The organism is Smaragdicoccus niigatensis DSM 44881 = NBRC 103563, assembly GCF_000380645.1.
Lineage (GTDB): Bacteria > Actinomycetota > Actinomycetes > Mycobacteriales > Mycobacteriaceae > Smaragdicoccus > Smaragdicoccus niigatensis.
In genome coordinates this window covers 115,343-224,455 of sequence record NZ_AQXZ01000018.1, presented here as the reverse complement: position 1 = coordinate 224,455, position 109,113 = coordinate 115,343, and the positions used below count along the sequence as shown (strand labels likewise).

General features: G+C 64.4%; 128 protein-coding genes (2 of these 128 only partly in view). 65 read left to right on the top strand and 63 right to left on the bottom strand.

Annotated elements, in window-relative coordinates; translation table 11 throughout:
* A protein-coding gene (locus F600_RS0117195; RefSeq protein ID WP_018161875.1) for a dipeptidase crosses the window boundary here: on the bottom strand, window positions 1-289 show its 5' end (the start). 1,058 nt of this gene lie to the left of the window's left edge; the window shows 289 of its 1,347 coding nt (coding positions 1-289); it begins with the start codon at window positions 287-289; its stop codon lies off the left edge, out of view.
* Window positions 290-302: 13 nt separating this feature from the next.
* Window positions 303-1,730: a rifampin monooxygenase gene (rox, locus tag F600_RS0117190; RefSeq protein ID WP_018161874.1), complete on the bottom strand. Its 1,428-nt coding sequence runs from the start codon at window positions 1,728-1,730 to the stop codon at window positions 303-305.
* A gap of 138 nt (window positions 1,731-1,868) precedes the next feature.
* On the opposite strand from rox, the gene F600_RS0117185 reads away from it, so the two are divergent.
* The 3 genes from F600_RS0117185 (at window position 1,869) to F600_RS30615 (ending at window position 3,711) form a co-directional block, all read left to right on the top strand.
* Window positions 1,869-2,258 (top strand): hypothetical protein, encoded by a 390-nt coding sequence (locus F600_RS0117185; RefSeq protein ID WP_018161873.1) that lies wholly within the window; start codon window positions 1,869-1,871, stop codon window positions 2,256-2,258.
* 3 nt (window positions 2,259-2,261) lie between these two features.
* A complete protein-coding gene (locus F600_RS0117180; protein WP_018161872.1) occupies window positions 2,262-3,116 on the top strand; it encodes a class I SAM-dependent methyltransferase in 855 nt (284 codons plus the stop codon).
* Window positions 3,117-3,207: 91 nt separating this feature from the next.
* On the top strand, window positions 3,208-3,711 hold the full coding sequence (locus F600_RS30615; RefSeq protein ID WP_018161871.1) for a hypothetical protein: 504 nt from the start codon (window positions 3,208-3,210) through the stop codon (window positions 3,709-3,711).
* Here F600_RS30615 and F600_RS0117170 read toward each other — a convergent pair.
* Window positions 3,708-5,072 carry an MFS transporter gene (locus F600_RS0117170; RefSeq protein ID WP_018161870.1) on the bottom strand — a complete coding sequence of 455 codons (1,365 nt, stop codon included), beginning with the start codon at window positions 5,070-5,072 and terminating at the stop codon, window positions 3,708-3,710. The two genes, F600_RS30615 and F600_RS0117170, sit on opposite strands and share 4 nt — an antisense overlap.
* A gap of 168 nt (window positions 5,073-5,240) precedes the next feature.
* On the opposite strand from F600_RS0117170, the gene F600_RS30610 reads away from it, so the two are divergent.
* Window positions 5,241-5,636, top strand: coding sequence for a hypothetical protein (locus tag F600_RS30610; protein ID WP_018161869.1), 396 nt, complete (start codon window positions 5,241-5,243; stop codon window positions 5,634-5,636).
* A 97-nt stretch (window positions 5,637-5,733) separates the two neighbouring features.
* Here F600_RS30610 and F600_RS0117160 read toward each other — a convergent pair whose 3' ends face one another.
* Window positions 5,734-6,756 (bottom strand): LLM class flavin-dependent oxidoreductase, encoded by a 1,023-nt coding sequence (locus F600_RS0117160; RefSeq protein WP_018161868.1) that lies wholly within the window; start codon window positions 6,754-6,756, stop codon window positions 5,734-5,736.
* Window positions 6,753-7,244 (bottom strand): SRPBCC family protein, encoded by a 492-nt coding sequence (locus tag F600_RS0117155; protein WP_018161867.1) that lies wholly within the window; start codon window positions 7,242-7,244, stop codon window positions 6,753-6,755. The genes F600_RS0117160 and F600_RS0117155 overlap by 4 nt, the downstream gene beginning before the upstream one ends.
* 76 nt (window positions 7,245-7,320) lie before the next feature.
* Between F600_RS0117155 and F600_RS0117150 the strand changes: the two genes are divergently transcribed.
* The 3 genes from F600_RS0117150 to F600_RS0117140 are packed head-to-tail and all read left to right on the top strand — an operon-like array spanning window position 7,321 to window position 8,720.
* Window positions 7,321-7,770, top strand: a complete 450-nt coding sequence (locus tag F600_RS0117150; protein ID WP_018161866.1) for a hypothetical protein — start codon at window positions 7,321-7,323, stop codon at window positions 7,768-7,770.
* A 10-nt stretch (window positions 7,771-7,780) separates the two neighbouring features.
* A complete protein-coding gene (locus F600_RS0117145) occupies window positions 7,781-8,158 on the top strand; it encodes a tautomerase family protein (RefSeq protein WP_081628902.1) in 378 nt (125 codons plus the stop codon).
* Window positions 8,139-8,720: a TetR/AcrR family transcriptional regulator gene (locus F600_RS0117140; RefSeq protein ID WP_040631788.1), complete on the top strand. Its 582-nt coding sequence runs from the start codon at window positions 8,139-8,141 to the stop codon at window positions 8,718-8,720. Before F600_RS0117145 ends, F600_RS0117140 begins: the two co-directional genes overlap by 20 nt.
* Here F600_RS0117140 and helR read toward each other — a convergent pair.
* From helR to F600_RS0117105, 7 genes are all read right to left on the bottom strand, one after another.
* Window positions 8,705-10,882 carry an RNA polymerase recycling motor ATPase HelR gene (helR, locus tag F600_RS0117135; protein WP_018161863.1) on the bottom strand — a complete coding sequence of 726 codons (2,178 nt, stop codon included), beginning with the start codon at window positions 10,880-10,882 and terminating at the stop codon, window positions 8,705-8,707. The genes F600_RS0117140 and helR overlap by 16 nt on opposite strands.
* Before the next feature lie 277 nt (window positions 10,883-11,159).
* On the bottom strand, window positions 11,160-13,091 hold the full coding sequence (locus F600_RS0117130) for a hypothetical protein (protein WP_018161862.1): 1,932 nt from the start codon (window positions 13,089-13,091) through the stop codon (window positions 11,160-11,162).
* A 105-nt stretch (window positions 13,092-13,196) separates the two neighbouring features.
* Window positions 13,197-13,757, bottom strand: a complete 561-nt coding sequence (locus F600_RS0117125; protein ID WP_018161861.1) for a manganese efflux pump MntP — start codon at window positions 13,755-13,757, stop codon at window positions 13,197-13,199.
* Between the two features lie 351 nt (window positions 13,758-14,108).
* A complete protein-coding gene (locus F600_RS28750; protein ID WP_018161860.1) occupies window positions 14,109-15,434 on the bottom strand; it encodes a serine hydrolase domain-containing protein in 1,326 nt (441 codons plus the stop codon).
* A gap of 46 nt (window positions 15,435-15,480) precedes the next feature.
* Window positions 15,481-15,666, bottom strand: a complete 186-nt coding sequence (locus F600_RS0117115) for a hypothetical protein (RefSeq protein ID WP_018161859.1) — start codon at window positions 15,664-15,666, stop codon at window positions 15,481-15,483.
* A 175-nt stretch (window positions 15,667-15,841) separates the two neighbouring features.
* Window positions 15,842-16,099: a hypothetical protein gene (locus tag F600_RS0117110; RefSeq protein WP_018161858.1), complete on the bottom strand. Its 258-nt coding sequence runs from the start codon at window positions 16,097-16,099 to the stop codon at window positions 15,842-15,844.
* 5 nt (window positions 16,100-16,104) lie between these two features.
* On the bottom strand, window positions 16,105-17,286 hold the full coding sequence (locus F600_RS0117105) for a PucR family transcriptional regulator (RefSeq protein WP_018161857.1): 1,182 nt from the start codon (window positions 17,284-17,286) through the stop codon (window positions 16,105-16,107).
* A gap of 146 nt (window positions 17,287-17,432) precedes the next feature.
* On the opposite strand from F600_RS0117105, the gene F600_RS0117100 reads away from it, so the two are divergent.
* Window positions 17,433-19,118: a PHA/PHB synthase family protein gene (locus tag F600_RS0117100; protein WP_018161856.1), complete on the top strand. Its 1,686-nt coding sequence runs from the start codon at window positions 17,433-17,435 to the stop codon at window positions 19,116-19,118.
* A 37-nt stretch (window positions 19,119-19,155) separates the two neighbouring features.
* Window positions 19,156-19,617 carry a MaoC family dehydratase gene (locus tag F600_RS0117095; RefSeq protein ID WP_018161855.1) on the top strand — a complete coding sequence of 154 codons (462 nt, stop codon included), beginning with the start codon at window positions 19,156-19,158 and terminating at the stop codon, window positions 19,615-19,617.
* Here F600_RS0117095 and F600_RS0117090 read toward each other — a convergent pair.
* The 6 genes from F600_RS0117090 to F600_RS0117060 all read right to left on the bottom strand — a co-directional run bounded on the left by F600_RS0117090 (window position 19,608) and on the right by F600_RS0117060 (window position 25,320).
* Window positions 19,608-20,369, bottom strand: a complete 762-nt coding sequence (locus tag F600_RS0117090) for an AAA family ATPase (protein WP_018161854.1) — start codon at window positions 20,367-20,369, stop codon at window positions 19,608-19,610. The two genes, F600_RS0117095 and F600_RS0117090, sit on opposite strands and share 10 nt — an antisense overlap.
* Window positions 20,370-20,379: 10 nt before the next feature.
* A complete protein-coding gene (locus F600_RS0117085; protein ID WP_018161853.1) occupies window positions 20,380-20,862 on the bottom strand; it encodes an ester cyclase in 483 nt (160 codons plus the stop codon).
* Window positions 20,863-20,875: 13 nt separating this feature from the next.
* Window positions 20,876-23,227, bottom strand: coding sequence for an FAD-dependent monooxygenase (locus tag F600_RS30605; protein WP_018161852.1), 2,352 nt, complete (start codon window positions 23,225-23,227; stop codon window positions 20,876-20,878).
* 131 nt (window positions 23,228-23,358) lie between these two features.
* Window positions 23,359-23,961, bottom strand: coding sequence for a VOC family protein (locus F600_RS0117070; RefSeq protein ID WP_018161851.1), 603 nt, complete (start codon window positions 23,959-23,961; stop codon window positions 23,359-23,361).
* 59 nt (window positions 23,962-24,020) lie between these two features.
* Window positions 24,021-24,821 (bottom strand): maleylpyruvate isomerase family mycothiol-dependent enzyme, encoded by an 801-nt coding sequence (locus F600_RS0117065; protein WP_018161850.1) that lies wholly within the window; start codon window positions 24,819-24,821, stop codon window positions 24,021-24,023.
* Window positions 24,822-24,828: 7 nt separating this feature from the next.
* The gene (locus F600_RS0117060) at window positions 24,829-25,320 is read right to left on the bottom strand and encodes a DUF1990 domain-containing protein (protein WP_018161849.1); all 492 of its coding nucleotides are present in this window, start codon (window positions 25,318-25,320) and stop codon (window positions 24,829-24,831) included.
* Between the two features lie 16 nt (window positions 25,321-25,336).
* Between F600_RS0117060 and F600_RS0117055 the strand changes: the two genes are divergently transcribed.
* Window positions 25,337-26,317, top strand: coding sequence for a cation diffusion facilitator family transporter (locus tag F600_RS0117055; RefSeq protein WP_018161848.1), 981 nt, complete (start codon window positions 25,337-25,339; stop codon window positions 26,315-26,317).
* A gap of 2 nt (window positions 26,318-26,319) precedes the next feature.
* On the opposite strand, the gene F600_RS0117050 is transcribed toward F600_RS0117055, so the two are convergent.
* Window positions 26,320-28,182, bottom strand: coding sequence for an FUSC family protein (locus tag F600_RS0117050; protein ID WP_245541584.1), 1,863 nt, complete (start codon window positions 28,180-28,182; stop codon window positions 26,320-26,322).
* A 90-nt stretch (window positions 28,183-28,272) separates the two neighbouring features.
* Between F600_RS0117050 and F600_RS0117045 the strand changes: the two genes are divergently transcribed.
* Window positions 28,273-29,688, top strand: coding sequence for an amino acid permease (locus tag F600_RS0117045; protein WP_156024656.1), 1,416 nt, complete (start codon window positions 28,273-28,275; stop codon window positions 29,686-29,688).
* On the opposite strand, the gene F600_RS0117040 is transcribed toward F600_RS0117045, so the two are convergent.
* The 4 genes from F600_RS0117040 to F600_RS28740 are packed head-to-tail and all read right to left on the bottom strand — an operon-like array spanning window position 29,661 to window position 33,710.
* Window positions 29,661-30,380 carry a cyclase family protein gene (locus F600_RS0117040; RefSeq protein ID WP_018161845.1) on the bottom strand — a complete coding sequence of 240 codons (720 nt, stop codon included), beginning with the start codon at window positions 30,378-30,380 and terminating at the stop codon, window positions 29,661-29,663. The two genes, F600_RS0117045 and F600_RS0117040, sit on opposite strands and share 28 nt — an antisense overlap.
* Window positions 30,373-31,992 carry an AMP-binding protein gene (locus F600_RS0117035; RefSeq protein WP_018161844.1) on the bottom strand — a complete coding sequence of 540 codons (1,620 nt, stop codon included), beginning with the start codon at window positions 31,990-31,992 and terminating at the stop codon, window positions 30,373-30,375. Before F600_RS0117035 ends, F600_RS0117040 begins: the two co-directional genes overlap by 8 nt.
* 6 nt (window positions 31,993-31,998) lie before the next feature.
* Window positions 31,999-32,976 (bottom strand): SDR family NAD(P)-dependent oxidoreductase, encoded by a 978-nt coding sequence (locus F600_RS0117030; RefSeq protein ID WP_018161843.1) that lies wholly within the window; start codon window positions 32,974-32,976, stop codon window positions 31,999-32,001.
* Window positions 32,973-33,710: a MerR family transcriptional regulator gene (locus F600_RS28740; protein ID WP_018161842.1), complete on the bottom strand. Its 738-nt coding sequence runs from the start codon at window positions 33,708-33,710 to the stop codon at window positions 32,973-32,975. Before F600_RS28740 ends, F600_RS0117030 begins: the two co-directional genes overlap by 4 nt.
* A gap of 168 nt (window positions 33,711-33,878) precedes the next feature.
* Here F600_RS28740 and F600_RS0117020 point away from each other — a divergent pair, with 168 nt between their 5' ends.
* Both F600_RS0117020 and F600_RS0117015 read left to right on the top strand, forming a co-directional pair.
* Window positions 33,879-34,265, top strand: a complete 387-nt coding sequence (locus F600_RS0117020; protein WP_026306627.1) for an acyl-CoA thioesterase — start codon at window positions 33,879-33,881, stop codon at window positions 34,263-34,265.
* A complete protein-coding gene (locus F600_RS0117015; protein ID WP_018161840.1) occupies window positions 34,265-34,648 on the top strand; it encodes an acyl-CoA thioesterase in 384 nt (127 codons plus the stop codon). The genes F600_RS0117020 and F600_RS0117015 overlap by 1 nt, the downstream gene beginning before the upstream one ends.
* Before the next feature lie 22 nt (window positions 34,649-34,670).
* Here the strand turns inward: F600_RS0117015 and F600_RS0117010 are convergent, their stop codons facing one another.
* Window positions 34,671-35,528, bottom strand: a complete 858-nt coding sequence (locus F600_RS0117010; protein WP_040631952.1) for an SDR family NAD(P)-dependent oxidoreductase — start codon at window positions 35,526-35,528, stop codon at window positions 34,671-34,673.
* Window positions 35,529-35,635: 107 nt separating this feature from the next.
* On the opposite strand from F600_RS0117010, the gene F600_RS0117005 reads away from it, so the two are divergent.
* Window positions 35,636-36,409, top strand: coding sequence for an enoyl-CoA hydratase (locus tag F600_RS0117005; RefSeq protein WP_018161838.1), 774 nt, complete (start codon window positions 35,636-35,638; stop codon window positions 36,407-36,409).
* A 10-nt stretch (window positions 36,410-36,419) separates the two neighbouring features.
* Here the strand turns inward: F600_RS0117005 and F600_RS0117000 are convergent, their stop codons facing one another.
* The 6 genes from F600_RS0117000 to F600_RS0116975 are packed head-to-tail and all read right to left on the bottom strand — an operon-like array spanning window position 36,420 to window position 41,587.
* The gene (locus F600_RS0117000; protein ID WP_018161837.1) at window positions 36,420-37,604 is read right to left on the bottom strand and encodes a TetR/AcrR family transcriptional regulator; all 1,185 of its coding nucleotides are present in this window, start codon (window positions 37,602-37,604) and stop codon (window positions 36,420-36,422) included.
* Between the two features lie 20 nt (window positions 37,605-37,624).
* On the bottom strand, window positions 37,625-38,770 hold the full coding sequence (locus F600_RS0116995) for an acyl-CoA dehydrogenase family protein (RefSeq protein ID WP_040631783.1): 1,146 nt from the start codon (window positions 38,768-38,770) through the stop codon (window positions 37,625-37,627).
* The gene (locus tag F600_RS0116990) at window positions 38,770-39,600 is read right to left on the bottom strand and encodes an SDR family NAD(P)-dependent oxidoreductase (RefSeq protein ID WP_018161835.1); all 831 of its coding nucleotides are present in this window, start codon (window positions 39,598-39,600) and stop codon (window positions 38,770-38,772) included. The genes F600_RS0116995 and F600_RS0116990 overlap by 1 nt, the downstream gene beginning before the upstream one ends.
* Window positions 39,601-39,613: 13 nt before the next feature.
* Complete coding sequence (locus tag F600_RS0116985; protein ID WP_018161834.1) at window positions 39,614-39,994, bottom strand: MaoC/PaaZ C-terminal domain-containing protein; 381 nt, start codon at window positions 39,992-39,994, stop codon at window positions 39,614-39,616.
* Complete coding sequence (locus F600_RS0116980; RefSeq protein WP_018161833.1) at window positions 39,991-40,401, bottom strand: MaoC family dehydratase N-terminal domain-containing protein; 411 nt, start codon at window positions 40,399-40,401, stop codon at window positions 39,991-39,993. Before F600_RS0116980 ends, F600_RS0116985 begins: the two co-directional genes overlap by 4 nt.
* Before the next feature lies 1 nt (window position 40,402).
* Window positions 40,403-41,587 carry a lipid-transfer protein gene (locus F600_RS0116975; protein ID WP_026306626.1) on the bottom strand — a complete coding sequence of 395 codons (1,185 nt, stop codon included), beginning with the start codon at window positions 41,585-41,587 and terminating at the stop codon, window positions 40,403-40,405.
* 224 nt (window positions 41,588-41,811) lie between these two features.
* Between F600_RS0116975 and F600_RS0116970 the strand changes: the two genes are divergently transcribed.
* Window positions 41,812-42,681: a hypothetical protein gene (locus F600_RS0116970; RefSeq protein ID WP_018161830.1), complete on the top strand. Its 870-nt coding sequence runs from the start codon at window positions 41,812-41,814 to the stop codon at window positions 42,679-42,681.
* Between the two features lie 28 nt (window positions 42,682-42,709).
* Window positions 42,710-43,339: a YoaK family protein gene (locus tag F600_RS0116965; protein ID WP_026306625.1), complete on the top strand. Its 630-nt coding sequence runs from the start codon at window positions 42,710-42,712 to the stop codon at window positions 43,337-43,339.
* Here F600_RS0116965 and F600_RS0116960 read toward each other — a convergent pair.
* On the bottom strand, window positions 43,311-44,561 hold the full coding sequence (locus F600_RS0116960) for an NADH:flavin oxidoreductase/NADH oxidase family protein (RefSeq protein ID WP_018161828.1): 1,251 nt from the start codon (window positions 44,559-44,561) through the stop codon (window positions 43,311-43,313). The genes F600_RS0116965 and F600_RS0116960 overlap by 29 nt on opposite strands.
* On the bottom strand, window positions 44,558-45,409 hold the full coding sequence (locus tag F600_RS0116955) for an SDR family NAD(P)-dependent oxidoreductase (protein ID WP_026306624.1): 852 nt from the start codon (window positions 45,407-45,409) through the stop codon (window positions 44,558-44,560). Before F600_RS0116955 ends, F600_RS0116960 begins: the two co-directional genes overlap by 4 nt.
* Before the next feature lie 108 nt (window positions 45,410-45,517).
* Here F600_RS0116955 and F600_RS30600 point away from each other — a divergent pair, with 108 nt between their 5' ends.
* The 4 genes from F600_RS30600 to F600_RS0116935 are packed head-to-tail and all read left to right on the top strand — an operon-like array spanning window position 45,518 to window position 47,808.
* Window positions 45,518-46,138, top strand: a complete 621-nt coding sequence (locus F600_RS30600; RefSeq protein ID WP_018161826.1) for a TetR/AcrR family transcriptional regulator — start codon at window positions 45,518-45,520, stop codon at window positions 46,136-46,138.
* A complete protein-coding gene (locus F600_RS0116945) occupies window positions 46,138-46,608 on the top strand; it encodes a hypothetical protein (RefSeq protein ID WP_018161825.1) in 471 nt (156 codons plus the stop codon). The genes F600_RS30600 and F600_RS0116945 overlap by 1 nt, the downstream gene beginning before the upstream one ends.
* Before the next feature lie 10 nt (window positions 46,609-46,618).
* On the top strand, window positions 46,619-47,287 hold the full coding sequence (locus tag F600_RS0116940) for a potassium channel family protein (RefSeq protein ID WP_018161824.1): 669 nt from the start codon (window positions 46,619-46,621) through the stop codon (window positions 47,285-47,287).
* Between the two features lie 38 nt (window positions 47,288-47,325).
* The gene (locus tag F600_RS0116935) at window positions 47,326-47,808 is read left to right on the top strand and encodes an SRPBCC family protein (RefSeq protein WP_040631775.1); all 483 of its coding nucleotides are present in this window, start codon (window positions 47,326-47,328) and stop codon (window positions 47,806-47,808) included.
* A 141-nt stretch (window positions 47,809-47,949) separates the two neighbouring features.
* Here F600_RS0116935 and F600_RS0116930 read toward each other — a convergent pair whose 3' ends face one another.
* The gene (locus F600_RS0116930; RefSeq protein ID WP_018161822.1) at window positions 47,950-48,561 is read right to left on the bottom strand and encodes a TetR/AcrR family transcriptional regulator; all 612 of its coding nucleotides are present in this window, start codon (window positions 48,559-48,561) and stop codon (window positions 47,950-47,952) included.
* Window positions 48,562-48,616: 55 nt separating this feature from the next.
* On the bottom strand, window positions 48,617-49,057 hold the full coding sequence (locus F600_RS0116925; RefSeq protein WP_018161821.1) for an Lrp/AsnC family transcriptional regulator: 441 nt from the start codon (window positions 49,055-49,057) through the stop codon (window positions 48,617-48,619).
* Window positions 49,058-49,137: 80 nt separating this feature from the next.
* On the opposite strand from F600_RS0116925, the gene F600_RS0116920 reads away from it, so the two are divergent.
* Together F600_RS0116920 and F600_RS0116915 are read left to right on the top strand one after the other, a co-directional pair.
* Window positions 49,138-49,848 (top strand): AzlC family ABC transporter permease, encoded by a 711-nt coding sequence (locus tag F600_RS0116920; RefSeq protein ID WP_018161820.1) that lies wholly within the window; start codon window positions 49,138-49,140, stop codon window positions 49,846-49,848.
* Entirely contained in the window at window positions 49,838-50,164 is a 327-nt protein-coding gene (locus F600_RS0116915) for a branched-chain amino acid transporter permease (protein ID WP_018161819.1), read from the top strand. The genes F600_RS0116920 and F600_RS0116915 overlap by 11 nt, the downstream gene beginning before the upstream one ends.
* An 11-nt stretch (window positions 50,165-50,175) precedes the next feature.
* On the opposite strand, the gene F600_RS0116910 is transcribed toward F600_RS0116915, so the two are convergent.
* The gene (locus F600_RS0116910) at window positions 50,176-50,880 is read right to left on the bottom strand and encodes an alpha/beta hydrolase (protein ID WP_018161818.1); all 705 of its coding nucleotides are present in this window, start codon (window positions 50,878-50,880) and stop codon (window positions 50,176-50,178) included.
* 67 nt (window positions 50,881-50,947) lie between these two features.
* On the opposite strand from F600_RS0116910, the gene F600_RS0116905 reads away from it, so the two are divergent.
* The 5 genes from F600_RS0116905 (at window position 50,948) to F600_RS0116885 (ending at window position 53,736) form a co-directional block, all read left to right on the top strand.
* Complete coding sequence (locus F600_RS0116905) at window positions 50,948-51,826, top strand: AraC family transcriptional regulator (protein WP_018161817.1); 879 nt, start codon at window positions 50,948-50,950, stop codon at window positions 51,824-51,826.
* 97 nt (window positions 51,827-51,923) lie between these two features.
* Window positions 51,924-52,130, top strand: coding sequence for a hypothetical protein (locus F600_RS0116900; RefSeq protein WP_018161816.1), 207 nt, complete (start codon window positions 51,924-51,926; stop codon window positions 52,128-52,130).
* Between the two features lie 62 nt (window positions 52,131-52,192).
* Window positions 52,193-52,846, top strand: a complete 654-nt coding sequence (locus F600_RS30595) for an SGNH/GDSL hydrolase family protein (RefSeq protein WP_162141441.1) — start codon at window positions 52,193-52,195, stop codon at window positions 52,844-52,846.
* Between the two features lie 31 nt (window positions 52,847-52,877).
* Window positions 52,878-53,318, top strand: coding sequence for a helix-turn-helix transcriptional regulator (locus F600_RS0116890; RefSeq protein WP_026306623.1), 441 nt, complete (start codon window positions 52,878-52,880; stop codon window positions 53,316-53,318).
* Between the two features lie 10 nt (window positions 53,319-53,328).
* Window positions 53,329-53,736 (top strand): VOC family protein, encoded by a 408-nt coding sequence (locus F600_RS0116885; protein WP_026306622.1) that lies wholly within the window; start codon window positions 53,329-53,331, stop codon window positions 53,734-53,736.
* 58 nt (window positions 53,737-53,794) lie between these two features.
* Here the strand turns inward: F600_RS0116885 and F600_RS0116880 are convergent, their stop codons facing one another.
* Complete coding sequence (locus F600_RS0116880; protein ID WP_018161812.1) at window positions 53,795-54,208, bottom strand: (4Fe-4S)-binding protein; 414 nt, start codon at window positions 54,206-54,208, stop codon at window positions 53,795-53,797.
* Between the two features lie 155 nt (window positions 54,209-54,363).
* On the opposite strand from F600_RS0116880, the gene F600_RS31695 reads away from it, so the two are divergent.
* A complete protein-coding gene (locus tag F600_RS31695) occupies window positions 54,364-54,540 on the top strand; it encodes a hypothetical protein (protein ID WP_018161811.1) in 177 nt (58 codons plus the stop codon).
* Between the two features lie 53 nt (window positions 54,541-54,593).
* On the opposite strand, the gene F600_RS0116870 is transcribed toward F600_RS31695, so the two are convergent.
* Window positions 54,594-55,889, bottom strand: coding sequence for a condensation domain-containing protein (locus tag F600_RS0116870; protein ID WP_081628897.1), 1,296 nt, complete (start codon window positions 55,887-55,889; stop codon window positions 54,594-54,596).
* Between the two features lie 23 nt (window positions 55,890-55,912).
* On the opposite strand from F600_RS0116870, the gene F600_RS0116865 reads away from it, so the two are divergent.
* The 5 genes from F600_RS0116865 (at window position 55,913) to F600_RS0116845 (ending at window position 60,427) form a co-directional block, all read left to right on the top strand.
* Window positions 55,913-56,341: a GNAT family N-acetyltransferase gene (locus F600_RS0116865; RefSeq protein WP_026306621.1), complete on the top strand. Its 429-nt coding sequence runs from the start codon at window positions 55,913-55,915 to the stop codon at window positions 56,339-56,341.
* A gap of 165 nt (window positions 56,342-56,506) precedes the next feature.
* The gene (locus F600_RS0116860) at window positions 56,507-57,154 is read left to right on the top strand and encodes a TetR/AcrR family transcriptional regulator (RefSeq protein WP_018161808.1); all 648 of its coding nucleotides are present in this window, start codon (window positions 56,507-56,509) and stop codon (window positions 57,152-57,154) included.
* Window positions 57,151-58,818: an FAD-binding dehydrogenase gene (locus tag F600_RS0116855; protein WP_018161807.1), complete on the top strand. Its 1,668-nt coding sequence runs from the start codon at window positions 57,151-57,153 to the stop codon at window positions 58,816-58,818. The genes F600_RS0116860 and F600_RS0116855 overlap by 4 nt, the downstream gene beginning before the upstream one ends.
* Window positions 58,815-59,618, top strand: a complete 804-nt coding sequence (locus F600_RS0116850; protein ID WP_018161806.1) for an SDR family oxidoreductase — start codon at window positions 58,815-58,817, stop codon at window positions 59,616-59,618. Before F600_RS0116855 ends, F600_RS0116850 begins: the two co-directional genes overlap by 4 nt.
* Window positions 59,615-60,427, top strand: coding sequence for an alpha/beta fold hydrolase (locus F600_RS0116845; protein WP_156024655.1), 813 nt, complete (start codon window positions 59,615-59,617; stop codon window positions 60,425-60,427). Before F600_RS0116850 ends, F600_RS0116845 begins: the two co-directional genes overlap by 4 nt.
* Here F600_RS0116845 and F600_RS0116840 read toward each other — a convergent pair whose 3' ends face one another.
* The 4 genes from F600_RS0116840 to F600_RS0116825 are packed head-to-tail and all read right to left on the bottom strand — an operon-like array spanning window position 60,428 to window position 64,417.
* Complete coding sequence (locus F600_RS0116840; RefSeq protein ID WP_018161804.1) at window positions 60,428-61,204, bottom strand: SDR family NAD(P)-dependent oxidoreductase; 777 nt, start codon at window positions 61,202-61,204, stop codon at window positions 60,428-60,430.
* Window positions 61,205-61,263: 59 nt separating this feature from the next.
* Window positions 61,264-62,874: an ABC transporter permease gene (locus F600_RS0116835; protein WP_018161803.1), complete on the bottom strand. Its 1,611-nt coding sequence runs from the start codon at window positions 62,872-62,874 to the stop codon at window positions 61,264-61,266.
* On the bottom strand, window positions 62,871-63,785 hold the full coding sequence (locus F600_RS0116830; RefSeq protein WP_018161802.1) for an ABC transporter ATP-binding protein: 915 nt from the start codon (window positions 63,783-63,785) through the stop codon (window positions 62,871-62,873). The genes F600_RS0116835 and F600_RS0116830 overlap by 4 nt, the downstream gene beginning before the upstream one ends.
* Window positions 63,782-64,417 carry a TetR/AcrR family transcriptional regulator gene (locus tag F600_RS0116825; protein WP_018161801.1) on the bottom strand — a complete coding sequence of 212 codons (636 nt, stop codon included), beginning with the start codon at window positions 64,415-64,417 and terminating at the stop codon, window positions 63,782-63,784. Before F600_RS0116825 ends, F600_RS0116830 begins: the two co-directional genes overlap by 4 nt.
* 147 nt (window positions 64,418-64,564) lie before the next feature.
* On the opposite strand from F600_RS0116825, the gene F600_RS0116820 reads away from it, so the two are divergent.
* Window positions 64,565-65,401 (top strand): extracellular catalytic domain type 1 short-chain-length polyhydroxyalkanoate depolymerase, encoded by an 837-nt coding sequence (locus tag F600_RS0116820; RefSeq protein ID WP_018161800.1) that lies wholly within the window; start codon window positions 64,565-64,567, stop codon window positions 65,399-65,401.
* 87 nt (window positions 65,402-65,488) lie between these two features.
* Window positions 65,489-65,911: a nitroreductase/quinone reductase family protein gene (locus tag F600_RS0116815; protein ID WP_018161799.1), complete on the top strand. Its 423-nt coding sequence runs from the start codon at window positions 65,489-65,491 to the stop codon at window positions 65,909-65,911.
* Between the two features lie 62 nt (window positions 65,912-65,973).
* On the opposite strand, the gene F600_RS0116810 is transcribed toward F600_RS0116815, so the two are convergent.
* Both F600_RS0116810 and F600_RS30590 read right to left on the bottom strand, forming a co-directional pair.
* Window positions 65,974-67,806, bottom strand: a complete 1,833-nt coding sequence (locus tag F600_RS0116810; protein ID WP_018161798.1) for an acyl-CoA dehydrogenase — start codon at window positions 67,804-67,806, stop codon at window positions 65,974-65,976.
* A gap of 77 nt (window positions 67,807-67,883) precedes the next feature.
* Entirely contained in the window at window positions 67,884-69,074 is a 1,191-nt protein-coding gene (locus F600_RS30590; RefSeq protein WP_162141440.1) for a TetR/AcrR family transcriptional regulator, read from the bottom strand.
* Between the two features lie 280 nt (window positions 69,075-69,354).
* On the opposite strand from F600_RS30590, the gene F600_RS32630 reads away from it, so the two are divergent.
* From F600_RS32630 to F600_RS0116790, 3 genes are read left to right on the top strand one after another with little or no spacing between them, the layout of a single operon-like run.
* On the top strand, window positions 69,355-70,227 hold the full coding sequence (locus tag F600_RS32630) for a M23 family metallopeptidase (protein ID WP_018161796.1): 873 nt from the start codon (window positions 69,355-69,357) through the stop codon (window positions 70,225-70,227).
* 37 nt (window positions 70,228-70,264) lie between these two features.
* Complete coding sequence (locus F600_RS0116795) at window positions 70,265-70,657, top strand: VOC family protein (RefSeq protein WP_018161795.1); 393 nt, start codon at window positions 70,265-70,267, stop codon at window positions 70,655-70,657.
* On the top strand, window positions 70,654-71,265 hold the full coding sequence (locus F600_RS0116790) for a hotdog domain-containing protein (RefSeq protein WP_018161794.1): 612 nt from the start codon (window positions 70,654-70,656) through the stop codon (window positions 71,263-71,265). Before F600_RS0116795 ends, F600_RS0116790 begins: the two co-directional genes overlap by 4 nt.
* Before the next feature lies 1 nt (window position 71,266).
* Here F600_RS0116790 and F600_RS0116785 read toward each other — a convergent pair whose 3' ends face one another.
* The 3 genes from F600_RS0116785 to F600_RS0116775 are packed head-to-tail and all read right to left on the bottom strand — an operon-like array spanning window position 71,267 to window position 73,112.
* Window positions 71,267-71,734, bottom strand: coding sequence for a MarR family winged helix-turn-helix transcriptional regulator (locus F600_RS0116785; protein WP_018161793.1), 468 nt, complete (start codon window positions 71,732-71,734; stop codon window positions 71,267-71,269).
* Window positions 71,735-71,753: 19 nt separating this feature from the next.
* Window positions 71,754-72,686 carry an SDR family NAD(P)-dependent oxidoreductase gene (locus tag F600_RS0116780; RefSeq protein WP_018161792.1) on the bottom strand — a complete coding sequence of 311 codons (933 nt, stop codon included), beginning with the start codon at window positions 72,684-72,686 and terminating at the stop codon, window positions 71,754-71,756.
* A 39-nt stretch (window positions 72,687-72,725) separates the two neighbouring features.
* Entirely contained in the window at window positions 72,726-73,112 is a 387-nt protein-coding gene (locus F600_RS0116775) for a cupin domain-containing protein (RefSeq protein WP_211220083.1), read from the bottom strand.
* A gap of 59 nt (window positions 73,113-73,171) precedes the next feature.
* Here F600_RS0116775 and F600_RS0116770 point away from each other — a divergent pair, with 59 nt between their 5' ends.
* Window positions 73,172-74,680, top strand: a complete 1,509-nt coding sequence (locus F600_RS0116770; RefSeq protein WP_018161790.1) for an amino acid permease — start codon at window positions 73,172-73,174, stop codon at window positions 74,678-74,680.
* Here the strand turns inward: F600_RS0116770 and F600_RS0116765 are convergent, their stop codons facing one another.
* Both F600_RS0116765 and F600_RS31690 read right to left on the bottom strand, forming a co-directional pair.
* Window positions 74,681-75,103: a DUF1707 domain-containing protein gene (locus F600_RS0116765; protein WP_018161789.1), complete on the bottom strand. Its 423-nt coding sequence runs from the start codon at window positions 75,101-75,103 to the stop codon at window positions 74,681-74,683. It lies immediately after the preceding gene.
* A gap of 39 nt (window positions 75,104-75,142) precedes the next feature.
* Window positions 75,143-75,313: a hypothetical protein gene (locus F600_RS31690; RefSeq protein ID WP_018161788.1), complete on the bottom strand. Its 171-nt coding sequence runs from the start codon at window positions 75,311-75,313 to the stop codon at window positions 75,143-75,145.
* 83 nt (window positions 75,314-75,396) lie between these two features.
* On the opposite strand from F600_RS31690, the gene F600_RS0116755 reads away from it, so the two are divergent.
* Both F600_RS0116755 and F600_RS0116750 read left to right on the top strand, forming a co-directional pair.
* Window positions 75,397-75,915, top strand: a complete 519-nt coding sequence (locus F600_RS0116755; protein WP_018161787.1) for a hypothetical protein — start codon at window positions 75,397-75,399, stop codon at window positions 75,913-75,915.
* 42 nt (window positions 75,916-75,957) lie between these two features.
* Window positions 75,958-76,914 carry a cation diffusion facilitator family transporter gene (locus tag F600_RS0116750; protein ID WP_018161786.1) on the top strand — a complete coding sequence of 319 codons (957 nt, stop codon included), beginning with the start codon at window positions 75,958-75,960 and terminating at the stop codon, window positions 76,912-76,914.
* Here the strand turns inward: F600_RS0116750 and F600_RS0116745 are convergent.
* The gene (locus F600_RS0116745) at window positions 76,911-77,264 is read right to left on the bottom strand and encodes a VanZ family protein (RefSeq protein WP_018161785.1); all 354 of its coding nucleotides are present in this window, start codon (window positions 77,262-77,264) and stop codon (window positions 76,911-76,913) included. The genes F600_RS0116750 and F600_RS0116745 overlap by 4 nt on opposite strands.
* A gap of 92 nt (window positions 77,265-77,356) precedes the next feature.
* Between F600_RS0116745 and F600_RS28715 the strand changes: the two genes are divergently transcribed.
* From F600_RS28715 to F600_RS28710, 4 genes are all read left to right on the top strand, one after another.
* On the top strand, window positions 77,357-77,767 hold the full coding sequence (locus F600_RS28715) for a thiol-disulfide oxidoreductase DCC family protein (protein WP_018161784.1): 411 nt from the start codon (window positions 77,357-77,359) through the stop codon (window positions 77,765-77,767).
* 33 nt (window positions 77,768-77,800) lie between these two features.
* Window positions 77,801-79,462, top strand: coding sequence for an NAD(P)/FAD-dependent oxidoreductase (locus tag F600_RS0116735; RefSeq protein ID WP_018161783.1), 1,662 nt, complete (start codon window positions 77,801-77,803; stop codon window positions 79,460-79,462).
* 62 nt (window positions 79,463-79,524) lie between these two features.
* Window positions 79,525-79,863: a PadR family transcriptional regulator gene (locus F600_RS0116730; protein ID WP_018161782.1), complete on the top strand. Its 339-nt coding sequence runs from the start codon at window positions 79,525-79,527 to the stop codon at window positions 79,861-79,863.
* Entirely contained in the window at window positions 79,860-80,810 is a 951-nt protein-coding gene (locus F600_RS28710; protein WP_018161781.1) for an HAAS signaling domain-containing protein, read from the top strand. The genes F600_RS0116730 and F600_RS28710 overlap by 4 nt, the downstream gene beginning before the upstream one ends.
* A gap of 34 nt (window positions 80,811-80,844) precedes the next feature.
* Here F600_RS28710 and F600_RS0116720 read toward each other — a convergent pair whose 3' ends face one another.
* Window positions 80,845-81,906 carry an isocitrate/isopropylmalate dehydrogenase family protein gene (locus F600_RS0116720; protein ID WP_018161780.1) on the bottom strand — a complete coding sequence of 354 codons (1,062 nt, stop codon included), beginning with the start codon at window positions 81,904-81,906 and terminating at the stop codon, window positions 80,845-80,847.
* Between the two features lie 39 nt (window positions 81,907-81,945).
* On the opposite strand from F600_RS0116720, the gene F600_RS0116715 reads away from it, so the two are divergent.
* Both F600_RS0116715 and F600_RS0116710 read left to right on the top strand, forming a co-directional pair.
* A complete protein-coding gene (locus F600_RS0116715) occupies window positions 81,946-82,788 on the top strand; it encodes an NAD-dependent protein deacetylase (RefSeq protein ID WP_081628943.1) in 843 nt (280 codons plus the stop codon).
* A 1-nt stretch (window position 82,789) separates the two neighbouring features.
* Complete coding sequence (locus F600_RS0116710) at window positions 82,790-83,179, top strand: nitroreductase/quinone reductase family protein (RefSeq protein ID WP_018161778.1); 390 nt, start codon at window positions 82,790-82,792, stop codon at window positions 83,177-83,179.
* Here F600_RS0116710 and F600_RS0116705 read toward each other — a convergent pair whose 3' ends face one another.
* From F600_RS0116705 to F600_RS0116695, 3 genes are read right to left on the bottom strand one after another with little or no spacing between them, the layout of a single operon-like run.
* On the bottom strand, window positions 83,180-83,494 hold the full coding sequence (locus tag F600_RS0116705; RefSeq protein ID WP_018161777.1) for a YbjQ family protein: 315 nt from the start codon (window positions 83,492-83,494) through the stop codon (window positions 83,180-83,182).
* A gap of 40 nt (window positions 83,495-83,534) precedes the next feature.
* On the bottom strand, window positions 83,535-83,888 hold the full coding sequence (locus F600_RS0116700) for a hypothetical protein (protein ID WP_156024653.1): 354 nt from the start codon (window positions 83,886-83,888) through the stop codon (window positions 83,535-83,537).
* Window positions 83,889-83,912: 24 nt separating this feature from the next.
* Window positions 83,913-84,776 (bottom strand): oxygenase MpaB family protein, encoded by an 864-nt coding sequence (locus tag F600_RS0116695; protein WP_018161775.1) that lies wholly within the window; start codon window positions 84,774-84,776, stop codon window positions 83,913-83,915.
* Between the two features lie 86 nt (window positions 84,777-84,862).
* Here F600_RS0116695 and F600_RS0116690 point away from each other — a divergent pair, with 86 nt between their 5' ends.
* Entirely contained in the window at window positions 84,863-85,876 is a 1,014-nt protein-coding gene (locus F600_RS0116690; protein ID WP_026306616.1) for an NAD(P)H-dependent flavin oxidoreductase, read from the top strand.
* 84 nt (window positions 85,877-85,960) lie between these two features.
* The gene (locus tag F600_RS0116685) at window positions 85,961-86,275 is read left to right on the top strand and encodes a hypothetical protein (RefSeq protein WP_018161772.1); all 315 of its coding nucleotides are present in this window, start codon (window positions 85,961-85,963) and stop codon (window positions 86,273-86,275) included.
* Between the two features lie 13 nt (window positions 86,276-86,288).
* Here F600_RS0116685 and F600_RS0116680 read toward each other — a convergent pair whose 3' ends face one another.
* Complete coding sequence (locus tag F600_RS0116680; RefSeq protein ID WP_018161771.1) at window positions 86,289-88,586, bottom strand: putative bifunctional diguanylate cyclase/phosphodiesterase; 2,298 nt, start codon at window positions 88,584-88,586, stop codon at window positions 86,289-86,291.
* A 133-nt stretch (window positions 88,587-88,719) separates the two neighbouring features.
* Between F600_RS0116680 and F600_RS0116675 the strand changes: the two genes are divergently transcribed.
* Together F600_RS0116675 and katG are read left to right on the top strand one after the other, a co-directional pair.
* Window positions 88,720-89,145, top strand: coding sequence for a Fur family transcriptional regulator (locus tag F600_RS0116675; RefSeq protein WP_018161770.1), 426 nt, complete (start codon window positions 88,720-88,722; stop codon window positions 89,143-89,145).
* A 62-nt stretch (window positions 89,146-89,207) separates the two neighbouring features.
* The gene (katG, locus tag F600_RS0116670) at window positions 89,208-91,355 is read left to right on the top strand and encodes a catalase/peroxidase HPI (RefSeq protein ID WP_018161769.1); all 2,148 of its coding nucleotides are present in this window, start codon (window positions 89,208-89,210) and stop codon (window positions 91,353-91,355) included.
* Window positions 91,356-91,420: 65 nt separating this feature from the next.
* On the opposite strand, the gene F600_RS0116665 is transcribed toward katG, so the two are convergent.
* Window positions 91,421-92,347: a DUF559 domain-containing protein gene (locus F600_RS0116665; protein WP_018161768.1), complete on the bottom strand. Its 927-nt coding sequence runs from the start codon at window positions 92,345-92,347 to the stop codon at window positions 91,421-91,423.
* Window positions 92,348-92,474: 127 nt separating this feature from the next.
* Between F600_RS0116665 and F600_RS0116660 the strand changes: the two genes are divergently transcribed.
* On the top strand, window positions 92,475-92,753 hold the full coding sequence (locus tag F600_RS0116660) for a GlsB/YeaQ/YmgE family stress response membrane protein (RefSeq protein WP_018161767.1): 279 nt from the start codon (window positions 92,475-92,477) through the stop codon (window positions 92,751-92,753).
* 9 nt (window positions 92,754-92,762) lie between these two features.
* Complete coding sequence (locus tag F600_RS0116655; RefSeq protein WP_018161766.1) at window positions 92,763-92,972, top strand: EF-hand domain-containing protein; 210 nt, start codon at window positions 92,763-92,765, stop codon at window positions 92,970-92,972.
* A gap of 7 nt (window positions 92,973-92,979) precedes the next feature.
* Here the strand turns inward: F600_RS0116655 and F600_RS0116650 are convergent, their stop codons facing one another.
* The 3 genes from F600_RS0116650 to F600_RS0116640 are packed head-to-tail and all read right to left on the bottom strand — an operon-like array spanning window position 92,980 to window position 96,014.
* Complete coding sequence (locus F600_RS0116650) at window positions 92,980-94,011, bottom strand: ATP-dependent 6-phosphofructokinase (protein ID WP_018161765.1); 1,032 nt, start codon at window positions 94,009-94,011, stop codon at window positions 92,980-92,982.
* A gap of 34 nt (window positions 94,012-94,045) precedes the next feature.
* A complete protein-coding gene (locus F600_RS0116645; protein ID WP_026306614.1) occupies window positions 94,046-95,260 on the bottom strand; it encodes a serine hydrolase domain-containing protein in 1,215 nt (404 codons plus the stop codon).
* A gap of 1 nt (window position 95,261) precedes the next feature.
* Window positions 95,262-96,014, bottom strand: a complete 753-nt coding sequence (locus F600_RS0116640; protein ID WP_018161763.1) for an SDR family oxidoreductase — start codon at window positions 96,012-96,014, stop codon at window positions 95,262-95,264.
* A gap of 191 nt (window positions 96,015-96,205) precedes the next feature.
* Between F600_RS0116640 and F600_RS0116635 the strand changes: the two genes are divergently transcribed.
* The 6 genes from F600_RS0116635 to F600_RS0116610 all read left to right on the top strand — a co-directional run bounded on the left by F600_RS0116635 (window position 96,206) and on the right by F600_RS0116610 (window position 101,967).
* A complete protein-coding gene (locus F600_RS0116635) occupies window positions 96,206-96,994 on the top strand; it encodes a hydroxypyruvate isomerase family protein (RefSeq protein ID WP_040631767.1) in 789 nt (262 codons plus the stop codon).
* A gap of 29 nt (window positions 96,995-97,023) precedes the next feature.
* Window positions 97,024-97,449: a MarR family winged helix-turn-helix transcriptional regulator gene (locus F600_RS0116630; RefSeq protein WP_018161761.1), complete on the top strand. Its 426-nt coding sequence runs from the start codon at window positions 97,024-97,026 to the stop codon at window positions 97,447-97,449.
* Complete coding sequence (locus tag F600_RS0116625; RefSeq protein ID WP_018161760.1) at window positions 97,446-98,687, top strand: MFS transporter; 1,242 nt, start codon at window positions 97,446-97,448, stop codon at window positions 98,685-98,687. Before F600_RS0116630 ends, F600_RS0116625 begins: the two co-directional genes overlap by 4 nt.
* A 207-nt stretch (window positions 98,688-98,894) precedes the next feature.
* Window positions 98,895-99,752, top strand: a complete 858-nt coding sequence (locus tag F600_RS0116620) for a COG4705 family protein (protein WP_174523559.1) — start codon at window positions 98,895-98,897, stop codon at window positions 99,750-99,752.
* 61 nt (window positions 99,753-99,813) lie between these two features.
* Window positions 99,814-101,250, top strand: a complete 1,437-nt coding sequence (locus F600_RS0116615; protein ID WP_245541558.1) for an NCS2 family permease — start codon at window positions 99,814-99,816, stop codon at window positions 101,248-101,250.
* Between the two features lie 42 nt (window positions 101,251-101,292).
* Window positions 101,293-101,967, top strand: a complete 675-nt coding sequence (locus tag F600_RS0116610) for a GAP family protein (protein WP_018161757.1) — start codon at window positions 101,293-101,295, stop codon at window positions 101,965-101,967.
* Here F600_RS0116610 and F600_RS0116605 read toward each other — a convergent pair.
* Window positions 101,964-102,170, bottom strand: a complete 207-nt coding sequence (locus F600_RS0116605) for a hypothetical protein (RefSeq protein ID WP_018161756.1) — start codon at window positions 102,168-102,170, stop codon at window positions 101,964-101,966. The two genes, F600_RS0116610 and F600_RS0116605, sit on opposite strands and share 4 nt — an antisense overlap.
* Before the next feature lie 32 nt (window positions 102,171-102,202).
* Here F600_RS0116605 and F600_RS0116600 point away from each other — a divergent pair, with 32 nt between their 5' ends.
* The gene (locus F600_RS0116600; RefSeq protein WP_018161755.1) at window positions 102,203-102,658 is read left to right on the top strand and encodes a GNAT family N-acetyltransferase; all 456 of its coding nucleotides are present in this window, start codon (window positions 102,203-102,205) and stop codon (window positions 102,656-102,658) included.
* Here F600_RS0116600 and F600_RS0116595 read toward each other — a convergent pair.
* Window positions 102,655-103,944 carry an acetyl-CoA C-acyltransferase gene (locus tag F600_RS0116595; protein ID WP_018161754.1) on the bottom strand — a complete coding sequence of 430 codons (1,290 nt, stop codon included), beginning with the start codon at window positions 103,942-103,944 and terminating at the stop codon, window positions 102,655-102,657. The genes F600_RS0116600 and F600_RS0116595 overlap by 4 nt on opposite strands.
* Before the next feature lie 84 nt (window positions 103,945-104,028).
* On the opposite strand from F600_RS0116595, the gene F600_RS0116590 reads away from it, so the two are divergent.
* On the top strand, window positions 104,029-104,937 hold the full coding sequence (locus F600_RS0116590) for a DMT family transporter (protein WP_040631765.1): 909 nt from the start codon (window positions 104,029-104,031) through the stop codon (window positions 104,935-104,937).
* On the opposite strand, the gene F600_RS0116585 is transcribed toward F600_RS0116590, so the two are convergent.
* Complete coding sequence (locus tag F600_RS0116585; protein ID WP_018161752.1) at window positions 104,891-105,340, bottom strand: SRPBCC family protein; 450 nt, start codon at window positions 105,338-105,340, stop codon at window positions 104,891-104,893. The genes F600_RS0116590 and F600_RS0116585 overlap by 47 nt on opposite strands.
* 64 nt (window positions 105,341-105,404) lie before the next feature.
* Between F600_RS0116585 and F600_RS0116580 the strand changes: the two genes are divergently transcribed.
* Together F600_RS0116580 and F600_RS0116575 are read left to right on the top strand one after the other, a co-directional pair.
* Entirely contained in the window at window positions 105,405-106,067 is a 663-nt protein-coding gene (locus F600_RS0116580; protein ID WP_018161751.1) for a DsbA family oxidoreductase, read from the top strand.
* Window positions 106,068-106,176: 109 nt separating this feature from the next.
* The gene (locus F600_RS0116575; protein ID WP_156024650.1) at window positions 106,177-106,704 is read left to right on the top strand and encodes a hypothetical protein; all 528 of its coding nucleotides are present in this window, start codon (window positions 106,177-106,179) and stop codon (window positions 106,702-106,704) included.
* Here F600_RS0116575 and F600_RS0116570 read toward each other — a convergent pair.
* On the bottom strand, window positions 106,701-107,300 hold the full coding sequence (locus tag F600_RS0116570; RefSeq protein WP_018161749.1) for a DinB family protein: 600 nt from the start codon (window positions 107,298-107,300) through the stop codon (window positions 106,701-106,703). The two genes, F600_RS0116575 and F600_RS0116570, sit on opposite strands and share 4 nt — an antisense overlap.
* Entirely contained in the window at window positions 107,300-107,989 is a 690-nt protein-coding gene (locus F600_RS0116565; RefSeq protein WP_018161748.1) for a GNAT family N-acetyltransferase, read from the bottom strand. Before F600_RS0116565 ends, F600_RS0116570 begins: the two co-directional genes overlap by 1 nt.
* Before the next feature lie 196 nt (window positions 107,990-108,185).
* Between F600_RS0116565 and F600_RS0116560 the strand changes: the two genes are divergently transcribed.
* A complete protein-coding gene (locus F600_RS0116560) occupies window positions 108,186-108,923 on the top strand; it encodes a sulfite exporter TauE/SafE family protein (RefSeq protein WP_026306609.1) in 738 nt (245 codons plus the stop codon).
* A gap of 32 nt (window positions 108,924-108,955) precedes the next feature.
* Window positions 108,956-109,113 carry the beginning of a VOC family protein gene (locus F600_RS0116555; RefSeq protein ID WP_018161746.1) on the top strand. The gene runs 259 nt beyond the window's last position, so only the first 158 of its 417 coding nucleotides appear in the window; the start codon lies at window positions 108,956-108,958; its stop codon lies beyond the right edge, outside the window.

Sequence of the window (109,113 nt, the reverse complement as noted above, 5' to 3'; positions counted from 1 at the left end):
GGCGCTTGCCGGTCGGCTGCACGTCGTGGTGGGCGTAGAGCAGAACCGTCTTCGCTCCTGGCGGTGCCGGCCGACGGGCCACCACCGCGGGAGCGCCGCCATTCGCCGTCAGAATCTGAACGTCGAACCCCTCCTGCCGAAACAGGTCGGCGACCGCTTCCGCGGACCGCTGCACGTCGGCCGCATGCTCGGGAAGTGCACTGACACTGGGGATTCGAACGAGTGCCTCGAGGTCTGCGCGGACGGACGGAAGGACCGCTTCGACGGCCTGGCGTACTTCTTTCGTCACCCGCCCATCTTGTCTAATCGGCCGGGCTGCCGAACCACTTTGCGAGGTGCTGGCGTAGATCTTGCTGGTCGTCACCCACCCAGGCCACGTGGCCGTCGGGTCGCAGCAACACCGCGGGCGCATCGAGTTCGGCGCTGGTGTCGACAACATGGTCGACGCGGTCGGCCCAGCCCTCGACCGATAGTCCGCCCGTCTGGTCCAGCAGGAGTCCGCGCCCGGCGTGCATGCGGTCGTAGAGGTTGCCGTCCTTCAGCGTGATGTCCCGTAGGCGACGTCCGAGCAGTTTGTCGCCCTCGCCGAAGTCGTACCGGACCGAGATGGCGGTGATCTTCTCGGTCAGATACCGGCTGACCTCGTCGAAGTCCATCAGTTCCGACACCAGACGGCGGACGGACTGCGCGTCCGGATCCGAGGAGATGAGCACCATCTGGGCGCGTGTGTTGTCGAGCACCGACGCGGCGACGGGATGGCGCTCGGTCTCGTAGGTGTCCAGCAACTCCGGCGGCGCCCATCCGTTGATCGTCGCGGCGAGCTTCCAGCCGAGGTTGAACGCGTCCTGAATGCCCAGGTTGAGCCCCTGTCCGCCCGTGGGCGGATGGACGTGAGCGGCATCGCCGGCCAGAAGAACGCGATCTGCTCGATACCGCTCAGCGAGACGTGTGCCATCGCCGAACCGCGACATCCAGCGCGGCGAATGAACGCCGAAGTCAGTGCCGGCGTGAGCGTGCAACTCCTTCTTGAAGTCGTCGATCGTAGGCATGACCGTGCGGTCATGAATCAAGTCGGATGCCGGCACGACGACGCGATAGACGCCCTCTCCGAAAGGCGCCAGCCCGAATCGCAGCTCCTTCTTACGGACCTCGGCGACGATGGCCGCGATCTCCGGCCAGGGCATGTCAGCGCTCATTTCACCGAGCAACGTCTGGACCCGGCTCGGCTCGCCCGGAAAGCCGATTCCGACGAGCTTGCGAACGGTGCTGCGCCCACCGTCGCAGCCGACGACGTAACGCGCCCGGAGGTGCGTTCCGTCCGTCAGTTCCAGGGTCACGCCGTCTGCATCCTGGCTCAGCCCGACCACTTCGTAGCCGCGCCGGACCTCAGCGCCGGCCTCGACCGCGTGCTCGGCGAGGAGTCGATCGATCTTCGGCTGCGGCAATCCCAGGACAAAGCCGTGTGCCGTGTCGAGTCCGGTTGGTTTCGGCTTCGGGATGGCGGCGAAGAATCCGCCGAGCGGGTACTCCGTTCCCTCGGCCATAAAGCGATCCAGGATTCCGCGTTGAGCCATGATCTCCAGGCTGCGGACGTGCAGACCGAGCGCCCGGACGAAGATCGTCGGCTCGGCATCCTTCTCCAGCACAAGCACATTCACGCCGTGGAGCCGCAGCTCGCCAGCCAGCATCAAGCCCGTCGGTCCCCCACCGACAACGATCACATCGAACATCAGTCCCCCTCGAACGTCGGCTTCGGCAGCGATTGTGCAGCATGACCGGGGTCTTGCGGCAAGCCCCCTTCCTCGCGATATGGTGAAGAGGGAAAGAAGCCATGGCCCGCTTCACACATACGGGCGTACGGTCGAATCGTGAGCGATGGTTGGCTGACCGTCGAGGTCTTCGACGGGCCGTTCCCAGGACATCAGTGGTGGCGGGCGCACAGCGCTGGACTCATCGAGGCTGCCATCACCAACCGCGCGCGAAATTGGTACATGCACGAACACCGCTGGGGGTTCGTCGTCGAGTTCGAGTTCGCCACGGATGAGGACGCGGAGGCGTTCCGGCAACTGCCGGCGATCCAAGCGGCCCTTGACGCAGTCCCGGACAAGAGTGCTGGTCTGCTGGTTTATCGAGGACGCGGTGGCGGGAGCGGAAGCCGAGTTCCACGCGGGCCCCGGCCGATTCGAACCTCCGACGCGGCCGCCCGTCCGATTCCGGAAGAGCACCGAACACTCCGCCTCGAACTGATCGGTTGTTAGCCCGTGGCGTTTGAACAGGCAGGTCCAAGCCGCACGGCTCTGGCGACGGCCTATGCGCGCGCTTATCACCACTTCGTCGACGAGCCCAAGATTCTCAACGATCACCTCGCCAACCGGCTCCTCGGTGCTGCGGAGGACGACGTGCTCGAACGCGAGGCCGCGACTCTCGGCAGTGCCACCGATCCCGACTGGGCGCGGATTCGGCGGTTGTTGGTCGTGTCGCGGGCACGATTCGCCGAAGACATCATCGCGCAGGAACTGGGTCACGGTCAGGTCGTCATCCTCGGCGCCGGCCTCGATACGTTCGGCTACCGGCACGAGTTGGCCGACGTCACGGTGTTCGAGGTCGACCATCCGGCGACGCAGGATTGGAAGCGCCGTCATCTTGCGAAGGCCGAGATCGAGATTCCGGAGTCGCTGCACTTCGTTCCCGTCGACTTCGAGACCGACGATCTCGCCGACCGGCTCGCGGCGGCTGGGTTCGACCGCAGTGTCCCTACTGTTTTCGCGTGGCTCGGCGTGACGATGTATCTCACCGAGCCCGCGATCGCCGGCACTCTCGAGTACGTCGCCGCGCACGAAGGTCCGGTGTGGTTGGTCGTCGACTATCTCCCGCCCGCGGGACCGACCGGTGCCCAGTCGCTGAGTGAGCGGGCCGCGCGCGTGGCCGCCGTCGGTGAACCGTGGTTGAGCTACTTCACGCCCGAGTCGATGGGTACTCTTCTGCGCCAGCACGGCTTCCGAATCATTGATGACCGCAGCGCGCAGGACCTACTCGCCGGGTACGGCGCGGATGTCTCCTGGAGAGCCGATTCTGCAGCGCCACCGCATGTTCTTTGTGCGCACAAACAACATTGACTTTTGTTTCTGCGGTTCGGCGAACGCGGTCCTGTGCATCGGCGAAATATGAGCCTGAAGCCACGTAGCCGTTACCGGGAGGTCCAATAACGTGAGCACTCTGACTCTTGATGATCTGTCCGCGAAGAGTTTCGAAGAGCTCGATGCTCTCTATCGGTCGGGCAGCGTGCCCGCCGATATCGGAGTTCTCGACAACAAGCCGAAGGGGCGCATGCTGGCCGTGCGCGGTGTCGACAAGACGCCGCTGTCCGGGTTGCTCTCGCTCGCCGCGAAGCTTCCGGTGTTTCCCTGGGACGGAAAGACTCTCACCGCTGGCGACGAGTCGAGCGGCGTCGGTATCAACCGCATCGGCCTGGGCGTGACGATGGACTGGTTCCCGTTCGCGACCCGCGTTCAGCCGTCGGTCATCGATGGCGCCGACTGCATCGTCCTCGACTACGAGCAGCCCGGGAATCCGTGGTTCATCCGAAAGATCCACGACGAACTGCGCGAAGTCGCACCGGGCATGTTCCTCGGGCCGGCGATGTGGAAGCGCGGCGACAATGACCCGGCGAACGTGCTGTGGTTCGCGCTCGACGCGACGGGCAACGGCTAACGCCGGGATCGGCTCGCCGCGACCACGGCGGCACCGGCAAGCAACAACCCCAGCGCGACTACCTGGAGGATGCGGCCCACCGCGGTCTCCAGTGATGACCCCTGCGATTCGAGCATTTCGATCACCGTGCTCGCGACCGCCACGCCTACCCCGGCTAGCGTGACGATCACCGTGAGCGTGACGCCGGCGGCCTCCCCTGCTCTCGCGGGGCTGACGACGGACTGGGTGGCGACCGTCGTGAAAGCGTAGATCAGCCCTAAGGTGAACCCGCTTGCCGTCAGGGCAGCGACGTACGCCGGGAGAGCGTGGACGGAGCCGAGCAGGAAGACCGCGACGGCCGCCACGATGCAACCGCCACCCATCACGATCATGTGCGGGATCCGTGCGCCCAGGCGCCCCGACACGGGCCCACCGAGGGCGGCGCCGATCGATGGCCCCAGGAAGACGAGGCCGGCTTCGAGCGGGCCCATTCCGCGGCCCTGCTGAAGTGCGAGCGTCGAGCCGAACACCGTGACGGCGTACGAGATGTTCGCGACCGCGCCGGCCACGACGAGAATCGTGAAGCGCGATTGACGAAGCAGGCTCAGTTCGACGAGGGGCTCGGCGACGCGATTCTCGACAGCGACGAACGCCGCGAACAAGACCATCGCGACCACGAAGAAGCCGATGGTCGGTACCGACAACCAACCCCATGACGTCGCGCGGTCGAACACGAGCGTGAACAGTCCGACGCCCGTGGTGATCAGGGCCAATCCGGCGATGTCAATGCGTTTCGAACCCGACGCCTGCGTGGACTCGGCAACGCGCAGCGCCACGATGGCAAGGGCCACCAGGGTGAGCGGCACATTGAGCCAGAAGATCCACCGCCAGCTCAGTTCCGCGGTGAGGAATCCGCCGACGAGCGGTCCCGCTGCGTTTCCCAATCCCGCTATCCCGTAACACAATCCGATTGCCTTACCCGCCTCTCCGGACGGAAACGCGTTGGTGAGCACGCTGACCGAGACGGGAAAGACGAGCGCAGCGCCGAGCCCCTGCACGACGCGGAACGCGACGAGAAACGCCACGTTCGGCGCGAGGGCGCACAGCACGGACGCCAGACCGAACAGTCCGATGCCGATCAGCAGAACTCGTCGACGGCCGTAGATGTCCCCAACGCGTCCGCCGGGCACCATGAACGCGCCAAGCGCCAGCATGTACGCGCTGATGACCCATTGCAGATCCGTGCTCGATGAGGACAGGTCGTCTGCCATACGCGGCAGCGCGAGATTCATCGCGAAGTAGTCGATCTGGATGCAGAACAGCGCGAGGGAAATCGCCGCAATGATCGACTTCGCGTGGGCGGGGGTCTGCGGCGGCGACATGCCGACTCCTGAGATCGGAATTGGTCTTGTCACAGCCTATTTCGTTTCTGATCCACCGATCGGAGGAACCGCGTTTCCGCTGGTGAATCGACGTTTCGGCGGACGGCTCCGGGGCGTTGGAAGCGGGACCGTAAGGGCAGTGAAACAACTCCCGAAAGGACCGATCCCATGATCATCACCACAACCCGTCGCCGGATCTTCGCCGTGCCCACAACCACGCTCAAGATCTCCAATTACACCGACCAGACCATGTGGCTCGTGCGGTCGGACAACGCCAACGGCCATTGGGTCGGAGCCCCGCGCGAGGCACTCGACCCCGGGCAGACCGAGATCGTGACCGCCGTCGCGAACACCTCGTCGCCGACCATGCCCATCTCGATCTCGTACGACGTCGGCGAAACCGGCGTCGTCGCCCACTTCAACTCGGCCAACAACTACCTGGGGGCCAACACCTACGGTTCCGGCGTGGTGGGCGACAGCGCGGACGACTTCAAGGTCGCGGCGTGGATCGACTCCGGCGTGCCGAACGTCTACGTCGGCTACATCCTGGCCGAGGCCGATTGATTGGTCCGTACCGCGGCCAAACATCTGCACCCCAAACCCAGAACTCCAGCCCTACCAGCGCACTATTCGGGCCGAGCCTGCGTGAAAGGGGTGCGGATTAGCGGGCGCCCACCGCGGCCATCAGCTGCTCGAGTGTGCCGATCTGCTTGTCGTACGGTCCGTCGAGTTTCGCCAGGAGCACGTCGATGCCGGACTGTTCGTAGAGGGCAATGCGTGCACTGATTTCGGCGGGCGTTCCGACGAGGTTCGTCTGCCGTCCGAGTTCGATCGGCACCGCGCGTTTGGCCGCATCCCGGTCGCCCGCCTGCCAGAGCTCGGCGACTCGTTGAACCTCGGCACCGAAACCCAGCCGGGTGAAGGCGTCGTTGTAGAAGTTGCGACCGCCCGTGCCCATCGAGCCGATGGTGAAGGCGTAGCCCTCTGCGTGGTGGCGTGCGATGTCGGGATCGTCAGTGAAATCGACCGCAACCGGAGCCACCAGAGTCACGTCATCGAGACTCCGTCCGGCACTCTCGGCGCCTTCGTACAGCGGCCCGAGGAAGACGTCGGCGAGTTCGGGCATGAAGGCGTTGCCGAGCCAGCCGTCCGCTAGTTCGCCGGTGAGCCGCAGGTTCGCGGGGCCCATCGCGGCAACGTAGACCGGCACGTGCTGCGGCGCCACCAGCGGGCGGAGGGCGGCACCGGCACAGTCCGGCAGCGGCAGCGGGTAGATCTCGCCATCGTGAACGAGCCGCTCCCCGCGTTCGATGATCCGGATGATCTCGATCGTTTCCCGCGTCGTCTGAACCGGTTTGCGGAACCGGACGCCGTGCCAGCCCTCCATGACCCGCGGCCCGGAAACGCCGATCCCGAGGTTGAAGCGGCCACCCGATAACTGCTGAATGCTCAGCGCCGACGTGGCCAGCATCGCGGGTGAGCGTGAGCCGAGTTGCACGACGAAAGTGCCGAGTTCGATCGATGTCGTATGCGCCGCAAGGTATGCCAGGCCGGTGAGCGCGTCGTAGCCCCACACCTCAGGCACCCATAGCGAGGTGACGCCGAGCCGCTCGGCTTCCTGGGCGAACTCCACCGCGCCCGGCAGTCGCGGCTCGATCATGACCCCGACGCGCAAGCCAGTCATCCTTCGATCAACGCTTTGAGCCCGGCCAGATTGGCGGCCATTCCTTGTCTCCACTGATCGAGTCGACCCGCGACTATGCGCGCTTCCTTCTCCGGCATCGCGCGGATCGCGAACGTCAGTCCGCTGGGAGCGGGCCCCATCCGGGCCCATTGCCGCACGATCGCGCCTTCGCTCGTGGGGTCGATTTCGAAGCCCCAGGTCGCCATGGGCGCGTCCTCCCCGTCGACCTGCCACACCCAGCGACGTTCGGGCTCGAGTTCGACCACTCGACAATTCGTTTGCCATTCGCCGAGTGCCGGGTGCCGGTTGAACCCACGGAACCGGGCGCCGACCTCGACGTGATCGGCGCCGTCGAGCCACTCGACTTTCCACAGTTCGGTGGAGAACTGGATCGGGAAACCGATGTCGGTGACGGCGGCCCAGATGTCGGCGCAGTTGCCCGTGATGCGTTCCGAAACTTCGGTAGTGGGGCAATCGCGGTATCTCATGGCTGCCCTTCGAGTGCGCGTTCAGCGATTATGCTGGTTAGCATAATCGCACAGAACCGGTGATCGGGAGCTGCTAGTGAACGTTGCCATATGCACCGTCCTCTCCGGGCGCCTCGCGCCCCGAACGACCCGCGACCTCGAGGCCGCGTTGAAGTCTCGCTATCGGGAACTCTTCGCCGAGAGCCTGACGGTCGTGTGGCTCGAGGTGCCGCCGGACCAGGCCTTCACCAACGGCAAACCGTCGTCGATGTCGTGGCTGTTGATTCCCGTGGCGGACGGCCTTGACCAGGCGATCCGGGAAAAGGCGCTGACGACGATGGCCGCAGACTGGGCGCGCATCGCGAACTGCGATCCGGACGACATCATGATCGCGATGCCCGACGCGTCCGTCCAGGCGCAGTACCTGAAGTCCAATCGCGAACGGATTCCACTCGGCCGACTCCCGGAGTTCCTGCTGCGGACCGGTGTCCGGGTGGCCACCGGATTCGCGACGCGGCGCACGTTGTCCACGACCGCCAACTTCTGAAGGGCCGGACATGCCTCTGTACAACGTGGCCTGCCGGAAGCCCCTCACGCAGGCGACGCGCGAACGTGTAGTGAGTTCGATTACCGACACGCATTGCACGGTGACGGGCGCGCCCCCGGAGTTCGTCTCCGTGGTCTTCGCCGACGGTTATCCCCTGCGTTCGGGTCTGCAGATCTCCGTCATCGGCGGGATCCGTACCGGCGGCAATCGAACCGCTTCGGTCATCGAGGAACTCGAACGCCAAATGCATCAGTCCGTCGCCGCGGCATCAGGTTCGCAACCCGACCGCGTTGACGTGTCGCTGGTCGGATTCGCCGCGAATTGGATTCTCGAAGGCGGACGGATCATGCCCGATCCCGGTGATGAACATGACTGGCTCGATCACTAAGCCGCCCACCCGGCAGCGCATGATCGACAGCGCTGTGCAACTGCTCCGTGAGCGCGGGGCGGCCGGCGTCACGATCGACGCGGTCTTGACCCGCAGCGAGGCACCGCGCGGATCGGTCTATCACCACTTTCCCGGCGGTCGGAATCAGATCCTGACCGAGGCACTGCAACTTGCAGGCGACACGATCGGCGGGATCATCGAGTCCGCCACGTCGTCTGGTTCGCGACGGGCTCTCGAGCAGTTCCGGAACATGTGGGCGGGGTTCCTCGCACAATCCGACTTCAACGCGGGTTGTCCGGCCGTCTCCGTCGCGGTCGGCGGTTCGCCCGAGGACGAGGCGCTCCAACCGATGGCCACGCAGATTTTCACGAGGTGGCATTCATCGATCGCCGCGGCGATGGTGGCCGACGGTATTCCCGAAGAACGAGCCGCTCAGCTCGCGACGGTCGCGTTGGCGACCATCGAGGGGGCCGTGATCCTGTGTCGGGTGCACAAGACCTTGGCTCCCCTCGATGACGCCGTCGCCGTCATGTCGGAAATGGTGGCTTACGCCGGCCGCTGATTCGCCAGTCCACTGAGGGACTCCGGCAGCGGGCCGACGTGCAGAACACCGAGTCGCTGCGTGGCTCGGGTCAGCGCCACGTACAGCTCGGCCGCACCGCGCTCACCTTCGGTGATGATCTGTTCCGGTTCGACGACGAGCACCGAGTCGAACTCCAGACCCTTCGTCTCCGACGCGGGAACGGTACCGGGAAAACCGACCGGCCCGATGACGATGCTCGTGCCATCACGATCAGCTTCGTCGGCGACGAATTCATCGATCGCAGTAGGGATCTCGCTTTCTGCTACCTGTCGAGACCACGGCTGGACGCCACTCGAACGGACTGACTCCGGAGCCTCGACTCCCGGGGCGAACGACGCGAGAAGCTCGCCCGCGACAGCCATGATCTCCGCTGGCGTGCGGTAGTTCATGGTCAGCGTCCGGTACGCCCAGCGACCGGAAACGTGCGGTTCGAGCATCGTGCCCCACGACGTCGCACCGGCCGCCGAACGACGCTGTGCGAGGTCGCCCACGATGGTGAAGGACTTCGTCGGGCAGCGACGCATGAGGACGCGCCAGTCCATCTCGGACAGTTCCTGCGCCTCGTCGACGACGACGTGCCGATACGTCCACTCCCGGTCCGACGCGGCACGTTCGGCGACGTCTCGGGTATCGCGTTCGACGAACCGCTCGGCCAGTCGCTCGGCGTCCATGATCTCGTTCGCGAACAGCTGCATGCCTTCGCCGTCCATGTTGTCCTGGCGCGTCACCATCATGTCCATGACGTCCTTGGCATGCTCGATCGCCGTGGCACGTTCCCGGGCCGCGGCCGCATCGTCCGCGGGGTCGCGCCCGATGATCTCGATGAGCTCGTCGATGAGTGAGACGTCCGAGACCGTCCACGCGCTGCCGTCTTCGCGCCACAACGAGTCGTCGGCGCCCGCCGCGCGAAGCCGGCTGCGATTCGTATAGAGCTCGGCGAGAAAGGTTTCCGGCTGCAGCACCGGCCACAGCTGATCGAGCATCGTGGTGAACACGTCCGATACGGCGAGCTCTTCGATCAACGACCTCCGCATGTCCTCCCACTCTTTGCGGTTTTCGCGAGACAACCAGCCCTGTCCCAGGCGGCCGATCGCACGCTCGGTGAGCACGTACGTGACGATCTCCCGGAACTTTGCGCGCGATTCGTTGTGCGGCAGACCTGTGCCCCGGGCTTCGTCGCGCGCCCACTCCGCGGTGTCGTCGTCGACCCGGAGACTGACGCCGCCGAGTTGGATCGCAACCGGGTCCTCCGGTAGGCGCTGCAGATTCGCGACCGCGCGTTTGAGGACGGTCACCATGTTCAGCGAACCCTTGAGGCGAGCGACCGCCGGGGCGTCCTCGGTGGTGACGTGCATTCCGGGGAGGAAGTCCCCTGGCGTCATGAACACGACGCTCGTTTCACCGAGCGACGGCAGCACGCGGCCGACGTGGCGAATGAACGCCTTGTTGGGCCCGACGACGAGCACGCCGTGCTTCTCCATGCGCTCGCGATAGGTGTAGAGCAGGTACGCGACGCGGTGCAGCGCGACGACCGTCTTGCCGGTTCCGGGGCCGCCCTCGATGACGACGACGCCGTTGTGGCTGAGCCGGATGATCTCGTCCTGCTCGGCCTGGATCGTCGCGACGATGTCGCGCATACCCTCGCCGCGCGGGGCATTGACCGCCGCGAGCAGTGCAGCGTCTCCCCGTTCGCCGCCGCCGGGATGCCCGAACACCTCGTCGGTGAAGTCGACGAGGTCTCGACCTTCGCTGTGGAACTGCCGGCGGCGTTGCATGTTCTCCGGCGACACTGCCGTCGCGACGTAGAACGGACGGGCGGCCGGTGCGCGCCAGTCGAGCAGCAGCGACTCGAACTCATTCGCCTCGTCGTAGATGCCGATGCGTCCGACGTACGAGACCTCGCCGGTCAGAGCGTCGAGTCGGCCGAAGCACAGACCGTTGTCGGCGATGTCGAGGCGCCGAACTTCCCTCCCGAGTGTGCTGACTTCCACGTCCCGCTCGATGAGCGTGCCACCGTGTTCGCGCAACGCGTCGGCGAATCTCGCCCCGACCCGAGCGCGTTCGGCGTCGAGTCGGGCATAGAGGTCCGCCACGTACTCTCGCTCGGACCGCAATTCGTCTTCATACTCTCGATCTGACATGCGCCCCCCCAATCCAGACTGTCCGGTGACTGCGTTTGCGCAGGCGGAAGCCGTAGGTTCACGATTGTGCGGCACAGTGGGGGTCTTGCCGCAAGCCCGGGGGTGCGATATATCTTTAAATGGGCGAGGAGATAACTCCTCGCTTTCGTCGTCTCTGGGCCCATCTTGCCGAGCCGCCGCATCCACACCCCAAACTCACAAATGCACGCAGGCCAGCGCGCCGGTAGGCGAGCGTCTGACCAAAAGAAGTGCGGCTGCGGACTGCCAACGCGCCGGTCTAACCTTCCGCGCCCGTCTTTCCCCGCCGCCGCATGAAGAGAATCCCGGCCGCAACGGCACCGCCGAGCACAAGCACTCCCGCGCCGATCGCGATCTCCAGCCAGCGGGACGAACTTCCGGCTGCGGTTGGCGAGCTCGCAACCGCCACACTCAGCATCTCCGGTTCGCGGTTGGTGACCTTGAACAGGACATCGCCCGTGAGCCGCTGCCACCGGCTCGGCCTCTCATTGAGCCAGGTCACGAGCGCGTCGAGGTCGTCCGGAGCCTTCAGCGAGGACAGCGCCAGGATCGTCGAGGTGCCATCGAACATCGTCTGCAGCGAGGCAAACGTCATTCCCGGTGTCACCTTCACCGTGGCCGAGTCGCCGCCCGGTGTCGCAAGGTCGAGTTGTCCCTTTTCGATCTGCCGAAGCGGAAGTGAAACGTCGGGAACGCCGTTCGCGGCAATGAGGACCGCCGACTTGTGCGCCGCGATCGCCTCCGCCATCGACTCGACCTTCGGAATCAGCTGCACGGAAGTCAGTCTCTGCAGTCCGGCCGCCACCGAGACAGCCCGCCACGCGTCCTTGAAGTCGCCGTCCGCGAGTCCGAACGTCAGGTCGGGAAGCAATGCCTGGGGCAGCGAGCCGAATCCGGCCGGAAGCGGCGGATCCGACGATTCGCTTGTGACTTCACTGCCGCCGTCGATCACGAGCGACACCGGCGGATCGAAGTCGCAACCGTTTCCGTCGTTGACCTCTTCGAGCGAGACGCGCAGTGTGGTGGACCGCGTGAGCAGTTGATTCGGGATCTTCTCGATCCGGTCGAACTTCCCGTCGTCGGTCGCGCGCCACGAGTCGATCTCGGTGCCGTTGGCGGTCACCGACACTCGTCCACCCCATGATGCCGGCAGCGGTGTGTGGTTTCCCTTGAGGCGCACGGTCACGTTCTGGGACGACCGCCCGATGCGGCTCTGGTCGATCGGGACCTGAATGCTGACGCGCCCGCTGCCCATGCTGCTCAGCTGCCGCTGCCCGAGCGCGGTGAGAGTCATCGAATCGGACGGCTCGGTCTCGGTGGCAGGAATTCCACTGGCGGCGGCGAGCGGGGCCACCACGACATTGCGGAGGTCACTCGTGAGCAGGCGGACCTGCTCGCCCAGCTGGGCGCCCTGGCCGCTGAGCGTCAGCAACGGACCCGGACCATCGAAGGTCAGCGAGGTCTCCGTGGTCTTGCCCTCGCGGATGGCGATCTGGCGTTCGAGAACGGCGGGCGGATGATCGACGATATTCCTCTGGTCCTCGAGCCAGTGCACATCGACAGTCACCTGGCGGTACTCGGCCACGATGGCCGTCGCGACCTGCATCGCCGCTTGGGTCTCGAGCTGAGTCGGCGATTTCGGTACGTACAGAGTCAGCTTCTGCAGCGTCGGCGGGAGGAAGTCGGCGATGACCGTGGGCTGCGCCTCGTTGCCGGAATAGTTGATGAGCGGATCGTGGAGTCGCAGGGGAACGTCCCGCCAGTCGACGACGCAGTATCCGTTGAACGGAATCACGGTCGACTTGAGCGTCACATTCGCCATGTGGTTCTCGATGTTGACCCCGGCCAGCGGCAGCGTCACCGGTCCGCCTGCACCCAGCGGAAGGTCGACGCGAGCAATCAGTCGGTCGTAGTCGAGGACGTCGATGCTGGCGCGGTCGACCAAGGCCGGCATGTCGACGGTCGCGGTGATCGACGTTGGGACGACTCCCTCCGGAACCGGGATCGACAGGTTCTGCGTCGAGGTCTGACCCGGGAACTCCAACGTGTCCGGCAGGCCGGTCGGGTTCGTGCCGAGGACCAGGTCCCGGTGCGCCGGAGCGATCGGTGCGGCCGTTGCCGGACTTACCAGCAACGGCATAGCACCGATGGCGATGACCGCCAGGAGACACGTCGATCGTGCCTTGAACATCGAGACCCCCAGGACGCCGGCAGATTGACCCGCATTCCGAATCTTGACATGTCCACCTTGTCCGAAAGATCGAATCGCGGCTTCAACACGGTGTGGGTCGGACCGTCACCAGAAACCGAGATGGCTAAACAGGATGTTGGTGCCGATCCCGACGAGAAGAACGCCGCCGGCGATCTCGGCCGACGTGCCCAACTTCTCGTTGGCGCGGTGGCCCACTCGGAATCCCACGAGGGAGAACGCCAGCGTCGTGACGCCGACGAGTGCTGCGGCTCCCACGATGTCGACGGCTAGAAACGCCAACGCGATGCCGACTGCGAGCGCGTCGATGCTGGTGGCAATGGCGAGGACGAGAACCTCACGTCCGGTCGTCTCGTCCTTCGTCTGACGGCCGCCCGCCTTCAGGGCGCCCCACAACATATTGAGGCCGATGACGCCCAAGAGCGTGAACGCGATCCAGTGATCGATGCCCGTGATGAGTGGCGAGAACTTCGCTGCGAGCACCCAACCGAGCAAGAGCATCAGTGCCTGCGCAGCGCCGAATGCACCAGCGAGCTTCCAGCCCGCGCGCCACTTGAACGTCGTGCAGGCGAGGCCCTTGCCCAGGGAGACGGCGAAGGCGTCGGCGGCGACACCACCGGCGATGAGCAACAGTGGCCAGAAGGACATGATCGGCCTTTCGTTTGGCCGTGCCCGCAAGTGACTGCGCAGGGAGAGATCTCGGCACGGATGTGAAGTGCCGAAGGTCTCGTTCACCCGACTAAGTCGGGCGGCACGCCGGGCCACATGGGTGGCCAGTATGTCGACGTACCTCCTCGATCCCGAGGGACCGAGGGAACTACTCCCCTTCGCTGTTTTCCACGTTAGGGACGCCGATCGTCGGGCCGCAATGGTTGTCGATTCACGAAAGTGATTGTGCGGGTTGACGAAACATCAAGTTCGTACGGATGGTGGTCAGTTTCGCCCGGTCAGCGGGCGAAACTGACAACGATCTTGGGTCCGGCTGTGCGCAGGATCACGCTAGTGATGAAGCACCGCAATGGCATCGGCGGCGACTTTGAGCGAGCGGCTGTACTCGGGTGAATGCTGCGTGAAACTCATCTGCACGACGACCAGACGCTCCGACGGAACAATGACCATCCGCTGTCCGTCGTGCCCCTCGGCGTAATAGGTATCCGCCGGTAAGCCGGTCTTGAGGACTTTGCCGGCGACGTCCTTGTTCGTCCACCACCCGGACCCGTACCCGATTTCCTCGGTCTCAGCGGCCGGGACGGCTTTGACGGAGTCGGCCATCCAGCCCTTTGGCAGCAGACGTTGACCGTTCCAGACGCCGTCGTCGAGCGCGAACTGCCCGATCGCGGCCCAGTCGCGCGGGGTCGCCCACAGGTAGGAACCGCACACGGGCGTGCCGACCGCATCGGGTTCGAGCACTGCGCTGGTCAGACCGAGCGGCGCGAACAATGTCCGACGCGGGAAGTCGGGACCGCCGTTCTTCGGCGCGATGATCGAGCACAGCAACGTCGTGCTGCCGGTCGAGTATTCGAGATGTTGGCCGGGTGGATATGCGAGTTTCTGGGAGGCCACGTACGCACCCATGTCCGGTTGCAGATAAAGCATCCGCGTCACGGGGGTGTTGAGTTCGTAGATCTCCTGCCACTCCAGGCCGCTCGTCATCTGCATGAGTTGACGGATGGTGATGGCCGCGCGCTGATCGGTCCATTCGGGGCGCAGGTGGTCTTGATCGAGATTGAGCTTGCCCTCGTAGACAAGCCGACCGACCAGCAGGTTGGTGAGGCTCTTGGTCATCGACCAGCTGATCTGTGGGGTGTCCTTGGTGAACCCTGGGGCGTAGCGCTCGGCGATCAGCTTGCCGTCATGGATGACGATGACCGCACGGGTGCCCAGCTGCTTCTGCGCGGTGGCCGACAGATCCAGGCCGAAGGCGTGGTCGAGGGCTGCCTTCAACGGCCCGTCACCAGGAGACGGCGCGTTCGTGAACGGATTGGATTGTGCGTTAACTGGCGTCGGAGGTGCGAAATTCGGGCGTTCATCAGCGATGGTGCAGCCGTACCCGGGTGTAAACCAAGCCGTCTTCTTCGCGATTATTCCGAGCCCGCTCGCGGTGACTGATTGGTCGCCATACGACAGGTGGAGAAGAACGCTGAGTGGATCGGGCGGAAGGTCGTCGCGCGGATTGTCGCGATGGGCCGTGATAACCGTCGCGCATGCGCTGTGCGCCGCATAACCGCTGCCCGTGAACATGACCGGACGCTCGTACCAGTAGCCACCGACAAGACCGATCACAGCCAGCAGGACGACCACCACGATGACGCGCGACGTCCGCATATTGGCAGCGTAACCGCCGTGATCGTGGTTTCGCTGCGGGCTGGAATTACTGGGTCTCGCCGACGAGTGCCAGGCGACGCGGTGCGACCTCGACGTGCTCAACGGCCTCGGCGGCGGTCGAGGTCATCGCCTTGATGCCATCGGTGAACCCGTGCCAGATCGCGGAGACCAGGCCGAGCGAGATGGGGAGTGCGGCGGCCATGTAGATACCGATGAGGACGTAGAGCTGCATTTGTTTCTCCAGTTTCGAATTCAGGGCGAAAGCCATTTGCTTCGCGAAATGAAATCCCCGGGCCGCTGATTTGTTCGGCGGTGTTGATTTCGACTGATTCAAACTTTAAGAGTGATCCGGACCACGAAACAGGCGGCGAACGGCAGAAAAGTTACTCGTTCCGGCAAAGACTTGCCTATCGGAAGAAGCTGATGACGATAGCCACCAGAACAACCGCGCCGAGCGTGCGGCGGAAGTAGTTCACTCCCTGCGCGAGTTCGAGGTAGGCCCAGACGAACAGAAATGCGGTGCTCAAGCTACTGAAAGCGGACTGCAGATGGCCGGCCGAAACCAAGGCAGCGACCTTGAACAAGGCCCAACAGAGCACCGGCATGTTGGGCCACTGCCACAGCACGATCCGGCCGGACTGGTCACGAAATATTTTGTCGAGCAACGCGATCAGACCAGCGACAGGATTCTGGCGGCTTCCAGCGCGAGGTGTATTTCCCCGAGATCGCGCGGGTTCGTCAGGTCGCGACCGGTCAGTTCCTCGAGTCGGCGGAGCCGGTACCGGACCGTGTTGCGGTGCATGTGCAACTGCTTGGCCGCGGTCGACGTCGAACCTGAAACCGACAACCAGGTTCGAGCGGTATCGATGAGGACCTCGCGGTCCTGCTCGGGCAGATCGAGGACCCGCCCGAGGATCTGACGGGCGAGCATCGCGGCGGATTCGGGCGCACTGGCAAGCAACACACCTACCGGGTTCCCATCGAACCGCGTGATGTCACGGCTGCCCGGCGTTGCGGCCGAACACGCGAGGCGCGCGTCGTGCACCGCTCGCGCGGTTTCGTCGAGGCGACCAAATGCCGCACTGCACCCCATGCGACTGATCGCGGCCGACCGAAGGATGTCGAGAACCGCATCGATCCCGGTGTGCCGCGTCAGGACGATGATTCCCTCTTGCCGATCGGCGTCGACTCGCCACGCTGACGCGACGTCGGCACGCAGGAAGTCCGACTCGATGTGCGGCAGCGGTTCCTGTCCGGGCAGCACGCATTCCGCGGAGACCACGATGAAGTTGCCTTGCATGGGGATCCCGAGCAGCCGCGCCGCGTCCCACTGCCGAGCGGTATCCGCGGTGCCGTCGAGAAGGGAGTTGAGCAGTGCGGAACGAACCTGCGAATCCACCCGGGCGCGAGCGGCGATGGCGTCGCGATAGGTGTCGGTGACGGCGAACGCCAGGTTGTCCGACACCTGCCAGATATCGGCCGCGGCCTGCAGGAGCACGTCTCGCGTCTCACTGCTCGAGTGTTCGATCATCACTTCCCACAGCGACCGCGCGCCGATGCGGAATGCCTGGAGCACGGATTCGTACGGAACGCCCTGCAGCGCTCGCGTCCGGGCAGTGGCTCGCGGGATGTCGAGGTCGACGCCCGGAAGGGCCGCCAGGCTGTTGAGGATGTAGGCGATGTTGTCGCGAACCGCGATGTTGAGATCGGCGTGCGTGACGCGGGTTTCCTGCGCGTAGTACGGGTCGGAATCGCGAATTCGCTGAGCGATCCGTTTGCCCAGAGAGTCGACGTCGGCGAGCAGTTCGATGCAGAGCTCGCGCACAACCGGATCAGGTGTGACCTGGGTCATACCTTGCAACCTAGCACTTCGTTTGTGCCTGAGCACAACGAAGTCCGTGTTCGCAGCCGTACGGAAACCCGTTGCGTCCGCGGAGCATTGGTCGTGTCAAGCCCAGCACTACCCGGCCAGCGAAGTCCGGAAAGGAGATTTCCACAATGAATTCCAAAGACGACATCGCCGGCCTCGCCGCACCACTCGATGTGCTGCTCATCGAGTCGGCCCTAGGACCCGTCCAGCGATTCGCGCCCGACTCCTCGACCGTTCGGTGGATCGGCGCGCTCGCCAAGCAGCCGGCTTCGACGGCGCGCCGCCTCGGCGCTTTCGCGTCCGAAGCCGCGAAGATCGTCGCGGGCAACTCCGACGTTGCCCCCTCCAAGCGCGACCGGCGCTTCAGCGACCCGGCGTGGTCCTCGAATCCGTTGCTTCGCCGCATCGTCCAGGGCTACCTGGCCGCCGGACGAACCGCAGACGAACTCGTGGCCAGCACGACGCTGAACTGGCGCGACGAACAGCGAGTTCGTTTCCTCGTCGAGAACGCCGTCGAAGCTCTGTCGCCGAGCAACCTCCCGCTCGTCAACCCAGCCTCGGCGAAGGCCGCGATCGATTCCGCCGGCGCCAACCTATTGCGCGGTGGTGCCCAGTTCGTCAAGGACATGTCCGCGGCACCTCGTATCCCGGAGATGGTCGACAAGTCAAAGTTCGAAGTCGGCGGGAACATCGCCTCTACCGAAGGTGCGGTCGTCTTCCGCAACGAGGTCTTCGAACTCATTCAGTACAAGCCGCAGCACGACGACGTGTACCGCGTCCCGATCCTGGTCGTGCCGCCGACGATCAACAAGTTCTACGCGATCGACCTCGCGCCGGGCCGAAGCCTCATCGAGCACGCTGTGCGGCAGGGCCGACAGCTCTTCTGCATCTCGTGGCGCAATCCCGATGCGCGGCATGCAGATTGGAACTTCGACACCTACGTCAAGGCCATCCTGGACGCACTCGACGCGGTCCGTTCGATCACCGGCAGCGAGACGTCGGCACTGGCCGGCATCTGCTCGGGTGGCATCCTTGCCAGCATCACGGCCGCCTACCTCGCGGGGATCGGTCAGCTCGACCGCATCTCGGCGATGGTCCTCGCGGTGACCGTCATCGACAACGAGAAGTCCGGCACCGTGTCGGCCATCAACAACCGTCGGTTGGCGCGAGCTGCGAAGGCGATGTCGCGTCGCAAGGGCTATCTCGACGGAAAGGCGCTCGCGGAGGTCTTCGCGTGGCTGCGGCCCGGCGACCTCATCTGGAACTACTGGGTCAACAACTACCTGCTCGGGAAGAAGCCCCCGGCCTTCGACATCCTGTTCTGGAACGCGGACACGACGCGCATGACCGCGGGACTCCACGCCGATTTCGTCGACCTCGCGATCGACAACACGCTGGTCAAGCCTGGTGCACTGACGGTCCTCGGGGTCCCGATCGACCTCGGCAAGATCGACGTCGACACGTATGTCGTCGCCGGAATCTCGGACCACATCACGCCGTGGCAGAACTGCTACCAGACCACCCAGCTCTTCGGCGGAAAGAGCCGGTTCGTGCTCTCGACGAGCGGTCACATCGCCGCACTCGTCAACCCGCCCGGCAACCCGAAGTCGAGCTTCTACGTCGGCGAGGAGACCCCGGCGAGCGCACAGGAATGGCTCGCCAAGGCCGAGTCGACTGCCGGCTCCTGGTGGGGCGACCTGTCTGCCTGGCTCGACGAGCGTGCCGGTGATCGGAAACCGGCTCCCCCGGCTCTCGGCACACCGGCGTTGCCCGCGTTGGTGGCGGCTCCGGGGACGTACGTTTTCGACAACTGAACACTTTCAAACCATCTCGAGCAGATCAGAGGCAATCATGACCACTGCAGCACCAGCGACCTTCGCCAACCCACAGGCACTCATCGGCCAGCCCGGACCTCTCGGCGTCAGCGAGTGGATCACCATCGACCAGAACCGGATCAACGGCTTCGCCGACTGCACCGAAGACCACCAGTGGATTCACGTCGACGCCGAGCGTGCGAAGTCCGGGCCGTTCGGCACGACGATCGCGCACGGATATCTCACTCTGTCGCTTGTTCCGCTGTTCCTCGAGCAGGTCGTCAGGGTCGACGACACCAAAGCAGTCGTCAACTACGGCACCAACAAGGTTCGATTCACGGCTCCGGTCCCTTCGGGCTCGCGCGTGCGCGGACACCTCTCCCTCGTGTCGGCGAACGCGCGCAATGCATCGGTCGAGGCCGTGTTCGGGCTGACGGTCGAAATCGAGGGCGGTGAGCGCCCGGCGGTGGTCGCCGAGCTCGTGATCCTCTACACGTAGTCGTCGCCGTACAGATCCTCGATGAAGCGCTTCGGGTCATCGAGGAATCTGCGCGTGAGCAGCACGGTGTCGGTGCGGTCGTAGTCGACCGCTTCGATCTCGCCGTCGATGTCGATCTGCAGGATGGTCGCACCGGGCACGGCCATGACGATGGGCGAGTGCGTCGCGACGATGAACTGGCAGTCCTGCTCGGCGAGCTCCATGATTCGTCGCACGAGAGCCAGACAGCCGGTCACCGACAGCGCGGCTTCGGGCTCGTCGAGAATGTACAACCCTCGAGGTCCGAAGCGGTTTGTCGCGAGCGCGAGAAACGACTCGCCATGGGAGCGTTCGTGCAGACTTCGGCCGCCGTAGGACGCGAGAAGTCCCGAACCGCCCTCGTCGACGAGGCGATCGACCTCCGACGCGACGTTGTAGAACGATTCGGCCCGCAGGAAGAACCCGTTGTTCGGCCGTCGTTTCCACGCGAGCGTCAGGTGCTCGCTGAACACGGATTCGGTGGCCTTCGTCGTGAATCGGAACGACTTCGAACCGCCTTCGGCGTTGAAGCCGGCCGTCACCGCAAGCGCTTCGACGAACGTCGACTTTCCCGTCCCGTTGTCGCCAACGAGGAACGTCACCGGGGTGGTGAGCTTGAGGCGGCGCCGCCGGGCGAGGTGCCGAACGATCGGAAGGTCGAACGGATAGTCGTTCCGATCGCCGACATCGTCGATCAGGACCTCGCTGATGAACGGCGCGCCCCCACGGTGCATGCCGCCCAGATTAGTTCTTGCGCACCAACGACAACGCGCGGGTCTTGGCATTGAAAGCGGTCTTCAACACCCGCTCCAGCGGCGAACCATCTGGCGGCATGAGGCCGATCTGCCGCGCGAACAGCAGCTGGTCGTAGACGACCGTATTGCTGACAACGAAGCCATCTTTGAGGACGAAGTGGTCGATGCCGTCGACCTCGATCGAACGTCCGGTTCCCGAAACGCCGAGTACGGTGCCGACGTGGCGCCCGGTCATGCGCCAGTGCACCAACGCGTCGTTGCCCGAATCGACCATGGAAATGACCTCGAGCCGGAAGCCCTCAATGGCGGCGAACTTCTCTTCGAACCACTGCGCGATCTCGTCGGCGCCGTAACAGGTCCGGTCCGGGAAGTATTCGACGGTCTGGTCGTTCCACACGGCGCGAAGCGAATCGGTGTCGTGGGCGTTGAGCCGCTCGAAGACCCACTTGAGTTGCTCGGTATTGGATTTCATGTCGCTCTTTCTGTCAGGCGTCGATGGTGAGCTTGGCGTCGTGCGAGCGCGAGACGCACGGGTAGATGAGGTCGGTGCGATCGCGGTCGGGACCGTGGAGAATGTCGTCGCGGTGGTCGGGCCGGCCCTTGAGCACGGACAGCTCGCAGCTTCCGCAGAGTCCGTTCTCGCACGATGCCGAGACGGGCACGACGTTCCGAAGCGCATCGAGCATCGACATTCCGGCGGGCACGACGACGGTGGTATTCGACTGCGCGAGCTTCACTTCGAACGCGCGATCGTCCGCCAATCGCTTCTCGGTGGGGACGAATCGTTCGATGTGGACCGTGAGGTCCGGGCGCGATTCGCACAGTTCGACGACGCGGTTCATGAGGCCTTCGGGGCCGCAGCAGTACACGGCCGTCCCCGATGCCAGTCCACCGATCCAGGCCGCCAGATCAGGCCGTCCGTCAACGTCGTCGGAGCGAAGTGTCACCTTGTCGCCGTAGCGCGCGACCAGGTCATCACCGAACGGCAGGCGGTCGGCGGTGCGGGCGACGTGCTGCAATTGCCACGGAATTCCGAGTGCCTCCACTTGCTCGATCATCGGGAGGATCGGCGTGATTCCGATGCCACCGGCGATGAACAAATACCCGGGCGCAGGGTCGAGTTCGAAGTTGTTGCGCGGCTGGGAGACCGTGACGTAAGCGCCCTCGTTGAGCCGATGGATCTCGACGGATCCACCGCGACCGTCGTCCTCGCGGAGAACGGCGACCCGGACCGTCGTGCGGTCTTCCTGGGGGCCACACAGTGAGTACTGACGGACTGCGCCGGACGGCAGACCAACGTCGACGTGCGAGCCGGGAGTCCACGCGGGCCAGTCGGTTCCGTCGGCGCGCGACAAGGTCAGGGCCCGAACGTCAGGGCTGATCTGGTCGATGCGGGTCACCAGAGCGCGGACGGGCTTGGGCGCGCTCGCACGGGGTGCGGGGGTCACCGGTGGGCGACCCCACGGCTGCTCATCGGGGTGCTCTCCCACCAACTGCCCGAGGTGCGGCATGCGCCCACCGAATGCCTTGGCGGTCAGGAGTTCGGCCCGCACGGCGGTCTCGACACCGAAGAGTTTCGCCAGTTGCAGCACCAGTCGAGGGTGAGGTCCGCGCTTGACGAGCGTCATGACACCCGCCCGGACCACCCGGCTGACCGTGTAGACGCCGTGCGGTTTGATCAGCCGTTGGTGGATGTCCGAGAGTTCGGCACCCGAGACGCCTCCGACGACCGCCGCGATGATTTCCGGCGGCACGGCGGGGATGCGAGTCTCGAGGTTGCCGTAGTGGTACGTCGGCAGGACTTCGAGGTCACGCGTGCGTTCCCATCGCCGGGTCGCGCTGTCGAGCGTCTTCGGGTCATCGAGCGCGTCGAGAACGTGTTCGGCGAGCGTGCGGCCCATCCACATCGCGTCGCGCATACCTTGGCCCAGAACGGGATCCTTGAAGTGGCCCGCGTCCCCGATGAGTGCCCAGCCAGGTCCGGAGGATTGCCGGAAGTAAGCATGGGTCTGCGACGTCGCCATCACGCGCGACTGGTTCCTTGCGCCCCCCAGTCGTTCGGCGAGTATCGGGAACTCGGCGACCTTGCGCGCCCAGTGCGCCTCGGGGTCCTGGCGCGCTTCGGCAACCTCGGCGCGTGGGCCCATGAACAGAACGAGCAGTCGGCCCTTGGGAGTGCACGGGAAGGCGAACGCGATCGTGTCGTGTGAACGTCCTTCCCACAGCGTGTGTGCCCAGTCGCTATCGGCAGCCGGATCGTCGAGGTATCGGAACACCATTCCGCGCCCATTGCGCGAGCGGCGGTATGGCTCCCACGCGCCGACGTGGTGGGCGACGGTCGAGTTGCGTCCGTCCGCCCCAACAACCAGCCGAGCGCGAATCTCGCGCACGGTGCCGGTGGTGTCGAAGTAGCGGACGCCGACCGCCCGGCCGTCTTCGACGATGACGTCCTGCACCGTGCACTGGTCGCGGATATCGGCTCCGGCTTCACGGGCGGCATCGACGAGAGCCTGGTCCTGCAGGACGCGCGGAACGCTGATGCCGTAGTCGATGTCGCCTACTTGCTGGAATCGCTCGGTGCGACCGACGCCGACGAAATCGACGCGCAGGTGGGTCATGAGTGACGGATTGAGCGCCAGAATTCGGTCAAGCGCGCCGATTCGCGCGACCTCGTTGACGCCCATGGGAAACAGCACGTGCGTCGATAGCGTGTCGGCCGGGAATGCGGCGCGGTCGAGGACGACAACGGTCCGCCCGGCTCGGGCAAGAGGCGCGGCCATCGCCGTTCCTGCGCATCGGGAACCCACGATGACGACGTCGACCGATTCCGCCTGCATTCGCGCACCCTCCGTGACACTTGCTGGATCACAGATATAGCAGCGTTATTGCGGTGAAATCAAGTGTGGGTTGGTCATTGAGACGGGCCGTCCCAGTCAGACTGGAACGGCCCGTGGGGTGATGTCGTGGACTACGCGGATTCCCAGGCGAACCCGTCCGGATCGGCGAAAGTGCCTGCGCTGCTGCTGATGACGATCCGGTGCGAGCCATTGCCCTCAACCGGGACACCGGCGTCCTTGGCCAGCGCCTTGCGGCCGTACAGCGCCAGTTTCACGTTGCCGTTGGATTCGAATTCGACGTACTTGCTGCCAAAGCTCTTGGCGACGGACAATCCCTTGCCGACGTAGAACTTCTTCGTCGCCGCGACGTCTTCCACACCGAGCAAGAGCACTGTGTCGGTGACCTGCTTCGAGGCCGGCTCGGTGTTCTTCTTCGACGACGACGCCATCTTCCAGATCGCCCCATCGGGAGCTTGAACAACTCCGCCGTAGCCCCAGAAGCTCTTAGAAGCAGGCTTGAGAACCTTCGCTCCAGCCTCGACGGCCGCATTGAACAGTGCGTCGACATTGGCCGGCTGGGTCGCGACGAGCGAGAGCGTGTAGCCGCGGAAACCGCTGGTGATGTCTTCTGTCGGGCGGACCGAGACCTTGTCGTCAAGTCCGACTGCTGCGTAGAACGCCTCCGTACCGGCGACGTCGGGAGTTTCGAGGATTACCGATTCGATCGATGTCATGTCCTGAACGGTATTCGAGCGTCAGCCGGCGCTGCTTCTCGATTCCTGACCGCTTGCCGTCAGATGCTCCGGAACCGGCGACTCAGAGTCAGTCCGAGCCAGGGCTTTCTGCCCCACGACACCGATTTCAACCGAAGAAATGCTCCCATGGGAGACAGTCGCCCGGTCATCACGAGGAGAAGACTCGACGGCGGTCCATAAACGACGCAGTCAGCACGCTTTTGCGGACTGTCGCTGCCGACCGACAACTTTCCACTGCGGAAGACAAGCCAGATGTCTTCGTACCTGCCGCGAAGCCTGATCTGATACGACGCCGTGTGACCTGCGGACTTGACCGGGTCGAGCCACGCGGCGCACAGCGCGGTCATCGCTTGGAGCGCGAGTATCGCTTCATCGTCGGGAATCTTCCAAGGCCTTCGCAGCGCCTGGGCGACGTCGTGTCCGTGCACGAGAACCTCGTTGACGAGCATCGACTGAATCCCCTGCGGCGTGAGCAGTTGCCTCGCGTGGAATCCCACCGGTTCGTCACCGAGCGCGGCGAGCAGATCGATCACCTCATCGACGGCGCCTGCCATGTCGGCGAGAGCAGTCGGCACGGGAACTCCGCGTCGAATCTCCAATAGCGCCGTGTTCTTCTCGGCGGTCTGCGTCGGTGAATCCACCCACTGGTCGCGGCCGGCGAGGCAGTCCGCGTAGTACGCGGCACCCAACGCGACGTGTGAGATGGCCTGCCGCACCGTCCAATCGGGAGTCGCCGGGACGATCGACGCCAGCTGGGATTCGTCGACGTCACGGACCATCGCAATGAAGCGATTCGTCGCTGCACGCAGTGCCGTGGCGGAGTCCGGGAGCGTGGGCATGTCTACCTCAGCCGAGCGCCCGGAGATAGCGGCGAGTGACGAGCCGCTGCATGACCCGGGCCGCCGGCGCACCGGCCTTCGCCCACCACGTTGCGGGTCGGGAGAACGCGACGACATGCACCTCGACCACGTCGTCGTCACGCCACACCACGCTGAAGGCCTCCTCCCCCCTTTCGGGGTGACCGGCGAGCGTGCCGTAGCCAAAGCCTCGGCGCCGCGGCTCATCGATGACGTACACGACGCGGCACGGCGCAGTGACGCCAAGCGGGCCGAGCCCGATGCGCACCTTCACCCAGCTGTTCAGCTTCGCGGTCGGGAATTCCGGCTCGACCGACAGCCCGGAGCGGCGATGCAGGTCCCACGACATGAGCCGGTCGGCCGCCGTCTGGAAGCATTCCGCACCGCGGCCAAGCACCCGGGATTCCCGAATGTGGTGGTAGCCGTCCGGTAGGACGCCGGCGGTCGCACCGACTTCGGGATACGTCAGCTCGAGAGTCATGCCCCAATCATGCGGGTTGTTCCGGATTGCGTTCTCCGCTGGCCAGAAATGGGACGATCTGAAGGTGAGCGGAAACCACGGCGACCACGATCACGACCACGGCGGTTCCTCGCATACTCACGGCGCGACGGCCGACAGCGATCAACGGTGGCTCGGCGGAGCACTCGCCGTGCTCGCGGCGTTCATGGCCGGTGAGGTCATCGTCGGGATCGTGTCCGGCTCGCTCGCTCTGATCTCCGATGCCGCGCACATGCTCACCGACGCCGCGTCGATTGCCCTCGCGATGTGGACGATTCGACTCGCTCAGCGCCCAGCGTCAGGCCGCATGACGTACGGGTGGAAACGCGCCGAGATCCTGTCCGCGCAGGCCAACGGGGTGACTCTGCTGATTCTGGCCGCGTTCCTCGGTTTCGAATCGATCCGGCGACTCTTCAGCCCATCCGAGGTGACCGGTGTACTCGTGCTGGTGACCGCATTGGTCGGCGTCGTGGTCAACATCGCTGCGACGTGGATGATCAGCCGCGCGAATCGCACGAGTCTCAACATCGAGGGCGCGTTTCAGCACATCCTCAACGACCTGTTCGCGTTCATCGCGACCGCGATTGCCGGCGTGATCATCCTCGTGACCGGTTTCGCACGGGCCGACTCGATCGCGTCGTTGATCGTCGTCGTCCTGATGATCAAAGCCGGAGTCGAACTCGTCGCGAAGGCGAGCCGGGTGTTCCTCGAGGCCGCGCCGAAACACCTCGACCCGGCCGTCATCGGACGCGAGATGGTGTCGCACGAACACGTCGTCGAAGTCCACGACCTGCACATTTGGGAGATCACGAGCGGTTCCCCCGCGCTATCAGCGCACGTTCTCCTCAAGCCCGGCGGCGACAGCCACGGTGTCCGCGTCGTGCTCGCGGCCATGCTCCTGGAGAAGCACGGGATCGATCACACGACCTTGCAGGTCGAAGTTCGCGCCGCGACCGATCTCGGGATGCCGGGCAACTGAGGCTATGGCAGCGCGCTGAGCGTCGCTCGGATCCGCGGCAACGGCCCGTCCGGATACGGGTTAAGGGAACTCACACTGACCCGGTGCGTACCCACCGCGAGAATCTCTTGTTCGACGGAATCCAATAGCTCCCTCGGCGGGGCGATTCGAGACTCCGTGACGTGGTGCGCAAGGTCCGTGATGTCGTCCGCGACGTCCTCGAGGGCCAGGACCATGGGCAGTTCGGCACGAGCAGTTGGGCTCAGCACGACCGGATCAAGCGCTGATGACTGGAGCGTTCTGCGCAATGCGTTCGTCCGGTCATAGGCTCGACGGCGGGCGTCTCGCAGGGTCGTTGCCGACGTGTCTGGATCCGCCGCTGCCCGGAGATAGGCCGCGACAGATCGTGCCGATGCGTGCACTGGAGAGTCCGCCACGAACAGCCGACGCGGCCACAGCACGTAACCGAAGATGATCGCGATCGCGCAGCCGATGAGGGTGTCGCCGAGGCGGAGTTCGGGGGCGAGGGGGTTGATCTCGCCGATGCTCGCGCTCAGCAGGGTGGACGTCGTGATTCCGATGACGAAGAGTCCGTAGACCTTCGGTGCTGCGACCGCCGACAAACCCATCGCCACCGCAGCGCCGAGCGCCAACGCCCAGTTGTCCGGTGCGGCCAACAGCACCGCCGCCGCCAGGACTGCACCGACGATGCTGCCGACGATCCGGTTCAAGACGCGAACGAAAACCGACTGCAATTCCGGTCGCACGACGACGGCAACGGTCAGCGGCAGCCAGAAGGCGTGATGCTCGCCGTGCATGACCGCGGCCAAGCCGGTGGCCGCAGCCACGCACAATGCGAGCCGGACCCCGGCGCCGATCGCGGGACGGCGCGTTGCGGCCCGCACGATTGACCGGAGTATGAGCGACAACGACGGCGCCGCAACCAATTCCGTGTCGTCCGACGACGGGTGTACCGGTGGAGCTGCGAGCGCATGTGCGACCAGGCGGATTGCCGAATCTGCGTCCGCGCCGACGGTCGGGACATCAATCGACTCACCGGCGGCGACCTTGCACCCGGCATCACGCAACAGCTGACCTGCCGCAGCTGGAACCGGCTGCCCCTTCGCGTACAGCGTGGCCACGACCAACGTGACCCGTCGGGCGGTTTGCGCGGCCCTCTCGATGACGTCGACCGATTCGCTACCGCGACGGATCGTCAGCCGATATTCGTACAGCCGCGACCGGCAGTCACTCGCAGAATCCGCGAGGTTACGACGCGCCGAACTGGCCGCGATGGGGTCGCCGATCGCGTCCAGCAGCGCTGCGTTGCTCATCAGAAGAGAACTGATCGCAGCCCGCTCGTGTCGAGGTTGCGTGGCGATCGACTCCGAAGCAACGATTGCCGCGACGATGACGGACCCAATCAAATACCACAGGCACTGCAACCCGACCGGCAGCGGCGAGCCCCCGAACTGGCCGTACGCGGTTCCGACGACGAGCAACAGGGCGAACGCCGAGAACGCGGGGTCGATGGCAGCAACCATGCCGGCGATCATCGCCATCGACGCCGCAACGACAACTGCGACAAGGACCGTATGCGGGGTCGCAGCGCCGATCGCGATCCCCATCACGGCGCCAATCGCCTGCATTGCCATTGCAGTCAAGCGAGCACGATGGGTACCGCCCACGGCGAACAGAGTCGACATTGTGGCCGCACAATAGGCGACACCGATCGATGCCGGCTCACCGAACATGACACCTGCGAGAGCGATGATCGCCGCGGCGAGGATGGCCCGGACTCCGGTGGTAAACGCCCACGGTGACCCCGACGGCCGCAACGCGTCCCGAAGGCGAGGGGTCGGAATGTCGTAGCGCCGGACAGGCATGTCGGTCACCTGTTCAATGTTGGCAGAGTGCGTTGCGGCCAAAGGGAATACCGCATCTGTCGGATGTCCGGATCGCGTACGCTGCCTGCGATGAGCTCCCCTGGAGTGACGCCACAACGTCCGCTCGGCCTCTTCTTGGTCGTGATGCTTATGTTCGGCATCATCACCAGCCTGAATGGAATGGCGCCGCTCGCGACCTACGGGTTGGGTTCGCTGTTCTACCTCGGCGTGGCCATCGTCTTTTTCCTGATTCCAGCGGCGCTGGTCGCGGCGGAACTCGGTACGAGTTCTCGCCGTGAGGGTGGTGTCTACGCCTGGGTCAGTGCGGCGTTCGGGCCGCGAGCGGGATTCGTCGCCACGTGGCTCCAGTGGTTTCAGAACGTGATTTTCTGGACGGTCGTCCTGACGAGTTCCGCGGCAATGATCGCGGTCTCCCTCGGCTGGAACGCGGGTGCGGAGAACAAGCTCTACGCCACCGTCGTCGTGGTCGGAACGATCTGGCTGGTCACGGCGCTGAGTCTGTTCGGCCTCCGCAGCTCCGGGATTCTCGGATCGATCGGATCGATCGCCGGAACCATATTGCCTGGACTGGTACTGATCGCCTTCGCCGCGACCTATGTGATCGACCGTCGACCCTCGAACCTCACCGGAGCCTCGGCTCACCTGGTTCCGGATCTCTCGACCCCTGGCAACATCACTTTCGGACTCTCCGCCATCTTGATATTCGCCGGCATCGAAGTGATGGCCACCAGGATCGGCGAGATGAGAGACCCGGCGCGGCTGTATCCACGCGCGACGTTCCTGTCTGTCCTGATGATCGCCGCGGTGCTGGTGCCCGCGACGCTGGCGATCGCTGTCCTGGTGCCCAACGAACAGATCAGCATCACCGCCGGGATTACGCAGGCGATGAACGTCGGGGTCGAGACGGTTGGCGGTTTGGGTTGGCTCGTGCCGCTCGTGGCGGTCGCGATCTACGTCGACGCCATTGGCGAGATCGCGGGCTGGATGGCATCGACGCCGTCCGCGATGGCTGCGGCGGCACGCGAAGGCCACCTCCCCTCCAGGTTCGCGCGTCAGACCAACCGCCAAACGGCGAAGCCCGTCTTGATCGGTCAGGCGGTGATCGGCTCGCTGCTCAGCCTGTTATTCATCTTTCAGCCCAGCGTTTCCAGCATGTTCTGGCTGCTCAGCGCCTTGCTCGTGCAGCTGTACCTGTTGATGTACGTCTTGATGTTCGCCGCCGCATGGAGGCTGCGCCGGACGAAGTCGGTCGTGGGTCGGCCCTTCCGCATCCCGGGCGGGTCATGGGGCATCGGGATTGTCTGCGCGGTCGGCATTGTCTTCTCTGCCGCGGCAATCGTCGTGGGATTCTTCCCGCCCTCTGGCCTCAAGGAAGCAACCGCGGTCAGTCACACGGTGGTCCTCGTGGTGGCAGTGCTCGTCAGCACCTTCGCCCCGCTGGCGATCTCGCGCTGGAGTCACCCGCGTCGCGGTATGAGCCCATAGATCGTCGCCGGAGAGCCGGATCCGGTGCGATTGATCGTGCCGCCCACCAGCACGAAGGCGTCCCGAGTGGGGAGTTCGCCGAGGTGGGCGAGATTCTCGAGGCTGATCCGGTGTTCGTTGTACAGCAGCTTCGAGACCGCATAGGAGTCGTCGAGTCCGCGGTCGGGCCCGAACGTATCGATGCCCAGTGCGCCGCGCACTCCGAGGATTCCGCGTTCGAGCAGCCACTCGACCGCGTCGACGCCAAACCCCGGCTGATGCATCGTGCCGGCGTCGTCGAGATTTGCGTACGCGTCAGTCCCCCAACGAGATTCCCATCCCGTCCACAGGATCACCGCTGACTCCGCGGCAATCCCGCCATTCTCTTCTTCCCAGGCGACGAGATCGGCGACGGATAGTGCAAAATCCGCGTCGCCGGCAGCCTGGCGTCGAACATCGATCTTGACCGCCGGGAGGAACAAATCCTCGACATCGAGTTGGTCGGCCGTCAGGCCGCCGACCGTGAAGTGCGCCGGCGCGCCCCAATGCGTGCCGGTGTGTTCGCCCTGCGAGACGGACTGAAGGTAGTAACCGTGATCTGGGATCGAGGCCACGGTGTCGAGGGTGAACGCGGGGTCCCCGGGGAAGATCGGCGTGCGTTCCGGGTCGTTGACATGCGAGAGACGGACGACCCGGAACGGACGATCAGGCACGCTCAGCGAGCTCCCGCTTCAGAATCTTCCCGGTGGGGTTTCGCGGCAGTTCGTCGAGGAACAGCACGTCACGCGGCGTTTTGTAGCGCGCGAGATTGTTCTTCACGAAGTCCTTGACCTCGTCGACCGTGATGCTGGCTCCGGGCCGAACCACGACGAACGTCCGCAAACGCTTTCCGAAGTCGGGGTCGTCGACCCCGATCGCCGCCGCATCCGCGATCGCCGGATGGGTCACCAGCAGTTCCTCGATCTCGCGAGGGAAGACGTTCTCACCGCCGGAAACGATCATTTCGTCGTCCCGACCGTCGATGTAGAGGCGCCCGGCCTTGTCGAAGTGCCCGACGTCGCCCGTCGACAACAGTCCGTCGATGATCTCCTTGTTGCCACCGCCGGTATAGCCCTCGAACGGAATCGTGGTGCCGACGAAGATCCGGCCCTTCTCGCCCTGACGAACCTCTTTGCCTTGTTCATCGAGAATCTTGATCCGCGAGCCGAGCATCGGCTTGCCGACCGACGTCGGCGCTTCGTGCACGTCCTTGGGGGTCGCCATCGTGGCAAGGGCGACTTCGGTCGATCCGTAGAGGTTGTAGATGACGTCGCCGAGAACGCGTTGCGCCTCGGTGCCGACCTGCGCGGGCAACTGGGATCCGGCACAGAAGATGACGCGCAGGCTCGACAGATCGCGCCGGCCCAGTTCGTCCGGCCCGAGGGCGAGCAGTCGCTGCAACATGACGGGTACGAGACACACGGTCGAGGCACCGAAGGTCTCGATGTCGTCCGCGAGCTGCGCAGCATCGAACTTGCGGCGGAGGACGAGCCTCGATCCCAGCGCGATCGCCAGCAACGTGATCAGCAGACCCGTTCCGTGGAACATCGGCGGTCCGATGATGACGGTCTGGCGTGCCTTCATCGGCATTCGCTCGAGTACGGCGCCGGGAACGGTGAGCCCGCGAGGTTCGGCGCGCGGTGCGCCCTTCGGCGTACCCGTCGTGCCCGAGGTGAGCAGAATGATCCGGCCGGGCTTCTTGGGCGCCGACGGAGTCTTGGTGCTCCCGGTGCTGACGAGCGCGGTGAACTCGTCCGCGGGGGCGTCGATGGCACACGCGAATTTGCCGTGCGGCGGATCGAAGTCGGCCACAACATCGCTGAGGTCGGCGTCGTAGATCAGCAGATCCACGCCTTCCCGGGTCGCGACCTCGGTGGCCTGCCGAGCCGAGAACCCGGTGTTGAGCCAGACGCAATTGAGTCCGGCCCGCGAGGCAGCGAACGCGGCGATGAGCGGGGACCGATGGTTGCGGCACAGGATTCCGATGGTGTCGCCGGGCTGCAGCCGAGCGCTCAGGGCGTTCGTGAGCTGGTCGGTCTGCTTGTCGAGCTCGGCGTAGGTGATCTCGCCGCGCTCGTCTGCGATCGCGGTGTACTTGCCGTGGCGGATCGCCGCGATCTTCGCGGCCGCGCCGAGCGGACCGAAGTCATTAAGCGAGGACACCATCCGCAGAACGTTGTGCGGAAGCTCGACGCCGACGACACCGGCCTCGAACAGTGCGACGAGGGAACGTACTTCGAGTCCGGCCCGGCGCGCGGGCTCGGTGAGGAGACTGATCAGATCCATTGCTTCCTACCAGTGCACGCCACGAGTGGCATTGATGAATATTTCCTCGGCCGGTGTCGGCTCCTTAGGCACTTCGGGTGCGCCCTTGGCGGCGGTCGAATCCGGGAACATCCGGAAACCCCGTCCGCGAACGTGGTCCATCAACGTCGGGTTGACGGCGTCCGCGAAGGCCGCCACGCGACCCGCGGCGGGACTCACCCGGCGCGAGCGGTGCACGATCGCGCCCGACAGCACGTCGGCGGCCTGCTCTGGGGTGAGCGCCGGGAAGTGGTCGTAGAGCTTCGTCGGGCTGATCATCGGCGTCCGGACGAGCGGCATGTGGACCGTGCTGAATCGCACGTTGTCCCCGATGGTTTCGGCCTGCAGCGAGTCGCACAGGGTGTCGAGCGCGGCCTTGCTGGCGATGTATGCGCCGAATCGCGGCACTTTGGTCTGTACGCCGATCGACGACACGTTCACGATCTGACCGTATCCCCGCTCCCGCATTCCGGGAACGAACTTGAGAATCAGCTGGACTGCGCCGAGGTAGTTGAGCTGCATCGTGCGTTCGTAGTCGTGGATCCGGTCGTATGACAGCGCCAGGGACCGACGGATCGACCGTCCGGCGTTGTTGACGAGGATGTCGACGCGGCCGAGATCGGCCAGGACGGCATCGGCCATCGTCGCGATTGCGGCGGAGTCCGAGAGGTCGCAGGGGTAGACGTGCGCGACACCGCCCGCCCCACGGATCTCGTCCGCCACCCGCTCGAGGTTCTCCCGAGTGCGTGCCACGAGTACGACCTCACCGCCGGCCTTGGCGATGCGCTTGGCGGTGGCTTCGCCGATACCCGACGACGCGCCCGTGATGAGGACGACTCGGCCCGTTACGGTCTCGTGGAGCGACTTACCGAACATCGCATCGACGACGACGCGCGCGGACGTTGGAGTGTTCACGATGTCGGCGACCGCGGCCACCGGCTTCGTGACGAGTTTGCTGAGTTTCATTGGTTCTTCCCTGTCCAAGGATTGAGTTTCGTCTGAGCGACTGTCTGGGTGACCTTGCGGTCGATCGCGATGTTGAATCGCCGGATCACGGACTGGATGGCGATGGGACGCAGCAGCGGAAGCACGGTCGCGACGTTGCGCATGATCTCGCCCGCGTTCTTCGACCCCGAGAGCTGCTCGAGCATCAGGTCGATGAGGTCGTTGGCGAGCGCGGTCATGTGCCGGTCGACGACTGCGGCCATTGCCGTGATACCCGCGCGCGGCAGCCTCAATTCGGTGATCGCTGCGGTCGCGCCAAGAAGTGCGGTCGCGACCTTGTATCCGCCTTCATCGGTCTGTGCGACCGCCCCGAGGGCGATGAGCAGTTCGACGTCGGAGTCGGAGAGCGTCCGTCCGGCGCGTCGATTGAGTTCGTCGCGGTCGACTTCTTCGAGGTCCGCGAGCGACCACGGGCTGAGCAGCGAAGTGCGAAGTGCGATGTCCGTAGCGGTGGCGTCCGCGGGCAGCCGCGACAAAACCTGGCCGATCGCGCTGAGCGTGTAGCCGTAGTCCTGCAGGTGCTTGACGAGTTCGAGCCGCATTCGTTGCTGCGGTCCGTAGTAGGCAACGCGGCCCCGACGCTCGGGCGACGGCAGCAGGCCCTGCTCGGTGTAGAAGCGGATGTTTCGCACAGTGATGCCCGTGCGCGCGGCGAGTTCATCGATGGTGAATTCTTCGCTGACGACCTCTGTCATGACTGGCAGCGTAGTCCTGTGCAGTGTCACTGTGCCAGTAGTACTGTAACGGTTAGACAGTGGTCCTCGTCACACGCGAGTACTTGTCTGTCGAGCCCACGTCGTGTTTCGCGCGCGGTCACCGGCCAATTCGAGAATTGACACCCGGGAACCTGATAGGAAGTCGGCATGTCCCGGTTTGTCTACAGCTGTCCCCTGCGCTGGTCCGACATGGATACAGACGGCCATGTTCATGACGCCGTGCACCTGCGATACCTCGAAGAGACTCGAATCGGACTATTCCGCGAACTGGGCTTCTCGGGCGCAAGTGTCGTTGCTCAGCTCGATATCGACTACCTCGTGCCGTTGCGATACCGGCCGGAACCGGTGCGTTCCGAGACCTGGGTTTCGCGGATCGGAGGCTCGTCGTTTGACCTGAACCACGAGATTCTCGACGACGAAATGACTTACTCCGCGGTCAAGTGCACGATCGTGGCGTTCGACTCCGAAGCGCAACGCTCACGACCGTTGACGCACGACGAACGAGCCGGACTCGAGAAATTGGCGGCTCGCTGATGCACTCCTGCCGAATTCACCTGCGCGCGGCCGACATCGACGCCCTGGGCCACGTCAACAACGTCGTGTTCGTCCAGTATCTCCACGAAGCTCGCGACCGGTTGCTGGCCACCGCGGACTCGGATCACTGGCACGTCGTGGTGGCCGCACACAAGATCACCTTCCAACGGCCACTCGTTCTCGGCCAGCGCTCGGTCGACGTCGTGACCACCACCGATCGGATCGGTACCGCCTCATTCGCGCTTCACCACGAGATCTGCGCAGGAGACAACGTCTATCTCACCGCGGTCAGCACGCTGGTCACGATCGAGGACGATGGCCCGAAAGCGCTGACCGCGGCCCAGCGACACTTTCTCGAACAGCACCTCAGCCGCGAGCCTTGAGGCGGCGGGTGCACCCAGCCCGTTACTTCCGGTCGTCGGGGAACATGTCCTTGTCCGACCACACGGCCGCCGCGGGGATGGCCCGCGGCAGCAGGCGCGCAGCAAGGTCGAGAAACTTGGCGGATTTGCCGACGAGGACGCGCTTCTTGTTCGCCGCGACGCCGTCGAGAATGATCCTCGCCGCCTTCTCCGGCGGCATGGTCAGCAGTTTCTCGTTGTAGGTTGCAACCCGCTTCTCCAGGTCGGCAGTGACCGCGAGCCCACCCGACCGAGCTCGTTCGAGCGCCGCGGACGCGAGGCTCGTCGCTACACCGGCGGGGTGGATGACCGTCACCTTCACCGGATGGCCGGCCAGGAGGAGGTCGACGGCGACCGACTCGGTGAATCCGCGGACGGCGAATTTGCTGGTGCAATAGGCGCTGCTCATCGGCTGAGCCACGATGCCGCTGACGCTCGACATGTTGACCAGATGCCCGTCACCGGAGGCGATGAGGTGCGGCAGGAACGCTTTGGTCCCGTGGATGACTCCCCATAGATTGACCCCGAGGACCTTCCCGAACGTCTCGAGGTCAGCGTCGACAAATGTGCCGACATCGCCCGCAATCCCGGCGTTGTTGATGACGATGTGGACTTCCCCGTAATGCTCGACGACGCTCGCCGCATAGGCGTTCACGGACTCGCGGTCGGAGACGTCGACGATGGCGGTGTGCATGGAGCCGCCGCGAGCCGCGACGAGGTCGGTGGTCGCCGCAAGCCCGTTCGCATCGATGTCACTGAGCGACAGCCGAGCCCCGCGCGAAGCCAACTCCAGGGCCAGGGCTCGTCCGATGCCGGATCCCGCGCCGGTGACCACGGCGACCTTGTGTGCAAACGTCGTCATCATCTGAAGGTTATCGAAGGCCGCTCCCCGTCAGCGTCGATTGTCACCACCACATGCTGTCCGTATACGGCACTTGCGACAGTTACCGATCGTGCGAATGTTGACGTATGGCGAACTACGTACGGGTGGACAAGGTCGACCGGATCGGATACCTCACACTCGATCGGCCAGATCAGCGCAACCCACTGTCGGCCGCGATGATGCTTGCCGTCACCGAGTCGCTGCGCGCCTTGAGCAGCACACCCGACATCGCAGTGATCGTCATGAAAGCCAGCGGCCCGGCCTTCTCCGCTGGCCACAACTTGCACGAAATGGTCGGCCGGACGCTCGACGAAGAACGCGAGATCTTCCGCATCTGCACCGAGATGATGCAGACCATTCAGCAGATCCCACAGCCCGTCATCGCCGCGGTCCAGGGAACAGCGGTCGCCGCGGGCTGTCAACTGGTCGCCACCTGCGATCTCGCGGTGGCCTCCACGACCGCGGTATTCGGAACACCCGGAGTGAAGATCGGCCTCTTCTGCTCCACGCCGATGGTCGCCGTCAGTCGAGCAATCGGGCGCAAACGGGCACTGCAGATGCTGCTAACGGGGTCGGTCATCGATGCCGCGACGGCCGCCGACTGGGGATTGATCAATGAAGTTGTTGCTCCCGACGAACTCGATGCGCGCGTCCGCGCGTTGGCCGAGTCGATTGCTGCCGCAAGCTCGTTGACCTTGGCGGTCGGCAAACAGGCCTTCTATCGTCAGATCGACCTCCCACAGGCAGCGGCCTACGAAGAGATGCAGGAAGTGATGGCAATCAACGCCGTCACCTGCGATGCGCAAGAGGGAATGAGTGCGTTCATTTCCAAACGGAAACCGGTGTGGCAAGGCAGCTGAGCCGCTGGCTCTATGCGACTTCCAGCAGCGCTGCCCCGATGTCCATGACCACCGAATCAGCATTGCCGAACCTGCGGAGATGAGGCGTCAGCGCGATGTGGCTCATCATCGTGTGCACCGCCTGAATACGGATTCGGGCACGGGTCGTGTCCCACTCGGGATGCACCTGGTTCAGCAGATGTACCCATTCGCTGATGTAGGCAAGTTGGGCGCTCCGGGTGCGCTCTTGATCGGCTTCGGACAGCTCGAGCAGTTCCGTGCTGAGCAACTGCATGAGGTGGGGATTGTCGAACACGAAGGTTGCGTAGCTTTCGAGCAGCCGAATGAGCGCATCTCGCGGATCGGTCGCGCGACTGAGCGAACGGTTCAAGTCCATCTGCAACCACTCCGCACCGCGCATCATAACGGCGATCAGAATGTCGGACTTGCCGACAAAGTGGTTGTACAGACTGGGCCCAGTCGCGCCGACAGCATTGCCGATGTCCTCCATGCTGACGTTCGAGTAGCCCTGCTCGCCGAACAATATGGCGGCTTCCGTCAGGATCGTCTCCCGCCGCGTCGAGGACCGGAGCGCTGGCCGGGACTCGTTCGCCGGAGAAGCCTCCAATCGCGGGATCTCGACTGCGATTGAAGCGTCGACCAACGCGGTGAGAGTCGCGGCGAACTCCGCGGCGGGCAGCTGCAAGCGGTGATAGGAAATGCTCTGCGCGACCGCAAGCGCGCTCCACGCGAGGAGCTCGGCCTGCGTTTCGTCGACTTCCGGGCGCTGCCGACGGATGAGCGCCGCGATGCGATTACCAACCGCTCTGGCTCGTACACGCAGTTCACTGCGCGTCTCCACAGACAGATAGCGACCTTCACGCTGCCACAACACTCCCGCGGCGCGGTTGCGGAGACTGAGCGATGCCAACGTGACCGCAGCCGTTCCGGACGAATCGTCCAGCGCCGCAGCAAGCGCATCCTCAAGCTCGGCGACCGCATTGCCGACGACCGTGGCAAGCAGTGTCTCCTTGTTGCGGAAATGCCGGTAAAGCGCAGAGGGTCCCATTGCCACCGCGTCGGCGATGTTGCTCATGCTGACGCTCGCGTATCCGTTGCGGTAGAACAGATCCGCTGCGGCCGCGACAATCAGTTCGCGTCGATTTGACGGGCGCGTACCGCGGGCGGGGCGGGTTGCCAATGGTCCGTCAGCCACCCTGCCCTCCCTCTGCCGGTCTACAACGAGCGCGCGATCAACTCTTTCATGACTTCGTTCGCACCCGCGTAGATCTTCTGCGCGCGCGAGTCTGCGTACATTCTCGCGATCGGGTACTCGAGCATGTATCCATACCCACCGAAGAGCTGCACGCAGCGATCGATGACCTCGCACTGAACCTCGGTCGAGTACGTCTTGGCCATCGACGCGCTCGCCGCGTCGAGGTCATCGCGAAGATGACGCTCGATGCAGTCGTCGACGAACACCCGCGCGACCCGAGCGAGCGTCGCACACTGGGCGAGCTCGAATCGCGTGTTCTGCAGCTCGAACAGCGGGCCACCGAACGCATGGCGTTCCTTGGTGTACTTCACGGTCTCGGCAACCGCGGCCTCGGCCATTGTGGCGGCCATGTCCGAAATCAGGAGCCGTTCGTGCGCGAGCGACTTCATCGCGTACGCGTAACCCTTCCCCTCCTCGCCGAGCAGATTGGCCACCGGAACTCGCATGTCGTCGAAGAACAATTCCGCGGTGTCCTGCGCCTTCATACCGACCTTCTCGAGTACCCGACCCACTCGGTATCCAGGCAGATCGCGGGTCTCGACGACCAGGAGAGACACTCCCCTGACCCCGGCCGACGGATCGGTCTTGAGGACGAGGATCACGAGGTCCGCGTTGACGCCGTTGGAGATGAACGTCTTGGAACCGTTGACGACGTAGTGGTCGCCCTCGCGGATCGCTGTCGTCCGGATGGCCTTCAGGTCGGACCCGCCACCGGGCTCCGTCATCGCAATAGCGCCGATGAACTCGCCACTGCACATCTTCGGGAGCCAGCGGTGCTTCTGCTCTTCGGTTCCGTAGGTGTTGAGGTAGTTCGCGACCAGTCCGGCGTGAACCCCTGCACCGATGCCGAAGCCCATCTCCGTGAGCTCGAGCGCCGCCTGGAAGATCGCGAGGTCGTGGGCGAAAGTGCCGCCACCACCTCCGTACTCCTCGGGTATCGCTGCGCAGAGCAGACCCTGTTCGCCTGCCTTGAGCCAGAATTCGCGGTCGACGCGCTTCTGGTCGATCCATTTCTCTCGATACGGTAGTGCTTCGCTCTCGAAGAACTTGGTTGCCATTTCCTTGAGGGCGACGATTTCGTCGTCCATCCATGCAGATCGGTACATCAGAAATTGAACCCTCCGCCACACTGCAGGGTCTGCGCGCTGACGTAGTTGGACTCGGGGATACAAAACAGGTAGACCGCACCGGCTGCTTCGGACGGTTCACCGCCGCGGCCGAGCGGGATCATCTGTTCCATGGCGGCAAGCAGGTTCGGGTTGACCCCGACTTTGAGCTTCTTGCCCTCGACGTCGATCGTGCCGTCGCCGCCCGCGGGTGTCGAGGTGAGGCGAGTCTTGATCAGGCCGAACGCGACCGTGTTGACGGTGACGTTGTAGCGACCCCACTCCTTGGCGAGCGTCTTCGTCAGACCGGTGATGCCGGCCTTCGCCGCCGAGTAGTTCGCCTGACCCGCGTTGCCCCCGGTGCCGGCCATCGACGAGATGTTGACGACCTTGCGGCACGGGATGGGCTCGCCGGCCTCCTTGGCTTTCTTCACGGCAGCGGCGATGACGGGCTGTGCGGCGCGCAGAATCCGGAACGGCGCCTTGAGGTGCACGTCGAGGATCGCGTCCCACTGCTCGTCGGTCATCTTCTGGATGACCGAGTCCCAGGTGTAGCCGGCGTTGTTGACGATGATGTCGAGTCCGCCGAAATTGTCGACCGCAGCGGCGACGAAGCGCTCGCCGAAATCGGCGTCGGTGACACTGCCGATGCATGCCACGGCCTGGCCACCAGCGGATTCGATCGCGGCGACGGTTTCCTTGGCGGGCTCTGCGTCGAGGTCGTTGACGACGACCTTCGCGCCTTCGGAGGCGAGCTTCAGAGCGATTTCGCGCCCGATGCCACGGCCTGAGCCGGAGATGATGGCGACTTTGCCTTCAAGAGTTCCCATGATTCTGTCTTTCTTAGATGGCGACGACAGCGTCGCCGGAGAGAGTGACGGTTCCGTCTTCGAGTGCGACGGTGAGTTCGAGAGTGGCGAGGCCGTCTTCGATCGAGACGACCTTGCCGGTAGCGGTTGGCTTGCCGTGAACCGGCGTGATCGAGGCGAAGCGCACGCGGTAGGAGCGGATGCTCGCCGAGTCGAAGTTGTCGGTCAGCAGTCGGCCCAGGTACGCCATCGACAACATGCCGTGGGCGAACACATCTTCCAGACCTGCAGACTTCGCGACGTCGATGTCGATGTGCATCGGGTTGTGGTCTCCCGAGGCACCGGCGAACAGCGCCAATGTGGTGCGGGAAATGGGCTTCAGTTTGAGTGTGGGCAGTTCAGTTCCGACGTTCATTTCGGGTTCCTTACGACGATGACGGTCTTGAGGTCAGCGACGAGCTCACCCGCGGCATTCGTCACGGCCGTGTCCTTGACGATGAAGTCGAGCGCGCCACCCTTCTTGCTGTAGACGTCGGTGATCTTCGGGGTCGCAGTGAGCACGTCCCCGGCGTACGCCGGCTGGTGGTACGTGAACGCCTGCTCACCGTGGAGAACGAAACGAAGATCGATGCCGAGCTGGTCAACCCAGCCGAATGCGTTCGGGTTCTCGAGTTCGATCGAGAACAAGAACGTCGGCGGCACGCGCAGATCGGGGTCGACCTTGTCCCCGATGGCCTTGGCGAAGAAGCGCAGACGACCCTCGTCGACGGTCAAAGTGGTTGATGCAAGCTCGGTTCCGATTGCTGATGGATCGACAGCCATGTCAGATCACCTTTTCGTACAGGGTCACGACAGCTGCGCCGCCGAGCCCGATGTTGTGTTGGAGTGCGAGGTTGACGCCCTCGACCTGACGGGCTTCGGCCTGTCCACGGAGCTGCCAGACGAGCTCGGCGCACTGCGCCAAACCGGTCGCGCCCAGCGGGTGGCCCTTTGACATCAGGCCGCCGGACGGGTTGGTGACGACCTGCCCGCCGTAGGTGTTGTTGCCGTCGGCGATGAACTTCTCGGCGGTGCCTTCCGGCGTGAGACCGAGGACTTCGTAGGTCAGCAGTTCGTTGGTGGTGAAGCAGTCGTGCAGCTCCACGACGCGAATGTCCTCAGGCGATACACCCGAGGCCGCGTAAACCTGGTCGGCGGCAGCCTTGGCCATGTCGTAGCCGACGACGCGCATCATGTCGGTCGAGAAGGTCGACTCGAAGTCCGTGGTCATCGCTTGCGCCTTGATCCGCACCGTGGTGTTCAGGCCGTTGGCCTTGGCGAACTCCTCGCTGCACAGGACCGCGGCGGCCGCGCCACACGTGGGCGGACAGCACTGCAAACGAGTGAGCGGGCCGAAGATCTGCGGCGAGGCAAGTACCTCTTCCACCGTGATCGGGTCGCGGAAGACCGAGTACGGGTTGTTCGCGGCGTGGTTACGCGATTTCACGGCGATCTGGGCGAAGACCTTGGGGTCCATGCCGTACTTGTCGCAGTAGGTCTGGCCGGCGCCGCCGAACCATTGCGCGGCCATCGGCGCCTGCTCGTCCCAGCCCTGCAACACCTTGGTCTGAGCATCGAAGCGCTCGAAGGCGTTCGGCCGGTCGGCCCATATCGAACCCAGAGCACCGCGCTGCATCTGCTCGAAACCGAGCGCGATCACGCACTCCGCGGCGCCGGACTCGATGGCCTGCCGGGCGAGGAACAACGCGCTCGAACCCGTCGAGCAGTTGTTGTTGACGTTGACGATCGGGATTCCGGTCTGGCCGAGGCCGTAGAGCGCAGCCTGACCCGAGGTCGAGTCGCCGTACACATAGCCGACGTACGCCTGCTGCACCTTCGAGTAGTCCACGCCGGCATCGGCGAGCGCCTTGCGTGCGGCGGTCTCTCCCATGACGGCATATGGCGCGGTGTTCCTTGGTGTGCTGAACGGGATCATCCCCACGCCGGCGACGACTGATTGCCTGGCCATGAAATTCCTCCTGCGGGATTAATGACAATTCACTTAACGTAGGCCTGACCGCTTTGATCGTCAATAGCCGTGCACATTTCTAAGGCTTTCGTGTCGCCTGTAGACAGCATTCGGTGACCGGTCATTCACATCGGAGGGCGCGGACGCGGCGCCTTGGGCGAAACTGGCCATCCCGAACTTCCCCGGGCCCTGGTAGACCTGAAATGGGTCACTAACCTGGCGGTATGAGCATGAACTTCGAACGCGGCGAGCCGAAGGACGCGGGACGATCGCGTTCGGTTGCGTGGTGGTCGCTCGTTCCGGCGGTTGCCGTCCTGGTTCTGGCGGGGTGCTCTGCCAACGACACAGCCAAACCGGCGTCGCTCGGGTCCTCGTCAGCAGTTCCGTCGACGACGATGTCCATGCCGATGGACCACGGAAACATGGACCACGGCAACATGAATCACGGCGACGGCGGCATCAAGCTCAAGACCCAGTCCCCCGCCGGCGACATCACGATGCCGATGGCGATGGACATGCATGACGGCATGGAGATGGCGACCTCGACGCCATGCGACACCGCCCCCACTCCGGATCAGCAGAAGGCCGCTGTTGACCTGGTGAATCAAAGTTGGGCGGACGCCAAGCCATACGAAAGCCTCGCGTACGCACAATCGCAGGGATATCGGCCGGCCACGCCCAGCGGAATGGACGTGGTGCACTACATCAACCCGGATTACTACTTCAACACCGCAGCCAGCGGCAACATACTGAACACCTCGCAGCCGCAGTCCCTGGTGTACGCGAACACACCGAAGGGCGCGGTCCTGGTGGCGGTCATGTTCATCGGGACGTTCTGGGGCGACACTCCCCAGCCCGGCGGCTGCCTCACCCAGTGGCACGTGCACACGAACCTGTGTCTGACGCGCAACCTCGGAGTCGTGGGCGATGTCGAACACGGCTGCCCGGCTGGCTCGGTGAACCGGCGCACCCCGCCGATGCTGCACATTTGGTTCGTTCCGGTGCCGGGTGGTCCCACCGCGATCGACGCCATGGACCCCGACATCGTCTCAGCGGCGACGAAGGTCGAGTCGCCCGCGAACGGCACCGCGTGATCCTGTGCTGAACATTCGACGGCGCGAAATTCTTCTGGCCGTGTGTCTATCCGGCGTTGCCGGATTTGTCGACGCGATCGGCTTCGTCCATCTGGGCGGCTACTTCCTGTCCTTCATGAGCGGAAACACCACGCGGATGTCCGCCGGCGGTGCCACCACACACTGGGTCGCCGCAGGAAAGGCCGCCGGACTGATCGGGATGTTCGTTCTCGGCGTCATGGTCGGCGCAGTCGTCTCCCGGCATCCCAAGGAGCGGGTGGCAGTCCTGGTCGCGACGTCGGCGACGCTTGGCATCGGCTCTGTGGTGTCGAGGTGGACGGACATCGGCGGGCTACTGATCGCCGCCGCCGCGATGGGAGTGATGAATTCGGTGTTCCAACGCTCCGGCGAGGTGTCCGTCGGACTCACGTACATGACGGGCACGCTCGTCAAAGCCGGTCAGCGCTTCGTCGACGCACTCTTCGGCGGACCCCGTTGGGCGTGGCTGCGCTATGCGGCGCTGTGGGTGGGTCTTGCCGCCGGCGCGGTCACCGGCGCGATGACCTACCACGCCATCGGGCTCATCGCGTTGTGGATCGCGGTAGCAGCGTTGCTCTTGATCAGCGCCGCCACCGCGACCGTTCGGACGCTCAGCGAATCGAACGCGTCCGTGGCTTGAATGCGGCGGGCCCGTTGCGGACGCCCAGCATCACGAGTGCGTCGACCCACGAACGGTTCGGGTCCGGTTCCTTACCGTCGCCCATGCGATGCAGCTGGTCGGCGTGCCACGACAGATCGAGAGCACCGTCCATCGCCTTGAGGTCCGTGACCCGACCGAGGATCGAGCGGGCACCGATTTTGACGTTGGCGCTCGGCAGCTCGGTGACGACGCCCGTGAGGATCCCCTTCGGTGCGTCGGGGACCAGGGCAGTCGGGCGACCGAGCCCGATGATGTCGCAATCTCCCTCGGACACAGCACGTTCCATCGCGGCGGCGGTGCGGAAGCCACCGGTGACCGCGATCGGGACATCACCCGTTATCGCTCGAACCGAGCGTGCGTAGTCGAGGAAGTAGGCCTCGCGCGCCGCGGTCGACGCCGCCACCTGGCCCATCATTGCGGGCGCTTCGTACGAACCTCCGCTGATTTCGAGGAGGTCGATGCCTTCATCGACAAGTGCGCGAACGACGTCCCGAGATTCTTCCTCGGTGAATCCGCCGCGCTGGAAGTCGGCCGAGTTGAGCTTGATGCCGACCGCGAACGACGGGTTGGTCTGTGCCCGGATCGCGCGCAGTACCTCGATGACGAAGCGTCGGCGGCGAGCCGGGTCACCGCCCCACTCGTCGGTGCGCTGGTTCGTCAGCGGCGACAGGAACTGAGTGACGAGATAGCCGTGAGCGCCGTGGATCTGAACGCCGTCGAACCCGGCGGCTTCGGCAATCGCCGCCGTCGTCGCGAATCGTTCGATCACGTCGCGGATCTCGTTGCGGCTGAGTGCGCGCGGCTTCATCATTCCGGGGACGCGCGCCGCAATCGCGCTCGGCGCGACCGGCTGACGCTTACCGCCGAGCGCATTCGCCTGACGCCCAGGGTGATTGATCTGCATCCAGATCGGGCTGCCATGGTCCTGGAAGCCCTTGGCCCAGGACTTCAGACGGTCGAGGTGACGATCGTCCTCGACCACGATGTTCCCGGGCTCGCCCAGATGGCGACCGTCGACCATGACGTTGCCGGTGACGACAAGCCCGTAGCCGCCGGTCGACCAACGGTTGTACAGACGTTCGATCCGCTTCGACGGACCGCGGTCGGAGGCTCCCATCCCCTCGCTCAGCGCCGACTTCATAAAGCGGTTGGGCAGGACGGCACCGTTCGGCAGCGTGACCGACTCGCGAAGAACCGTCACTTGGTTGCCTTCCCACGCAGTCCGAGACGGTTTTCGACGACAGTGGTCACCGTGGCGAAGAGTCGCTGGTAGTTCGAGCCGAGTGCACGAACCGTCAGATCCATGACCTTCGCATCGAGTCCGATGAGGCACTTCGCGTCACCGTTCTTGACGCTCTTGAGGATCGTCTTCGCGGCGTCCTCCGGACTGGTACGGGTGAGCACCTCGTCGAATACCCGCTGCATAGTGCTGAGGTCCTCGTCGATGCTCGAGGACGCGTTCTTCACGATGTTCGTCTTGATGCCGCCGGGGTGCACACACGTGACCTGGACCGGGTGACGCGCGATGAGCATTTCCTGGCGCAGCGATTCGGTGAATCCACGCACAGCGAATTTCGCTGCATTGTAAGAGCTTTGGCGAGGGAACCCGAAGAGTCCGAAGACGCTGGACACGTTCACGACGTGGCCGTCACCGGATGCGATGAGGTGCGGGAGGAACGCTTTCGTGCCATAGACGACGCCCCAGAAGTCGACGTCCATGACCTTCTCGATGTCCTTGTACGGACTTTCCTCGACGCTGCCGAAGATCGTGATGCCGGCGTTGTTGATGACGAGGTTCACCGTGCCGAAGTGCGCCGCGACGGCGTCGGCGTACGCGTGGACGGCTTCCTTCTGCCGAACGTCGAGGACCTGCGAGTGCGGTTCTCCACCTTCGGCGCAGCACAGTGCCGCGGTTTCCTGCAGCCCCGCGGCGTGCCAGTCGCTGATCGCGACCTTGGCTCCCGCCTTGGTCAGCGCGATGGCAAGCGCCCGTCCGATTCCGGATCCTGCGCCCGTGACGACTGCGACCTTGCCGCGAAAGTCCTTCATCCGATGCTCCTCATTGATGCCGGTGGTTTGACCGAGCGTAAATTCCAGTCGCGCGACTTGCAAGTCCCTTGACTTGCAAATTTTGCTTTATCTCGGGACCCTATTCGGGTGGCGGAACACACTCCTCGGACGCAGGCCGAACGTCGTGCCGCGACGATCACCGCCCTCCTCGACGCCACCATCGACAGCCTGGTCGACGTCGGGTTCGTGGCGACCACGACGCGATCGGTGGCCGAGCGCGCGGGCGTGAGCCAAGGTGCACAGCAGCACTACTTCCCCACGAAGGCTGAGCTCGTCGATGCCGCGATCGTTCGGCTGATGGAACAGATGGTGATCGAGGCGGCGGAACGGCCCGCGCCCGACGGCAGCGAGCGAGACCGTGTCGCCAGCATGCTCGACCAGCTGTGGGAGCTCCACAATCTACCGATCACTCCGGCCGTTTTCGAGCTGTTCAACGTGGCCCGCACGGAACCTCAGCTCGCGCGGCGCGTGGCACAGCTGACCGCGCAGGGCATGGCCGCCATCCGCGCGCTCGCTGGGGTGGCCGTGCCAACCTATGCATCGCAGCCGGGTTTCGACGACCTCCTGCAGATTTCCATCGCGACGATCCGTGGGACGGTCATCCTCGGGGCGGTGCCCGGCACGGACGCCGCGCATCCGACGTGGGCGGTCGTTCGGGAGCACCTGTTGAACAGCTTCGACGCGCTGCTGCCGGCCTCGGTTCGCTGATGGTGATAGCGAAGTGGATCGAACCGGGACTGTCCGCCTTCGCGCGGGCCGCTATCGTCAGTGCGATTACCGTGGCGACGCTCGCCGGATACCGCCATGATGCCGTGGCCGGACAGCCGGTCATCACCCCGATTCAGGATTCGCCCGATTGGCTTCTCGCCGCGGTCGAGCAGCATTTGCAGGCAGCCGGGTTCTCGAGGTCGACCTCTGCGCAATACGTGAAGACGACGTGGCAGACCGCGCACAGTTTCGTTCCCACCGAAGGCAAGATCAGCGACGCCACCCTGGTCTATCTCGTGGTGCTGCACTTCGGCGGGAACGTCGACCCGGAGCTCCCCGTCGCGGACGGACAGACGACGACCGTCGCGTTCGACTCCGTCACACACCGGGTCATCGCGGCGACTCCGCTTGAGTCCTGGACGCTCGACCTTTCGGCAATCGCTGCGCCGCAGACACTCCAGCCCCTCTAGCATCAGTGCTGTGACTCGCGTCGAGTGGATCAAACAGCACCCGTCTGCGGTCCTGTTCGCGGTCCAGATCGCCGGGTTGCTCCTGTATCCGCTGATGGGTTCGACCTCGATCAGCCGAGCGCTGTTCAACGCGTTCGGCGTCGGCATTGTGCTTCTCGCGCTGTGGGCTGTGCGCTTCTCCCCTGGTCTGACCTGGGTCGGCGCGGCGCTGGCGATGCCGGCCGGCGTCTTGTTGGCGCTGGACGCGTTCTTCGATGTCCCGGCTCTGGGAATCACTTCGTCGGTGCTGGAAGCGTGCCTGTACGTCTATGCGGCCGGTTGCATGCTCGCCTACATGCTCTACGACGCCGACATCACGACCGACGAAATGTGGGCGGTCGGAGCGACGTTCACGCTGCTCGCCTGGGGTTTCGCACACGTCTTCACCGTGTGCCAGTACGTCCAGCCGAACAGTTTCACGGCCGCGGTCGCGCCGGAAGCACAGCGAACGTGGATCGAACTGCTCTTCCTCTCGGTCACAACGCTGACGTCTACCGGACTCAGCGACATCGTCCCGATCCGGCCCGTTGCTCGATCGCTGGTGATGATCGAGCAGATCGTCGGCCTGGCATATGTCGCGATGCTCGTCTCTCGAATCGTCGGGCTCACGATGCGCGGGCGGACGTCCGAACCGAAGTAACCCTTGTTGGAACCCTCGCATGCGGCGAGGATGGATTCATGCGTCCCGTAGTGGTTTCCCAGTCGCTCGATGTTCCAGTGCCGCAGGGTGCCTCATTCGCGCGCACGCTTCCCATGCCGATCACGGAACTGTTCAACAAGTGGTACGGCCCGTTTCCGCCCATCAAGGCGGTCGATCAGCACTCACCGGGTGTTTGGGGTTCGGTCGGACAATCGCGGACGCTGAAGTTGACCGGTGGCGGAAGCGTGCTCGAGACCTTGACCCATGTCGACGGTCCGACGAGCTTCGGGTACACGCTCACCGACATCAAGGGCCCGATGGAGGTGTTGGTTTCCCATATCGAAGGCGCCTGGACCTTTGCCTCCGCGGGTAGTGGAACACTCATCACCTGGCAGTGGACGGTGCACCCCAAGTACGCAGTCACCGCTCCGCTCGTCCCCGCGTTGGGGATGATGTGGAACGGATATGCGCGTCAGGTACTGAGGTCGCTGTCCGGGTATCTACAGGGCGCAACGGTCTGACCGTTGGCCTGGGTGCATGAGTTGCCGCATCGCGCACCTGTTTGGCGTTGGGCTGCATGGCATACCAGATCGTGCGCCTGATCAGACGCACTTTTCGGTACCGCATGGACCAGCGGGATCCGATCCTTCGGTACACCGCGCTTACGGCAGTCGCTGGAGCAGCTTTCGCGCGAACGTCGTGATCCGCTCGGGCGGGAACTGGTCGGGTTCCGCGAGCACCGTGCGACCGGCATCCCACATGAGCGCGAGGATCGCGCGGGCGTACAACTCGGTGTCCTCATCCGGATCCTCAATACGCAGAAGGTCCTCCAGGACAGAGATGAGCACTCTCCGGCCTCTTTCCACGCGCTCGCGGAATGCCGCCGCAGTGCTGTCGACCAGCGCGAACACCGCTCGCCAGCGGGCTGGCGCTTCCTGGACGGCCATCAGAAATCGTTCGAGGAAGATCAACACCGCCGCACCGGGATCCTCGTCTCCGACGGTTGGCAGGATCGGCGACATCTGCGCGATAACGGCAGTTTCTTCGCGGGCCAAGAATGCGCTCAGCAGGTCGTTCGTGTCGGTGAAAACGCCGTAGATGACCGGCCGCGTGACCCCTGCTTCCTTCGACACGGTGTCCATCGAGACCTTGTGGATTCCGTCCCGAACAGTGACGCGAAGGGCCGCATCGAGCAGTTGCTCGCGCCGCTCCTCGGGCGACTTGCGCGGTGCATACGGTCGCGCTTTGCGATCCTCGTCCGGCACTCGCGGCATGTGTATCCCTCCCAACGGCACGCTGCCGTCGTCCGCATCATCCTAGGGACCGTGGCTAGCGCGGCGTCTTGAGCATCTTCATGGTGATCCGGGAATCGACACGCGCGATGGCCGGATCACCCATGAGCCGCGTGATCATCCACTGTTCGTACTCGGCGGTGTTCGCGACCTGAACCCGGATGAAGTAGTCGGGAATCCCGTACATACGCCTTAACTCCGCGACCTCGTCCATCGCCGACAGCCGACTTTCGAATGCCTCGACGGTGGCTCGGTCCTTGGCCGCGAGCTCGGCACTGATGAGCACCTCGAAGTCCCGGCCGAGCGCGGCCGGGTTGACGATCGCCGAATAGCCGGTAATGACGCCGTCGGCCTCCAGCCTGCGCACACGCCGTAAGCACGGCGCGGGCGTCAACCCCACGCGGTCGGCCAGTTCTTGGTTCGTCAGACGGCCGTTCTCTTGCAACTGCGCAATGATTGCGCGATCGATGCGATCCACATCTCCAATATTGCGCTCACGGGTCCGCGACGGCACAAAGTGGCAATCAAAGTGCTCGATGAATTTTCTATCGTTGCTTCATGGCCACAAACACCCTGGTTGAGCAGCGCGAATCCGATCTTGCGACGGCCGCGCGCGAGACCTGGGTCGTGTGGGCCGGGCTCTTCGCGTTGGGCATCGGGTTCGGTGTGTACGTCTCGAGTCACGGCTTTCCGTGGTGGCTGGCGCCCCTCATCTCGGCCGGCATCTTCGCGGGCTCCCTCGAATTCATCCTGGTCGGAATGCTTGTCGTCGCCGCTCCGGTCGCGGCGATCGCGACGACCACGTTCGTGGTGAACTCACGACACCTGTTCTACGGACTGACGTTCCCGCTCGACCGGGTGCACGGCCGCTGGGCGAAGTTCTACAGCGTCTACGCGCTGACCGACGAGGCGTACGCGCTGTTGAGCACGAAGGACCCCCGGACCCTTCGCAGCCGAAGAATCCTGTGGACCCAACTCGGCCTGCACTCCTCGTGGGCGATCGGCGCACTGGTGGGCGGAGTCGCTGGATCGACGGTCCTCAGCGATGTCAAGGGACTCGACTTCATCCTGACGGCGCTGTTCATCGTGCTGACGATGGACGCCTACCGCGATCGTCCCGACTGGCGCACGCTGACGCTCGCCGGCGGGTGTGCACTTGTTGCCGCAGTGCTGGCCCCGCAGGCCATCGTGCTCGTCGGAATGGTGTTGTTCGCGTCGACGCTGGTCCTTCGGCACTTCACCGGGCGGAGGTCGGTCCATGCCGCATGAGGCCTACGTCGCGTCCGCAATCGGCGTCGCGATTGCGATCACCCTTGCGCTTCGGGCTCTTCCCTTCGCGGTCAAGGGATACCTCCGCGAGTCCGCATTGCTCGCCGACATCGGAAAGTGGATGCCACTCGGCGCCCTGACGATCCTGGCGTTTTACGTGATGACGCCGCTGGCGACCGCCGAGTGGTCCGTTGCCCTTCCCCAGTTCATTGCCGTCCTGACCACCATCGGACTCCACGCATGGAGGCGAAACGTCGTGCTGAGCCTCGTCTGCGGGACTCTGGTGTGTGTCGGACTGTCGGCGGTCGTTGGCTAGTCCGACGACTTCTACGCGCTGACCGGACTCACGGCGACCGAGGCCATGTCGATCAGATCGACGATCGCCGCTGGCTGCGACGCGAGCGACGCATGGCTCGCAGCGAGTTCGATGATCTCGCGCGGGTTCATGCGCGCTGCCATACGGCGCTCGTTGTCCGGGTTGATCATGCGGTCCTCGGTCGAAACCTGATACCAGACCGGCTTGTGCTTCCACGCCGGGTCGGTGACGGTATCGCCGAAAGTCGATGCCAGCGGCGCCTTCTGGGTTGCACCCATGACGAGTCCCTCATCCTCGGTCAGATCCTGTGCGAAGCTCTCGCCGAACTTGTCGGGGATGATCCACAGGTATCCGTCCGAGTCCGGGACGACGTTCGCAAAGGCTGACGGCGGCATCTCCTGGGTGAGCTGGCCGGGGCTCTCGCCCGCGTCCGGCGCGAATGCGGCCACATAGACGAGCGCAACGACGTTCGGCAGGTTCCCGGCTTCGGTGATGACCGCACCGCCGTAGGAGTGTCCGACGAGGACAACCGGCCCGTTGATCTGCTTGACCATCTGCTGTGTGCGCGCCGCGTCTGCGGCGAGTGAGGTGAGCGGGTTTTCGACAGCACGGATATCGGCGTATCCGCGCCGGTGGAGTTCGACGATCACCTTCGCCCAGTGGGCGGCGCCGCCCCAGAATCCGTGAACGAGAACAATCGCGGGCTTATCCGTCATGGTGGACCTCTCTGAAATGAAAGACTGCGATGACTTTCAACCTATTGCGGACGATCGGGCACAGGCCATGACTCAGGAACCGGAACAATTTGCCGATACTCCGGAGCAGTCGATCTTGTTTCCGAACATCGCCGGAGATGCGTTGTCCGAATTGCTCCAGTTGGTGAGCCTCCGCGGCGACGCCGTCGCCCGCTTTGCGCCCACTCCACCGTTTCGCGTGGACCTCCCGAAAGGAGTTCGCGCACTTCACATCGCGGAAACGGCGGGGCTCGTCATCGAAACCGGCGAAGGTCGGATCGTGCTGGATCCCGGCGACATGGTGCTCGTTGCACGCGGCGATTCGCACCAGCTTTCAAGCGACGATGCGGCGGGATGGGTTTCGGGCCGGTTCGTCCTGAACAACGAATCCGCGGGCACGTTACTGGATGTCCTGCCGTCCGCGATTCGAGTGAAGGCTTCGGGTCGCCCGTGGCTTCCGCTCAGCCTGAACTTGTTGCTCGAAGAACTGAAGCCGGGACGCCCAGGCGCCGGAGTCATGATTTCGCGCATTCTCGACCTGCTATTCATTCACGCCCTGCGCGAATGGTCGACGACCAATGGGTCACAACCGGGTTGGCTCACCGCGGCGTTGGATCGTCAGCTCGCACCGGTTCTCACCGCGATCCACGCCCAACCAGAGAACCGATGGACGGTCGCCGAACTGGCCCGACTCGCGAATCAGTCGCGATCGGTGTTCGCCGAGCGGTTCACTCGACTGCTCGGGCAGTCCCCGGCCGCATACGTGGCCAGCCGGCGTCTCGAGAAGGCAGCGGCCCTTCTGGAGTCCAACGAGCAGTCCGTCAGTCAGGTCGCTCGGGCCGTCGGATTCGAGTCCGATGCGGCCTTCAGCCGGGCCTTCACGCGGGAGTTCGGTCTCGCACCTTCTCGTTGGCGCAAACGGAACTGACGTCCGGAACTTTTCTGCCCGCACCGGTCGAATTCGCGTGCCTGGATTCGTCGTATTAGTGAGAGCCCGAAAAGACCTGACGTCGAGGAGCGAAGCGATGAACACGCTGACCGAGATGATGACCCTCTCGTTTGCGCGCCCGGCGTCGGGTGCCAGCAAGACCGAGTTCGCGGCCTGGTTCGAAGCCAAGGCCCGCCTGCACGAGCACCTCGCTGCATTGGGCGGTCCGGATGCAGAATTCGAGCGAGCATTGGCCAGGAAGGCTCATCGCCGCTCATCAGATCTGGTCGCGGTAGCCGCCTAGCCTGTGATCAAGATCTCCGCTGTGCGGATGCTGCGATTCTGCCACGCAATTACGATCTTGGAGTGTATTGTGCCCGTCCCGCTCGAATTGGCTTGATCTGCGCCGCAGTTGCCACTTCAGTCACATTTTTCGGCCCCGCCGCCAACGCGACGACTGCCGCCCACCCCAAGCCGACCGTCGCGTTCCTCGGCGACTCCTACACGGCGGGTACCGGCGACCCCCAGTACTGGCGGACGACATCGAAGCTGATGTGTTGGGACGCGCTCAACTTCGGTCGCAGCGGAACCGGCTACGTCAATCCCGGGAAGAAAGCCATCTACGGGGTCTTCGGCGATCGCGTCGAGAACATCGTCGAGGCTGACCCGTCGATCGTCATCGTGCAGGGCAGCTTCAACGACAAGGACACCAAGGGAGTCGAACCAGCGGCGCAAGCCGTTCTCGAAGAACTCCACGAACGCCTCCCCCACGCGGAGATCTTCGCGATGAGCCCGGTCTACCGTCCGAAGAAGGACAGCACGGCCCTGGTCAATGCGAACACGGCGGCTGTTCACGACGCCGCTGCCGCGGTCGGGATTCCCTTCATCGACGCCCGCAAGTTCATCAAGGTCGATCCCAGCCTCTATCGGCGCGACCTGCTGCACCCAAATGCCAAGGGCCATCTGGCGCTTGGGAAGAAACTGGCCGCGGTGCTGCCGAAGCGATTGAACGCCTGCTGAGGCAACTCCCGCCGAAAAAGTGCACACTGGGATCGTGACTGGACCATCCGATCCACGCCTCCGACAGCTCGTGCTGCTGCGCAAAGTCCGTGATCGGATCGATCGCGACTATGCGCAGCCGCTCGATGTCGAGGCGCTGGCCCGAGGCGTGTTCATGTCTGCCGGTCACTTGAGTCGTGAGTTCCGGGCCGCCTACGGCGAGTCGCCGTACAGCTATCTGATGACGCGGCGGATCGAACGCGCCATGACACTCCTTCGGCGCGGCGACATGTCCGTCACCGAGGTGTGCTTCGAGGTCGGTTGCTCATCGTTGGGAACGTTCAGCACGCGATTTTCCGAACTCGTCGGCATCTCCCCGAGCGCGTACAAGAAAATGGCCGGCGACGAGGCCAAAGGCATCCCGGCGTGTGTTGCCAAACAGGTCACCAGACCGGTCAGGAATCGAGAAGCAGCGGCTGCCGCGCCTCAGTAGCGTGATCTGCATGAGCCTGAGCATTCACTACACCTTCCTTCCCGCTGACGACCCGGACGCCTCGCTGGCCTTCTACCGGGACACCCTCGGATTCGAGGTCCGCAACGACGTCGGATACGGCACCATGCGCTGGATCACGGTCGGGCCCGAGGGTTCGAAAACGTCGATCGTGCTGCACCCGCCGGCCGCCGATCCCGGAATCACCGAGGACGAGCGCCGCACCATCGCCGAGATGATGGCGAAGGGCAGCTACGCCAGCATCGTCCTGTCTTCCGAAGATGTGGACGGCACGTTCGAGCAGGTCCAGGCGGCGGGCGCGGAAGTTGTGCAGGAGCCGATGGACCAGCCGTACGGAGTGCGGGACTGCGCGTTCCGCGACCCCGCCGGCAACCTCGTTCGGATCAACCAGGCGGCTTAGGTCTTGTGGTCGTTTGCGCTCGGTCAGTGAGCGCAAACGACCATTCTGGGCTTTGGCCTCAGTGGCGAGTGCAGGCTCCGTCGCAGAACGGTGTGTTCGCACTCGACCCGCACGTACACGCCGCCATCCGGATCTCGTGCGAAGGCGCGTCGGATCCGGTCAGGGTCAGCAGCAGATCGCCGCGGATAAGCAGTGGCCCACCGGGAACTGCGGTGATCGAGGTCGGTACGGGCGGCACCTCCGACTGCCCGCTGGCGAGGACATACCGCAGTGCGCCGCTCGGGCACCTCTCAACGACCTCGGCGACTGCTTGCGGGTCGCCTTCCGCAGGCTGAATCCACGGCCTTTCCTTGGTGTTGAACACCGCCGGTAGACCCTTCACGCACTCCGCGAAATGTCGGCAGCGAGTTCCGTCGAAGAGGACGGTGATGCCGTCCGCTGTGTATTCCTTACCGGAGTATTCGCCAGCCATAGCGCAAAAGTACCCCTAACAGCGGGTGCCAGAAGGCGAGTCCCAGTGCGGATCAGACCTTGATCAGGTAATACGTCCATGTGGGGCGAAAACCCGTCCCATAATTGTCACAGCGAACCGCAAACAGGTGGTTCGGAGCGTTGAAGGGGACCACCATGGGCTTGCAGGACAAGATCACCGAGGCCGTCGAGACAGCCAAGGAGAAGGCTACCGACCTCGCTACCAAGGCCAAGGAAGCTGCCGAAGGCGCAGTCGACAAGGCTAAGGAAGCTGCGGAGGGTGCAGTCGACAAGGCCAAGGAAGCTGCCGAGAAGCTCAAGCCTGGCCAGTAACAACTAAAGCTCGAAGGTCGGCCCGGTGATTGCACCGGGCCGACTTTCGTTTGTCATCGTCCGAGCAGGATGTCCCGGTAGAGATCGGCGAATTCCGCGGCCGCGACCGCGTCGAACTGCGGATGGCGATACCGCAGCGTCAAGGACAGTTCGCCGTCGACGGTGACGGCCCCGACGGTCGCACCCATCGGCACGGTGCCGGGCGGTGAGAACCAGAGCTCAGTGATCTTCATTCCTGGCGCGTCGAGACGACCGAGGTTCGTGAGCCACGTCGTGTCGACTGCGCGATCACCGACGAACGGCCGATCGGCAAGCATGCGCTTGAGCTTGTCCGGCAAGATCCTGCTCATCTTCGCGATGTCGACGATGATGCCCTGCGCACGATGCGCTTTGAGAACGCTGGTCCGGGCGTGGGCGCCGATGGCCGCATCGGCGAGTCCGGTTTGTTCCTTCTTCATGACCCGGATCGACACGTAGGACGCGAAGTTCCCGAACACTTCGTACTGCCACTCCGGTGGTCGAACGTTCATCGGCATGGTGATCGTGACGCGACGCGGTTTTACTTCTCGCTCGTCGTTCCACCGCCGAACGGTCATCGCGAGACCGCCCAGGAGCAGGTCGTTCACGGTGACCCCGTCGGGGCGATTGGCGACGATCTTCTGCGTCTCCTCCGCTGTGAAAAAGATCGGGTGACACCCGTATCCCGCTGTGGGCGTTCCATTTTGGGGCTCGACTCGCGCCGGACGGCGAGCGCTGATGATCACGTGCCGGCCGAGCAGGCGCGTCCGTTGCAGACGGTCCTTGATTCCACGCGCACCCACCAACTTGCGCACGTTTCGTACGGCAACCTGGTCGAAGTCGGGAACCGGGTCCGGCTCACCCGAGTAATTGCGCAGGATCGACGTCATGAGCCGATAAGCCGCAACGCCATCTCCGGCCGCGTGATGAAGGACGAGCAGGAGGTAGTCGCCACCACCGGCATGGACCGCAGTCGCGGTGAACGTCGACACCGTGAGGTCGGGCGCTTGGCTCACAACGCGGTCCCGAACCGCGGCGACGGGCTCGCCGCTCACGATCGTCAGCGGTACATCACCGGGTTCGTCTGGAATGAGCCAGAAGTAGCGGAACGTGGCCGGTTTCACCGGCTTGAGGTGAGCCCGCGCAATCGGATGCGTGACCATCGCCTGCCGGATCGCGGCGCGGAGTCGTTCGTCATCGAACTGTCCGTCGATGCGAACTTCCAGATGAATCGTCCACGGCTCATCGGCCGATCCGACATTCAGACACGTCTCATCCAGACGATCCAGGCGCACTTTCCGCAATGCCGCTCCCCTTCCCCATTCCGTCATCGTTGCAAGAGCAGAATCGCATGATGGCCGAAATCGACATCAGCACGGATCTCGAGCGTATCGACCGCGACTGGTTGTGGACGGAACTCAGCGAGCGTGCCTACTGGGCGAAATACCGGACGCGCGAGATGTTCGATCGGCAGTTGGACCAGGCCTGGCGAATTGTCGGCGCATACGACCGCGACTCCGGTGCCATGGTCGGATTCGCGCGGTCCTTCTCCGACGGCGCAGCCGTGGCTTACCTGGCGGACGTGTACGTCAATCCAGCGTGCCGAGGACGTGGCGTGGGATCAGCGATTGTGCGCGCGATGATCGATGACGGGCCCGGCTCGGACTTCCGCTGGATGCTGCACACCGCCGACGCGCACTCGCTCTATGCACGGTTCGGGTTCGGTCCGCCTGACTCGACGTTCCTGCAGCGGGACTTCCGATTCCCTCATATCCGGGACTGAATTGACCCGCGGGTCCATGGAGTGCCGCACCCTGCGCCTGATCAGGCGCTCGATCCGGCACTCCACGCACTGGAAGTGCCCAACCGACGCATTCTGCGGCAAATCATGCATTCGGTCAGGTTTGACCCTTTCAATACACAAACGTATCGGATACAGTTTTGTATCGTGAGCGAATCTGAGGTCAGCATCGAGTCACCGAAGCGGGTGACCAAGCGGCGGGCGGAGACCCGTGCGCGATTGCTGACCGCCGCCTACGACACGTTCGCCGAAGAGGGGTTCGGCCGCACGACCGTCGAGCAAGTATGCGACCGGGCCGGATATACCCGCGGCGCTTTCTACTCGAATTTCGCGTCGCTGGACGAACTCTTCCTCGAGATGTGGGGCGAGAAATCCCGCGAGCTCATCGACGGCCTTCAAGCGATCCTCGACTCGGAAACCGCAGTCGGTGACGATCCCCTCGCCGCCGTCGCACGCGTTCTCGCCGTCGTTCCCGTCGACGACAAGTGGTACCGGATCACCGCCGAATTCACTGCTCACGCACTACGGAATCCGTCGCTTCGCCGCGTCATGGCAGCGCGCGAAGACGCCATCATCGCCGGCCTGATGCCCGTGCTCGAAGTGCTCATGGCACGTGCCGGGCGGGCGATCCCCGACTCGGTCGCCATGGGCCAGGCACTCGTCGCCGTCCACGACGGCACGACCGTTCAAGTGCTCATCGAACCCGACAACGACGCCGTTCGGCAGCGCCGCATCGAACTCTTCACGCGCGTTGTGCTCGCTTACTCCACCGAGATCGAAGGATCATCCATATGAGTCAGACTCCCGATGCGATCGTGGTCGGAGCCGGCTTGTCCGGGCTCGTCGCCGCGCACGAATTGATCAAGGCCGGCAAGCACGTTCTGATCCTCGATCAGGAGAACCGCAACAATCTCGGCGGTCAGGCGTTCTGGTCGCTCGGTGGATTGTTCCTCGTCGATACGCCGGAACAGCGGCGGCTGGGCATCAAGGACTCCTACGAACTCGCACTCCAAGACTGGATGGGTTCCGCAGGTTTCGACCGCGACCGCGAGGATCACTGGGGACGCAGGTGGGCGCAGTCCTACGTCGAGTGGGCCGCCACCGGAAAGCGCAAGTACCTGCACGATCTCGGACTTCGCATCACACCGATCGTCGGCTGGGCCGAACGCGGCGGCGGCAACGCCGACGGCCACGGCAACTCGGTTCCCCGCTTCCATCTGACGTGGGGCACGGGTCCCGAAGTCGTGCGGATCTTCGCTGAGCCCGTCCAGGTCGCTGAGCAGCGCGGGCAGGTGACCTTCAAGTTCCGGCACCAGGTCGATGAGCTCATCGTCGAAGACGGTGCGGTCGTCGGCGTGCGCGGCACGGTCCTCGAGCCCACAGATCTCGAGCGTGGCGTCGCATCATCTCGCGAGAAGGTCGGTGAGTTCGAATTCCGTGCACCTGCCCTCGTCGTGACTTCTGGCGGAATCGGGCACAACTTCGATCTCGTGCGCCAGTTCTGGCCGACGGATCGGCTCGGCCCGGCACCAGAGACGATGATCGCCGGAGTGCCCGCGCACGTCGACGGACGAATGCTCGGGATCACCGAGAACGCCGGTGGCACGATCGTCAACCGGGATCGGCTGTGGGCCTACACCGAGGGCATCCACAACTGGGATCCGGTGTGGCCGAACCACGCGATCCGGATCATTCCCGGACCGTCGTCGATGTGGTTCGATGCCGTCGGCAAGCGGTTGGCCTCCCCCAATTTCCCTGGCTTCGATACGAATTCGACGATGAAGGCGATCCTGTCGACCGGCTACGACTACTCGTGGTTCGTCCTGACGCAGTCGATCATCGAGAAGGAATTCGCGCTGTCCGGATCGGAGCAGAACCCGGACATCACCAACAAGGACATCGTCTTCACGCTCAAGAGCCGCCTCGCGAAGGGCGCTCCGGCACCGGTCGAGGCGTTCAAGAAGCACGGCATCGACTTCGTGGTGGCCGACAATCTGCAGGACCTCGTGTCGGGCATGAACAAGCTTGCCCGCGGTGGCGCAGAGATCGAATTCGCGGACCTCGAGAGGCAGATCGTCGCACGGGACCGGCAACTGGCGAACGGTTACACCAAGGACCTGCAGATCATGGCGATCCGCAATGCACGCGGGTACCTCGGCGACAAGATCGTCCGCGTGGCTGAGCCGCACCGCATCCTCGACCCGAACCACGGCCCGTTGATCGCCGTGCGCCTCAACATCCTCACGCGAAAGACGCTGGGCGGCTTGCAGACGAACCTGGACTCGCAGGTGCTTGCCAACGACGGCAGCCCGATCGCAGGACTGTACGCCGCCGGCGAGGTCGCCGGATTCGGCGGTGGCGGTGTGCACGGTTACAACGCACTCGAAGGAACCTTCCTCGGGGGCTGCATCTTCTCCGGCCGCGCGGCCGGCCTCGCATTGGCTAAGGAGTTGGCATGACCAAGACCGCAGTGGTAACTGGCGCCTCGTCCGGTATCGGCAAAGCCGTCGCGGAAGCGCTTGTCGCGCAGGGCTATCGCGTCATCGGAACGAGCCGGAATCCAGATCGGATCGACGACGCAGTGCGCGTACCCGGAGTCGAGTACCGCGCTCTCGACCTGAATGACAAGGCCTCGATCGAAGCCCTCGCTGCTGGCGCTGGTCCCGTTGATGTGCTGATCAACAATGCCGGAGAGAGCCAGTCCGGCCCCTTCGAAGAGTTGCCGGCCGACGCGATCGAGCGACTGTTCCAGCTCAACGTCTTCGGCCAGGTCCGCCTCACGCAACTTCTGCTCCCCGGCATGCGCGAGCGTGGGTATGGCCGTGTAGTCATGATCGGGTCGATGCTCGCGAGCTTCCCGCTGCCCTACCGCTCCTCGTATGTCGCGAGCAAGGCTGCACTGAAGGGCTTTTCGGACGCGGCCCGCCTCGAACTGTCGCCGTTCGGCGTGTGGATGACGACTGTCGAACCGGGGTCGATCAACACCGGCATCAGTGAGCGGCGCACGAAGTACGTTGCCGACGACTCCCCCTACCTCAAGGAGTTCAACACCGTCATCGACACCCTCGATAAGCGAGAGTCCACCGGCATCTCGGCATCCGAGGTTGCCGAGACCGTCCTCGAAGCGATCAACGCGGACCAGCCGAAGCCGTTGTACGCGCGCGGAAGCCAGGCTCAGGTCGTGTTCCTGCTCAAGCGGGCCGCACCGGCGGCGATCGTCGAGCGCGTGATGGCCAAGGCGTTCGGACTGCGCCGGTGACGGGACGGATGATCGGCACGAAAGTCGGCCGGTTGCACGTTCGCGTGGACGGTCCGGCCGGTGCGCGTCCGCTCGTGCTCATCCATGGATTCGCCAGTTCGCTCCAGCGCATGGGCCGAATCGCGGATCTGCTGGCCGAGAACTACCGCGTCATTCGGGTCGACCTGCTCGGACACGGCTTCTCGGAGACGGCGAAGGACCTCGATGCGCCCGCCCAAGCGGCGGCGATCATCGAGGTTCTCGATCAGCTCGGCGTGAACGATGTTGTCGCCGTTGGTCATTCCTTCGGCGCGGACGTGGCCGTCGAATTGGTGACGGCCGGACGGGCCGCGGCGTGTGTCGTCATCGGGCAGGCACCCGACTACAGCTACTCGAAGTTGCCGCCTGCGCTGCTCCCCCAGGTCGTTCCGATGGGACTCGTACATCGGTTTCTCCCGGCACCCTTCGTTCGGCTTGGCGCGCGTTCGGGCTATGCACCAGGCTTTCGAATCAGTGCGGTTTCGGACGAACCGAACGCCTTCGTCCGCGACTACTCCGTGTTCGACCCGAAGATGTACGAGATCGTCCTGGCGACGCGAGGCAAGCGGCTCGCCAAGCGGCCGCTTGATGCCCTACTGCGGGAGTCCGGAGTCCCCGCTCTCGCGATCCACGGCGACCGGGACCTGATCTGGGATTGGCGTAAGACCATTGCGCGCTACCGGTCCGCGGGGATCGAGGTGGCGACGGTCGATGGCACGGGTCACTCACCCAACGTCGAACGTCCGGTTACAGTCGCGGGCTTGATCCGGGACTTCATCGAGAAGCACTGATCAGCGCGGTTTCTTCCCGATCTTGCCGACTCGCTCGGCCAGCCACTTAGGTGCGTAGCGGGCGAAGTTCGTCATGACTTTGTACGGAATCCCCGGGACCGATACGACCTTGCCCTTGTCGAGGTCCTTCAGAGATGCCTTGACCACGTCTTCGACGTCGAGCCACATGAAGTCCGGGAGGCCCTTCATCTCCATGCTGGCCGTCTCGTGGAATCGCGTCCGGACGAATCCGGGACACAACGCCTGAACGCGAACCCCGGTGCCCGACAACGTCATCGCGAGACTCTCGGCGAGCGTGATCACGTACCCCTTGGAGGCCGAGTAGCTCGCCATCGGTCCCGGGATCAAGCCGGCGATGCTACCGAGGCTGACGATGTCACCACGTGCCGCGGCGATCATCGGCGGTAGGGCGGCTCGCGTCAGTTGCATCACCGTGGTGACCGCGACGTCGAGTTCGGCCTGCAACTGTGCCGGATCAAGCGTCCAGAACCGGCCCGGCAACCCGAACCCGGCACTGTTGACGAGGAAGCGAACGCCCTCTTGTAGACGATCGGCGACCTCGGCGCGACCCTCCACGGTGGCCAGATCCGCAGCCATCAGGGTGGGTCGCTGGTGGCACGCCGCCTCGATCTCGTCGGCGATAGCGACCAGACGGTCTTTGTCACGGTCGACGAGAACGAGGTCGTACCCGCGGTTCGCGAGCGTTCGCGCATACTGCGCGCCGATTCCCGATGCGGCGCCCGTGATGAGGGCGACCGGCTCCTGTGGTGTCGCCATTCATCGACTCTATGGGCAGCCGTAAACGATCGTGGTCGGAATCTGCAGGGATGTACTGATCAGCCGATATCGCGTTGACGGAAGATCATCCATCCACCCGCGGCGAACGCGGCTGCGATGGCCAGCAGACCCAGCTCGGGAGCCCACTCGAACGCGAGCGCAGGAACCTTCGGGACATGCTGGTACGGCGACATCTTCGTCACCCAGCTCGGCAGATTGATCGACTCACCGACGAATCCGACGACGACGAACGCACCGAGCACCGCCCACCCGAGCGCCGCGAACCGACTGCCGAGGGCAAGTGCAAGCAGCGTGATCGCAGCGGTGACCCACACGGCCGGAATCTGAGCGGCGGCCGCACCGGCGACGTCGACGACGGACCGTCCCGACCCGATGCCCATCGCAACGCCGGTGAGGAGCACCAGCCAGGCCGCACCGACGTAGGCCATGACGCTCGTCGCCACCCACACCGAGGTCCGTCCGACCGCGGTTGCGCGCACTTCCTCGGATCGTCCTGATCGCTCGTCTTCCGCGGCGTGGGTCGCGACGGTGATCGCGAAGCACGTGATTCCGATCGCCAGCACGCCCAGGATGGCAGTCACGAGGGAGTCTTCGATCACGCCCGTGCCACCCATGCGCTGGATGATTTCGGTTGCGGTGTTGCTTTCGAGCAGTCCAGACGCGACCGGGATGATCGCACCCATGAGCGTGCCCATGACAGCGCACACGACAGTCCAGATGATGACACTCGTCCGGTTGACCCGCCAGGTCAGCGCGAACGCGCTGGCCAACCACGGCGAACCATGGATCTTGCCGGGACGGTCCGGCAACAGTCCGCCGCCGAGGTCCCGGCGCGAGCGCAACGTTCCGGCGAGCACGAAGAGGAGAAGGCTGGCCACGACATAGAGAGCGAGCACCCAGATTCGAGGGTGCGACCATGCCCGCAGCTCGGTGTTCCACCCCAGTGGCGAGAACCAACTGAGGGTCGGCCAGGCCGCGTCGCCGACCGCGCGGACGAGGTACAGCGCGACCATCGTGCCGATCGCGATCGCGCCACACGTGCGCGCACTCGCGGACAACTGCACCGCCACCGCAGCGACTCCCATGCCAACAAGGCACGTGCCGGCCCACGACAGGGCGAACAGAACCGATCCACCTGCGGGCAGGCCTCCGCCGATGGACGCCAGGGCGGCCAAAACGGTGAGCACGCCGGTGAGCAGCAGCGACTCGACGAGCGCCGCCGCGTAGAACGCATCGCGCCCGACCGGCGCCGCACCGACGAGTTCGGCGAGGCCGCGCTCTTCGTCGACGCGCGTGTGCCGCCGGACGATGATGACGAACAGCAACGACGCGAACAGCGCATACAGCACTGTCATCTTGACCATCGACAGTTCGCCGACGCTGTGCACGTCGAGGATTCGTCCATACAGCGCAACGGTTGCCGGGCTCGACGCCAACCCTTCGGCGGCGTGCACGCGTTCGGCTTCCGACGAGTACAGGGCCGGCGTGGCCGCAGCCGACGCGTACACCAGCAACACCATGATGGCGATCCACACGCTGGCGAGGACACGGTCCCGGCGCAGCGCGTGCCGCGTCAGCGCGACGGTACCGGTGAATCGGGACAGTTGACTCTTCGGCTTCGAAGGCCGGTCAGGCGCGATGGTGCTCATGACACGGTCCGGTAGGCGTCGAGGAACAGTTCCTCGAGCGACGGGGGTGTGCACGAGACGCTGCGGATGCCGGCGGCACCGAGCGTGCTGAGCACGCTGCTGAGCGCAGACTCATCGGCCGACAGCGTCAGAATCGTGCCGTCGACCTTGACATCGTGAACGCCGACTGTGGTCGACAGGTCCGGGATCGTGCCGGCGAGGTCCGCGCGAATACGCGTCTGGTGGAGGTGACGCATCTCCGTTAGGGTGCCGGTTTCCACCGCGCGACCAGCACGGATGATGGTGACGCGGTCGGCGAGGTTCTCGACCTCGCTGAGGATATGGCTCGACAACAGGACCGTCGTTCCGGCGGCCTTCGCTTCGGCCACACACTTGGTGAAGACCTGTTCCATCAGCGGGTCCAGGCCGCTGGTTGGTTCATCGAGAATGAGCAACTGGACCGGTGCGGCGAACGCGGCAACGAGCGCCACCTTCTGCCGATTGCCCTTGGAATACGCGCGACCCTTCTTGGTGAGGTCGAGCTCGAACCGTTCGACGAGTTCGTCGCGGTTCGACTGCGCCGGGTCAGCCCCGCGCAGTCGGAGCAGCATGTCGATGGTTTCGCCACCGCTGAGGTTCGGCCAGAGGGCGACATCGCCCGGGACGTATGCGAGGCGTCGATGGATCTCGACGCTGTCGGCCCAGGGGTCGAGGCCGAAGACGGTCGCGGATCCACTGTCGGTTCTCAAGAGACCGAGCAGCGCCCGGATCGTCGTGGACTTGCCGGCACCGTTCGGGCCCAAGAATCCGTGTACTTCGCCGGTACGAACCGAGAGGTCGAGTTCATCCAGAGCCCGCGCCGAACCGAATGTCTTCACCAGCTTTCGCACTTCGATGTCGCTGCTGGTGTCGTTGTCGTAAGACACGATCACTCCTCTTTCGCTTGCTGGGACTGCCAGGTTTCGAGCAGTCGCGGATCGGTGATGAGGCCTTCGGTATAGATCTCCAGCGACGGGCCCATGACTTCGCGGGTGTAGTCCTGCAACGCCTGGCGATAGTCGATCGGGCCCTCCGCAGCCTTCAGTTGGAGGTAGAGCATCAGCCCGCCGCCGCCGACGAGCGCGAGATACCGGGCTCGCGCTTTCGGGTTGCGGCTCGGTCGGATGAGCCCCGCATCAACGCCTTCCTGCATGTAGGTCTCCGCGTTGGCGACCATGTCGTTGAACAGGTGGGCAGCGAGGTTGCCGCCGGCCTGGAACGACCGCACGAGGTAGGCGATGAGCGGTGCGAACGATTCGACTTCGGCGAGCGCGGCCAGGAAATTCGCCGAGGACGAGTTGTGCATGAAGTCGGACTTCGAACGACGAATCGCCTCGAGCACGAAGGCATCGCATTCGGCGCGAAGCCCGTCCTTCGAGCCGAAATGGTGATTGACGAGACCTGGGGAGACTCCCGCGGCCTCGGCGATCGTGCGAACTCCGACGGCGAATCCCTGGTCTCCGAACGTGGCGATCGCCGCGTCTCGAATACGAGCGCGGGTCGTCAGATCAGAGTCTGAACGCATGTTCAATAGTCTAAACACTCGTTCAATCGAGCGCTAGTGGGTGTGACGGTCACCGCAGGATGAAGCTCCGTTGAGACTGATGAGGGGTTGGTGAGGGTTCCGCTCCGGCGATTGCGCTCCCCATCGATTCCCGATTTCACTTGAATCGTGCGAATTCTCGTCGGCGTCCTGCTCCTGCTGCTCACCGCTTGTTCGGTTCCGCGCGGTGCGACACCGGCGGGCACAGCGGAGCGCCACCTGTCATTCGACGGCAGCGACCGCACGTACCTCGTCCACGTTCCACGCGATCTGAAGTCCCCCGCTCCGCTGGTCGTCATGCTGCACGGCGGCTTCGGAAGTGCGCAGCAAGCCGAACGTGCCTACGGCTGGGACGACTTGGCCGATCGAGAGGGCTTCGTGGTCGCCTACCCGAACGGAGTCGGGCGCGCCTGGAACACGACGGGCGGTTGCTGCGGCGAACCGGCCCGCAACGGCGTCGATGACGTTGGATTCATCACGGCGGTCGTCGCGGCCATCGAGAAGGACATGCGAATCGACAGCACCCGCGTCTACGCGACCGGCATGAGCAATGGCGCGATCATGACCTACACGCTTGCGTGCCGCACGTCGATCTTCGCCGCCATTGCACCGGTCGCCGGCACTCAACTCGGCGACTGCAGCAAACCAACCCCGACGTCGGTGATCCACGTCCACGGCACGGACGACAAGAACATCCCCTACGACGGGAGCCGCGGCACCGGTTTCGCCAAGATCCAGGGAGTCGCGATCCCGGAACTCGACGCGCAGTGGCGGACCATTGACAACTGCGCTGCGCCGACCGTTCGCGTCAATGGAGTCACGACGATCCAGGTAGCCACCTGCCCCAACGGGCGGACGGTCGAACTCGTCACCTTGGCCGGCGGCGGACATGACTGGCCACAGGCAAGCAACGGCTTCGACACCACGGCTGAATTGTGGAGATTCTTAAGCCAGTATTCGACGTAGCGAAGGGGTCCGTCTTCCGGTGACCGGGAACACACCGTCACTGGCACGCGTTTCATCACTGGGCGAGGCAAATAGGGAGGACAAATCGTGACGAGCGGCTTGCACAACTGGAACGACAGCATCATCGCGGAGTTCCGCGCGAACAACGGCACGGTGACGCAGAACGGCTTTGGCCGACGACTGATCCTGGTCCACCACATCGGCGCCAAGAGCGGGCAGGAACGCGTCGCTCCGGTGGCAGCTATTCGGCCCGACGATGACACGTGGCTCATCGCAGCCTCGAAGGCCGGCGCCCCGGACAACCCCTCCTGGTACCACAACCTCCGAGCACATCCCGACGTGCAGATCGAGACGCCGGACGATGGCGTGGTCTCCGTTCGCGCCGAGGTGCTCGAGGGTTCCGACCGCGATGAGGCTTGGGCTCGCTTCATCAAGCTGAGCCCAGCTTTCGCTGGCTACCAGGAGAAGACCACGCGCATCATTCCGATCGTCGCGCTTCGTCGGGTCTAGGCAGTCAGTCACCCGAAACGACGAAGGGTGGCCGCTCATCCGAGCGACCACCCTCCCATCGGTCAGAACGCGGCTTCGCTGAGCTCCATGGGCTCGGTGTCGATCGCCGCGATGATCTCGCGCGTCGCCGTCAACTGCGGCAGCACATTGCGGGCGAAGAACTTCGCGACTCCGACCTTGCCCTCGTAGAACGCCTGGTCACGGACGCTGGCGCCGGCTGACAAGGCAGCCTGCGCGACCTGGGCGGCCACGATGAGACGCCAGCCGATGACGAGGTCCGAAACCGCGAGCAGAAAGCGCACGGAACCGAGGCCGACCTTGTAGAGGCTCTTCGGGTCCTGCTGCGCACCCATGAGGTAGCCCGTCAGGATTCCGGCGGTCTGCTGCACGTCGTCGAGCGCCTTCGCCAGAAGTTCGACCTCGCGAGCGAGCGTCGCATCTCCGGCGTCGATCGTCGCCTTGATCTGCATGGCGAGGTGACCGAGCGCGCCACCCTGGTCGCGGATGATCTTCCGGAAGAAGAAGTCCAGCGCCTGAATCGCGGTCGTGCCCTCGTAGAGCGAGTCGATCTTCGCGTCGCGGATGTACTGCTCGATCGGGTAATCCTGGAGGAAGCCCGAACCACCGAGCGTCTGCAGCGACTCGGTCAGCAGTTCGTAGGCCTTCTCCGAACCGGCGCCCTTGACGAGCGGGAGGAGCAGATCCTCAACGCGGTGTGCGAGATCCGCGTTCGCGCCCGATACCTGCAGTGCGACGTCGGCGTCCTGGTGCGCGGCGGTGTAGAGATACAGGGCGCGCAGACCTTCCGCGTACGCCTTCTGCATCAGCAGACTGCGGCGCACGTCCGGGTGGTTGATGATCGTCACGCGCGGGGCGGACTTGTCCATCATCTGGGTCATGTCCGCACCCTGGACGCGCTCCTTGGCAAACGCGAGGGCGTTGAGGTAGCCCGTCGACAGCGTGCCCGACGACTTGATGCCGACCGTCATGCGTGCGTTCTCGATGACCTTGAACATCTGCGCAATACCGTTGTGCACGTCGCCGACCAGGTACCCGACGGCCGGGATGCCGTGGCCGCCGAAGGTGACCTCGCACGTCGGCGACGACTTGATGCCCATCTTGTGCTCGAGACCGGTGACGAAGACTCCGTTGCGCTCACCGAGTTCGAGGGTTTCGTGGTCGAAGTGGTGGTTCGAGACGAAGAACAGACTGAGGCCCTTGGTTCCCTCTGACGCACCCTCGGGGCGGGCGAGAACCAGGTGGAAGACATTTTCGGCCGTCTCGGCGACGTCGCCACCCGAGATGAAGCGCTTGACGCCCTCGATGTGCCAGGTGCCGTCCGGCCGCGCGATCGCCTTCGTGCGACCGGCGCCGACGTCCGAACCGGCGTCCGGCTCGGTGAGCACCATCGTGCCCGCCCAACCCTTTTCCATCGCGATACGGGCCCATTCGACCTGCTGCGGCGTGCCTACGTCGGCGATCGCGTTGGCCATCGCCGGGCCGAACATCGTGTAGAACGCTGCCGACGGGTTCGCACACATCAGCATTTCCAGGATCGCCCAGGTCATTGGCGCCGGAGCGGGAACACCACCGATCGACTCCGCAACACCGATGCGCCACCACTCGGCTTCCTTGACCGCCTGCACGGTCTTGGCGAGTTCGTTCGACATGGTGATCCGGTGCTCGTTCGGCAGGAAGACCGGCGGGTTGCGGTCACCCTCGACGAACGTTTCCGCAATGAGATCCTCAGCCATGCGTGCGACCTCGGACAGCGTGGTGCGCGCTGTCTCGGTGTCCATATCGCCGTAGGCACCGGCGTCGAGCAGCTTGCCGAGCTCGAGTACCTCGAACAGGTTGAACTCGATGTCTCGAAGATTCGCGATGTAGTGACCCATGTGTTCCCCTCCTTTGGGCAGTCGGGGAACAGAATTGCGTAATGATCTTTGGTTTCGCAACCGTAAGTTAACGCCGACTAAGGCTGGGTCATCACGATGGCGGTACCGATCCGGGCCAAAATGGCCTGAAAATCGGCACGCGAAACAAGACCCGGGTTTCGGGCCGCGTCGATGACGACAGTAGTGAACGCCTGAACTCGAACACGAGCTTCATCCTCGGGCGTGTCGGGACTTGCTGCCTGAATCAACCTGGCCCAGCGCAGGACTCCTGCTCGATGAACCCGTCGATAGCGCTTGGCCTGGTCGTCAGGAAGGTGTCGAGCCTCCGAGAGTGCGGTTCCGGCGATGGCGGGCGAACGGGCAACAAACGCCAGAAAATACTGCGTGAGGAGCGCCAGCGATTCTTCAGCCGAGTTGCCTTCGGCACATGCGCGTGAGATGTAGTGCCCGATCCACTGATCATTGCGCCCGATGATCTCGTTGAGCAGGTCGCCTTTGCTCGCGAAATGGTGGTAGATCGCGGGCCCCGAGATGCCGACCGCGGCACCGATGTCTTCGATCCCCACGGCGTCATACCCGCGCGTATTGAACAACTCCGCGGCGGCAACGATGAGGCGCTCCGGCTGCAGGTCGTCGAGCGCGGGACCGAGGACAGTCCGAGCGGGCGCACCGTGATCCTGCGACGAGAACGGAATCGCCAGCACGCTTTCGATCACCGCGGTAAGCAGAGGAATGAACCGGTCCTTCGGGAGCTGGACATTGTGGAATGACGGACTCTCCGCGATTGACGCGATCACCCACGCAAGAAATCGCGCATCTTCGACCGAAATATCGGGCCGGCGCGCCGATACCGCTTGCGCAATGAGGTCGACGATTGCCCGAACGTGAACGAACATCTCGCGTCGTTCCGGCTCCGGCAGGTTTCTGATCTCAAGTTGCCACAGGCGGGGTACACCGCGAAATTCGAGCGACAATTCCATGAGTACGGCGAGCGGATCCTCGGCCGCCGCGACGCGCTCGTAGGTCGTGTCGATTCCGGCCCGGACGGTCTCAGTGAGCAGATGCTGCTTGTTCGAGAAGTGCCGGTACAACGCGGCGGGCGAAATGCCGACCCGACCTGCAATGTCCGCGAGCGAGGAAGAATGAAAACCCTTCTCGGCGAACACTTCCCCGGCAGTCCGCAGGATCTGGCCGCGACGGTCCCGGGGGCGCGTACGCCGAGGCTGGACAACCTCTGACTCGGCATCCTTGGCGGTCGAATTCGGCACGTGGTCCATCCTTCCATTCGATCCGCCCGGCTGCCGAATTCGGTCCGCTGTCCGGGTCCTCGGAAATTGCTTTCCGGCTATCTGAAACGCGGCGATTTCAAGATTCATTTCGGCGGGAAATCCCCAGAATCGGGTCTCGTTTCGATTACTCCGAATTAGCTCCAGACGCCAAATTGTGACGCCATTTCCCTATCCGCAGTGGCGAAGATCATGTGCACTTGCCAGAACCAAACGGCGCGTCGCCTTGACGATGCGGCGCCAGATACCCGCGGGGGTGTAAATGGCAGTGCGCGCACAGAAGACGGCTTTGCGTTCGACCCTTCGATTCTCCGGACTGGTCACCGGAGCGGCGACCGCCCTGATCGGATTCGGTGCGACGGCCCATGCGGACCCCGCGTTGACGCCGGAGGTCGAGGCAGCACTGCGCCCCATCATCGACAGCCTCGTCGCCGGATCGGCTGGCTCATCGGGATCGGCGGGATCGAGTGATGCGAACACCGCAAGCACTCCCCCGGAACCAATCGCGGCTCCGGTCCAAACGGTCCAAACCGTCCAAGCCGCTCCCGTCGTCACCGCACCCGTCCAAACCGTGCAGACCGCCCCGACCGTTGCTGCTCCAGTTCAGACCGTCCAAGCCGCACCCACCTTCGCGCTCCCGGCGGCAGGCATCCTCACCTCGACGTTCGGCGATGGCCGCAATCATCAGGGCATCGACCTCGCCGGACCGATCGGCGACCCGATCAACGCCGCGTCCGCGGGCAAGGTCATCGACGCCGGCCCCGCTCAGGGCTTCGGTCTGTGGGTCCGGATCAAGCACGCCGACGGGACGATCACCACGTACGGCCACAACAACGAAAACCTCGTGAAGGTCGGCGACGTCGTCACCACCGGTCAGCAGATCGCCACGATCGGCAACCGTGGTGACTCGACCGGTCCGCACCTCCACTTCGAGGTAAAACTTCCCGACGGCACGAACACCGATCCCCTGGTGTGGCTCACCGAGCGCGGCATCGAGGTCAAGCGCAACGAGCCCACTCCCGCCGAGACCCCGGCACCCGAGTCAGACACCGCCCCGACCACCGCCCCGGTAGACCCTGCGGCACCGCCCGCCCCGGTCGTGCCGGACCCGGTGTCGCCCGACACGTTGGCCTGACGTTCCGCGACTTCGGCTCACCTGGTAGAGCTGAATCATGGACATTCTGAGTGGTCGGGTGATCCTGCGCCCGACCGACTACGACGCGACCGTGGCGTTCTATCGGGACGTCCTCCAGCTTGCGATCGCACGCGAATACCCGGGCGGGACGGTCTTTTTCGCCGGGCAGTCGCTCATCGAGATCGCCGGCCACGCCGGACCGGATTCGGCCTTCGGTGGCGCCTTGTGGCTCCAGGTCCGAAGCGCCGCCGACGCGTTTTCGGAGCTCAGCGCGCGTGGCGTGACCATCACCGCCAAGCCGAAACTGCAGCCCTGGGGACTCATCGAGATGTGGGTGACGGACCCGGACGGCGTGGCCATCGTCTTTGTCGAGGTGCCCGCCGACCATCCGCTTCGCCGCGACCTGCGAAAGCCCGGTGCTAACACATGACGACCGAACTCCCCCGCGAGACGGCCGCTGGATTCAAAAGTCTGAAGCCGACGCGGCCCACCCCACAATTCACGGAGTTCCTCGAGACGCTCCGCACCGTGCAGGATCTTGCGGTCGCCGTCAACGCGCCGGACGAGGTTCTCGCCGACGCGACGCTCCAGGCGCAGGCGCTCATCGACATGCTCGAATCGCACGCCGCCCCCGAGGGAACGAGCTTTGCCGGGCGCGCCGTCGCACCGGGGCGTGGCCACCTCATGCTTCCCGCGTGGCGGGTGGAGACGTGGAGCGCCGAAGGCGTTCGCGCGAAGGGAAGCTTCCGTCGCTACCACCTCGGCGGGAATGGGGCCGCACACGGCGGTGCCATCGCCCTGCTCTTCGACGAGATGTGCGGTATGGCGATATTCGCCGCGCGAAAGCCGGTCGCCCGAACGGCATACCTGCACGTCAACTACCGGAACCTGACGCCACTGGACGTCGAACTCACAGTCGAGACGCGCATCGATCGGACGGAAGGTCGAAAGCGCTTCGTCGTGTCCACATTGACCAGCCCGGCCGGTACAGTGCTCGCCGACGCCGAAGCGTTGATGATCGAACTGCCGAAGGAATAGCTCAGTCGCCTTCGACCGCATCGACGATGTGGCGTGCGATGTCGCGTAGCTGACCAACCTGTTCGGGACTCAAGCTGTCGAAGACCAGGCGCCGGACAGTCGACACATGGCTCGGCGCGGTTTCGACGAGTTTGGCCATCCCGGCCTCGGTCAGCGTGCCCAGGGTGAACCGTCCATCGGTCGGGTCTGCCATCCGCGTCAACCAGCCCCGCTTCTCGAGGCGTGCCGCGACCTGCGACAACCGCGGCAACTGACCTTCGGTGAACTTCGCGAGGTCGCTCATGCGGAGCGTCCAGTCGGGTGCCTGAGACAGGCCCGCGAGAACTTGGTACTCGAAGTGCGAGAGCCCGGCATCGCGCTGCAATTGCCGGTCGAGCGCGGCGGGGAGCTTGATGAACAGTGACGCCAACGCCAGCCACGCGAGCATTTCCTCGTCGTCCAGCCAGCGCGTCTCGGTCACGATCGCCAATCCTAGGTCGGACGTCGATTCACCAATGGGTTCCCGGAACCATCCGCGCCGCGCGCCGAAGTAGCCGTCCGGCGCTTCGCTGAATCCCCGGGCGCTCCGGACCCGCCGTCGATTCGGCCGCGTCCACCGGCGGTACCGGCAATTCGCCCTTCGACGCGGCGCTGTCCGGGTAGGCCCGGTGGTACCGATGCAGTGCGCGATCCTTGAGGCTCGGTGCGAACAACGCGGCGTATTCGAAGATGGTGCCCATCGGGACGTCGATGCGCTTGGGCCGCTCGACGAGCGCACGGACGATCGTCGCTGCCGCCCACTCCGGCGACTTGCCTTTCACCGCTGCGTACGCGCCCGCGCTCGGCGTGATCATCGGGGTCTCGACGAGCGGCATGTGGATCGTCGTGAACGTGATGCCGTCGGACAGCGTTTCGGTGGCCGCGACATCGGTGAACTTGTCAAGCGCGGCTTTACTTGCGAGATACGCCGCAAACCGGGGCGAACTGACTTGGACACCTTCACTGCTCACGTTGACGATGTGCCCGAACTTGCGCTCGCGCAGGTGCGGCAGCAACCCCAGGATCATCCGTACGGCGCCGAAGTAGTTCACGGCCATCGTGCGTTCGAAGTCGTGCAAGCGGTCCACTGACCGGTACAGCGACCGCCGAATCGAGCGGCCGGCGTTGTTCACGAGCATGTCGACGTGGTCGTGATCGGCGAAGATCGCGGCCAGTGCAGCATCGACCGATTCCGACTCGGTGACATCGCACGGGTAACTCGACGCCTTGCCGCCCGCCGCCCGAATGTCGTCGACGACTTTGTTCAACTCGTCGACCCGACGGGCGAGGAGCAAGACCTCGGCACCGGCGTCAGCGACGGCTTTCGCACTTGCCCGACCGATTCCAGAGGAAGCGCCCGTGATGATGACGGTCCGGCCCGCAAGCGGTTTGTGGCCACCCATAGCCCGAACTTAACGGACTCCTCAGTTCGCGGTCCAGAGTCAGGACGGTTCCCACGGACCTTCGACGAACACCGCCTCGCCCTCGCCGGGCCACGGCGGCATGGTGATGGCGACGGCGGCCAGTGGCTCGGGTCCGAAGGAACGGAACTGAAAGTCCGTCCCCAGCGGGATCGTGAGGCATACGCCGGGCCGGACCTCGAGTACCTCCGTCTCAGCCCCGACTGACCGCCACATCTCCCCTGCTCCGGTCGTGAAGTACCAGATCTCCTCGACGGTTCGGTGGGTGACAGCGCGGGACGTACGACCCGGCGCGAGTGAGAAGTGCGCCATGCCACCACCGGAAAGTCCGAGCAGAATTCGCACATCCGACCCGTCGGGCGCAGTGACATGTGGCTCGTCCGGCAACTGCATGGATTCGAATGTCACGGTTCCCCCTGCGGCGCATAGTTGGAACAAACATACCGAGCGGTCCGGATGGAGGCGGCATGGAACTCTCCGACGAAGACCGCCTGGCGCAACTCGGGTACCACCAGGACCTCAACCGCTCCTGGTCGGCATTCTCCAATTTCGCGATCAGCTTCTCGGTCGTCTCGATTCTCACCGGAGGCCTGGCGAGCTACGGGATCGGTCTCGCCAACGGTGGCCCGATCACGATGTCGTGGGGCTGGCCGCTCGTCTCGATCATGGTGCTGTTCGTCGGGCTCGCGATGGCCGAGCTCGCGTCCGCCTACCCCACCGCCGGTGGGTTGTATTGGTGGGCAAGTGAACTGGGTGGTCCCGTCTGGGGCTGGTTCACCGGTTGGTTCAACCTCATCGGGCAGATCGCCGTCACCGCGGCGATCGACTACGGCGCCGCGATCTTCGTGACCGCGGTGCTCGACGCCATCGGCCTTGGCTTCGGTACGTCCCGCGACGTCATCTTCGTCGTGTTTGCGCTCGTGCTCGCCGCCCACGCCGTGCTGAACATTCTTCGACCGCATCTCGCGGCGACGATCAACAACGTCTCAGCCTGGTGGCACGTCATCGGTGTGCTGATCTTCGTCGGCGTCTTGACCTTCTTCGCCACGAAGCATCAATCGCTGTCGTTCGTCTTCACCCAGACCGTCGACAACAGCGGCGTCGGCTTCGGTGGCGTGGCGTTCAGCTTCCTTCTCGGGCTCTTGCACGCCCAGTACACGTTCACCGGATACGACGCGTCCGCCCACCTTTCCGAGGAAACCAAGGGCGCCGCACGCGCGGCGGCATGGGGCGTTGTCCACACGATCATCGTGTCCGCGATCGCCGGATACGTGCTGATCCTCGCGGTCACGTTCGCCATTCCGGACCTCACCGCGGCACTGGATCCGGCCCAGAACAGCGGCTACCCGGTCATCTACATTCTCGAGAACTCGCTTGATGCACGGCTGGCGGCCGGCCTGCTCATCATCGCCGCCGTCGCCCAACTCTTCTGCGGGTTCGCGTCCGTCACCGCGGCTTCACGCATGCTCTATGCCTTCGCGCGCGATGGAGCCGTCCCCGGGTCGCGCCTGTGGTCGACGTTGAGCGCCCGTCGTGTCCCGGTTGCGGCCGTGTGGTTCATCTGTGGTTTCGCGTTTCTGCTGCTCGTTCCGTCGATGCTCGTCCCGGCGGCCAACGCGCCCACGGCCTACTACGCCGCCACTTCGGTCGCGGTCATCGGGCTGTACATCGCCTACGGAATTCCGATCGCTCTGCGGCTGCGTCGCGGGTCCGGATTCGCGAGTGGCCCATGGACGCTCGGACGCCACTACCGAGTCGTCGATACCGTCGCCCTAGCGTGGATCGCCATCATCAGCGTTCTCTTCGTGCTCCCGACCGACGACCGCGGCTACCCCTGGCACGAGGACTTCACCTGGGACCTCGTCAACTACGCGCCGATCACCCTTGCCGGCACCGTCGGCGCGATCGGCCTGTGGTGGGTGATTTCGGCCCGGCAGTGGTTCACCGGACCTCGACGGCTGGTCGAGGCGGAGTGATTACTGCTCGATCGCTGGCGGTCCGTCATCATCCGTGCGGTGGGTCAGAACGCCGACCGCGGTCGGAATGAGTAGCGCACATCCCCACGGAACGGCGACCCAGAACGGCCAGAAATAGTCGGCTCCGGTCGCGAGCCAGATGAACAGGCACATGATGTTCACCGCGGCCCACGGCATCCACATGATGATGACCCACTTCGGAACCTGAAGTGGTTGTTTCGCAACAGTTTTCGGAGCTTCGACGCGCGCCGGCAGGTCTGCCAGAATCGGCGCGAGCTCGCCGTAGGTCTTCGCCGAATAGAGCTGGCGAAGTCTCTCGTCGTATTCGAGAAGACTCAGTCGGCCTTCATCCACGGCCAATCGAAGTCGTTCGGCAATGCGCTCGCGATCGGCGTCGGCGGCGCGAACATGATCGTCGGTCACGTTGCCAGGATATTGCAGGTGCGGATTGCCGGCATTAGTTCAGTTCAGCTCGGCGCGGCGGGTCATCTCCCCGAGGCACGCACGCTGTCGCGCGGCCATATGGCGCGACGCCCTCTGCAATCCCTCGATGCGCAACTGCTGCGCGAGCTCGCCGAACGCGAAGAACTCGCCCCTCAGCTCGTTGTTGCTGAGAATATTCACCGGCCTCATGTCGACCTCGCCTAGCTACGACAACTGGAGGGTCGTTTTCCCGGATCGGCGACAGGCCAAACTCGAGGTGCGAAACTCTCAGGGTGTTCTCACATAACGCGGTCATCGACGACGTGCTCGGTCGCTATGCGTCCGATCTCGGGGCCCAGTACGACGCGTACCGCAACCATGTCCTCCGGGCCGCGAATTACCACGTGCTGTTGACCGGAAAGCCACTCGATACGGACGTCGCACTCGCCTGGGCAGTGCACGATCTCGGCGTGTGGACGGCCGGGACAGTCGACTACATCGCACCGTCGGCCGCGCTCGCCCGCGAGCTGGCCCCACAGTTCGGAATCGCGGATGCGAGCCGAGCCATTGCGCTCGTCGAGGGCCATCACGCGCTGTTGCCGTTCGCAGACCCCGAGCTCGAGGCTTTTCGCAAAGCCGACCTCACCGACTTCAGTCGCGGTCTGGTCCGCAACGGACTGAGCCGGGATCAGATCGCCACCGTGTCCGCGGAGTTCCCCAACGCGGGTTTCCACCGCTACCTGGCCCGGGAACTCACGAAATATGCGGTGAGCCATCCGCTTCGGCCGTTTCCCATGGTGCGGTTGCGCTGAGATGGCAAGCACGGTGTCGCCGGTGTCGGTTTACTAGGTGTTGTGACCGCGCCTGCGTCGAACGACACCCCGTCCGAAAGCCTCCTGACTGTCATCCTCGCGTTCGCGGCGAACCTCCTCATCGCAGTGGCCAAGACGGTGGCCGCGATCATCACCGCCTCTGCATCGATGCTCGCCGAAGCAGCGCACTCGTGGGCCGATGCGGGCAACGAAGTCCTGCTCCTCATCGCCAACCGGCGCAGTCTGCGCAAGCCGGATGCCGCCCATCCGGTGGGGTATGGACGGGAGGCCTACATCTGGTCGATGTTCGCCGCGTTCGGATTGTTCGCCCTCGGAGCCGGGGTCTCGATCACCCACGGCGTGCAGGAGCTCCTCTCGCCTGAGCCGTCGTCCGAGTTCGCCGTGGCCTACATTGTGCTGGCCATTTCGTTTGTCCTGGAAAGCATTTCGTTCACTCAGGCGATCCGGCAACTACGCGGCGAGGCACGCAAGGCCGATCGCACGGTCCTCGAACACGCAATGCGCACCTCCGACCCGACAACCCGCGCGGTGTTCGCCGAAGATGCCGCTGCCCTCGTCGGTCTCGCCATCGCCTTCGTCGGAATTCTCCTGCACCAACTGACCGGGTCGCCGATCCCCGACGCGCTCGGTTCGATCGCCGTGGGGCTGCTCCTCGGCGTGATCGCCGTCGTGTTGATCGACCGCAACCGCAGATTTCTGCTCGGCGAAGAGGCCTCGTCGCAGCTACGCGGCGCCGCCCTCACGACGCTCCTCGGCATGGATCAAATCGACCGGGTCACCTATCTGCGGATGGAGTTCGTGGGCCCGCGACAGACCATTCTCATCGCGAGCGTCGACCTCGCCGGCGACTTCGTCGAGTCGCACGTCGCGGTCACGCTTCGCTTTCTGGAAAGGGCGATCGAAGACGGAAACCCGCGGGTCGTCAAGGCGATCCTCGGGCTGTCGGCGCCCGACGAGCCGAGCCTCGCGCACCGTTAAGCCGGCAGCACCCTCGTCAAGGCCTTGTTCGTGAGGTGCCCGGCAACCAGCCCGATCACGATCCCCACCGTGTCCGCGACCGCGTCTCGCCAGTCCGCGTGACGTTGGATCGGAAGCAGCCCCTGCAGGATCTCACTCCCGACCGCGTAGGCGAGAAGTGCCCCCACGAGCCAGTCACGCCGAAACTGTGCGAGAACGCCGTTCCCGGCAAGCCCAGCGAAGGTGATGATGTGCACCAGCTTGTCCGGCAGGTGCGCCGGTCCCGGGGGCATCGGCACGAACAGCACCATGATCGACAGCGCCACCACGGCCGGGAACACGAAGCGCATGATGGTCCGGACGATGGGCACGCCAGAAATGGTGTCATCCTCGATGGGAGAATGTGGTGAGCAGCCGGAATGTCGACACGAATGTTTGCGGCAGAAACCCGTGGAGGAACGCAATGCCTGACGAACTCGGACCCGATCCGGTCCTGATGTACGACGGCGACTGCGCGATGTGCACGGGCAGCGTCAGACTCGTTCTCCGTCTCGACCGACCCGGCCAGTTCCGTTTCCTGTCAATCGGTTCCGACACCGGCCAGCACCTGTACCGGGAACTCGGTCTCGATCCGCAGACTCCCGACACCGTCGTTCTGCTGGCTCGCGGAAACGCCTACGTGAAGTCCGATGCCATTCTGCGGACTGCGATTCTCCTGGGTCTGCCGTGGTCGGTGCTGGGGATCGGGTTGCTCCTTCCGGAACGTCTGCGCGACTTCGTTTATGACTTCATCGCCCGGAACCGGAAGCGCTTCCAGCGGGCGCCGCGCTGCCACATCCCCTCTCCGAAGGAACGCGCGCGCTTTCTCGCCTGACCGAGCAGCCCGTCTTAGCCATATGATCCGATCGTGGAGCGACCTGCGATCCTGCTGACGTCCGAAGAGCACGCCGACTTTCTCGTCGAAGAATTCGGGCGGTACGCGCGCGACTACGAGCTCATTCCCGCCCGTTCGGCCGAACAGGCGCTCAAAGAGGCCGAGCGCGTTGTCGAAAGCGGCCGGCTGGTCGCGTTGTTCGTCAGCGACTCCGAATTGCCGGACGCCCCCGTGCTGCACGCGTTCGCGCAATGGCGTGCGGCGGTCCCCACTGCGCGCCGTGCGATCGTCACGCCGATGGAACGGTTCCTTCGCGATTCACAGCCCCTGCGAATGGGAATGGCGAAGGGCAAATACGACGCGTACCTACTGATGCCCCGCGGACCGCGCGATGAGGAGTTCCACCACGCGATCACCGACATGCTGTCGGACTGGGGCTCGACGGTCCCCGACCCCGAGGCGGTGACCGCCAAAATCATCACCCCGGTCAATTCGACTCTCGTGATGGAGATTCGCGACTTCTTCGACCGGATGGGCATGCCCTATCGCGTTTACTCGCCGGACAGCGAAGTCGGCCGCATGATTCGCGATCTGGCTCCGGAGAACAGCGGCTATCCGCTCGTGTGGGCCATGAACAAGAGCGTCGCCGTACCCCGATCGGTGAGCGATATCGCCCGGCGGCTGTATGGCTCGCCGGATCACGTCAACGTGCCGGACGTCGTCGACCTCGCCGTCGTCGGAGCAGGCCCCGCGGGACTTGCGGCCGCCGTCTACGGCGCCTCCGAGGGGCTGTCGACGGTCGTGCTCGAATCCGGCGCGATCGGCGGCCAGGCCGGCACCAGTTCGATGATCCGGAACTACCTCGGCTTCCCGCGGGGAATCTCGGGCATGCGCTTGTCGCAGCGTGCCCGCAGCCAGGCGATCCGGTTCGGGGCACAGTTCTTCACCGGATGGCCGGTCACCGCGATCGAGCCGGGTGAGCCGCACGAACTCGTCACCGACGGCGGTCGAATTCGCGCACGGTCGGTGGTTGTCGCGACGGGCGTTTCATACCGAAAGCTCGGCGTCGAACGCCTCGAGGAACTCGTCGGCCGGGGTGTCTACTACGGCGCCGCCCTCACGGCCTCGCGCGAGATGGACGGCCGCGATGTCGTGGTCGTGGGTGGGGGCAACTCCGCTGGTCAGGCCGCGGTACACCTGGCTCGCTTCGCGCGATCGGTACGCCTGATCGTTCGACGCCCGAGCCTCGACGAGACGATGTCCGCATACCTGATCGGCGAGATCAAACACACCCCCCGCATCACCGTGCAGACGTGCACGGAGGTCACGGACGGGGACGGCGACGACTCCCTGGAATGGATCGGTCTCACCGATACCCGCACCGGCGATACCACGCGCATCGCCGTGGGCGGGCTGTTCCTCCTCCTCGGCGCCGAACCGCACTGCGACTGGCTGTCGGGCTCCATCGCCACGGACGACCGCGGATTCGTGCTCACCGGTCGGGACGTTCCGCAGGAAGCCTGGATCGACGGCCTTCCGCCGGAGGACCTGGCGACCACGGTGCCCGGCGTCTTCGCCATCGGCGATATCCGCGGTGGCTCGATGAAGCGGGTGGCGTCGGCGAGTGGCGAAGGCGCGTCGGTCGTGCCGCTCGTACACACATGGCTCGCCGAAATGGCGCGTCAGACCTCGTAATGGTTGGCGTCACTTCATAGCGCGCTAGACGATAGTGTGCGTCGCACGCCATCGTTTGACTCGTGACAGAAGAGATTCTCGCGGGACACCTGCAAGAGCTGCGAAGGGGCACCGTCGTCGTGGCGTGCCTGTCGTTGCTGCAGTCCCCGCAGTACGGATACTCGCTGCTCGAGACGCTGAACAAAGCGGGCGTCGAGGTCGATACGAACACCCTCTATCCCCTCCTTCGCCGCCTCGAGAAGCAAGGGTTGCTCCGCAGCGAGTGGAACACCGAGGACGTTCGTCCGCGCAAGTTCTACACGGTCAGCGACGACGGCAATCAACTGCTGGACGTCCTTCTCGCCGAATGGCGAACCCTCGACAACACCCTGAAATCCATTGCGCAAGGAGACCAGCGATGACCAGTTCCACTGCCCATACGCTCTCTGAGCGCTACATCGCCGAAGTCGCTCGTCGACTGCCCGAGGCGCAGCGTGCCGACATCGCCGCAGAGCTTCGAGGAACGATCGCCGACACCGTCGAGGGTCGAATCGGCGATGGCGGCATCACCCCGGAGAACGCCGAGCGTGAAGTTCTGAAAGATCTCGGCGACCCCAGAGTGCTCGCGATGAAGTACCGGGACAAGCCCGCGCACCTCATCGGGCCGGAGTACTTCCCGTCCTACGTCGCCTTGCTGCGCACCCTCGTTCCGCTCGTGCCGGTCATCGTCGGCATCGTGGCGACGGTGTCGGCGCTCATCGCCGACAGTTCAGTCTCGGCGGCGGTCGGGCAAGGCGTCGGAGCCGCGGCCCAGGTTGTGTTCCACATCTTCTTCTGGGTCACGTTGGTCTTCGCGCTGATCGAACGCAAGGAAGGCCGGGCCCCCAAGGGACTTGTCGATGATTGGACGCCGGACAAGCTCCCCGACCACGTCAAGGCCACCCGGGTCGGCCTCGGCGAATTCATCTGGAGCCTCATCGGCATCGCGATGATCGCGGTGTTCCTGGTGTGGCAGAAGGACCATTCGTACCTGCTCAATGCGGATGGCAAGAGCGTCGCGCTCTTCCACCCCGATCTCTGGCACGGCTGGATCATCGCGATCTACCTGACGCTTGCCGCGTTCGTCGTGGTCGAGATCGCGAAGTTCCGCACCGGACACTGGACGTACTCGCTGGCTTGGGCGAACGGTATCGCCAACGCCGCCTTCGTCGCGGTTGTCGCCGGTCTGACCATCAGCCACCGGCTCGTCAACCCAGCCTTCATCTCCACGATCAAAACCGAAATCAACCAGCCAGACGTCACCAACCTCGTGACATGGCTCGCGGCGAACTGCTGGGTGCTGATCGGAATCATCGTGGTGATCAACTGATCGCAGGCCTTCCTGAAGGCGCGCGAGGCAGAAATCAGCCTCGGCTGATCGCTGCACACACTCGGTCGGTGAACTCCGACGTCGACGCGGCTGCCCCGAGGTCCGGCGTGCGAACGCCGGACTCGAGGGTGACCGCGGTCGCCTCTTCGATCGACGTGGCACACTCCGCGAGGACCGCGTCCTCCAAGCGAATGCTCAACCAGCGCAACAACATCGCAGACGACAGGATCGTGGCGACCGGGTTCGCGAGGTTCTGACCGGCGATCGTCGGCGCGGCGCCGTGGACAGCCTGGGCCATCGCCTTCGTCGTCGAGCAGTTCAACGATGCCGAGAGCCCGATCGATCCGGCCAACTCCCCCGCGAGATCGGAGAGGATGTCGCCGAACAAGTTCTCGGTGACGATGACATCGAAATCGTCGGGGCGGCGCACGAGCAAGGCAGCCATCGCGTCGACGTGCTCGTCGACCAACTCGACGTCGGGAAATGCCTCACCGACTTCGCGGCACACATCGCGGAAAAGCCCGGTCGTCAGTGGCAGGACGTTCGCTTTGTGCACCACCGTCACCTGCCGTCGGCGGCTTTGTGCGAGTTCGAAGGCGATCTGAGCGATCCGTTCGCACGCTGCCCGAGTCACTACGCCGACCTGCATCGCAACGTCGGCGGTCGGCATGAACTCCCCCGACCCCACGAACATATTGCGGTCGCTGTAGAAACCCTCGGTGTTCTCGCGGACGATGACCAGATCCATTGAGCGTCCGATCGACGGCACACCAGCGAACGTGCGCGCCGGGCGAATATTCGCGAAGAGCCCGTACCGCTTGCGAATGAATCCGCCGGGCGGCGGCCCTACCCGATGCTCGGCAGGGTACGAGACGTTGTCGTGCGGGCCGAGAATCCAGGCGTCAAGCCCGTCGAGTCCGTTGATGGTCTCTTCCGGCATCGGCGAACCGAGGGCATCGATGGCGGCGTGGCCCAGCAGCAGCGGAACCCAGTCGACGGCCCGCCGGTGGTTCGCCAGCGCGGTGTCGACGACCTGACGGGCGGCCGCGACGACTTCCGGTCCAATTCCATCGCCCTCGATCAGACCGATTCGCATGGGTCCATCAGATCATCTTCAGTGGCTAACCTGGTGAGCATGACGCGAACCGCGGAGCTGCCTGAGCAGATCAGCGAGATCAGCGCGCTGCTGGCCGGCGCCACGACCGTCGCGCTCACCGGAGCTGGCATGTCGACCGATTCGGGCATCCCCGACTATCGCGGTCCGGATTCTCCGCCGCGCAATCCCATGACGTACCAGCAGTTTGTCGGCGACGCCGACTTCCGCCGCCGCTACTGGGCTCGGAACCATGTCGGCTGGCGGATCGTCGATGGTGCACAACCGAACGGCGGCCACCGCGCCCTTGCCACTCTCGAACGCGCTGGGGCACTCAACGGCGTGATCACCCAGAACATCGATCTCCTGCACACGAAGGCAGGGTCCCGCCGAGTGGTCGACCTGCACGGCACGTACGCCCAGGTCGTCTGTCTGCGATGCCGGCATCGGCAGTCACGGTATGCCCTGGCCGAGACGCTGGAGCAACTCAACCCAGATTTCACGGCCGCGAGCCTGACCGGTCTGGAGGTGGCACCGGATGCCGATGCCGTCATCGATCGCACCGAACATTTCCGGATGATCGATTGCCCACTGTGCGAGGGAATGCTCAAACCCGACATCGTCTACTTCGGGGAGAACGTGCCGCGCGAACGGGTGGACGCCGCCTTCGCGATGCTCGACGATGCGGACGCCCTGCTCGTCGCCGGGTCGTCGTTGACGGTGATGTCGGGTTTCCGGTTCGTACGGCATGCCGCCAAGCACGGCAAGCCGGTTGTCATCATCAACCGGGGTGACACGCGCGGCGACGATCTCGCCACGCGCAAACTTCACGCCGGCTGCTCGGAAGTCCTGAATCAGCTGGTTATCGAACTCACGAGGAACTGAAATGGCACTGGACAAGCTGAAGTTTCGTCTCGTCCACACCGCGCAGCGAACGGTCATCAATCCGCTCGTCCGCAAGAGCGGCGGCGTTCCGATGATCGAGACGATCGGCCGCAAGAGCGGCCTGCCCCGCCAGACCCCCATCGGGGGCAAACGCCGAGGCGGCAGCTTCTGGATGGTCTCCGAACACGGCTACCAGTCCGACTACGTGCGCAACATCGAGGCCAACCCCGCGGTTCGGGTCCGGATCCGCGGGGTGTGGCACGCGGGAACCGCCGTCCTGCTCCCGGACGACGACACCGACGCGCGCCTGGCCGACCTTGGTGGCATCAACAGCGTCGGGGTGCGGCTCGCGGGAACCGAACGCCTGACGATCCGGATCGACTTCGACTGATCAGGCGATGATGACGGCCGTGCCATAGGCGCAGACCTCGACGCCGGTGCCGGCGTACTCGGTCGTCTCGAAGCGAAAGGCGACCACGGCGTTTCCGCCCGCGCGGGTTGCCTCTTCCGCAAGGCGCTGCAGAGCCTCGCCGCGCGCCTCCTGCAGGAGCTGGGTGATGCCCCGAAGCTCACCGCCGGCAAGCGACTTGAATCCGGCCGCGATGTTGGAACCGATGTGACGGGACCGGACCGTCAGTCCGAAGACCTCGCCGATCGTGCGTGTGACGGTTGCCCCGGGGATGTCATTGCTGGTCACGATGATCATGGGTCAACCGTAGGGCGAACATGCTCGTCGACGGATGAAATCAGGTCGACATGTACCCGTCGATTTCGAGGCCACCGGGGATGTCGGTCCGCTGCAATGACGGATCGAACGGGGGTGGGGTCAACGCACTGTGCGGGTCGATGTTCGACGTCCGCGGCGCCCCCACCTGGAGAGCGTCGGTCACAGTCTTCGCCATCGCTCCGCCGCGCTTGCGCATTTCTTCGTCACCGGTGATGCGGCCGATGACCGCATCCGCCAGACCAATCGCGCCATCGGCCGTGAGGCGCACCAGCGAATCTCCGGGGAGACGGTTGAGGACCTTCCGGCGAACGAAATCCGCGGGAGTCCGCACGACCCGGTAATTAACGCGAATAAGAGCGGTGACGAAGGACAACTGCGCCGCCTTACGTTGATCCGGTTATGCAGACTTACGGGATATCACGTCGTGGACGGCTCGCGATCCAAGATCGGCGAGATCGAAACCGTGCGGATAGCTGCGTACGCGTCGCCGGTCGCGAAGGTACTTAGGGCGTTTGCGCGCCGGGAGCATTGCGACGAACTTGCCGCGCAGCACGAGCGACTGACGCGCGAGCCACCTCGATGACGCACTCGGTACCTCGTAGCCGAACGCGTCCAGGAGCGGCCGATCCATGAGACATCGCGAAAAGTGCTTCATCATGCGGTTCGGGATCAGCGGATAGAACGACGCCAGCAGGTCGAGCGTCGCGTCCGCCACTTGTCGTCCACCTTGGTCGAAGCCAAAGTTCTCCACTTCGTAGTCGTCCATGAACTCCGCGAACTCGGCGTATGTCTGCGGAATCTCCTTGATGCCCATCCGCCGGCCGAGTTCCTGGTAGTAGCGAACACCGGCCCGGACTTCGCCGTCGGTCAGCCTCCGCCAGCCGTATGCCTCGATCCAGCGAATCGGGACGACAACGAACGTCGACAGGACGTACCGCATGTCGTCGTTCGAAATCTTGTACAGGTGATGCATCTGATTGATCCGGCGGACGGCCGCGCGGCCGTCGAAACTGTCGAGCCCCTTCTCCCCAGGGATTTCGAGGAGAAGTCCGGTGTCGTCGTGCCGCTTCTGGGTCGCGGTTTCGAATTCGCCGGTCTCGTGCAGGAGTCGGCCGATGCTCGGCACGGCATATGTCCGGAACAGTGCGAGTCCGAGGGCCTGCATCCCGTCCCACGGAAAGTCGTACAGCCCGACGTTCCGGTTTATCTGTTCATAGTCGGTATCGGGGTCGAGCCCCGCGTTTCGATCTTTACGGGCCACGTGCACTCCCAGATCGTCGATGATCGGTCATTCCCAGAGTAGGACGCCAGACGACCTACTCTGAGAATTCGGGGAAGGAGAATTCGGTGAGTTTGCTCGATTCCGCAATTCCGATCGTCGCGGCGCCCATGGCCGGCGGCCCCACCACGGTCGCGCTGTCGATCGCGGTGCACGGATCAGGTGGATTCCCTTTTCTCGCAGCGGGATACAAATCTGTCGAGGCGCTCGCCGAGGAAATCCGTCAGGTGCGCTCGGTCGGCGGTTTCGGGGTCAACCTCTTCGTCCCCAGCGCCACCACGATTACCGCTGAGGAGTACCGCAGGTATCGCGCCGAACTGCAGGCGGAAGCGGACGCGCTCGGCGCCGAACTCCCGCTGATTCCCCGGTCCGACGACGATGACTGGGACGCCAAAATCGACCTGCTCGTTGCCAGCCCCGTGCCCGCGGTGTCCTTCACGTTCGGATTGCCGTCTCACGCCGACCTCGCGCGCCTGAAAAAGGCGGGCACGACGGTCTTTGCGTCGGTGACTACGCCCGACGAGGCCCGGGCCGCGTACGACCTCGGCGCGGACGCGTTGGTCGTGCAAGGTGCCTCTGCCGGTGGTCACAGCGCGACGTTCGATCCACAGCGAACCATCGAGGAGACGTCGACTGCCGAACTCGTGCGCGCGGTCCGATCGGTCACCCCGCTTCCGATCGTGGCCGCGGGTGGTGTCGACGGCCCCTCGGCCGTGCGCGCACTGCTGGAATCCGGCGCGGAGGCCGTTGCGGTCGGCACGCTCCTGCTCAGAACTGACGAAGCCGGCACCTCGCGCACCCACCGCGACGCACTCGCCGACCCGGCATTCTCCGAGACCGTGCTGACGCACGCCTTCACGGGTCGGACGGCGCGCGGACTGCGCAATGGTTTCATCGATCGCCACGAAGCCTTGGCGCCGTTCGGGTACCCGGAGATCCACCACCTCACCCGGCCGCTGCGACAGGCCGCGAGCCAGGCCGGTGACCCGGGTCGCCTTCATCTGTGGGCCGGAACGGGCTACACCTCGGCACCGGACGGTCCCGCGACGGGCGTGATCCGGTGGCTCACCGATGCGGTTTGAGCGCGGAAATTGTTAGAGCGCACCAAAATCGGGAAAACAATCAAGAACCGATCGAACCGCTCAGCACAAAGGTGTGACTTACTGATGAAACGCGTACTCGCCGCCACCTTCGCGGCTTCCGCCGTCCTGCTCAGCCTCTCCGGCTGCGCCAAGGTCGAGGTACTCAATAAGGGCGGCGACACACCGTGCAACGAATACATCGCACAAGCCAAGGATGAGCAGCGCGTCACGGTGACCAAGTTCCTCAAAGAGCAGAACAAGGATCAGGATCCGACCCAGCAGCAAGTCGATTCCGGCATCACCGCCATCGACCTCCTGTGCCGCGTTCAGCAGAACGCGAAGACGCCGATCAAGAATGCGGACCTGACCGGCATCTTCGTGCCGAAGTCGTCAGAGTGACGTCCGCGCTCGTTCACTGCGTTTGAAAGTGTGCCCGTACGTACTCGCGCATGCTCGCGGCCGGGAGCGGTACCGAGTAGTAGTTGCCCTGCACGAGGTCGCACCCGTAACCGCGTAGTTCGGCCTCCCCTTCGGCGGTTTCCACACCCTCGGCGACCACCCGGACATTCAACGTGTGCGCGAGCGACGTGATCGCCGACACGATCGCGGCCGTGCGCGCGTCCGACGCGAGTTCCTGAATGAACGAACGATCGAGTTTGAGCTCGTCGATGGTGAGTTCGCGCAGATACTCGAGGATCGAATGCCCGGATCCGAAGTCGTCGAGGCTGATCCGAACGCCCGCCGACCGAAGGTCGTCCAAGATGTGGCGGGTGCGGCTGTAGTCGCCGACGAAGTTGTCCTCGGTGATCTCGACGACGAGCGCCGACGGCGGGAGTCCAGCGTCATGGACGGCGTTCAACACCGAATCGACGAGATTGTCTTGCTCCAGAATCGACGGCGAGACATTCACCGAAACCGACATGTCGTGCGCGACCTCGCGCCACTGCCGCACTTCCTGCAGGGCGCACGCGAGCACCGAGTGGGTCAAGTCCTTCATCAACCCATTCCGGATCGCCAGCGGCAGGAGAAGCCCGGGGCCCAGCAGTCCGTGATCCGGGTGATGCCAGCGCAGGAGCGCCTCTGCCCCGTCGATCGACCCATTGGCGACGTTGTGGATCGGCATGTAGTGGACATCAAGCGTCTGTTCGTCGATCGCGGTTCGGAACTCGGCAAGGAGTTGGAGTCCTGACCGGCCCGAACTGATGGTCTCCTCGCGGGGCGTGTCGATCGAATAGAACGCCGGCCCGGACCCGCTTCGCTTGGACTGATACATCGCAAGATCTGCGTGCCGCAGCAGTGCCGTCGTCGTCGTCCCGTGGTCCGGGCACATCGCAATCCCGATGCTCACCCCAACGCGCACGTCCAAGCCGGCGAGGTCGAATCGCCTCGTCAGGCCAGTGAACAGTGAATTGGCGAGGGCCTCGGCTTCCGGACGCCGAGAAACCGGGACCGAGATGACGAATTCGTCGCCGCCGAATCGGGCGATGAGGCTTCCCGCGGGCATCGCGTCGACGATTCGGCGCGCGGACGCCCGCAGGAGGTCGTCGCCCGAGTGGTGACCGAGGTTGTCGTTGATGTCCTTGAAGCGGTCGAAATCGAGGACGAAAATCGCGTGCGGAGTCGGGCGCGGACGCACCAACCCCCGATGCGCGCGGAAGAAGCCACGACGATTGAGCAGACTGGTGAGGTCGTCGGTATGGGCGAGCCGCGACAGGTCCGCGCTCCGCCGCGTTTCCGAATACGCCAAACTCAGCCGCGCGCCGGCCGCGGCGACTGCGGCCAGCGCCAACCAGCGTGGGATCTGCGACGCGCCCGAAGCGTCGTGCAGAAGCAGCACGACCACCGCGGCGACCGTGGCGATGACCGGAAAAACCGTTGGCAACCACCGCGGGACGTATGGCACTTTCTTCCGGCGCCAGCCCGGCCCGAGTGCTGCGACGGTCGCGGCCGTGACGTAGAGACCGTCCCCGAAACCGCCGGCAAAGTAGTCCGCGCCCGCCACCTCGACCTCGAACAGCAGATCGGCCGCGATCAACACCGTCAGCGCGGCGAAGAGGACCCAGACCCCGGGCGGGGGCCGCCAGCGGAAGACCGTGACGAAGCCGAGGATCGTGACCATGAACGCCAGGTCGAGAATCGGATACCCAATGTTCACGAGGTTGTAGACGAAACCGCCGGGCGAAACCTTGAGGTATGGGCTCATGGCCGCTGAACCCGCGGCAGCGGCGCCAAAGCACACGACCGCTGCGTCCGCGATGACCGTGTTCTTCAGCCCGCGGACACGACCATGGATCAACATCCCCAGCGCGAACAAGATCAGGATGTAGTAGGTGATCCACAAAATGTCGGCCGGGGATGCCTGGCCGGCATCAGCTTGGCCGACAAGCCAGAACCACAGCGTTTGGGCGATCGCATCGCAGTACAGGGCCGCGTTGATCAGGTACCAGAACGCCCGCTGCTTGCTCTGCGTCCGAACCCGCAGGGTGCAGATGATCGCGGCGGAGAAGAACGCCGAACTCTGCCAGACACCGTCGAGCCACACCGAGTAACCGGCGTTCGATCGCACGCCAGGAATCACCGTGATGAGGAAACTGAGGATCACGGTGAGCAGGAAGCCCTGCGAAAGGGCACGGATCGTCAGCCTCGGGTGACGCCACAATCCATCTGCGCGAGGCAGATTGGAGTTGAGCGCGGCGCTTTCGGACGGCACCGGCTCATCGTAAGTTGCGCACAGCCGTTCACAGGCGATCTAGATCGATTAGACGCAGAGCGCCGGACACGATCTTGAAATCGAATAACCCAAATACTTGAATCGATCAAGAAAAGGGTGCAGACTCGGAACCGTGCTCGCCCCGAGTGACTTCGAACACATGCTCCGTACCGTCGACCTGCGGGTGACCGCACCCCGGGTCGCGGTGCTGAGCACTGTTCACGCGAACCCCCACTCGGACACGGACTCCATCATCGGACGTGTCCGGGACAGCATCGGTGCAGTGTCGCACCAGGCGGTTTACGACGTCCTCAAGGCGCTCACCGACGCAGGACTGCTGCGCCGGATTCAGCCTCGGGGGCTCGTGGCTCGATATGAGACGCGTGTCGCCGACAACCACCATCACGTCGTATGCCGACAATGTGGAGCGGTTGAAGACGTGGATTGCGCCACCGGTGTCGCACCCTGTTTGGCCCCGTCCGAGTCCCACGGTTTCGCCATCGATGAAGCCGAAGTCATCTACTGGGGGCTTTGTCCCCAGTGCGTTTCTTCTCAGTAGTAACCCTGAAGATCCCGGAAGGAAATATTGTGTCTGACAGCCCAGACGCCAAAGTCGGCGACATGAACGAGAGCAGCCGCGAATGCCCGTTCTCGCCGAAGCAACCTGTCGTCGGAGGCGGCAACCGTGACTGGTGGCCGAATCAGGTCAACCTCAAGATGCTGCGGAAGCACGTCTCGGCCTCGAACCCGATCCCGGACTTCGACTACAAAGCTGCCTTCCTTTCGCTCGATCTGAACGAAGTTCGCAAGGACATCACCGAGGTCCTCACGACCTCGCAGGATTGGTGGCCGGCGGACTTCGGGCACTACGGCCCGCTCATGATCCGCATGGCGTGGCACAGCGCCGGTACCTACCGCATCAGTGACGGTCGCGGCGGTGCGGGCACGGGCCAGCAGCGCTTCGCTCCCCTGAACAGCTGGCCGGACAACGGCAACCTCGACAAGGCCCGCCGCCTGTTGTGGCCGGTCAAGCAGAAGTACGGTCAGAGCCTGTCGTGGGCCGACCTCATGATCTTCGCCGGCAACGTCGCCCTCGAGTCGATGGGTTTCAAGACCTTCGGCTTCGCCGGTGGCCGTCCGGACGTCTGGGAGCCAGACGAGGACGTCTTCTGGGGCGCGGAGACCGAGTGGTTGGGCGACGAACGCTACTCGGGCGAGCGCAACCTCGACGACCCGTTCGGCGCGGTCCAGATGGGCCTCATCTATGTGAACCCGGAAGGCCCGAACGGCAACCCGGACCCGCTGGCCGCAGCGGTCGACATCAAAGAGACGTTCGGCCGCATGGCCATGAACCACGAAGAGACCGTCGCGCTCATCGCCGGTGGCCACACCTTCGGTAAGACGCACGGCGCCGGAGACCCGGACCTCGTCGGCATCGAGCCGGAGGGCGGATCGCTCGAGGCCCAGGGACTCGGCTGGTTGAGCACCTACGGCACCGGTAAGGGCGCAGACGCGATCACCAGTGGCCTCGAGGTCACCTGGACCGCACACCCGACGCAGTGGACGAACGACTTCTTCGAGATCCTGTTCGGCAACGAATGGGAGCCCACGCACAGCCCGGCAGGCGCAAACCAGTGGGTTGCCAAGGGCGCCGAGGCCACGATTCCGGATGCACACGGTGGGCCGAACAAGCTGCCGACGATGCTCACGACCGACCTCGCACTTCGTCTCGACCCGGAGTTCGAGCCGATCTCGCGTCGCTTCCTCGAGAACCCGGACCAGTTCGCCGACGCCTTCGCTCGCGCTTGGTACAAGCTCACGCACCGCGACATGGGTCCGATCGCTCGCTACCTCGGCTCCGAGGTTCCGTCGGAGGAGCTGATCTGGCAGGACCCGGTGCCGGCTGCTTCGGGCGACGCTCTGTCGGCTGACGACATCGCTGCACTCAAGGCGCAGATCGCCGGGACCGGACTGTCCACCGCCGACCTCGTCAAGGTCGCCTGGGCGTCGGCCTCGACCTTCCGTGCGAGTGACAAGCGCGGTGGCGCCAACGGCGCTCGGATCCGTCTGGAGCCGCAGAAGAACTGGACCGTCAACGAGCCGGCGAAGCTGGCTGGCGTTCTCGCTGCCCTCGAGGGCGTTCAGGCCGCATCCGGCAAGAACGTCTCGCTGGCGGACCTGATCGTCCTCGCCGGTGCGGTCGGAGTCGAGCAGGCCGCCAAGGCTGCCGGCTACGACGTCGAGGTTCCGTTCACCCCGGGTCGTGCCGACGCTTCTCAGGAACAGACCGACGTCGAGTCGTTCGCAGTCCTCGAGCCGAAGATCGACGGCTTCCGCAACTATGTGGGAGTCGCCAGCAAGATCCCGGCCGAATACATGCTCATCGACAAGGCCAACCTGCTGAACCTGACGGCACCCGAGATGACCGTGCTCATCGGTGGCCTCCGGGTCATCGGTGCCAACCACGGTGACTCGCAGGACGGTGTCTTCACCTCGAACCCGGGCGCGCTCACGACGGACTTCTTCACGAACCTGCTCGACATGGGCACCCAGTGGACTCCGCTCACCGACAACCAGTTCGAGGGACACAATCGCTCGACCGGCGAGGTCACCTCGACGGCCAGCCGCGTCGACCTCCTCTTCGGCTCGAGCTCGGAGCTTCGGGCCGTGGCTGAGGTCTACGCCAGCGCGGATGCGAAGGAGAAGTTCGTCAACGACTTCGTCGCCGCGTGGAACAAGGTCATGAACGCCGATCGTTTCGACGTCTAGGTAAGTCATTCCACGATCCGGCCATTCCGCAGCGGAGTGGTCGGATCGTGGACATTTGGCCGTACTCAGTACGGTGAAGTGCCCACGTTCCGGCCGAGCGCCCTTTGGATTTCGCTGACAACCCCTTCCGGATCGTGGGTCAGCCGATGCCAATCGAAACGCAGGACGTGCCAACCCGCGTTGGCGAGGGCGTTCTGACGCTTCATGTCCCTGGAGTTCCTCGCCGAGTCGCGGTGAAATGCCCAGCCATCGATCTCGATCGCGACCCGTTCGAGGACGAAGGCTAGGTCGAGGTCATAGCCGATTGAGGTGACCTGCGCGCTCCAACCGCAGATGTCGTTGGCATCAAGTATTCGGTGGAACAACTTCTCCGCCTCGCTGCGCCCTCCCGACGAAGCCACCTCCAAGAGCTTGCGAGCCTGCGCAGATCCATCGCGACCGGCGTTCCGTTCATGCGCATCGATGAGCTTGACCAGCGAGATGCGCGTTTGCAACGCCCGATCCATCAGCACGGAGCCCTCAGGCAACGCCGTCGCTGCCTCGACGACGGTGAGTGCGAGTCCCGAGACGGCCAGGCCACGAACCACCGCCATATCGACGTCCGCGAGCGTTCGACGTCGAATGTCGAACTGCTGAACGCGTCGCACCCGACGTTTGACCGGGATCGTTACCGACGGCCGAGCGACAGCGACATCGTGCAATCCATGCCACCACGCAGCGCTGAGTCCCGAGGCGACGGCATCCTTGCCGCAGGCGAAAACAGCAGCACGAAGCCGCGCTTCATGACTCATGTGATGGGTGTTGGACAGGTAGACGCCCTTCGACAACGCCCGGAGCTCGCCGATTTTCACGAGGTAGTGGACGGAGTCGTCAGTAACTCCGCTCTCCCGCGCCTGGGCCAACGTCACGACTCCGTTTTGCGCCGCGATGCGCCGCGCGAATTTCTCGTTGTACACACTCCGCAGACGCTTAACGCTGGTCTGCGGTTCCACGAGAATTTGGTTGTGGACACTTTCCCGTACTCCATTCGGTCAAATGCCCAAAATCGGTACGTGCCAGCGTTTTAGAACAGGGATAACCTGGGAATTACTCGATCACGAGTCGGGAAAGGACACGGGCATGTGGCACATCATCGGGATGATCATCATTGGTCTCCTCGCCGGGGCAGTTGCACGGCTTCTCGTTCCAGGGAAAGAAAACATGAACTGGATCGGGACAATCATTCTGGGAATTCTGGGCGGTTACGTCGGAGGCACGCTGAGTAGCCTTCTCTTCGCACCGCACAAGTTCGATCTCCGTCCTCCGATCGAGCACTCGTTCCTCGGCGCCATCGTCGGAGCGGTGATCTTGCTCCTCATCTACCGGCAGTTCGCAGGTCACGGCGGGCGCACCGCGTAACCTAGCGGCATGACGCTCGAAGATCTCCGGGAAACGTTCGACCAGTTTGATACCGACGAAAACGGTGCCATTGACAGCACCGAATTCGCGAAGCTGATTGCCGTACTCGACCCGGAGATGTCGAGCGAATCGGTCTCGATCGGCTTTGCCGCGATCGACGAAGACCACAATGGCCTCATCGACTTCACCGAATTCGTCGATTGGTGGCAGGACCGCTGACGCGCGGTCAGCCGAAGAACACCGACGCCTCCTGATAGCGCTGCTCCGGCACTGTTTTGAGGCGTCGGGTCGCGTCTGCCAACGGCACGAGTTCGATCTTTGTGCCGTGCAACGCGACCATCTTTCCGAAGTCACCGGCTTGGGCCGCTTCCACGGCGCAGGTGCCGAATCGCGTGGCGAGCACCCGATCGAACGGCGTTGGAGTGCCACCTCGCTGGATATGTCCGAGCACGGTGGTGCGCACTTCTTTCCCGATCCGGCGCTCGATTTCGATCGCCAACTGGTGCGCGACACCGGTGAAACGCTTGTGCCCGAACTCGTCGATACCGCCGTCGGCCAGCTTCATGGATCGCGGATCCGGTTCGGCCCCTTCCGCAACCACGCAGATGAAGTGCTTGTCCCCGCGCTGGAATCGGCGCTTGACCGTTCGGCATACCTCGTCGACGTCGAACGGCTGCTCGGGAACGAGAATCAGGTGCGCGCCCGAGGCGAGTCCTGACGCCAGGGCGATCCAGCCGGCATGGCGACCCATGACTTCCACGAGCATGACGCGCTGGTGCGACTCGGCCGTCGTGTGCAGGCGGTCGATGGCGTCGGTCGCGACGCTGACCGCAGTGTCATGTCCGAACGTGACATCCGTGCAGTCGATGTCGTTGTCGATCGTCTTCGGAACGCCGACCACGTTGACGCCCTCGTCCGACAACCAGCTGGCCGCCGTGAGCGTTCCTTCCCCGCCGATCGGGATGAGGACATCGATGCCGTTGTCGTCGAGCGTCTGTTTGATGGTCTCGAGGCCCGCTTGGAGCTTCGTCGGGTTCGTGCGCGCGGTACCGAGCACCGTTCCGCCCTTGGCCAGCAGCCGGTCATTGCGGTCGTCGTTGAGCAGGACGACTTTGCGGTCTTGGAGAAGTCCCCGCCAGCCATCTTCGAAGCCGACCACGGCATGCCCGTACTTCCCGACAGCAGTCCGTACGACCGCTCGAATGACGGCATTGAGGCCGGGACAGTCGCCTCCGCCCGTCAGGACACCGATTCGCATTGTGTGCACCCGTTGTTCTGAGGAGTTGTGATCACTACACCCTAGGCACAGAACCGGTGATCGCGTCGAGCACGACGTTGTACAGGTCGCGCTCGTGGGTGGGACCCGGCTTTCCGCTCGACACGATTGCCGCCGACATTCGACGCGACGGGTCGGTCCACGCGGCGATGTTGACCAGCCCGGTGTGGCCGAATGCGCCGCCGGAGTTCCGGCCGAACGGCCCGAACCGGTCTGAACTCACCATGAAGCCCATTCCCCAGCGCATCGGTTTCAGGCCGACCGCGACATTCGGAAGCAGCCGCGTGTGCGGAGTGGAGGCCGCCCGCACCGCCTCCGGCGACAGCACCCGAAGGCCATCCAGTTCTCCCCCGCGCCGCAGGATCTCGTAGAACCGCGACAGTTCGTGAGCATTCGACACTGTGCTGCTCGAGGGCAGAACCGTGGTCAGAAACTGTGCTTCATTCGTGTGCGGGATGACGGTGTACATCGACCCACCGATAACTCGCGTGAAGGCCGCCGCGAGTGGTCCGCTCAGCTCCTCACCGGTCGGATGGCTCGGCGCCACCAAAGGAACCTCGTCCGGCTCGACACCGTAGTTCGTCCAGCGGAATCCCAGGGGGTCCAGGATCTCGGTGCGCAAGATGTCGCGAATGGACCGACCGGTGGTGGCCGCGACGATTTCCCTGGTCAGAACGCCGAAGGTGACCGCGTGGTAGATCGGGAACATGCCCGGCCGGTGCAGCGGTTTGATCCGCTCGAGGCAGTCGATCACGTAGTCGTGTTCGTGCAGCCGGGTGAAGTCGATCCCGGGCGGGAACACCGGGACGCCTGCGGTGTGGGTCAGGACGTGCCGAAGCCGGATCCGATCCTTGCCCTCGGATGTGAACCACGGCAGGTAATCGCACACAGGCGCGTTGAGTTCGAGCACGCCTTGTTCGATCAGCCGATGCACGACAGTCGTCGTGATGCCCTTGGCGGCGCTGTAGACGCAGAACGGCGTCGACGGCGTGACGACGACCTGCTCGGCGTCCGGCGGATCCGTCGGTGCGTTGCCCCACGAATGGCCTATCGCGCGATCGAGGATCACGTGGCCGTTCACGCGCACACACACCTGAATGGCGGGATGCAGGCCAGTGCGATACCAGTCCCGGACCGACGACCAGATCGACGCGGCAGCCAGATCGCCGACCTCGTCCCCGCACGTCGTGACGGCGTCCAGGTCGTCGGGAACATGCACCCGGGTCCGCATGTCAGCCGCGCCCGATCAACGGCATGTTCGTCGCCATCAACGTCATGAACTGCACATTCGCACTGAGCGGAAGGGTCGCCATCTGAAGAACCGCATCGCCGACATAGGTCGCATCCATCGTCGGCTCCTGTTTGACCGAACCGTCGGCCTGCCGGGCTCCAGCGGCAAAACCGCTGGTCATATCGGTGGCAGCGTTTCCGATATCGATCTGCCCACACGCGATCCCGTACTTGCGCCCATCGAGTGACAGCGCCTTCGTAAGACCGGTGATCGCGTGCTTCGTCGAGGTGTAGGCCGCGGTACCCGGTCGGGGCCGATCCGCGGAAATCGAACCATTGTTGATGATCCGACCGCCCTGCGGCGTCTGCGTCTTCATCATCCGAAAGGCCTCCGCGGCGCACAGGAAGTACCCCGTCAGGTTGACCGACACCGTGTCGAGCCAGGCTTGCACGTCGATCTCGTCGACGTCACCAACCGGCCCGAACGTTCCGGCGTTGTTGACGAGGACGTCCACCCGGCCCCAGCGCTGGCCGACACTCGCGAATAACTCGGCAACCGACGCTGGACTCGTCGTGTCCGTCGGCACGACGAGCGCGTTCGGGTTTGCGCCGGCCGTTTCCGCGAGACTCTCTACTGTGCGACCTGCAACGGCGACCCGGAACCCGGCCTCGAGAAGACGACCCGCAATCACGCGCCCCAGTCCCGAACCCGCACCCGTCACCACTGCCACCGGAGAGTCGATCATGTGCTCCATTCTGATCATGAGGCGAAGGCGTGTCTCTCAAACCCGGCGGGATGCCCCTGGTGATCAGATCGCCGGTCCAGCAAGGCGGCTGAGGAGTCCGATACCGGGGTTGTATCGGCGACGAGGACGACACAGCTGGTCGGTGATCTGGCACATGGGGCGCCGGACGGGGTTTGAGAGATGCGCCTAGGGTTTCTAGAGTGCGCTATACCGTGAACTGCTCGATCCTGTTTCCCGACATTCCGCTGCTCGATCGCGCGGCTCGCGCAGCCGCCGCAGGATTCGGTGGGGTCGAGTTCTGGTGGCCGTTCGACTCCGCAGTGCCGTCCGATGCCGAGGTCGATGCCTTCGTCGCGTCGATCGAGAACGCGGGCGTTCGATTGACCGGTCTGAATTTCGCCGGCGGCGACCTGGCAAACGGTGAGCGCGGACTGCTCTCGATCCCCGCCCGGTCGCAGGAATTCCGCGACAACATCGACGTCGCCATTGGGATCGGCGAGCGGCTCGGCACTCGAATGTTCAACGCGCTGTATGGAAATCGCGTCGACGACGTTCTGCCCGGCGATCAGGATGCGCTCGCTTCCGACAACCTCGATCTCGCCGCCCAGGCGGCCCAGAAGATCGGTGCAACAGTTCTCGTCGAGCCACTCAGTGGTGCGCCGGACTACCCGATCAAAACCCTCGACGATGCGGCACTCATCGCGAAGTTCGCCGGACCGGGCGTTGCCGCCCTGGCAGACCTCTATCACCTCGAAACAAACGGGGTCGACGTGCCGAAAACGATCAAGCGCAATTTCCGGCAGATTCACCACGTCCAGATCGCCGACTCCCCCGGCCGCGGCGCGCCCGGCACCGGCAATGCCGACCTGAACGGCCATCTCGCTCTGCTCGACGAACTCGGCTACACCGGGCTCATCTCTCTGGAGTACGTCCCGGGAGCGGCGAAGGACCCCTTCGCCTGGCTTCCGCGTGACGCACGCAACAGCTAATACATAATCACGTTATGTATATTTGGTGAGTGACAGCTAACGAGCCCCTCATCGAACTGCTGACCGCCGCCGGGCGGTTCGTCCGATTGGCCGGGGGACTCACCACCAGCGATCAACCCCACGCCGTCGTTCGCGCACTCGCGATCCTCGAGGAGAACGGTGAACTGCGGATCACCGAGTTCGCCCGCCTCGATCGAAGCTCGCAACCTGCGGCCACGACGCTCATCGGGCGTCTTGCCGACAAGGGATTCGTCGAACGCCGCAAGGACCCGTCCGATTCGCGAGCGGTCGTCGTCGCCATCACCGAACTGGGCCGGACCCAGTTGGATGAGGCACGCGGTGCCGCGGGACGCGCCCTCGCACCGTACGTCGGCGACGTTGACGAAAGGGAGATCGCAGCCGCTCTCGCCAGCCTCACCAGGCTGAACGAGGCACTGGGAAGGAACAAACAATGACCGCAACACTCGAACGAACCGACGACACACCGAGCATCCTCAAACAACCGAAGTCGGTGTGGGCAGTGGCCTTCGCCAGCGTCATCGCGTTCATGGGAATCGGCCTCGTCGACCCCATCCTGAAGCCGATCGGCGAGCAATTGCACGCGTCGCCGTCCCAGGTGTCATTGCTCTTCACCAGCTACATGGCGGTCATCGGTATCGCGATGCTCGTGACCGGCGTGATCTCGAGCCGGTTCGGCCCCAAGCGCACCCTCCTCGGTGGACTCGCGATCATCATCGTCTTCTCCGCACTCGCCGGAATGTCGAGCACGGTCGGCGAGATCGTGGGATTCCGCGCAGGCTGGGGACTCGGCAACGCACTCTTCATCGCGACGGCCCTCGCGACGATCGTCGGCGCCGCCAGCGGTGGCGTCTCGCGGGCGATCATCCTCTACGAGGCCGCCCTCGGAATCGGCATCGCCGCCGGTCCCCTGCTCGGTGGCGTGCTTGGCCACATCAGCTGGCGTGGACCGTTCTTCGGCGTCGCCGCACTGATGGCCGTCGCGTTCATCCTGACGGTCGTGCTGCTGCCCGAAACTCCCGCAACCGGAAAAACAACCTCACTCGCCGACCCGTTCCGGGCGCTGACCCACCCCGGGCTGCTGACCGTCGCGATCACCGCACTTCTGTACAACTTCGGCTTCTTCACGCTGCTCGCCTACACGCCGTTCCCGCTTGATCTCGGCACCTATGCCATCGGGTTCATCTTCTTCGGCTGGGGCCTCATGCTCGCGATCTCGTCGGTGTTCATCGCGCCGATCCTGCAGCGCCGCTACGGGACGATGCCCATTATGGCCGCCGCGCTGCTCGCATTCGCCGCGGATCTGGCCGTCATGGCGATGTTCACCGAGGACAAGGCCGTGCTCATCGTCGGTACCGTGCTGGCCGGGGTGTTCCTCGGTATCAACAACACGCTCATCACCGAGACCGTCATGATCGTCTCGCCCGCCGAACGCTCGACCGCGTCGGCCGCCTACAGCTTCGTCCGCTTCACCGGTGGTGCCGCTGCCCCGTGGTTGGCCGGCAAGCTCGGCGAACAGAACGTGCATCTTCCGTTCTGGGTCGGCGCGACGTTCACGGCGCTCGCCGTGGCGGTCCTCGTGATCGGGAAGTCGCACCTGACCGGCCTCGACGCACACCAGCCCGAGTCGCACAGCGTTGACGAAGCCGAGGCAATCACGCTCGGCGACGACTGATTGGGATAAAACGCGCAAGTCCGGCCGATTGATTCTGAAGCCGCCCGACGTCGCTTCCTAGCGTGTTAGAAAACGAGAACCGCCTCTGAGCTGCAGCGATGCGCTGCACACAACGGAGGCGGTTACCCGTCGGTCGTGCGTACGCATCGCAATGTCGCGATTTGTCGCCTGACGAGTCCGCATCCGTGACCTTGTGCAGGAGCAACCGTGGCAGTATCCAAAACCCGTGACAACGCTCAGTCAATCTTGTTCGTCGCACGAAAACTTCCGCACGTCACGGTCGTCTTTTGGATTCTGAAGATCCTCGCCACGACGCTGGGCGAGACCGGTGGCGACCTGCTGGCACAGACGCTCAACGTCGGTTATCTGGCGAGCACGCTGATCTTCTTCGCCATGTTCCTCATCGCGGTGACGTTCCAACTGCGGGCACGGAAATTTCATCCTGCGCTGTTCTGGACCGTCATCGCGTTGACGAGCACAACGGGCACCACACTGTCGGACCTGATGAACCGCACCGGCGGTGTCGGCTACACGGGCGGTGCCATCATCCTGACCACGTGCCTGGCGATCGTGTTCTTCCTCTGGTGGCGAAGTGGACAGACGCTCGACGTCGAAAAGGTCGCCACGTTCAAGGGCGAGCTCCTGTACTGGGTGGCGATCCTGTTCTCCAACAGCCTCGGCACCTCGAGCGGCGACTTCCTTGCCGACGACCTCGAATTCGGTTTCCGCCAAAGCGCTTTCATTCTGTCGTCGATCATGGTCGCGCTACTGGCTGCGCATTACTTCACCCCGATCAACAGCATGTTGCTCTTCTGGGTCGCATTCGTCTTGACCCGTCCGCTGGGCGCAACCGCAGGCGACGCACTCAGCAAGCCGATCGAGCACGGCGGGCTCGGCTGGGGCACGATGTGGACGTCTGCCGCTCTGCTCCTCGGCCTCATCGCGCTGGTGATCTACCAAGTACGGCAGGTCCGGACTACGCCGCTCGAACCCATTCCGGCGCCGGTCAACCGACGTACCGGCGAACCCGAGACACCTAACGGCGAACTCGTCCCCGTCGGGTAACCGAATCCGCGACGATTCGTTCAACGCGCGACGCGGTTCACCTCCCCCTAGGCTGGGAGAGGTGAAGCGCCTTGTGGATCAGTACTTCTCGATCTCCCAACGGCAGTCGACCATCGCCCGGGAACTGCGCGGCGGACTCGTCACGTTCGTGACGATGGCCTACATTCTCGTGCTCAATCCGATCATCATCGGCGGCATCCCGGGTCATCGGCACAACGCTGACGTCACGGGTTCGGTGCTGCCGATGGACAAGGTCGCGGCGGCGACCGCACTCATCGCCGGGATCATGTGTCTCGCTTTCGGTGCGATCGCGCGCTATCCCTTCGCCTTCGCCACCGGCCTCGGCATCAACTCACTTCTCGCCGTCAACGTGGTGCGCGAGATGTCGTGGCCCGAAGCCATGGGCCTCGTCGTGATCGACGGCGTGATCATCGTCCTCCTGGCCGCCACCGGATTCCGGACCGCGGTCTTCAACGCCATCCCTGCGCCGCTCAAAGCGGCGATCGCGGCGGGCATCGGTTCGTTCATCGCCTTCATCGGGTTCATCGACTCCGGTCTGGTCAAGCGGATGCCGGACGCCGCGGGAAGCACCGTTCCGGTCGAGTTCGGCACCGACAACTCGATCAGTTCCTGGCCTGTCGTCGTCTTCGCGTTCGGCGTCCTCCTCATGGGGATTCTCGTCGTCCGCAAGGTCAAGGGTGGCCTGCTCCTGGGCATCGTGGCGACCACGATCCTCGCGATCATCGTGCAGAAGTTTGCGCACCTCGGACCGGCCATCACGGACCCCGACGGCTGGAGCCTCAACATCCCGACGTGGCCCAAGTCCCTGGGCGGTCTTCCCGACCTATCCCTCGTGGGTGAAGTGAGCGTCTTCGGAGCGTTCACCAGAGTGGGCGTCCTGAGCGCCTGCATCTTCGTGTTCGCGCTGGTCCTGAGCAATTTCTTCGATGCGATGGGAACCATGACGGGCCTCGGGCAGGAAGCCGAGCTCACCGACAAAGACGGCAACCTTCCGGGTATCGGCAAGGCCCTCATCGTCGAAGGAACCGGTGCGATCGCGGGTGGGGTCGGTTCGGTGTCGTCCAACACGGTCTACATCGAGTCCGCCGCGGGTATCGCCGAAGGCGCGCGGACAGGCCTGGCCAACGTCGTCACGGGGCTGCTGTTTCTCGCGGCGATGTTCTTCACTCCGCTGTACCAGATCGTGCCACTCGAAGCCGCGGCGCCGGCTCTCGTCGTGGTCGGCGCAATGATGATCAGCCAGGTCCGGCACATCGACTTCACCGACTTCCGGATCGCCATGCCGGCGTTCCTGACCATCGTCGGTATGCCCTTCACCTACTCCATCGCAAACGGCATCGGGCTCGGTTTTGTCAGCTACGCGGTGCTGTCCTTGGTCTCCGGCAAGGCGCGTTCGGTGCACCCATTGCTGTACGTCGTCGCCGCCGTGTTCGTCGTGTACTTCCTCAAGCAACCGATCGACGAGTTGCTGACCTAGTTCCCGGCACGTCGGCTCCTTTGTAGTGCAAAGATTTTCAGTGTGGAAGAAAGCCTGGGCTCGGCGCTGACGACGCTCATTCCGCTGGCGTTGGTCGTCGCCCTGTCGCCGCTCACCGTGATCCCGGCTGTCCTCGTCCTGCACTCGTCAAAGCCGCGCCCAACCAGCCTCGCTTTCCTGGCCGGCTGGGTCGTCGGGCTGGTCGGCCTGACCGTGGTCTTCATCGAAGCGTCGTCTTTGGCCGGCGGCGAGCAACACACCCGGCCCGCATGGATGTCGTGGGTCCGCATCATCCTGGGTGCAGCACTGATCGTCTTCGGCGTGTATCGCTTCGTCACCCGGCATCGCCATACCGAACAACCCCGTTGGATGCGTCCGTTCGCCAAACTCACACCCGGTCGCGCGGGTTTGACCGGAGTCGCGGTCGCGGTGGTTCGGCCTGAAGTGCTGGCCCTTGTCGCCACCGCCGGATTGGAGATCGGGGCCGGTGGGCTGAGCACCGCCGGCGCCTGGACCTGTGGTGTCCTCTTCATCGCGGTCGCTGCCTCGACAGTGGCGATCCCGGTGCTCGCCTATGCTATCGCTGGTGAGCGCCTGGATCCGACGATGGCCCGCATCAAAGATTGGATGGACCGGAACCTTGGGGCGATGGAGGCCGTCGTTCTCGTGGTGATCGGCCTCATGGTGATCGAAAAGGGAATCAGCTCGCTGAGTTAGGTTCCGGCGATCGCGTTCAACGCGAGGACCACGCCTTCCATGCGCGCGACCTCGGCCTTCGTGGCATCGACATCATGTGCTCTCATGTGGTCAAGCGCGTCGTTGAGTTGGGTGGCGATGCGCCCCGCGGCCGCGACCCGGGATGCGGGGTCCATTCCGCTCAACTCGGCATCCAAGAACGGCCGGAGCCCGTCGATGTGCATAACTTCATCCTGCCTGCGGTAAACCTGTCTGTATGCGCGAATCGGTGCGTTTGGCAGGCGTGGGCGACGCGATGGTCGTCGCGGTTCTTCTCGACGCGTTCAACCGGGAATTCGACACTCCGACGCCGGGCCCCGAGGTCCTGGCACCACGGCTCGAGAAGCTGCTCGACGAGGAATTGACGTTCGCCGTCCTCGCGGACACCACCGGCTTCGCTCTCGTCACGCTCCGGCCGAACGTCTGGTACGACGGTCCGGTCGCCTTGCTCGACGAGCTGTATGTCGAACCGTCGCACCGAAATCAGGGATTCGGCACCGACCTCTTGACGTTCGTGGAGGACGAGGTCCGCCGCCGCGGCGGCGAGGTGCTCGAATTCAACGTCGACGGTGAAGACCATGACACTCGCAGGTTCTACGAGCGCCATGGCTACACCAACATCGAGGCCGGCCAGGCCGAGCCGATGTTCTATTACTATCGCGAGCTGGGTTAGACCCGCTCGAGCACGGCCGATGCGCCGATACCGCCAGCCGCACAGATGCCGAGCAGCGCGGTGCTCTTGCCGGTCATCGCGAGCTCGTTGGCCATCGTGGTCACCATGCGCGCGCCGGTGGCGCCGAACGGGTGACCGATCGCCACTGACCCGCCGTGCACGTTGAGCTTGTCGATGTCGACGTCACCGACCGCGTCCGAGAGCCCCAGGCGCTCCTGCGCCCACTCCTTGCTGCGCAGCGCCGACAGCACCGAAAGCGTCTGTGCGGCAAAGGCTTCGTGGATGTCGACGAGGTCGACGTCGGCGAGCTTGAGACCAGCCTTCGCCAGGGCGCGCGGCATCGAGATCGCCGGTCCGATGAGAACCTGGTCCGCCGGGTCCACGCTCACGTAGCTCCACGAGCGGAACGCGGCGAGTGGCGTGTAGCCGAGCGACAGCGCCTTTTCCTCACTCATCAGCAGGACCGCCGAAGCCCCATCGGTGAGCGGGCTCGCATTGCCGGCGGTGACCGTGCCGTCGTGCGCAAACACCGGCTTCAGGCGCGCGAGCTTCTCGACGCTCGTGTCGGCGCGCACCAGCCCGTCGCGGTTGACGACCTTGCCGGACGGAGTCGTCACGGAGATGACTTCGCGGTCGAAGCGGCCCGATTGAATGGCGGTTGCCGCGCGGTGGTGCGACCGAGCAGCGAAGATGTCCTGCTCAGCGCGAGAAACGCCATTGATTCGGGCCATCTTGTCGGCCGACTCGCCCATGACTTCGCCCGTGCTGCGCTCGGCGATCTGCGGACGCTTCGGGAGGAGTCCGGTGAACGGTGCGAGCTGCCGAGCGGCCGCGAGGTAGTCCTTGGCCTTGGGCTTTCCGAGCGCCAGCGGCGCCGAGGCGTGGATGAGTTTCTGCGGGAGCTTGACTTCGGCGTTGCTCGTCGAGTCACTGCCACCGGCGATCATGATGTCGTACTCGCCGCGTTCGATCGCTGCCGCTGCCGACGTGACCGCCTGCAATCCGGAGGCGCACGCACGGGTGACGGTGTAGCCCTCGCAGCCGAAGTCGAGTCCGAGATCGAGCGCGATCTCCCGGGCGATGTTGGGAGCCGCACTCGGCAGAACGACACCTCCCCAGACGATCGCCTCGACGGACTTCTTGTCGAGTTCGGTGCGGGCGAGGAGACCCTTCACCGCCTCGTCCGCGAGCGCAATGCTGTCGAGGAGAGTGAAATCGGTGAATGCACGGACGAATGGGGTGCGGACGCCGGAGACGACGACGGCCCTGCGCTTCTTTGCTGCCATGCGGCGATTGTATGAGACAGCATGTCCCAGTAAAAGCCCTGACGCGCACGGAATAATTTCTGTCCGGTTCCGGCTGCTAGAAGCGTGTCGCGGCGCGCGTGGTTGTTGTTCTCAGCGGTAGGCCTGATGTGGGGCCTTCCCTACCTGTTCATCAAGATCTCCGTCGCTGAGCTATCCCCCGCGGCAATCGTTTTCGCCCGCTGCGCGATCGGCGTGGTTCTGCTGTTGCCGCTGGCTGTCTACCGGCGTCAGATCGGTCCCGTTCTCCAGCATTGGAAGCCACTCGCCGCGTTCGCGATCATCGAAATCTGCGTGCCCTGGCTCATGCTCGGCTATGCGGAACAGAAGCTCTCGAGTTCATTGACCGGTCTGCTCATCGCTGCCGTACCGATCGTCGGCGCCGCGGTCGCTGCACTATCTGGCGCGGAGCGACTCGGTCCCGCCCGGATCGGTGGTCTCGTCGCCGGTTTCGTCGGAGTCGCCGCGCTGGTGGGCCTCGAGGTCGGGGCGGCGGGAGCCCTGCCGGTCCTCGCGGTGTCGTTGGCGGTGGTGGGCTACACCGTCGGGCCGATCATCTTGTCCAAGTACCTCGCGAGTCAGCCGGGCACGGCAGTTATCGCACTGTCGCTGGCGTTCGCCGTCGTCGTCTACGCCCCGTTCGTCGCACTCGATCCACCGCGTCTGCCGGTGTCATCATCCGTCGTCCTCGCGCTGATCGGACTTGGCGTGATCTGTACGGCGGCATCGTTCATCGCGTTCTACGCCTTGGTCGGCGAGGTCGGACCGGCCCGCGCGGTCGTCGTCGCCTACGTCAACCCCGCGGTCGCGATCGGACTTGGCGTCGGTCTCCTCGATGAACCGTTCACCGTCGGCACCGCCGTCGGATTCGCGCTCATCATCGGAGGTTCCGTTCTCGCGACCCGACCATCAGCACCGGCCGCGATGGCTACGAACCCTCAGCCCGCTGCGCTAGTCGATTCACCGATTCCATAAGCCGCTCCGAGGTTGTCCATCGGGCGCGCTCGAAACGGTTCTCGTCGGTCAGCCGCGACCAGTCGTAGGTGTGGGTCACCAGGGTGTGGTCGTCATCGATCTCGGTGAGTTCCCACCGCCACAAGTGCCCGAACGGCGGGCCCGACACCTCGGCCGGCATCCAGGCGATGAGCCGTCCTTCGTCGAACTCCACCACGTGATTCACGCGGGTGTTGCCCTTCGTCGTCAGCATCACGAAATTCTGCTCGACACCGGTGACGCGCTGCCCGATCGGCGCCTCGACGAGGTTGTCATTGCCATCCCACGACGGCTGTTTCGACGGTTCGGCGATGAGCTCGAAGATGACCTTGGCGGGTGCGGCGATCCTCCGGGAAGCGGACACGACCTTCTGTTCGTCAGACATGACCCGATCGAACCACAGCCAGTCCGGTGGAATAACCGCCTGCCGAGATCGGTTGGCCCGATGTATGAGCGAGCCAATCAAGATCGACGTATGGTCCGACATCGCGTGCCCGTGGTGCTACATCGGCAAGGCGAATCTGGACGCGGCGATTCGTGGCTTCGATGGACCCGAGGTTGAGATCGAGTACCACTCATACGAACTCTCGCCAGACACCCCGATCGACTTCGAGGGGTCCGAGGTCGACTTTCTCGTCGGATACAAGCGCATCTCACCTGACCAGGCTCGGCAGATGCTCGCCCGCGTGACGTCCGCAGCCGCGAACGCCGGACTCACCTACGACTTCGACAGACTCCAGCACACGCGAACGCTCAAAGCGCACGAACTCCTCCACTTTGCGAAGGAGCACGGACGCCAGTACGAAATGTCTGAACGCCTCTTCCGCGCCTACTTCAGCGAGGGTCGTCACCTCGGTCAGGTCGACGAACTCGTCGACATGGCGGCTGATGCGGGGCTCGACCCCCAAGCCGCACGCGAAGCACTCGAACAAGGAACCTACGCCAGCGACGTGAGCGCAGACATCGCCGAAGCCGAGACGTTCGGCATCAACGCCGTCCCGTTCTTCATCTTCGACGGACGGTATGGCCTGTCCGGCGCCCAGCCGCCCGAGGTTTTCGCGAGCGCGCTGGGTCAGTTGGCGGCGGAACGAGCCGATAGCGCCGCAAGATAACGGCCACACAGCCCTGATGGACACAACCCCATCACGGCCCCAGTCGAACCTGGCGGATTGAACTTTTCCCGACTTAGCGTCGAAGAGACCGCATCCGATCGGGGGAATGATGACGACTACGTCTGCGCGGATTGCCGTTGTTGCCACGGTCGCCGCTATCGCCGGCTCGGCTGGGCTCGCGAACGCAAAGGTCAACGGCACGATCGAGCACGTTGTGAACGGGAACGCGATCGAAGCGCACTACGGCGCATCCTCTGGCGGGCTCCTGGGCTTGGTCGCGTGCGGCGCGACGCTGAAGGATGCACAAGGCAATCAAGTGGGCGACGTTCAGAAGGTCGCCAACGACAACGGCGGCACCCTCCACAAGACGATCACCTTCGACAACCTGCCCGACGGGAAGTACACGATTAGATCGATCTGCGCAGACCTGTCCGGCGCACAGTCCAAGCTCGAGAAAACTGACACTCTCATCATCACGACCGCACCGGTGGCGACCACGCCTACAACACCGGTCGAGCCGAAGGTCATCGTCGACCCCGCGCCACCGACGGTCGAACAGGCCGAAGCTGACGTACCTGAAGCACCAACGCTGGCAACGTTGTTGGCCAAGGTGCTTGGCACACTGTCCGGCAGTTAACGATCGACCGCCGCCCGCGCGGCCTCCTCGACCTGATCTCGATGCGCTGACCACCACTCCGGAGTAGCTGTCGCGCGGAGGTCGTCGCCGGCACTCATCCCGGCGGCTCCATCGATGAGTTCGCGAACGATGTCAGCATGGCCCGCATGCCGGTGCGTCTCGGCGATCATGTGCACGAGAACTTCCTGCAGCGTCACGTTCGCGCGCTCCGCAGGCCAACCCGGCACGGTGCCGCGATGGGTCAGCGAGAACTTGACGATGTTCGCGTCCGAGATGACGCACGCTCCGCGGTACGCCGAGATGATGTCCTCGCGGCGCTCCTCCGCGGTCGCCCACATGTCGACGTTGGGTTCGCCACCTTCGGTGAGCCACGACGGCAGCGGGCCGGGCTCGCGTCCGAAGGTCACCGAGAAGTAGCCGTATTCGCACCCGGTCAGGTGCTTGACCAGACCCAACAGATTGGTGCCTGTCGTCGTCATCGGGCGGCGGACGTCGTACTCCGACAATCCGTCCAGCTTCCACAGCAGGGCATCGCGACCCGCCTTCAAGTACCGATGCAGCGCATCCTTGGCCGGGTTACCCCCGCCCATCGGCATCATTCGGAACGACCTGTCACGCGGTTCGTGAGTCGAGCGCGAACCTCCGGCCAGTCGTCGGCCGTGATCGAGAACATGACGACGTCCCGAAGAGTGCCGTCGTCGCGGCGATAGCGACGGCGGATCGTGCCTTCATATCGCGCACCCAGGCGCGCGATCGCAAGCTGCGATCGATGATTGCGCGTATCGGTTTTCAACTGCACCCGACCGACATTGAGGTTTTCGAACGCATAGGTCAAGAGCAGCAGCTTCGCCTCGGCGTTGACCGTCGTTCCCCAGAGCACGCGCGAGTACGCGGTCGCGCCGATCTCGAGGCACGCATCGTGCGGATTCGCATCGATATAGGCGGTCATCCCGCCGAGCGATCCCGGAACGAATCCCTGCGTCTCGCGAGTCAGCCGGACGGCCCACGGGTGCCAACCAAGCCGGGCGCAGCGATCAGCGAGCTTGTCTCCGAACTCGACCGGGTTCGCCGCCCGACACTGGAAATGCGTCCAGACGCGGTCGTCGTCGAGGGCCGCGAACAGCGGCTCCGCGTGTTCTCGAGGATTGAGCGGGATGAGGTCCAGGTTCCGGCCGACCAACATGGTGGCAGGCGGAATCGGCCAGACCATGTCGGGCCATGGCTCGTCCTGCGGACGCGGGTCTGGAACCGGCAGGAACGGAGCTGTGTGGAGCACGTTCGTCATGTGGATCCCTCGGCGGATGTGTGGAGTGAGCCATCACTATAAGGGTCGTCGGTGACAAGTTCACCGCGCCGGTGCCACTCCGGAAACTGCAGCTAGATGGGCATTTTGTGCATTTTTGGACGGGCACTGTTCGGCAATTCGTAACCGATTCGACGTATAGACTCCGGCGCATGGCACGGTCGAGGTTCGCAGCGCATTGACCGTGCTCGAATTCGCTGGCCTCGTCCTCGCGGGATACGGCGCCGGACTCATCGGTTTCGTCGCCGGAATGGCGTCCCTGGTGTCCTTTCCGGCACTGCTCGCGGCCGGACTGACGCCCGTCGCCGCGAACGCGACGAACACCGTGGCGCTGGTCGCAGTCGGGATCGGCTCGACCGTGCGCTCGGGCGAGGAACTCGCGGGCCGCGGTCGAGAACTCCGCACCTGGATCATCGTGTTCGCAATCGGCGGTGGGCTCGGTTGCGCGCTGCTCCTTCTGAGTCCCCCGAGTTCATTCGACGCTGCGGTCCCCTTCCTCGTGGCGCTCGCTGGTCTCGCACTTCTGCTGCAGCCACGACTCCAACGCCTGCACAGTTCAGTGCACCACGAGCGGATGACCGCGATCGCGATGTTCCTCGTCGCGGTCTACGGCGGTTACTTCGGAGCCGGCGCCGGTGTGATGTTCCTAGCGCTCTTGCTCGCCGCGCGCGACGAATCCATGCACGCAGCGAGCGTGCTCAAAAGCTTCCTGCTGGGCGTCGCGAACCTCACCGCGGCGATTGCATTCTGCATCTTCGGACCGGTGCATTGGTGGGCGTCGCTCGCGGTCGCGATCGGCGCGTTCCTCGGCGGCTGGACCGGGCCGCCCGTGGTGAAGGCGCTCCCCCAGGACAAACTTCGCATCGCGATCGGAATCGGCGCGTTCGGGCTGGCGGCGTGGCTCTTCTTCCGATGACGTCACAAGCCTGCGAATGACAGGCTGAGAACATGGATGCACGCGTCAGCTTCATCACCCTTGCCGTCGCCGACCTCGACGCGACCCGCCGCTTCTACGTGGACGGGCTCGGCTGGACACCCGAACTCGACGTCCCGGGCGAGGTCCTCATGTTTCGCGTCGGACCGCAACTGATTCTATCCCTTTGGCA

Excerpts from the sequence above, each read along its gene's own strand:
- rox (WP_018161874.1), bottom strand. The coding sequence starts at position 1,730 with ATGTTCGATGTGATCGTTGTCGGTGGGGGACCGACGGGCTTGATGCTG.
- F600_RS0117170 (WP_018161870.1), bottom strand. The coding sequence starts at position 5,072 with ATGTCGCCGCCGCAGACCCCCGCCCACGCGAAGTCGATCATTGCGGCG.
- F600_RS30610 (WP_018161869.1), top strand. The coding sequence starts at position 5,241 with ATGATCATCACCACAACCCGTCGCCGGATCTTCGCCGTGCCCACAACC.
- F600_RS0117160 (WP_018161868.1), bottom strand. The coding sequence starts at position 6,756 with ATGACTGGCTTGCGCGTCGGGGTCATGATCGAGCCGCGACTGCCGGGC.
- F600_RS0117155 (WP_018161867.1), bottom strand. The coding sequence starts at position 7,244 with ATGAGATACCGCGATTGCCCCACTACCGAAGTTTCGGAACGCATCACG.
- F600_RS0117145 (WP_081628902.1), top strand. The coding sequence starts at position 7,781 with ATGCCTCTGTACAACGTGGCCTGCCGGAAGCCCCTCACGCAGGCGACG.
- F600_RS0117140 (WP_040631788.1), top strand. The coding sequence starts at position 8,139 with ATGACTGGCTCGATCACTAAGCCGCCCACCCGGCAGCGCATGATCGAC.
- helR (WP_018161863.1), bottom strand. The coding sequence starts at position 10,882 with ATGTCAGATCGAGAGTATGAAGACGAATTGCGGTCCGAGCGAGAGTAC.
- F600_RS0117130 (WP_018161862.1), bottom strand. The coding sequence starts at position 13,091 with ATGTTCAAGGCACGATCGACGTGTCTCCTGGCGGTCATCGCCATCGGT.
- F600_RS0117125 (WP_018161861.1), bottom strand. The coding sequence starts at position 13,757 with ATGTCCTTCTGGCCACTGTTGCTCATCGCCGGTGGTGTCGCCGCCGAC.
- F600_RS28750 (WP_018161860.1), bottom strand. The coding sequence starts at position 15,434 with ATGCGGACGTCGCGCGTCATCGTGGTGGTCGTCCTGCTGGCTGTGATC.
- F600_RS0117115 (WP_018161859.1), bottom strand. The coding sequence starts at position 15,666 with ATGCAGCTCTACGTCCTCATCGGTATCTACATGGCCGCCGCACTCCCC.
- F600_RS0117105 (WP_018161857.1), bottom strand. The coding sequence starts at position 17,286 with ATGACCCAGGTCACACCTGATCCGGTTGTGCGCGAGCTCTGCATCGAA.
- F600_RS0117100 (WP_018161856.1), top strand. The coding sequence starts at position 17,433 with ATGAATTCCAAAGACGACATCGCCGGCCTCGCCGCACCACTCGATGTG.
- F600_RS0117095 (WP_018161855.1), top strand. The coding sequence starts at position 19,156 with ATGACCACTGCAGCACCAGCGACCTTCGCCAACCCACAGGCACTCATC.
- F600_RS0117090 (WP_018161854.1), bottom strand. The coding sequence starts at position 20,369 with ATGCACCGTGGGGGCGCGCCGTTCATCAGCGAGGTCCTGATCGACGAT.
- F600_RS0117085 (WP_018161853.1), bottom strand. The coding sequence starts at position 20,862 with ATGAAATCCAATACCGAGCAACTCAAGTGGGTCTTCGAGCGGCTCAAC.
- F600_RS30605 (WP_018161852.1), bottom strand. The coding sequence starts at position 23,227 with ATGCAGGCGGAATCGGTCGACGTCGTCATCGTGGGTTCCCGATGCGCA.
- F600_RS0117070 (WP_018161851.1), bottom strand. The coding sequence starts at position 23,961 with ATGACATCGATCGAATCGGTAATCCTCGAAACTCCCGACGTCGCCGGT.
- F600_RS0117065 (WP_018161850.1), bottom strand. The coding sequence starts at position 24,821 with ATGCCCACGCTCCCGGACTCCGCCACGGCACTGCGTGCAGCGACGAAT.
- F600_RS0117060 (WP_018161849.1), bottom strand. The coding sequence starts at position 25,320 with ATGACTCTCGAGCTGACGTATCCCGAAGTCGGTGCGACCGCCGGCGTC.
- F600_RS0117050 (WP_245541584.1), bottom strand. The coding sequence starts at position 28,182 with ATGCCTGTCCGGCGCTACGACATTCCGACCCCTCGCCTTCGGGACGCG.
- F600_RS0117045 (WP_156024656.1), top strand. The coding sequence starts at position 28,273 with ATGAGCTCCCCTGGAGTGACGCCACAACGTCCGCTCGGCCTCTTCTTG.
- F600_RS0117035 (WP_018161844.1), bottom strand. The coding sequence starts at position 31,992 with ATGGATCTGATCAGTCTCCTCACCGAGCCCGCGCGCCGGGCCGGACTC.
- F600_RS0117030 (WP_018161843.1), bottom strand. The coding sequence starts at position 32,976 with ATGAAACTCAGCAAACTCGTCACGAAGCCGGTGGCCGCGGTCGCCGAC.
- F600_RS28740 (WP_018161842.1), bottom strand. The coding sequence starts at position 33,710 with ATGACAGAGGTCGTCAGCGAAGAATTCACCATCGATGAACTCGCCGCG.
- F600_RS0117020 (WP_026306627.1), top strand. The coding sequence starts at position 33,879 with ATGTCCCGGTTTGTCTACAGCTGTCCCCTGCGCTGGTCCGACATGGAT.
- F600_RS0117015 (WP_018161840.1), top strand. The coding sequence starts at position 34,265 with ATGCACTCCTGCCGAATTCACCTGCGCGCGGCCGACATCGACGCCCTG.
- F600_RS0117010 (WP_040631952.1), bottom strand. The coding sequence starts at position 35,528 with ATGACGACGTTTGCACACAAGGTCGCCGTGGTCACCGGCGCGGGATCC.
- F600_RS0117005 (WP_018161838.1), top strand. The coding sequence starts at position 35,636 with ATGGCGAACTACGTACGGGTGGACAAGGTCGACCGGATCGGATACCTC.
- F600_RS0116995 (WP_040631783.1), bottom strand. The coding sequence starts at position 38,770 with ATGTACCGATCTGCATGGATGGACGACGAAATCGTCGCCCTCAAGGAA.
- F600_RS0116990 (WP_018161835.1), bottom strand. The coding sequence starts at position 39,600 with ATGGGAACTCTTGAAGGCAAAGTCGCCATCATCTCCGGCTCAGGCCGT.
- F600_RS0116985 (WP_018161834.1), bottom strand. The coding sequence starts at position 39,994 with ATGAACGTCGGAACTGAACTGCCCACACTCAAACTGAAGCCCATTTCC.
- F600_RS0116980 (WP_018161833.1), bottom strand. The coding sequence starts at position 40,401 with ATGGCTGTCGATCCATCAGCAATCGGAACCGAGCTTGCATCAACCACT.
- F600_RS0116975 (WP_026306626.1), bottom strand. The coding sequence starts at position 41,587 with ATGGCCAGGCAATCAGTCGTCGCCGGCGTGGGGATGATCCCGTTCAGC.
- F600_RS0116970 (WP_018161830.1), top strand. The coding sequence starts at position 41,812 with ATGAGCATGAACTTCGAACGCGGCGAGCCGAAGGACGCGGGACGATCG.
- F600_RS0116955 (WP_026306624.1), bottom strand. The coding sequence starts at position 45,409 with ATGAAGGACTTTCGCGGCAAGGTCGCAGTCGTCACGGGCGCAGGATCC.
- F600_RS0116945 (WP_018161825.1), top strand. The coding sequence starts at position 46,138 with ATGGTGATAGCGAAGTGGATCGAACCGGGACTGTCCGCCTTCGCGCGG.
- F600_RS0116935 (WP_040631775.1), top strand. The coding sequence starts at position 47,326 with ATGCGTCCCGTAGTGGTTTCCCAGTCGCTCGATGTTCCAGTGCCGCAG.
- F600_RS0116930 (WP_018161822.1), bottom strand. The coding sequence starts at position 48,561 with ATGCCGCGAGTGCCGGACGAGGATCGCAAAGCGCGACCGTATGCACCG.
- F600_RS0116920 (WP_018161820.1), top strand. The coding sequence starts at position 49,138 with ATGGCCACAAACACCCTGGTTGAGCAGCGCGAATCCGATCTTGCGACG.
- F600_RS0116915 (WP_018161819.1), top strand. The coding sequence starts at position 49,838 with ATGCCGCATGAGGCCTACGTCGCGTCCGCAATCGGCGTCGCGATTGCG.
- F600_RS0116910 (WP_018161818.1), bottom strand. The coding sequence starts at position 50,880 with ATGACGGATAAGCCCGCGATTGTTCTCGTTCACGGATTCTGGGGCGGC.
- F600_RS0116905 (WP_018161817.1), top strand. The coding sequence starts at position 50,948 with ATGACTCAGGAACCGGAACAATTTGCCGATACTCCGGAGCAGTCGATC.
- F600_RS0116900 (WP_018161816.1), top strand. The coding sequence starts at position 51,924 with ATGAACACGCTGACCGAGATGATGACCCTCTCGTTTGCGCGCCCGGCG.
- F600_RS0116885 (WP_026306622.1), top strand. The coding sequence starts at position 53,329 with ATGAGCCTGAGCATTCACTACACCTTCCTTCCCGCTGACGACCCGGAC.
- F600_RS0116880 (WP_018161812.1), bottom strand. The coding sequence starts at position 54,208 with ATGGCTGGCGAATACTCCGGTAAGGAATACACAGCGGACGGCATCACC.
- F600_RS31695 (WP_018161811.1), top strand. The coding sequence starts at position 54,364 with ATGGGCTTGCAGGACAAGATCACCGAGGCCGTCGAGACAGCCAAGGAG.
- F600_RS0116870 (WP_081628897.1), bottom strand. The coding sequence starts at position 55,889 with ATGACGGAATGGGGAAGGGGAGCGGCATTGCGGAAAGTGCGCCTGGAT.
- F600_RS0116865 (WP_026306621.1), top strand. The coding sequence starts at position 55,913 with ATGGCCGAAATCGACATCAGCACGGATCTCGAGCGTATCGACCGCGAC.
- F600_RS0116855 (WP_018161807.1), top strand. The coding sequence starts at position 57,151 with ATGAGTCAGACTCCCGATGCGATCGTGGTCGGAGCCGGCTTGTCCGGG.
- F600_RS0116850 (WP_018161806.1), top strand. The coding sequence starts at position 58,815 with ATGACCAAGACCGCAGTGGTAACTGGCGCCTCGTCCGGTATCGGCAAA.
- F600_RS0116840 (WP_018161804.1), bottom strand. The coding sequence starts at position 61,204 with ATGGCGACACCACAGGAGCCGGTCGCCCTCATCACGGGCGCCGCATCG.
- F600_RS0116835 (WP_018161803.1), bottom strand. The coding sequence starts at position 62,874 with ATGAGCACCATCGCGCCTGACCGGCCTTCGAAGCCGAAGAGTCAACTG.
- F600_RS0116825 (WP_018161801.1), bottom strand. The coding sequence starts at position 64,417 with ATGCGTTCAGACTCTGATCTGACGACCCGCGCTCGTATTCGAGACGCG.
- F600_RS0116810 (WP_018161798.1), bottom strand. The coding sequence starts at position 67,806 with ATGGGTCACTACATCGCGAATCTTCGAGACATCGAGTTCAACCTGTTC.
- F600_RS32630 (WP_018161796.1), top strand. The coding sequence starts at position 69,355 with ATGGCAGTGCGCGCACAGAAGACGGCTTTGCGTTCGACCCTTCGATTC.
- F600_RS0116795 (WP_018161795.1), top strand. The coding sequence starts at position 70,265 with ATGGACATTCTGAGTGGTCGGGTGATCCTGCGCCCGACCGACTACGAC.
- F600_RS0116790 (WP_018161794.1), top strand. The coding sequence starts at position 70,654 with ATGACGACCGAACTCCCCCGCGAGACGGCCGCTGGATTCAAAAGTCTG.
- F600_RS0116780 (WP_018161792.1), bottom strand. The coding sequence starts at position 72,686 with ATGGGTGGCCACAAACCGCTTGCGGGCCGGACCGTCATCATCACGGGC.
- F600_RS0116770 (WP_018161790.1), top strand. The coding sequence starts at position 73,172 with ATGGAACTCTCCGACGAAGACCGCCTGGCGCAACTCGGGTACCACCAG.
- F600_RS31690 (WP_018161788.1), bottom strand. The coding sequence starts at position 75,313 with ATGAGGCCGGTGAATATTCTCAGCAACAACGAGCTGAGGGGCGAGTTC.
- F600_RS28715 (WP_018161784.1), top strand. The coding sequence starts at position 77,357 with ATGCCTGACGAACTCGGACCCGATCCGGTCCTGATGTACGACGGCGAC.
- F600_RS28710 (WP_018161781.1), top strand. The coding sequence starts at position 79,860 with ATGACCAGTTCCACTGCCCATACGCTCTCTGAGCGCTACATCGCCGAA.
- F600_RS0116720 (WP_018161780.1), bottom strand. The coding sequence starts at position 81,906 with ATGCGAATCGGTCTGATCGAGGGCGATGGAATTGGACCGGAAGTCGTC.
- F600_RS0116715 (WP_081628943.1), top strand. The coding sequence starts at position 81,946 with ATGACGCGAACCGCGGAGCTGCCTGAGCAGATCAGCGAGATCAGCGCG.
- F600_RS0116710 (WP_018161778.1), top strand. The coding sequence starts at position 82,790 with ATGGCACTGGACAAGCTGAAGTTTCGTCTCGTCCACACCGCGCAGCGA.
- F600_RS0116705 (WP_018161777.1), bottom strand. The coding sequence starts at position 83,494 with ATGATCATCGTGACCAGCAATGACATCCCCGGGGCAACCGTCACACGC.
- F600_RS0116685 (WP_018161772.1), top strand. The coding sequence starts at position 85,961 with ATGAAACGCGTACTCGCCGCCACCTTCGCGGCTTCCGCCGTCCTGCTC.
- katG (WP_018161769.1), top strand. The coding sequence starts at position 89,208 with ATGAACGAGAGCAGCCGCGAATGCCCGTTCTCGCCGAAGCAACCTGTC.
- F600_RS0116660 (WP_018161767.1), top strand. The coding sequence starts at position 92,475 with ATGTGGCACATCATCGGGATGATCATCATTGGTCTCCTCGCCGGGGCA.
- F600_RS0116655 (WP_018161766.1), top strand. The coding sequence starts at position 92,763 with ATGACGCTCGAAGATCTCCGGGAAACGTTCGACCAGTTTGATACCGAC.
- F600_RS0116650 (WP_018161765.1), bottom strand. The coding sequence starts at position 94,011 with ATGCGAATCGGTGTCCTGACGGGCGGAGGCGACTGTCCCGGCCTCAAT.
- F600_RS0116645 (WP_026306614.1), bottom strand. The coding sequence starts at position 95,260 with ATGCGGACCCGGGTGCATGTTCCCGACGACCTGGACGCCGTCACGACG.
- F600_RS0116640 (WP_018161763.1), bottom strand. The coding sequence starts at position 96,014 with ATGGAGCACATGATCGACTCTCCGGTGGCAGTGGTGACGGGTGCGGGT.
- F600_RS0116625 (WP_018161760.1), top strand. The coding sequence starts at position 97,446 with ATGACCGCAACACTCGAACGAACCGACGACACACCGAGCATCCTCAAA.
- F600_RS0116605 (WP_018161756.1), bottom strand. The coding sequence starts at position 102,170 with ATGCACATCGACGGGCTCCGGCCGTTCTTGGATGCCGAGTTGAGCGGA.
- F600_RS0116600 (WP_018161755.1), top strand. The coding sequence starts at position 102,203 with ATGCGCGAATCGGTGCGTTTGGCAGGCGTGGGCGACGCGATGGTCGTC.
- F600_RS0116595 (WP_018161754.1), bottom strand. The coding sequence starts at position 103,944 with ATGGCAGCAAAGAAGCGCAGGGCCGTCGTCGTCTCCGGCGTCCGCACC.
- F600_RS0116585 (WP_018161752.1), bottom strand. The coding sequence starts at position 105,340 with ATGTCTGACGAACAGAAGGTCGTGTCCGCTTCCCGGAGGATCGCCGCA.
- F600_RS0116580 (WP_018161751.1), top strand. The coding sequence starts at position 105,405 with ATGAGCGAGCCAATCAAGATCGACGTATGGTCCGACATCGCGTGCCCG.
- F600_RS0116575 (WP_156024650.1), top strand. The coding sequence starts at position 106,177 with ATGACGACTACGTCTGCGCGGATTGCCGTTGTTGCCACGGTCGCCGCT.
- F600_RS0116570 (WP_018161749.1), bottom strand. The coding sequence starts at position 107,300 with ATGCCGATGGGCGGGGGTAACCCGGCCAAGGATGCGCTGCATCGGTAC.
- F600_RS0116565 (WP_018161748.1), bottom strand. The coding sequence starts at position 107,989 with ATGACGAACGTGCTCCACACAGCTCCGTTCCTGCCGGTTCCAGACCCG.